The sequence below is a fragment of the Acinetobacter sp. 251-1 genome, assembly GCF_030329305.1.
Lineage (GTDB): Bacteria > Pseudomonadota > Gammaproteobacteria > Pseudomonadales > Moraxellaceae > Acinetobacter > Acinetobacter piscicola_A.
Genome location: NZ_JACANS010000006.1, coordinates 115,343 through 205,062, shown reverse-complemented (window position 1 = coordinate 205,062; position 89,720 = coordinate 115,343). Strand labels below are relative to the sequence as shown.

Here is an 89,720-nt window from a genome sequence, read left to right as displayed (position 1 = left end):
GTGGAAACCAAGATGCATTGCATCAAATTATTAGGCGATAAATTAATGGCAAGAAGCTTTCCTAGTCAGGTGAATGAGATCCATGCACGTGTAGCAGTCCTTAACAGATTTACGGAATTAGGTCGCCCACTTACCCAAGTTACGCCTTAAATTTGGATCAATTAGGGGCGCTTTGCATTTCAAATCTTTGTGCAACAAAGCCCTTTGCTGATCCAATATAAGTTTTTACGTTTCAACATCACACTATAATCAGGGCTATAATAAAACTCAGGATAGCTTATAGAATATTCAGCATCAGAGATTAACTTTAGTTCAGGGCGATTAATTTTAAAAAAACTAAATTGTTGACTCACTAGAGTTTGTCCAGTTTTTTTATTTTTAACAATGAGTTCTGGAGCTTTAGGTTTTATCGTTTTACCTTTTTTAGAGTGGAAACTAAAAATAAGATCTTCAACTTCTAATTCTTTTTCTAATGTCCAATTTAATTTATAACTGATTTCATATTCAGTTAATGCAGCTAAATATGCTTTACGATATTCACTAAACATCACAGTAAACCAAATAATCGCGCATAAAATAACAAAAATGACTTTTAATTCTCCTTTCACATCTGGTTTTTCTATCTGTTCATTATTCATATTTTTAGCTAAGTCATTTCTTTTGTTTATTCTGTTTCAGTGACTTGTTGTATTTGATCGGGTGTCACAAAAAGTCCTAATACTTTTGCACCGCCCTCATGCCCTTTAAATATCACCGTAAAACGAATAGGTTTGTCAGGATAATCATAATAATAAGTCACTGAAAATATTTTACCTACTTTTAAATCAACTGTTTTTGCACGATACACCACCTCTTTTGGCTCAATCACATGGTCAGGCATTATTTCAAAAATTTCTGGCAGCACTTGTGGATTATTATTTAATAATTTATGAACATCGAGTTCGACTAACTGATAAACCTTAATCTCATTTTTTTCAACCAATGCCGTAAAGAGTTGTTGCGCCTTAGCATCTTGTACTGCACTACTTTCTGGAATTTCACCGATTGCCTTTTCAAGCACCGCATTGCCAACTTTTTCACACGCCATTAATGGCAAACTTAAACACAAAATAATTAAAATATTCTTCATTCAAATCCCAGTTTATTTTCATAAAAGCATTTAACTTTCATTAAGCAACCAAGTTATCACAGATATAACTACAAATAAAACTCATCTATAAATTAAAATGATAAATATTTAAAGTGATATGCAATAAAAAAGAGCGCCGCAGCGCCCTTTCTCAATAACTACAAATTACTCATCAATGTCATTATCAATAGAATCAGTGTCACCTTCTTCCATGATTGTTTCATCAATCACCAGCTTTTCTTGATCCACTAATGCTTCACCATCAATGGTTTCAACTGACTCTAAAATTTCTTCATCTTCTTCAACCGCTTCAACCGCAACAACGCCAACCAAGATTTCTTCATTACCTAAACGGATGAGACGAACACCTTGTGCATTACGACCTGTTTGTGCAATTTCAGAAGCACGAGTACGCACTAAAGTACCACCATCAGAAATCAACATCACCTCTTTGGTGACGTCAATTGCTACAGCACCGACCAATTCACCATTACGCTCAGAAGTCTTAATGGCAATAACACCTTTCCCACCACGTTTCTTGGTTGGGAAGTCATCGACAGAAGTACGTTTACCATAACCATTGGCAGAAGCACATAATACTTCACCCGTTTCAGGAACAACAACGAGTGAAACAATACGGCTCACGAAACTTGAATCTGAAGAATCTTCATCTTCAGAATCTACATCTGTTTCTACGTCTTCATCCGCTTGTGCAGCTGCTAATGTCACACGCATACCACGAACACCTTTCGCAGTACGTCCCATCACACGCGCATCTGTTTCAGAGAAACGAATTGCCTTACCTTCGTTTGAGAACAACATAATTTGCTGTTCACCATCCGTAATTGCAACACCAATCAAGGTATCTTCGTCTTTCAGCTCAATAGCACGTAAACCATTTGAACGAACATTACTAAATTGTTCTAATTCAACACGTTTTACTGTACCTGAAGCGGTTGCCATAAACACATAGAAGTTTTTACGAACACTTTCAACACGTTCAGCAAATTCTGCAATTAAATCATCTTGTACATCTGTTGTTGAAAGCTCTAAACCTATTTCTTTCAACTGCTTACGTAAAGCATCAGACAAATCATCAGGGTTTTCACCCAATTCAGCAAAAGCAGCTTTCAATGCTTCATAATGCGAATCAATGACTGAATTTTCACGAAGCTTCGCAACATTGGCACGCGTAAAACTTCTAAACTCAGCTAAACGCTCAGTAAATTTCTTCGGTGCATCAATCACAGGAAGAATTGCTGTAATGGTTTCCTCAGCCTCCAATGGCAATAAGTTCACCATCGGACGACCTTTCGCACCACGCGAAGCTTGCGGTACTTCAAATACTTTCAGACGGTAAACCTTACCGACATTGGTAAAACAAAGCACGGTTGCATGGTTCGATGTCACGATTAAATGTTGAATATAATCGTCTTCTTTCATCGAAGTTGCTGATTTACCACGTCCACCACGACGCTGTGCAGCGTAGTCTGACAATGGTTGAGTTTTCGCATAACCTGTTTTAGAAACAGTCAATACAACTTGCTCTTCTGGAATTAAATCTTCACGAGAGAAGTCAATACGTGACTCAACGATTGCTGTTTTACGAGCATCGCCATATTGTTGCAAGATCAAAGCAAGTTCTTCTTTAATCACGCCCATCAATAAATTAAAGTCATTTAAAATTGCTGTAAGTTCAGCAATTTGCGCTAGAATCTCAGAATATTCCGCTTGTAACTTATCTTGTTCAAGACCCGTTAAACGATGCAAACGTAATTCTAAAATCGCACCAACTTGTGCAGGTGATAAACGATAAATTGCGCCATCTAAACCAAATGGACGATTTGGATCTTCACCCTCAATCTCTTCAGGGCGTACAGAAATTGCACCCGCTTTTTCAAGCAAGGCAAGTACATTACCCCCTGCCCATTCACCCGCTTGCAAACGTTCACGTGCTTCTTGTGGATTTGCCGAAGTCTTGATGGTTTCAATAATTTCATCAATATTGGCTAAAGCAACAGTCAAACCTTCTAAGATATGACCACGTTCACGTGCTTTACGCAATTCAAACATCGTACGACGTGTTACCACTTCTTGACGATGACGAATAAATGCCGCAATGATATCTTTCAAATTCATTAACTTAGGTTGTCCATTATCAAGACAAACCATGTTGATACTGAATGAATTTTCAAGCTGTGTATTTAAGAATAGGTTGTTTACAATCACTTCAGCGTTTTCTCCACGCTTTAAATCGATTGCAATACGCATCCCTTCTTTGTCAGATTCATCACGAAGTTCTGAAATCCCTTCAAGTTTTTTCTCTTTCACCAATTCAGCAATACGCTCAATGGTTTTTGCTTTATTGACCTGATACGGAATTTCAGTAAAGACGATTGTGGTACGACCCGTTTTTTGGTCTTCTTCAAAATGATATTTACCACGAATATGTAAACGTCCTTTACCTGTACGGTAAGCATCTACAATGCCTGATTTCCCATAAATAATACCACCTGTAGGGAAATCTGGACCAGAAATATGTTGCATCAATCCTTCAATTGAAATTTGAGGATTTTCTGCATATGCCAAGCACGCATTAATGACTTCCGTCATATTGTGTGGCGCCATATTGGTGGCCATGCCCACTGCAATACCTGTAACACCATTGATCAACAAGTTAGGAATACGCGTCGGCATCACCTGAGGAATACGCTCAGAACCGTCGTAGTTATCTTCCCATTCGACTGTATCTTTTTCTAAATCAGCCAACATTTCATGGGTCAATTTACGCATACGTACTTCGGTATAACGCATTGCCGCAGCACTGTCACCATCAACCGAACCGAAGTTACCTTGACCGTCTACCAATTGATAACGCAAACTAAAATCTTGCGCCATCCGAACAATTGTTTCATAAACAGCAAAGTCACCATGCGGGTGATACTTACCGATGACATCACCGACAACACGGGCAGATTTTTTATACGCTTTGTTATAGTCGTTGCCTAACTCGTGCATAGCGAATAGCACACGACGATGAACAGGTTTTAGACCATCGCGAACATCTGGTAATGCACGTGAGACAATAACGCTCATCGCATAGTCTAGATATGAGTGCTTGAGTTCATCCTCAATGGCAATCGGTCTAGTTTCCGATACGCTCATGCATACTCCTTATTTCAAGCAACAAAGTTACTCGATTTATATCGTCAATCTTGCAAAAATTTGACCTAAAAATATAAGTCAAAATCTAAAATTCAGCCGAAAATTATAGCATAAAAACTTCACTTTTTGTGGCTTTAAATAGCGCTAAATCTTGTTAAATTTATGCATTTAAATGACAATCTTTCGTCCATTTCAATCATAAAATTAATTCAGCAAAAGCCTCATAAAAAAGTCTGACAAAATGATTGGAAAATTCATATTTTAAAAATTTATAAGTCAAAAAAATTCTCTATGGACTCAGGTAATAAAATTTATTTTTAAATCTTAGAGCTAAAATAAGGCAATTGAGCCAAAAATTAAATGCGGTGAAAAATCAACCTTCTAAATTATTTGATTCAGACAATTTAGAAGGCTGAACACTGTTAAATCAATAACCTATTATTTATTAATCTCTGCTTGAGGGTCATTCACTTTAACCCACACTTGGGTACGCCCTAACATAGATACCCCAATAAAACCCCTTAAACGTAAGCGACGACCATCTGCAACCAATTGCCCTTTTCCTTCAAAAATCTTACCACTCTTTGCCTCTAAAACCTTACCATGGATAAAGTTATTTGGCTTTTTAGGATCTTCAATAAAACCAGATAAAATCTGCATACCGATTAAAGGTTTATTTCTATAAGGTTCAGGACATTTTGTACAATGTGTCAACGGCACGCCACCTGGAGCAGCAAAACGATGGACAATAAATCCGCCATACGTCCCATTTTCTAACTTTTTGATTTCAATAATAGACAACGCCTCTCCTGTGCGATCATCTACGCTTTTCCAATACCCCACCAATGGACTAGCAGCATAGACTTGTGCGAACAACCCCATTCCCAATAAAGCAATTAAAGCAATTTTTTTTAAAATATTCTGTTTCATCTTATGTCCTATAAGAATTATTACTCTTCCTCTCTGGAAGCAAGGTTTATATTACTTATCGCCTTATAAAATACAATTGTTTTTTAAAACAAATCACTGATTACTTTTAGATATTTCATTATTTAAAACACATTTCATATAATTTTTATTAGAATTATTCTCTTAAATACATGCTCCACCATTGAGCAGCAATAGTATTTTTTCTTTAAAAATATTCTGTGTTTTAGCATCAAATATCAAAGGTTCTGATTTAAGCCATTATTTTTCTATAAACATAAAAAACATATTTTGCTTCAATCACGCATTTATACTTTAGGGAATAGCGTTACTATTCATTCCATCAAGAATTGCCAATACAAAAATGATCACTGCCCACACAATATAAATAAATACCTTCTTATTTTTTAATGGATGCTCCACAAATCTACCTTGTGCCCGTAAAATTTTTTCTTGTGTTATATCAAATAGTTTTCTTATTTCATTTTTAGCTTTATGCTCGTTCTTTAACGATTGATTCGAATTTGAATGTTGATATGGCTTTATACCCGCATCTTGATTCAAAATATGCTGCTTTTGTCGTTTGCCTCGGTTTAAAGATCGGATATGACTCCCTGTGAAATCATCAAAAGCTTGCTGATGCTTTAAGCGTACACCACAGATTCCACATCGGACTGCTTCATTGATATTTTCAGCATTGCACTTATGACATTTCATTCTATTTATCCTCTTTTTATCCCCCTACAGGAACTGTAAGTCCAATTTTTTTAAAATATTTTGCCCATCAAAAATCAATCGATATACAAAAGTTACAATGAGAGCGTTCAGTCCAAACAGCACATAAACAAGAATTAAAATAATTAATCCCAATAAATCCACACCACAATCCAAGGACTCCAATGTAGACAATATTTTTTAGATCGATCTTTTCTAAAAGCATCTCGCAGTAAAAGACAAGCCGTACAAGCCAATATTATACCGAATATGGAAAAAACAATCATACCGAAGCGATCGTCCGCCATGTTTATTGTCATAGCATAGACCATTATGAGCATCATCATGCCCACGAACAATGCTGATTGAAAAACAATGATTCTTTTAAAAATATGATCTTGTGTAAATTTTAAATTTATGTTCATTGAACTTATCTATTTTTAATTTAAATAAAAAACGCCCTTAATATCTTAAGAGCGTCTTTTTTGAAACTTAAAGTTCAGAATTAAAGTTTAGAAACTAACTCTGGAACTACAGTATTCAAATCACCGACTAACCAGTAGTCAGCTACAGCATTGATTGGCGCTTCTTCATCTTTGTTGATCGCTACGATCACTTTAGAATCTTTCATACCCGCCAAGTGCTGAATCGCACCAGAAATACCGACAGCGATGTATAGGTCAGGCGCAACGATTTTACCTGTTTGACCAACTTGCATGTCGTTAGGAACGAAGCCAGCATCAACCGCAGCACGTGAAGCACCTTGAGCAGCACCAAGCTTATCAGCAAGTGGATCAAGTACTTTGTGGTAGTTCTCACCAGAACCCACACCACGACCACCTGAAACAACGATACGCGCAGCTGTTAATTCTGGACGTTCAGATTTCACGATTTCTTCAGAAATGAACTTAGAAATACCAGCATCACCTGTAGAAGCGATTGCTTCAACAGCAGCTGAACCGCCGTCGCTTGCAACAGCATCAAAAGCAGTACCACGTACAGTTGCAACAACGATAGATTCGTCAGATTGAACAGTCGCAATCGCGTTACCAGCATAGATTGGACGTTTGAAAGTTTTAGGACCTTCAACAGCGATGATGTCAGTGATCATGCTTACATCTAATAGTGCAGCAGCACGTGGAAGAATGTTCTTACCCGTCGTTGTAGAAGCAGCTAGGATATGTGTATACCCCGCACCGATAGAAGCTACGAGTTTAGCCACGTTTTCAGCCAATTGATTTGCATAAGCAGCATCATCAGCAAGTAATACTTTGCTTACGCCAGCAACTTTAGCAGCAGCATCAGCAACTGCTTGAGCACCAGAACCTGCAACCAATACAGTGATATCACCACCGATTTTTTGAGCCGCAGCAACAACGTTTAATGTTGCACCGTTAAGTGCTTTATTGTCGTGCTCAGCGATAACTAAAATACTCATGATTTTATCCTTCTGTATTAGATCACTTTCGCTTCATTTTTTAATTTTTCAACAAGCTCATCTACAGATTTCACTTGTACGCCAGCTTTACGCTCTGCAGGTGGTTCAACTTTAACTGTTTTAAGTTTAGACGTTGAAGTAACACCATAATCAGCAGGAGATTTCGTATCAAGCGGCTTTTTACGTGCTTTCATAATGTTTGGCAGCGCAGCATAACGTGGCTCATTCAAACGTAAGTCAGTCGTAATAATTGCTGGAAGTGCAAGTTCAACAGTTTGTAAACCGCCATCCACTTCACGTGTTACTTGTACTTTGTCGCCTTCAACTTTAACTTCAGAAGCAAATGTACCTTGACCTGAACCAAGTAAAGCACCGAGCATCTGACCAACTTGGTTAGAGTCGTCATCAATTGCTTGTTTACCTAAAAGGATAAGTTGTGGTTGTTCTTGTTCAACAACACCTTTTAAGATTTTAGCAACTTCTAAAGCACCCAGTTGGCTATCATCAGCTTCAACCAAGATACCACGGTCCGCACCTAACGCCATCGCAGAACGGATTTGTTCTTGTGATTCTTTAGGGCCAATAGAAACCACAACGATTTCAGAAACAGTTCCTTTTTCTTTTAAGCGAACCGCTTCTTCCACTGCGATTTCATCGAATGGGTTAATTGACATTTTAACGTTAGTAAGGTCTACCCCACTATTGTCCGGTTTAACTCGAACTTTAACGTTGGCATCAACCACACGTTTTACAGCAACAAGAGCCTTCATGTAATCCTCGGCTGTTTTAGCAAATGTAAATGTTAAGAAGAGTTATCATAACCCTTCATTTAAAATTATTTAGGTGTCCTATCTTGCAATGTGTTTGGCATTTCGGTCAAGTCACAATTCACTAAAGTGATGTAAAAAAGCGTAAAAATAGTTGAACGCACAGTTCAAAAATATTTTTTTCAAACAATTCTCTTTGTTTTAGCTATTATTCAATAAAATTTTAAATATTGATTTTTAAGGTTTAATAAATTTTCAATCACGCTATTTTCAACTTTCTTAAGATATAAAACCAATAAATGATCTTAAAAAAAATTTCACTCAAAATTACTGATTCAGCTTATCAAAAATTGTCATTTAAGATATAAAACTGAAAATTTAGGTATTTTTTTAAATATTTTTTACGTTTGCTCACAACTTTCTTTTTAATTTTCCGCATTCTTTTAGATAAACAACGAAATATCTTCAATAAATTACCTTCATCTGATGCAAAAAAGTTGTTTTTTTGATCGACCTACAGGATTAAGCTCATGCTACTGCACAGTTACTGTAAAATATTTTTACACCTACAATCATTTAGGTCATTTTAAAATGTTGACTTACCAGCTTGAAACCAAACGTTTATATTTACGCCAATGGCAACGCTCAGATGTTCCAGCTTTTGTACAATTAAATGCTGACCCCAAAGTCATGCAATATTTTCCAAAATGCCTAACAGCAGATGAAAGTGAACAATTGGCTATATGCTTTCATAATTTAATTCAGGACAATCAATGGGGGTTTTGGACAGTTGAGTTAAAACAAACTCAACAGTTTATTGGTTTTGTTGGTTTACATGCACAACCCGAACGCTTTAGCTTTTCCCCATGTGTTGAAGTCGGTTGGCGTTTAGCACACCACTATTGGCATCAAGGTTATGCAACCGAAGCCGCCGAAGCATGCCTCGCTTTTGCATTTGAAATATTAAACCTAGATACTGTAGTGGCTTTTACAGCACATCTTAATCTTGCTTCTGCCAAAGTTATGCAACGTTTAGGTATGACTTATTTATATGACTTTGATCATCCTGCCTTGGCAAAAAACCATCGACTTTCCCAACATGTCTTGTATCCGATCACACGACATGAATTTATACTCCGCTCAAACAAGAGTGAAATTGTATATTCAAAAACAGATGCTAATAAGAAGAACTACTTTGAGCCGCTAAAAAATCTCGGTGAATATGACTGAGTGAAATTAAATCTTGATGCTCTAAATCAAATATCTGCCAAACTGCTAAAAAATCTTCCTTTGCATCCACATGCTGTGACACACTTTTTGCTGCTTGCCATTGTTGATCAGAAATCCATAAATATACTTCTTGAGTTTCAGTATTTAATGCTTGCACTTTACCTTCCGCATTAATTCCTAGGACTTTTCCTTGTTGTGGTAAAGTCGCCTCAATTTTCGGAAGACTAAATTCCACAAAATGTTTAACTTGACGTAATCCATAGCCACGAAAAATTTCTTTTTGCGCTTCAGTCAATTGTTGATATTTTTGCTCAAGCTCAGGAATCATTTTATTACCCAGTACATGTTCAACATCTTTTTTTAAAAATGGAAAAAATCGTGCACATCGCACGTTGCCTAAAACATATACAATAGAGCGCCACAAAATACAATTATCCTTTTGGCTTTTTTATTGATAAAAGATGCAAAGCATATTGTCTAGTCATATAAGTTTTGATTTTTTATTGCTATTTCAGTTTACACTCAAAGAATGCCAAATAATCTGCATTCATGTAAATTGTAAGAGACAGTGTATTTTAGAGTTTCACCCTCTTCTAATTAACTAAAATTTGTCATTTGCACATTTATTGCGGTATATAAAGCTACTTTTTAACTGCTCTTGGATGTGCTTGATCATAAACTTGTGCTAATCGATCAAAATCAATATGGGTATAAATTTGGGTCGTAGTAAGATTACTATGTCCAAGCATTTCTTGCACTGCACGTAAATCACCACTATTTGACAATAGATGACTCGCAAAACAATGACGTAATAAATGCGGATGTAAATCTACATTTACTCCTGCACGATGTGCTTGATATTTTACTCTATTTTCAATTTGTCTCGGGGTGATTGCATTTCCTTTTTGGCTAATAAACAGTGCAGATTCAGCCACAAATTCTCCCTGCCAAATTCGATAAACTTTCAACCAATCAATCAAACTTTGTTTGGCTTTACTTCCAAAAGGAATAATACGTGTTTTGTTACCTTTCCCTGTCACTCTAAGGAGTTGTCGATTAAAATCAAGATCTCGAATTTTCAAACCTTGTATTTCTGCTAGACGTAAACCACTAGAATACAACAACTCTAAAATGGCTTTATCACGCACCCATAATTGATTTTCTAAGGGTTTTTCAGGGGCTGCTTGATCCATAATTTGATTGACCGTTTCAATATCAATCATACCGGGCAATGGTCGAGGTTGTCTTTTTAGCTGCAAATCATCCGCAGGATTCATTTCCAGATAATGCCCTTGCTTTGCCCATTTCATAAACTGACGAATCGAGCTCAGATGACGCTGTAGGCTGCTTGAAGTTAATTGATCTTTTTCGACTTTATAAGCGAGGTATTCTCGTAAATCCGCTGCTTCAATTTGATTAAGCTCAATGTGTCGCATATAACAAAAGTCAATAAAACCTGAAACATCACGAAAATAAGCATCTAATGTATGTTCAGATTGATTTTGCACTTGCCGATCTTTAATCCACATGGAAAGCAGTTGCATTGCACCATATTGCATAAATCATCCTGTGAAATTAAACCTGCATAAACTGAACGAAAACACTCATTTTCTGGCATTCATATATTCATCAATATAATAACTTCAATAAAAACATATGCAAAAAATAAATTATGCACTATCTGTTTTTGCAATCACCTCAAACTTACCTTGTGGTGTTTTCACTAAAATCATCCCATCTGCACTGATGTAAAAACTTTTTGGATAATCAAAATTCAAAGCAAGTTCAGGGTTTCTTAACGCAACAAATTCAGCCTGTTTGTACCCTTCAATAGTACGTCCAACTTCAAAATAAGTCACTTCAGAAAAATTCAGCTTAAAGCCTTTTTCATGGTCTTTACAATCAATCCATGGGAAAAATCCAATATGTTTTTTACGTTGTGCCATTTCAATCCATCAATCTCTTATATACCTATCATACAAAAAAACCCGCACAAGGCGGGTCTTTTTTACAAGCATAATTCTTATGAATTACAAGCTGTAGTACATATCAAATTCAACTGGATGCGTTGTTGTATTTAAACGACGAACTTCTTCAGTTTTAAGCTCGATATATGCATCAAGCATATCTTTAGTGAACACGCCACCTTTCAACAAGTAATCATGATCCGCAGCAAGAGCTTCAAGCGCCATATCTAAGCTATGTGCAACTGTTGGGATTTTTGCTTCTTCTTCAGGAGGAAGGTCATACAAGTTCTTATCAGCAGCTTCACCTGGATGGATCTTGTTTTGAATACCATCAAGACCAGCCATTAACAATGCAGCAAAACCTAAGTACGGGTTCATCATTGGGTCAGGGAAACGTGCTTCAATACGTTTACCTTTAGGGCTAGAAACGTAAGGAATACGGATAGAAGCTGAACGGTTACGCGCTGAGTAAGCAAGCATAATTGGTGCTTCAAAATGTGGCACTAAACGCTTATACGAGTTTGTAGAAGGGTTTGTGATCGCATTCAATGAACGAGCATGCTTGATTACACCACCGATGAAGTAGAGTGCCATTTCTGACAAACCAGCATATTCATCACCAGCAAACAAGTTCTTACCATCTTTAGAGATTGACATATGAACATGCATACCAGAACCGTTATCACCTACCATTGGTTTAGGCATAAAGGTTGCTGTTTTTGCAAATTGGTGCGCAACATTCCAAACTGCATATTTGAACTGTTGTACTTCATCCGCTTTACGAACTAAAGTATTGAAACTTACACCAATTTCTAATTGGCAAGATGCAACTTCGTGATGATGTACTTCTACACGACCAGGTCCCATAATATCTTCAATACGAGCACACATTTCAGCACGCATATCTTGTGAAGAATCAACAGGTGGAACTGGGAAATAACCACCTTTCACACGTGGACGGTGACCAGAGTTACCCGCTTCATAGTCTTTACCTGTTGACCAAGCTGCTTCTTCAGCAATTAATGTATGACGTGCGCCAGACATGTCAATGTCCCATTTCACTTCGTCGAATACAAAAAACTCTGGTTCTGGACCAAAAAATGCAGTATCACCGATACCTGTTGATTTTAAATATTCTTCAGCACGGCGAGCAATCGAACGTGGATCACGTTCATAGCCTTGACCTGTAGAAGGTTCAATAACATCACATGTTACAACAACAGTTGCTTCAGCAAAGAATGGGTCTAAGAAACATGATTCTGGATCTGGACGCAAGATCATGTCAGATGCTTCAATACCCTTCCAACCTGCAATTGAAGAACCATCAAACATTTTACCGTCTTCAAAAGTATCTTCATCAATACTATCCGAAGGATAAGTTACGTGTTGCTCTTTACCCTTAGTATCAGTAAAGCGAAAATCGACCCATTTTGCGCCACTTTCTTGGATGAGTTGTAGGACCTTGTTCGCCATGCTCATTTTGCTCCGATGATTTTTTGTTGCACATGTGATTGTGCGTGTTAGTAGTTAGTATTAATAAAGCAATTACCATACCAACTTCAAGAATATTTGCTAAAAGGTTGAATTCCTTATCAGAAAATACGCTTTAATTTGTTTATACCCGTACTATTATACAAGCCGTATTTATAAATGCACCATCTTCATACACACTTCTTTGTTTTAAATATTTAATGCCGCCTTTAATTGCACTATTATTGTGCAATTATTTATATGTGTATTATCTTGGTGCTCATTTTATCCAATTATCATACTTTTGATCGTACTTTATGCAAAGAATAACTTAAATATTTACTCTAAATCCTAGACAAAAAAGAGCATCACGCTAGAACAATGAACTTTTACGCCCATTAGATAATGTTTCGATACATAAGACAAAAAAATTACGATGCTTACAAAAATTGATCATGAAAAAATTTGGCTTTTTTCCTGATTTAAATCTTATACAACAAGCATCGTTAGCATTCAAAAGTGCACAGCTAAATATATAACGTATCTGTTAAATTAAATGATAAATACCTTATGACATTTATTCTTAAAATATTGTTTAAAATTGCATGATTATTTTTTCATGTAGATCGTGTAATTTCACACATTCAAGAATCATATTTTTTGTTATTTTTATACATAACCATTTAAATAAAAATCGGGTTTTAATGCAACATTTTCGTTATAAATCACAACTCAAAACACAAACCACAAACCCGACAATATTATTTTAACTGTTTACACACTTAGGATATTTCAATTTCAGCACGTGCAATCAATGCTTCAACCACAAACAAGACATCATCTTTTTTACGTGCATCAACTGCAAAAATTGGCAAATCGTAATTTTCCATCTCACTAAAATCACGGTAAATTTTTAATAGACTTTGCGGATTTTCATCCACATGGGTAATACCGACAATAATATTTCCCACATGTGCTTTAAAAGATTCAAGATAGAATTTCAAATCATCTAAGGCATTTTTTCGTGAATGATCGATCAATACTATTGCACCAATTGCACCTTTACAGATCACTGACCAAATAAAATCAAAACGGTCTTGCCCTGGCGTACCATACAAACCAACCACAACCCCATCTTCGAGTTTGATTTCGCCATAATCAATACCTACCGTTGTTAAAGCCTTGGTATGTGCGTCTTGATCTGTATTTAATGCTTCAGTTGAAAGTACTGAAACCTCAGAAAGTGATTTAATGGCTTCAGTCTTACCTGCCCCCATAGTACCACCAAATACAATTTTGTATTTCTGTAAGATCAATTTTTTCTCCCTTGTCCAATTCATGGACGATTAACAACTTTAATTTTTAAATTAAAATTTTTATAAAACTTTAATATATCTTATAGACCGAGTTTTCGTCTGAGTTTACCAAAGAAACCTTTTAATACGCCTTCAGATTTCTCAGTTTTAAGGACTAACTTTGCATCTGTCTCAGGAATTTCTTTTACAGCATCGATCAAAACGGCAACAGCCACAAATTGTTGAATAATAGAAAGTTTAATTTCTAATTTTTTTTCAACTTGGCTGATACTCGCACCTTTTTCAAAACATGCTGCTATTTTAAATACATTTTGTCGATCATAAGCAGATTGCGGTTGTGGCCAAAACTTTAATTTATAAAAAGTATTTACATTTTGCTCTTTTAATAATTGCGGTGAATTCCACAATAAATTCCACAACCAATTTTTTAGATCTTGACCTTGCGTTGAATCTACACTTTGCACTTTTTGCATCGTTGCATAAGTATAGTTGAGTGAATTGTCTGTGCTATTGGTTTTACGTTCTGGGTCTACCCATACTTGCTCTTTACGGATATTAATGAGTGCAATATTGCCTTGATGATCAAAAACCTGAATATTACTATTTCTTTGATCGATCAACTCTTTGATTAATTTATTTATATCAGTAGTTTGGGAAGTTTTAACTACACGAATATCCTGATTAGATGTTTTTAAAGGGGTACCTAAATAGCGCGCTTTAAACCATTCTCGAATATCATCCGATGCTGAGAATGGTAAATATAGAGCATCATTTTCAATCATTCCTGCTTTATCTTGTTTGTTGACCAAACGTAAATAAGCAACTCGCTGACTCCCGACTAAATTTTGAATAGTGGGTGAGCCAAAAAACATATCATTGACCAAAAGTATGTCTAATTGTGGATCTGCAATATTAACCCAATTGATCTGGATGGATTCGTCATATAGCGCCTGAATTTTTTGTTTTAGGCTTTCTAATACATTTAGACTTAATCCAAAGATTGCTATTTTTACTTCTTCTCTCACAAATTCTTCCCCTAAAAACATGTGACGATATTATCATTTTTAAATAAAAATGCAAAAAATAACCATTGAAAAATCATCAATCTGTTCTTTTTTACAATGTATATCCATATATTAATAAATTGTTTAATTAAAGTTTTATCAATTTGACCGATAGCATCATATACAAAATTGATTTTTACATAAATTCAAGTGATTTGTCATCTAAATTCAGATCAAAGTTTAAACTATTTTAGACCTTAAAATATAATCTACATCTTTAACCATTTTGAATGAAATCATATTTATACATCTATTACTTGCTCCTTATTCAGCATATCATTTTTGATAACTCAAAATACGATTGAAAAATATCCTTTAAATCATATTTTAAATTTACTAAAATATTACCTTAGCTTTCGAATGCAACCACTGACCTAAGCTATAATTATATTTTTTTTAACAGCATAGCAACTAAATAATACGATTTAATGAATAGAATTTTTAATACCCAATTCAAGCGTTAATTAGTGCTTAAGTTTTTGATAGAAATCTTATATAAAACAAAAATTCAAAGAATTTAAAAAAGAATCTGCTATGATAGCATGCACTTCGTAGGCTTTCTTATTTTGTGCCTAAACCAAGTGTTTTTAAATGAGGAACTCAACAGTGACTCAAAAAATCCAAACAAAATAAATGTATAAATAACTAGAGGTTATGCTTAATATGCTTCTCATGATCGACAACTATGACTCTTTTACCTACAACATCGTCCAATATTTTGGCGAGTTAAATCAAGAAGTAAAAGTCGTCCGTAATGATGCCGTGACTTTGGAAGATATTGAGCGATGGCAACCAAAGTATCTTGTGATTGGTCCTGGTCCTTGCTCTCCATCTGAAGCTGGCGTTTCTGTGCCTGCGATTCAGCATTTTGCAGGGAAAATTCCAACCCTTGGCGTCTGTCTTGGACATCAGGCAATTGGGCAGGCATTTGGTGGTGACATTGTTCGTGCCAAAACCGTGATGCATGGTCGTTTATCTGACATGTACCACAGTGATACAGGCATTTTCAGCAATTTACCTTCTCCATTCTCAGCAACTCGCTATCACTCTTTGGTGATTGATCAAGCGACTTTGCCTGAATGTCTTGAAGTCACTTGCTGGACCAATGAAGCCGATGGCTCAATAGAAGAAATCATGGGTGTAAAACATAAGACATTGCCAATAGAAGGCGTGCAGTTCCATCCTGAATCCATCCTGAGCCAACACGGACACCAAGTCTTCAAGAACTTTTTAGATATTTATGCATAATTGAGTGACCCAAATGAATATTCAACAAGCTTTAAATAACATCACCAAAAATATTGAACTGACTCAACCGCAAATGGAAGCAGTGATGCGTACCATTATGAGCGGTGAAGCATCTGATGCCCAAATTGGTGCATTGATGATGGGTTTACGCCAAAAAGGTGAAAGTATTGATGAAATCACCGCAGCGGCACGTGTCATGCGTGAATTTGCCATCAAAATCGATGTCAGTGATATTCCCTATTTAGTCGATATTGTCGGTACAGGCGGCGACGGACAAAATTTATTCAATGTCTCGACCGCATCTTCTTTTGTCATTGCAGCTGCAGGTGCAACCATTGCCAAACATGGTAACCGTGGTGTGTCATCCAAGTCAGGCTCTTCTGACTTATTGGAACAGGCAGGCATCAACCTTGATTTAAATATGCAACAAACAGAACGATGTATCCGTGAGATGGGCGTCGGTTTCTTATTTGCTCCAAATCATCACAAAGCCATGAAATATGCAGCTGGCCCCCGTAAAGAGTTGGGTTTCCGTAGTATTTTCAATCTTCTTGGTCCGCTTACGAATCCGGCTGGGGTGAAGCGCTTTGTCATTGGTGTATTTTCCACTGAACTTTGCCGTCCTATGGCGGAAGTTTTAAAGCAACTTGGTGCTGAGCATGTGATGGTGGTTCACTCCAAAGATGGTTTGGATGAAATCAGTCTAGCTTCAGCAACTTATGTGGCTGAACTTAAAAATGGTGAAGTGACTGAATGGATGATTCAGCCTGAAGAGGTTGAGATTGAGTCTCAGACATTAACAGGATTATCTGTAGACAGTGCTGCTGAAAGTCTTGCACTGATTAAAGACGCTTTGGGTAAGAAAAAATCGGCAAAAGGTGAAAAAGCAGCCAACATGATTGCTTTAAATGCAGGTGCAGGGATTTATGTTTCAGGCTTAACCAACTCCTATAAACAAGGTGTGGCTTTGGCACATGACATTATTTATGGCGGACAAGCTTTGGAAAAAATGGGCGTTTTGTCAGAATTTACCAAAACCCTCAAAGAATACGAAGCTTAAGCATTTAGCCAAAATTTAAGGAATATCATTATGGTGGATATCGCCAATACCATTTTAGGTAAAATTGTAGATCGTAAACACGAAGAATTTGCAGCACGTTTAAAACAACGTAGTTTAAAAGATGTTGAAGAACTTGCTCAGGCAGCAACACCTGTACGTGGTTTTGCCAACGCTTTGCACAGTAAACGTCCTGCGGTGATTGCTGAAATTAAAAAAGCATCTCCGTCCAAAGGTATTATTCGTGAAAACTTTAATCCTGCTGAAATTGCTGAACAATATCAACATGCAGGTGCAGCATGTTTGTCTGTGTTAACGGATATCGATTTCTTTCAGGGTGCGGATGAAAACATCCAAATCGCGCGCAGCCATTGTGACTTACCTGCCCTGCGTAAGGATTTTTTAATTGATCCTTATGGTGTGATTGAAGCGCGTGCTTTACATGCAGATTGTATTTTGTTGATTGTGGCAAGTTTGTCAGATCAGCAACTCGAAGAAATGTCGAAAACCGCATTTGAACACAATCTGGATGTATTGGTTGAAGTCCATGATGAGGAAGAACTTGAACGTGCAATGAAGCTTTCTGAGCGTTGTTTATTGGGCGTGAATAATCGTAATCTAAAAACCTTTGATGTCGATTTAAATACATCTTTCCGTTTGAAAAAGTTGCTTGATCCTTCTCGTTTGCTGATTACTGAAAGCGGAATTGCCACCCCTGAAGATGTTCGAAAAATGCAGGAACATGACATTCATGCATTCTTGGTTGGCGAAAGTTTTATGAAACAACCACGTCCTGATCATGCTTTTGCAGAGTTGTTTGGTGTGCCTGAGAATATTTAATTTGTATGCTTCATAAAGCCTAATCGAAAGATTGGGCTTTTTTTAAATATATTTTTGTTGATTTTCATCTCACACCCCATTTGAATAAAATATTAAAATTAGCATAAATTAGATGTGCTCTAAATGAATGAAATTGAAACTATCAAATTAAAAGCCCAGTTAACATTAGGTTTAAAAACCACTGATGATATTGAACAATGGGCTATGTATACCTTGTCAAAAGATGAATCTAATCAGCTTGCTTTAGATTTATGTTTTCTAACTAATTCGGAACAAATGTTACATTATTTTCATGTGTTGCCTAAAAACTATAGCATAGATGAAAGTCTTAAAAAAAATATTATTTATAATGAGTTAAATAAATATACTACACAACTTATTTTGCACAATCAGGTACAACAATACACATGGAATGCAGCCCAAAAAATCTTTGATTTAGCTAAATATATTGAAGATGATGAATTATATGACTTTGTGAAATACTACGACGATGAATTTCACCTTGCCAAGGATGGCATCTCATCATTAACTCCTGATGAAATATTTCCACTTTTTATTATAGAACTAAAAAAATGGTTAGATATTCAACAAAAAAACTCTATTTAAAATTAAGTGTTCTCTAAATCTTCTACATGACAACATCACTGTAATACAGTTCAAATTTAGCCTGATTCAGACTATAATTCACAGTAAATACCCTTTATTTACTATTTTCTAATATGAGTAATTCTGATTCTTCATTTTCCAAATCACAACTCGATTTATTAAAGCAATTTAAAAAACAAATCACTCATCCGCATTCTTCAAAAGTTGCAGCACAGCCTGAACCTAAGAAAGTTCAAGAAACTGCACCTGAAGAAATCAGCGATGCAGATTTATTTAAAACAGCTTTGAGCGGCGTTAAAAAACTCGATAATAGTAATATTGCCAAAATCGAGCGTAAAGATATTCGTAAAAAACCTGATGCAAAGACCTTAGCCAAACGCGCTGCGGCTGAAGGTGCATTTGAAGTCAATGAGGCAGAACTGTCTGATACTCAAGCTATTTTAAACCCTGTAGCAAGCCAAGCTGCATTAAGTTATCGCATTGCGACCTTACAACACAAAGTCTTTGAAGACTTAAAAGCAGGTAATCTGCGTTGGTTTGAAGCGGTAGATTTGCATGGTTGTACGGTCGAAGAAGCTCGTTCAGCCGTTTTGCAAATTATTCAAATTGCCAAAGAAGAAAATCAGAATGTGATTAAAATCGTGCATGGCAAAGGTCCTGATGCCATTTTAAAAACGTATGTCAATGGTTGGCTACGTCAGCACCGTGATGTATTGGCATTTGTCAGCGCACCTGAAAAACAAGGGGGTACAGGCGCTGTTCTGGTTCTATTGAAACGTGCAGAAAAAAATCCAAAATTTGCTAAAGAATCTTGATTTACTGTATGTCAAACAGGCAAACCTCCGTAAAAATTTTATTTAAATGACGGTTTATCCCGTAGTTGGAAAATATTTGATGTTTTTCTGCTACAATGCCGTCCTTGTTCAATCCGTATAAGTGAACACGTTTTATGTCTATGCAGCAATCCTACGCAAATATTTTAACTGCCGTTGGCGAGGACTTAGACCGTCCTGGTCTGAAAGATACGCCCATGCGTGCGGCTAAAGCTTTTTCGTACTTGACGTCTGGCTATAGCAAAACGCTGGAAGAAGTGACCAATAATGCGGTCTTCCCTTCTGACAATGATGAAATGGTCTTGGTTAAAAATATCGAGTTCTATTCTTTATGTGAGCATCATTTATTGCCATTTCATGGTCGTGTGCATATTGCCTACTTACCTTCAGGTAATGTTTTAGGCTTATCTAAATTTGCTCGTATCACGGAAATGTTTGCCCGTCGCTTACAAATTCAGGAACAACTCACCAAGCAAATTGCGGATGCTGTTGCAGAAGTGACCAATGCCCGTGGTGTTGCTGTGGTGATTGATTCAGCGCATATGTGTATGATGATGCGTGGTGTCAGCAAGCAAGAATCGACTACACGTACCGTATCTTTCGTGGGTGATTTTAAAACCGATAAAGAAGCACGTCGTGAATTTCTTTTGGCTGTCCCTGAAGCACACTAATCATTTGATTAAATCATTTAAGCCTCAAATTTTTGAGGCTTTTTTATAAAATGGATTGTTAAAATGTCACCGATTTATTTGGCAGGTCAAGGTTTAACGCACAGTGAAAGCACCGTGGATTATCCACGTACGGATCGTTTGGTTAAAGGCAACCCCAAACGCCTGACCCAAAGTTTATATGAACATCCCCATATGAATTGTGGGATTTGGCAATGCGAAGTCGGTGCGTGGAATATTGTATTTGCAGACAATAAACAAGAGTTTTTTACTCTTCTTGAAGGTGTTGTTCGCATTCACAATGCAGAAAATCATGATTATATTGAAGTGAAAGCGGGTGAAGCAGGTGTGATTCCACCGAGTTTTGTCGGAACTTTTGAAGTGCTTGAAGCTGTGAAAAAATATTTTGTTGTCGTTGAAAGCTAAACACTGTAGTACATTTATTTTGGTGGCGCAGATTTATATGGTGTGAGTGCTTGATCACGCTGGTCGATGACCCTATTGGGAAATCCATCCCCCCGTTCTATCGCTGCACGATAAATAGGTAAATCTTCAAGATCAATCCATAAGAGGCTATCAAAACTCACCACATTGGCTTGTGCTAAAAATTGCTGTTTCAAACGTAAATATTCAATTTTAAACTGTACCGCATCCTCTCTGCTCAAGGTTTCAAGTTGCTGCTGAAAGGCATTTATCTTTTCCGATGAAACCTTAGGAACTTGACAGCGAATCTTAATGTTCAGTAGTTGATCATGAATGACCTGAATCTCATTCAATGCCCTGCAACTTTTAAACAGCGTGGAAGTCTGCTGAATTTCTTCATCAATCACAGCCAACATCTGCTTTTTCTCTTGTATATTCAGACCTTTGCTATTCATTTCACGTAAATAATTAGCAATCCCTTGTTTGGGAAATGCATCCCGATAGCGTTTTATTTCTGCCTTAAGATCAGGATCTGCTACCATTTCTGCAACAAGTTGATCATAGGTTTGATTAGGGTCAGGATCATTTAAAATCTGTGTTTTAATCACAAGTTGGGCAATTTTGATTACTTTTTTTTGGTCATATGCGCCTTGGTCAGATGCAAATGACGGCGTTGCATCCACAATACACGTGAACAAGATTGAGACTGTAAAAATAGCAAATTTCCACATATGCATTGATGATTTTTAAAGCTGAAAACAGATTTCAGTATACCCGTTTCAAATCAAATACCACTTAAAAATCGTACTCATCCAACATTTTCAATCCGTACATCAAAATTATGCAATATAAACCAAATTACGCCCATTATTTTTTGCTGCATATAAAGCCGTATCTGCTGACTCTAAGAAACGCTGATAATCTGGATGACCATCATAACTTACCACACCAATGCTCACGGTAAATTGGACTGCCACACCTGTACTCGATAAAATTTCTGATGTCTGAATGCGTTGTCGAATCTTCTCAGCAATCTGTTCAGCCACATTCAAATCTGTAGCCACTTGTAGCAACAAAAATTCTTCACCACCGACGCGAAAAGCATAATCACTGCCTCGAGTGTGTTCCAATATCACTTCTGCCAATAATTGCAGTGCTGTATCACCTGTGGCATGTCCATATTGATCATTAATCCGTTTAAAATGATCGACATCGATTGCAAGCAATGACAAATGGGTTTTATGTTTGCGTGCATATAGTGTTTCGCGTGAAACAATTGTATTTAAATAACGTCGATTCAATAATTGGGTCAACGAGTCATTGCCTGAACCAATATATTCAGAAACTTGAAAGAGTTGATCCACCAACAGTAAAATTTCACGATCCTGATTGCGGATTTCCTGAATCAATTGAATGGCTAAGGTTTTATCTGCACAGCTTATAATTTTTTGATTAAGCACATCGACTTTTTTAATGCCACCAATAATTTCTTTGACTTGATCCGAACTTGAAAAAGCATAGGCGGCTTTGTGTATAAACCACAAACCAAATTCGGACTTAGATAAAGAAGTATGGGTAAAATTGGTCTGATCAGAAAAAACCTTAAACATCAGTTCATTTTCCCAATCAAGCAGACTGCCGCGCTGTTTATCTTTTTGTACAGCGACATCTTGCATGGCTGAAAATAAACGATAAGTATGTTTCATATCATTGTTAATTTCAGCCTTGGCTTCATAGGTTCGACTCATAATTTCTGAGGTAAACCCCAACACCTGCACAATGTAGCTGGCAATGCTTAATAAATTTTGTTGCGGTTTATTCAGCAGGCAAAATACTTTCTTTTCAATCTGTCGAATGCCACGGATAATCAACCACGATGGAATACCAATACGGGCATGAACCTCACCCACTTTCAATTGCTTTTGCACCATTTCATAAAAGTTTTTTTGAAATGGCACCTCAAAACTTTCCAACAACCAATTATTCAATGACGATTTCAAACGACTTTGTACAATTTCATCTGAAAGGAATTCGGAAGCGGTCTTTTCTTCCATCATTTTTTTATAAAATTCGGACACTAAGACAAAAGAATTATCCTGAATAAACTGCAATGCATAAGTCAAATCTGTATTGGAAAATTCATCACAAATCCACTGCCACTGTCGGGACAAATCGACTATGCTTGCTTCGTTCATACAGAAATTTCTCATATTTTCTTAAATTAGTATGAATAATATAACACTATGAAATAAAATTTATAGCCACATTACACCGCAATAAGATGTTAATTTTTCTATTTATATTTAATAATATAAACTTCATTTCTTAGCTCGCAATTTCATCTAAAAATACATGAGCATAAACTTAACCTGTTGAACCAAATCAATATTGATTTAATCCACTGCTGTTGTGGACATCATAATGATTGAAAACTTATTTTAGGTCATTTCCATCCCTTAAAAATAGTGAACAAAGCCCAAACTGGTTTTACTCCAATCCACATGATTTTGTTGTTGATATTGCCATGTCATACGCAGCGAGTTTTGTGCATCAACCGCATAGTTTAAACCTGTATTCAGACGTAAATTCCATTGACTTGCATCCTGCCAATATGGCAATTCAAGCTGTACTAAGCTATTTAAACGGTCTGTCCATATATTTTGGCAACCCATCGTAGGTCCAAACCCTATACGCCAACCATCATCAAGCGATTTACCTGCTTGTACTTGTGGTTGTAATTGGGCATAGCACACATGCTGCCGATTTTGATCGGCAATACTATAACCAAATTGGGTTTTCAGTTGTAATACGCCATGCTGCTGATCTGAATTAAATTGCCCCTGATGGATGGCTTCTTGTTGCCACCCCAGATTAAAACCCCAAGTTAAAGGTGTTTTAAATGGCGTGATCGGATTGTAGGAATTGACCGAAAGAAAATCAAAATGTTCAAGTTTCAACTTATCATCACGATACTGAAGGGTACCATCCCAGAAATTTAACTGTGTTCCTGTGCGGTATCCACCTTGTGGATCAAGTAAATCATGATACGCTTGACGTAAACCCAACTCGACAAACTGTTGCCCCTGCACTTCTCCCACTTGAATGAAAGTATTCTTGGCGTGATGCCCCTGAGCAGGATCATGGCGCGGTGGCTCAACTTCAGTACGTTGTTTTTCAATATTAAGTTGACTGCGTAGACTCAAAATCTGACGTAATTTTGGCTGTGCCTCTTGCGTTGCAATTTTACGTGAAATCAACACCAAATATAAATCGTCATAAGCCATTTCCAGTATTTTAGCTTGATCAGTAGCATCAAATTTTGCCAGCATTGCAGGCATTTCATCGACGTTTAACAAGGTGAGTTGATGTGCTGTTTTTGCCAGTTGCTGCCCATGCTGACGTGACTGAGCCAAAAGCTGAGTTTCTAAAGCGGGACGATATTGCACATCCTGAATCAAATGATTGTCTTGAACTGTTTTTAAAGTTTCAACGGGAATGGAGGCAACTTGAACATGCTGTTGTAAATTCAGCTCAGGGCGGACGATGTCCAACAAACCAAGCAGTCGATAGGCACAATTGTCACTAATAAAATAATAAGGGAATTTAACATGCTTCATTTCCCAAATGTGTTGTACTAAAAATCGTGTTTCTTCAGGGTTTAAACTCAGTTCATACTCCCATAAATCACGACTTTCAAAATCACCATATTCCTTCACCTTCCGATAGTACGGCATCAGTGAATATTCACCATCATATTGTCCAGTCAAGCCTTTCCAAGCATAAGACCAACCTTCACCGCCCTGAACCGTAGCAGCATAATTAAGTGCATAAGACACCAAATTTAGTTGTTTTTGATCTTTGGGATCTAGTCGCAATAAGGTATGTCCAAACATGGAGCTTGGATTGCCCATAAAATCTGTGGCATAAATTAAAGTGGCTTTATAAGGTTTGATTTGCCCGATCCATTCATCCAATTCAGCACAATCTGCATGAGCCAATGCTGCTTTGGAAATTTCGAGTTGTTGAATTAACCAATGACTACGGGCAGGAAAACGACATTGAATGGATTGATTGGCAGCAGCAGCTTCAAACAGTGCTGCAATATTGGCATTGAGTTCTTGCTTTAAATCCGATTTTCCATGTGGTGAGAGAAAAAAACCGTCATAACGCACTTCACTTTGACCTTGCGCATTGGCATATAACAAACGTTGCCATGCAGTCTGCTTGTAAAGCTGTTTTTGTTCAGCAAGTTGCTGATATTTTTGAATAGATGCAAGATCTACTGAACTTGCATAAGCCAGCGGTGTTAAACCGAGTGTGCACAAAAGCGCAAATATTTTCATTAATAATATATTGAATCATTTAAAATTTTACTAAAATGAATAAAAACCCCATCATCTATGACAGGGTTTTCTCTGCACATTAAACGTAAGCTTTTAAAACTTCGTCTTGTGACATCACAGATTGTAATGATGCTAACACTTCTACTGAAGATACATTTTCAGCTGAATAAATTTTAGAGAAATTTTGTTTAGATACTGCAAAGAAATGCGCTTTATCCTCAGCTTTAATATTTAATAATTCAGCCAAAACATTTAAGCTTTCGCCCTCACCCACTGCCATATCACGGGCCAGCGACTCCGCATTTTCATGGGTGAATGTCACTGCCTGAGCAGTCACAGCACCTGTACCACTACAACCGAGCGTACCAAACGTGATACCAAATAACTGGTTTGCAAATAAACCATTGGTGGTTGCAGCTAAAATTTTAGGAATTTTTCCAGATTGTCCTTCCCAAACTTGAGAACCTAAACCACAACCTACATCGCTATCTGCAAAAGCTGAAACTGATCCTGTTGCCAATATGGCTGCTAAAGCAATTTTTTTTAACATGGTATTCTCCAATATTTTTTAATATTTCATTTATTTCTAGGATGTGTGTAATTTTTATTACACCATATAAAGATGTAACACAGTTATTCTAATAAGCAAATCAAAATATGATCATTTTTCGATTATTTTTCAAACTATTTTAATGTCCATTCACCAATGCTATTTCTATTGCCAAGAATTTTTAAAACCAACACCAAACTGAGTAATAGCAATAAATACCAAGAACCAAGTTTACCCCACCCGACCATATGCCATGCATCGACCTGACTCGGATATAACCAAATTTTATAAAAAGTACTGATATTTTCAGCAATCCAGATTAGAAATGCCAATAACAGCAATACAGGCAACATCGGCAACTGAAATTGATGTTGTTGTAATTGAAACCGTATTTTAGTTTTCCAAAAAATAACGACACTCCAAAAAAACAATACATTGCGTATATCTGGAACAAAAAATTTTGTCATAAAATTAAGATAGGACAATACTGCTAGACTCAACATATTGGCAAAACTAGGCAATCTTAAAAAAGAAACTTGATAAAGCCTTAATGAACGTGCAAAAAAACTGCCAACTGCCGAATACATAAAACCTGCAAATAACGGCACGGTCATGATTTTAAAAACTGCAGGTTGTGGATATTGCCACGAAGCGATCTGTGGATGAGTCAAAAATATTTCCATCCCCATAGCTAAGATGTGAAAAAGTGCAATGACTTTTGCTTCTGCCCATGATTCGAGTTTTAAACAAAGCAAACACGCTTGAATGATCAGTGCATAAAAGAATAAATAATCATAGCGAAAGAAGCCATAAAACTCACGACTGCCCATTTTTGCAGTCAGTGCAAAAGCGATTAGCAGTAAAATACCAAATAAGGCAGCTGAAGCTGCCTTAAAGATAAATTCCACACTTGATTTTAAATACAGCATACTCGAAGTGACTTAACCTAAATATTTCGCACTATATTCATGCACAGTATCAATGAAAATTTTAGGTTGTGCAGGGTCAACCCACTGCGTAATACCATGCCCTAAATTTGCCACATAACCTGTTTTTTCACCCTGGGCATAAGCATCGTCGAGCATGGCTTTTGTTGCCTTCTCAATACTTTGAGCTGAACCGTATAAGGTTGCAGGGTCTAAATTACCTTGCAGTGCCACACGACCATTTACAGTTTGACGTGCTACATTTAAAGGCGTTGTCCAGTCTAAACCTAAAGCATCTGCACCTGTTGCCACCATTGGCTCTAACCACTGACCACCACCTTTGGTAAATAAAATCACAGGGACTTTACGACCGTCTTTTTCACGTTGTAAACCTGAGACAATCTTTTGCATATAATGCAGTGAAAATTCAAGATATTCACGATGTGCTAAAGCTCCACCCCAACTATCAAAAATTTGAATCGCTTGCGCACCTGCATCAATTTGTGCATTTAAATATTCAGTCACAGCATCAGCCAATCGCTCTAATAATGCATGTAAAACTTCAGGTTGAGCATACATCATCTGCTTCGTAAAACGAAAATCTTTACTTGAGCCGCCTTCCACCATGTAGGTTGCTAAAGTCCAAGGACTACCCGAGAAACCAATTAAAGGGACTTGCCCACCTAATGCAGAACGAATAGTTGAAACTGCATTCATGACATAATCTAAGTCAGATGCTGCATTAAATTTCGGTAAATTGGCAACGTCTTGTTCAGTGCGAATTGTTTTATGAAACTTAGGACCTTCGCCTGTTTCAAAATATAAGCCTAGGCCCAATGCATCAGGAATGGTTAAAATATCAGAAAATAAAATCGCTGCGTCTAAATCATAACGGCGCAAAGGCTGTAAAGTCACTTCACAAGCAAATTCAGTATTTTTACATAAAGAAAGAAAATCACCTGCTTTGCCTCGTGTTTCACGATATTCAGGTAGGTAACGACCTGCTTGACGCATCATCCACACAGGTGTGGTATCGACAGGTTCACGTAGCAAAGCACGTAGAAAACGATCATTTTTGAGGGTCGTCATTTACTTTCCTATTTAAAAAAATTGAGCAAGGTCAGTCATCATAGCAAAAATCTATGCGCTATCGGCATTTCTTCGTGAGATTTTAATCTTGAAAATTATTTGAAATTTCATTTTTTATGATGCGTATAGAATTGTATAAAAAATAGGATTTACACAAAACAAATACTGCATCTCCATTTATTTTCTGCAATACTTGCTTACTTTATAAATCAGTATGAATAATTCTTAAGGTTGAATTACATGTTCGTTCGCTCAATTCTTGCTTTGAGTTTAAGTTGTATCTTCACAGGTACAGCATTCGCTGCGCCTACAACTACTGAGCAATCGCTTACTCCGCATAAGGTAACATCTACAGCAGTTGAAGATCCAATTGATCCGCTGGCTGTTGAATCTTCTGCTGCCTCTACAGTCAACACAAGTAGTGCGAGCGAAGCTCAAATTTCTCAACAAGAGCTTAATGATTTAGATCAAGCTGCCAACACGCTGCAAAATTTAGAAAAAACAGAAGATAAAACTGCAGATATAGCAGCTGAAACAAGCACACAAACAGAAACCACAACGCCAAGTACAGCAGCATCAACCACTAAGTCTAGCAGTGCAAATAAAGCATCATGGACTTTAGACGGGATGAACAATGCTGAATGGTATGAAAATATTGGCAAAGGTCAATTCCCAGTCTATGCACGTGCACATGTGATGTTAAACAACTCACATGCATCTCCGGGTGCCATTGATGGTTCAAGTGGTATGAATACCTTAAAAGCAATTTCTTCATTCCAACAAATGAATGGCTTAAAACCAACAGGTGAACTCACCAAAGAAACTTGGGATGCTCTAGTTGCTAAACAAGGTGCTAAACCTGCATTTGTAGAGTACACCATCACAGATGCAGATTTAAAAGGTCCTTATGCTGCATCGATCCCACGTGACTATGCTCTACAATCAAAAATGAAAGGTTTGTATTACACACGTGTAACAGAAATGTTGGGTGAAAAATTTCATATGGATGAAGATTTCTTAAAGAAATTAAATCCAAAAGCAACCTTCAAAAAAGCAGGTGAAAAAATCATTGTGACCAATATCCGCAATGAATTACCTGAAAATATTCATTTGATCGTGGCACATAAAGGTGCAAAACAACTTTATTTGTTTAATGCCCAAAACCAAATGGTGGGTTCATTCCCTGCAACGATTGGTAGTTCTGACACACCATCTCCAACAGGAACTTATAAAATTACGGGTGTCGCACCAAATCCATGGTATAGCTATTCACCAAGTAACTTTGTGCAAGGCAATAACCGTAAACCATTGTCTTTACCACCTGGTCCAAATGGTCCTGTAGGAAATATCTGGATCGGTTTAAGTAAAAAATCATTTGGTATTCATGGTACACCGAACCCATCTGCGATTTCTAAAACTGCATCGCATGGTTGTATCCGTTTAACCAACTGGGATGCCAATGATTTAGGTAAAAAAGTTAAATCAGGTGTCACTGTTAAATTCTTAGAATAATCATTTGATTCTATCTGCAAATGATGATTTCAATGCCCAATAATTCGTTATTGGGTTTTTTATGTTCAATATAAAATAGGCATCATTATATTACTTACAAAAAAAACAGTCCTATCTCTTTATAACTAATCGTCCTAAAAACACAACAATACGTTGCATGTTTAATGTTTCAACTCAATTTCGCAAAGACTAATATGATCTCAAGTTAAAAAAATAAAGAATTGGAGATTTATCATGAATACATTTCTACATCGCAGTGAAGACCGTGGTCATGCTCAAATTGGCTGGTTAGACAGCAAACACAGTTTTTCTTTCGGCAGTTGGTACAACCCTAAATATATGGGTGTAGGTTCTTTACGTGTGATCAATGACGATACCATCGCCGCACATAATGGTTTTGGTACACACCCGCATGACAATATGGAAATCTTAACCTGTGTACTTCAAGGTACGATTTCACATAAAGATACCATGGGTAACGAACGCCATATTCACGCAGGCGAATGGCAGTTAATGAGTGCAGGTACAGGGGTACAACACAGCGAAATCAACAATGGCGATACACCTGTGCATATGTTGCAAATTTGGGTCATTCCCAATGTACGTGATGCTGAGCCGAACTATCAACAAGTCGAACGTGATCCAAAAAAATCACCAAATGAGTGGTTATTAATTGCAGGTCCTCATGACGATGCGCTTATGCACATTCGCCAAGACGCTGAAATTAAAGCAGCGTATTTAGAAAAAGGTCATTCCCTACCTGTCAAAGCCACTCAAAAATTTAATTATGTTCATGTAATTGAAGGTGAAATTGATATCGGAGGTCAACTCATCAAAGCAGGTGATGCTTACTTATTTGATGAAGATGCAACGATCAATGCCAACGAAAACAGCCAATTCATTTGGTTCGATTTAAGCAACTAAGGCAGTTGTTTTACGCTATTCACCTGTAAATCACCGATTAAATCCTCTGCATAGGCAGGGGATTTTTTATGCTCATGAAAAGACCACACTAACGAGAATAATCATTTTCCTGATCTTTAATCAATGATAAAGCGGCTTGCCATGCTGCTGCAATAATCGGTTCTGCCGCATCACTTTGAAACTGCTGCACGGTATATTCACATACAGCTTGGCTTGGATAATGCAATTGAGGACTACTCATTGCTTTGATTTGAATTTGACATGCTCTTTCTAAAAAATAAATCTCATGAAATGCACGCGCGATGGAATCACCTGTCGCCAATAAACCATGATTACGTAAAATCATACAACGATAATGCTTTAAATCTTGCACCAAACGCTCACGTTCTGCTGTCGAAAATGCAATGCCTTCATATTCATGATAGGCAATATTATTGTAAAATTTCAGTGCATGCTGTGAAAGGGGTAATAATCCTTCAGCTTGTGCTGACACCGCAATCCCATCTGCGGTATGGGTATGAATCACACAATTGATCTCAGCATTGGCATGATGTAATGCCGAGTGAATCACAAAGCCTGCAACATTGACCATTTTCCCTTGATCATATTCAGCGACAATATTGCCATCATGATCAATTTTTACCAGATCAGAGGCTGTCATTTGGTCAAAGGTCACACCATAACGATTGATTAAAAAATGATTCGGTTCATGCGGCACACGTAAACTGATATGGGTATCAATCAAATCCGTCATTCGATAATAAGCGATCAAACGATACAGTGCTGCGAGTTGGCAACGTGCTTGCCATTCTATTGCATTGATATGTTGTGGTACTTGCACAATACATTCCTTTTTTATTCTTCGATATTTCCTATATTCTTTGTAATGCAGAATAGATCATTTCTCAAGTGCAATCCATTTACCGTCAAGTCGATTTTCTTCAATCTCACCTCATCATTGTGTTTTCAATCAGCTATTATTCTTTGACAGTCTTCTGATATTTCATCATCAAATAAAAATGGGCGATTAAAGCCGTAAAAGCCAAAATTAGGGACAATACAAGTAAACGCATCGCCATGATCTCACCATCAGGTTGTTGTAAAAATGAATAAATGGCGATGGGAATGGTGCGGGTTTCATCGGGAATATTGCCCACAAAAGTGATGGTGGCGCCAAATTCACCTAGACTACGACTAAAACCTAAAATAGACCCCATTAAAATCCCCGGACATGCTAGAGGCAAATAAATTTTGACAAATATCTGCCGAAAATTTGCCCCTAAGGTCTGCGCCACTTCCTCTAAATGCCGATCTGACAACTGAAATGCCAAACGAATGGGTTGCACAATTAAGGGAAAACCCACAATCATTGAAGCAAGTACAGCACCTTTCCAGTTAAATGCGAGCTCTATGCCAATCGCTGATAAATACTGCCCTAGCCAACCTTTATGACCAAAAAGCAACAGCAGTAAATAGCCAAGTACCACAGGCGGTAATACCATCGGCAATTGTAAACACGCTTCGACCAAGACCTTCAGTCTAAAATCATAGCGTGCTAGCACCCATGCCAATGCAATTGCAAAAGGTAAACTAAAGGCAGTAGCACAGAAAGCCACTTTGGCTGACAGATACAATGCACTTAATTCTTCAGGACTTAACATATCAATAAAGAAGACTATTTATAAAGACTAAAACCATATTTCACAAAAATCGCTTTGGCTTGCGGATCACGTTGTACAAAGTTTTTAAAGTGTACAGCCTCTTTATTTTTCTGCCCTTCAACTGTCAATGCAAGGGGATAAATAATCGGATGATGGCTATTTTGTGGAAATGTCCCCAGCATTTTAACTTTTTGACTGATTAAGGCATCGGTTTTATAGACAATGCCGACATCACACTCGCCACGCTCCACAAATGCCAAGGCTGAGCGTACATCATCTGTCCCAACAATACGTCCTTTTAACGCATCGAACCAATTGAGTTTGACTAAAATTTGTTTGGCATATTTGCCTACTGGGACGGATTCCATTTGCCCTGTGCATAAGCGCCCTTTAAACGTTTTGGCAAAATTAAAATTAGATTGAGCTTTAAATGGAATATTTAAATTTTTAGCGCTAATGACCACCAATTGATTAAACAGCAAAGGTTTTACTTGTTGCATCTGAATTGCATTTTTTTGTACTAAATACTGCATCCAATCGACATCGGCTGAGAAATAAAGATCACTTTTTGCCCCTGCTTCAATTTGTTTAGCAAGCGCTGATGATGCACCAAACACAGGGATAATTTTAGTTTCTGGATATTTTTTTTCATACAGTTTTGTAATATCTATTAGGACATTGGTCAAACTTGCAGCTGCATAAATTTTTACTGTTTCTGCATGAGTTAAGCTCACAGCACAACAGAATGCGCTTGCGAATAGCATTTTTTTCAACATTGAATTGCCCCTATACACAACATGAGAAAGATAAAAAGAGCTAAATAAAAATACCTTGCACCATCTGCCCTGCTTCAAGCTGTTGATGTGCAGGAATACGCACCAAACCATTGGCTTGCATTAAATTACTCAGCATATGTGATTGTTGTTTGCCGAGGCTTTGGACTGTGAGCTTGGCTTGATCGAATTGCACCGACATACGTAAAAAACGTTCTCGTGCATCGGCTTTTAAATCATGACTGAGTTCCGCGCTGAACCATTGCAAAGATGATGTTTGCCCTTGCAAAGCGTCTAATAGCGTCGTGGTATAAATTTGCATGCCCACATACACCGCAGCAGGATTCCCTGGTAAGCCCAATAAATAACAGCATTTTTGATCAGGCTTTTGCAATGTTGCAAAGAACATCGGTTTACCTGGTTTTTGTTTGATTTTCCAAAAGATTTGTTCAAAACCTAATTCCAATGCCACAGGTCGAATAAAATCATAATCACCGACTGAAACCCCGCCTGTGGTCAGGATCAAATCATAATTTTGACTTAATTCTGCGAATAATGTTTTTACCGCAAGTGCTGTATCCGCCACATGAAAAATATCAATCTGTTGATTATGCTGCTGAAACCATGCCTGAATTAAAGGGGCATTGGCATCAAAGATTTTGCCTGCAGTGAAGTCCTCAATATTTTTTGCAACTTCATCACCTGTGATTACCACTGCAATTTTAGGATATTGAAAGACTTGAACCTGTTGAATACCTGCCATGCTTAAAGCTGCGATTGCACCCACTGACAGTTGTTGACCTTTCTGCGCAAGAGATTGTCCAATCGCAATTTCCTCGCCAACATCACGAATATCGGCATGTTTTTTCAGTGCTTCTGTCATTTGAATTTTAGATGTCGAAACTAAATGGACAATTTCTTGCCGTGCTACCGTTGTTGTTCCAAGCGGAATTTTTGCTCCCGTAAAAATACGTAAGGCTTGTCCATGCGCTAATACAACATCAGCACATTGTCCTGCACGAATTTCCCCAATCAGTTCAAAAGTCGAACCAGCCTCAATCACTTCGTCTGCATGTATCGCATAGCCATCTACTGCACTTTGTGAAAACATGGGTAAATTAATACTTGAAGCAACATCTACTGCTAAATAACGATTTAATGCTGCATGTAAAGCAAGATCTTCAGTGCCTAAAACTTGGCTATGTTGTTGAATCAATGACAATGCTTGATCAATCGCAATTAAACCCTGTTCAGCCTCACAACCTGACATTATTGATAACCTCCCGCATGCGGAATATTTTTTTGTACATCAAAGAGATGCACAAGTGCAGGTAAAATTGCGCTTAAAGACTCTAAAGCCCCCTGACGACTGCCCGGTAAAGTAATCACCAAACTTTGATCGATATAACCTGCAACCCCCCGACTGAGTGCAGCATAAGGGGTACGGCGTTGCCCAAAACTGCGTGATGCTTCCATTAAACCGGGAATTTCACGTTCTAATAAAGGCTGAATGGTTTCTACAGTTAAATCTTTTGGCCCTAAACCTGTACCGCCCACGGTTAAAATTAAAGGATATTGATTTTTTTGCTGTTCAATCAATGCCAATAATTGTGTCGGATCATCAGGAATCACTTGATAAGCAATATTACTAAAATTGGCTTCTTGTAAAATTTCTAGGACATTTTGCCCTGCGGTATCAGGCTTTTTCCCTGCTGCGACAGTATCGGACAAGACAATCACCGATGCAGATAGACTCTGTTTTAAAGCACGGGTAAAATGTGATTTTCCGCCTTTTTTCTTTTCTAATTGAATGGCATCCAATAATAAATCATCAGGGTCACAATGCGGTTTAAGCATGTCATACAAGGTTAGTCCTGCAAGACTCACTGCCGTTAATGCTTCCATCTCAACACCTGTAGGGCCAATGGTTTCCACAACAGCGCTAATTTTGACATGTGCATCAAACAGTTCGTAATCGACATCGGCACGGTAAATCGGCAGTGGATGGCACAATGGAATCAGTTCATCGGTACGTTTTGCCGCTAAAATCCCCGCAATCCGCGCTGTTTTTAAAGCATCCCCTTTTTCCGTAGTGCCATTGCGTAATAATTCGATGCAATGAGGTGGTGCATGTAATATTCCTGTGGCGATCGCGGTGCGATAACTTTCTGCTTTCATGCCAACATTTTTCATTGCACATTCCTATTTTATAATTTTCTTCAAGATTAACGGTTTGATTTACAAATGCCATTGATAAACAGCGGGATCTACCGAAGATTCGTGCTGTTTTGCCGTTAAAGAGGCAAGTTCCTGTGTGTGTTGCTCATGAGGCAGATGATCATCTTGATATGTTACTGTAGATGAATGTGCACGTAGACGATGATGTATATGGTCACACTGTTTCGAATGCTGATGTGGTGCAGTATGTGATAGCTCATCCTCATGATCTTTACGGATACAACACCCCTCTACATATTGACTGCTGCCATCCATATAAAATTCTTCTTTCCATACAGGCACTTCATGTTTAACCCGTTCCACCGCCTCTTCACAAGCAGCAAATGCCTCCCGCCGATGTGGTGCATAGGCCATTGCAATAATCGCTTTTTCACCAATATCTAAAGCGCCAACGCGGTGAATCACACGCACATAAGATATGCCATGTTTGATTTGAATCTCTTGTTCAATTTGACGGATCATTTTTTCTGCTACAGGCGCATAAGCGGTATATTTCAGCGCCTTAACCGACTTACCTTCATGATGATTTCGCACCGTGCCGACAAAAATCCCGATCCCGCCACATTCAGGAAAATGTTCAATGCCATCAAAATCGTCTTGGCTTAATGCACTCTCTTGAATGCGTTTAAAATCTTTTAAATGTCGATGTTGACTATTCACAATTTCAGTCATGTTAACCTCCTGCAACAGGCGATAATAAAACCAAAGTAGTATCTGAACTTAAAAGGGCTTGTCGTGGAATAATGTCTTCGCCCACCGCGCAAGCACAACGTTCCAAAAGTGTTGAGGACTGTGGATAAGCACGTTGTACATATTCAAGTACATCGCTAATGCTGATTTCAGACTCAAACTGCAAGCATAAATCTTGTGGCAGTTGTCGCTCAATCGCACCAAACGACTCTATTTGAATGTTGATCAGTGCACTGTGAGGATCTTGATTGTGTACTGTGAAATGCATCTTAACCTCCAATCATATACATACTAATTTTGCGTGTTGCCACATGGTTTACAGATGCCGTTAATGTCGTTTGTTCTTGCTGTATGGCATCAAAGCCTTGTTTCTTATGCCAAATATAATCAGTTAACACTGCATTTAACTTCAATTCTGCTGGTGCTTTTTTCTGCATCAATGCCTGAATGTGTTTTTTTAAATCCAAACCTTGCGTTGCAAATAGACAATTAAAAAACTCTCCTTTTGCAGTTAAACGCAATCGGTCGCATGTGCCACAAAATGAATTGGAAATGGTGGAAATAATCCCAATCGGAAAACCATGAATGAAATAAGTGCGTGCAGGTTCAGACGATTGACCTTGTTTGATGGTGACATCAAAATCTTGTTTTAGATGTCTTAAAATGTCTTGTTCCGTCACCAAATGCGCAGATGACCAATGCGCATCACCATCTAAAGGCATAAATTCGATAAAACGCACCATCACATTATTTTGTATCGACCAATGTGCCAAAGGCAAAATTTGATCGTCATTAACACCTCTAATGAGCACAGTATTGATTTTAATTGGTAGCCCTACCGCTTTTGCTTGCTGAATTCCCTCAAGTACAGGCAATAAATCTTTTTTGGTTAAGTGTTTAAATTGCTCGGCATCTAAACTATCTAAACTGATGTTTAAATCATCCAATCCCGCTTGTTTCAGTTGTGAAGCATATTGTTTTAAATAATGTGCATTCGTGGTCATAGACACTTTTTTGAGACCGATTTTTTTCAACTGTTGTAATTCGGCAATAAAATGCACCACGCCTTGACGCATTAAGGGCTCGCCCCCTGTAATCCGAATGTGTTCGATGCCACGGCGCACCATAAACTCGCAAAACTGATAAAGTGCTTCAAAACTAAGTAAATCTTGTTTTTTCATCCATTCGGGATGTTCAGGCATACAATAGACACATTTAAAATTACAGCGATCTGTCACTGAAATTCTCAGTTTACGTTTATGACGTCCAAATTGATCAACAAATGGATTGACGTCACGCTGTACATTATGATGTGGTATTGCATTCATACACAGTCCCTTTTGCACTGTTTAAGTTCAGGATTTTCCAAAACTAAAAAAATGCATCATCTGATTTACAATGAAACTGCAAAAAGTGTTCCAATATTTAGTAAATCGAAATATTTTTATAAAACTCAAAGGCTGCAAAGTTAAATGTGAATAGATTTCAATTGTTGATATTGTTGTAATTCATCCAGCGAATTAATACTGTGCAAAAATAATGCATGATTTTTAAATATTACCCCCTGGCCGTGCAACTCGGAAAAACACTGTTTTAAACTGCGCTTATTTTGTGCAAGACTGTTTTGAATAGTCTGATATGCACTACGCTTGACAAGACAAAATGGATATAGCGCCACACCATTAATTTCGACATAAGCCACATCAGACAAAGCATTTTTGGCTAATGCTTGATGTAATTTTTCAACCACACGCTTAGGAATAAACGTCACATCACAAGGGACAAACAACACATAATCGGCTTGCACATACGTCCACGCACTTTTCATTCCCATCAAAGGACCTTGAAAACCCTGATCATCATCTTGATAACAATGAATAGTGGGGATCATTTTTTGATAAATTGAATAATCCCGATGGCTATTCACCCATACAGCCGAGACTGCATTTTTGAGTTTCTGATGTATTTTAATGAGTTGAATTTGATCATCAAATTTTTGCAACAGTTTATTGATGCCATTCATCCGCCGTGCCTGACCACCTGCAAGGATCACTAAATCCGTTTCGGGATAATCTATCCCTCGACTGATCATTTTGACTATTCTCTTCATTCGGCTGCCTCCGCTTGACAAGCTTTGATCAGACCACGAATTTCAGGTAGACAAGAACCACAGTTCCCCCCTGCTTTTAAGCAGGCAGTGACTTGTTTTTCATTGCTTATATTTTGTTCTTTTATGGTTTGAATAATGCGGTTTTTACCGACTTTAAAACAACTACAGACCAATGCACCATCATGATTCCCCATCGACATGGCTTGACCTGCAAGCAATGCCTTACGGTGCATTGCACTTAAGCGTTCACGTTTAAACAAACTTGCCACCCAGTCACGATCAGGCAATAAGGCTTTCGGTGCAATATATAAACTCGCAATGAGTTGACCATCCTGCAACACCACACTATGACTAATATGCGAGGTTTGATCTTCAAGATTCAACCATTCATAACTCTCGTCCTCAAAAGGTAACAACTCTTTTAAGTGTTCAGTAGTTTGAGTAAAACGGCGACGATCAGCCAACTCATAACGTATCGCTTTAGCAATTTGAATTTTTGTCCACCACACGGTATTTTCAATACTATTTTTAACGAGATGGTCAAAACCATGTCGCACATAGAACACCCCTTGCCATTGGGTATAAAAAGGGTGAATGATGACAGGCGTATGTTTAAATTCAGGCTCGCCCGAAATAGCATCGACCACAGGATTGACCACTTTGCCAATGCGTGCATCTGAAGCAAATTGATCGTTCCAATGAATCGGAGCAAAAATCTGTCCACGGCGAATATTTTCACTCACCACCGCACGCAGTACACAATTCCCCCAAGCGGATTTAATCTCAACCAATTCACCATCTTTTAAACCATATTTCAGTGCATCATTTGGATGAATTTCGCAGTAAGGTTCAGCTTTATGGGTACTTAAATTTGCTGACAGACCTGTTCGTGTCATGGTATGCCATTGGTCACGGATTCGACCTGTATTTAAAATAAGTGGGTATTCACGATCAGTTTGATTTACAGGATCAATCATTGTTGTTGCAATGAATTTCGCTTTGCCATCGGCATGGCTGAATTGCCCTCGTGTAAATAATTGCCCATATTCATCTTTCGATTGTTTTTTTTGTATCACAGGCCATTGCACAGGTTCGAGTTCATGATACTCAGACAATGAAAGTTCAGTTAAACCTTGTAGATTAAAATAACGGAAGTTTGCAACATCAGCACGTTTATTGATTTCTGTATTTTGATAAGCAGAAAGTTGAGCATGTTCTTTGAAAATGTCATGGCTATTTTTAAACTCAAAACCACCAAAACCCATTTTCTTTGCCACTTGTGCGACTGCCCACCAATCTGCTTTGGCTTGTTCAGGCTCAGTTAAAAATGCGCGCTGTCTTGATATACGACGTTCAGAATTGGTCACCGTACCATCTTTCTCACCCCAGCCTAGTGCAGGCAATAAAACATCGGCATATTGGGTGGTATCTGTATCTTTACAAATATCTGAAACCACAACAAATTCACATTTGTCTAAAGCACGTTTTACCTGATCTGCATTCGGCAAACTGACCACAGGATTGGTCGCCATGATCCAAATGGCTTTAATTTTACCACTTTCAACTGCTTCAAAAAGATCAACTGCTTTTAATCCAACCTGAGTGGCAATGGATGGGCTGTTCCAAAAACTTTGCACAAGCTGTTGATGCTGAGGATTTTCAAGCTCCATATGCGCCGCCAACATATTGGCTAAACCACCGACTTCACGGCCACCCATGGCGTTGGGTTGTCCTGTCATCGAAAATGGTGCTGCACCTAATTTACCAATTTTTCCTGTGAGTAAATGAGCATTGATAATACTGTTGGCTTTATCTACCCCACGTGAAGATTGATTAACCCCCATAGAAAATAAGGTCATGACTTTTTCTGTTTGAGCAAATTTTTCAAAGAAAACTTTTAATTTTTCGAGTGAAATCCCTGTTTTCTTTGCAACTGGTTCGATGTCCGCTTCAGGCTGTGAACTTTCTAATAGCGCATCCAAACCTTGTGTATGTGCTTGAATAAACTCGTGGTCACTATACCCATTTTGATATAAATATTGAACTAAACCATTAAATAACGAAACATCTTGACCAATCAGAATCGGTAAATGTAAATCCGCTGCTTCACAGGTAGCAGTAAATCGTGGATCGATCACTACAACAAATAAATCTCTTTCTTCCTTAGCTTTCATAATGCGTTGATACAACACAGGATGACACCATGCTGTATTTGAGCCGACTAAAACCACCATGTCGGTGTGTTCAAAATCCTCATAACTTGCAGGAACAAGGTCTTCGCCAAAGGCACGCTTATGCGCTGCTACCGCAGAAGACATACATAAGCGTGAATTGGTATCAATATTGGCAGTACCGAGATAACCTTTAACGAACTTATTGACCACATAATAATCTTCGGTCAGCAATTGTCCTGAGACATAAAATGCAATGCTGTCACGACCATATTGGTCAATACATTGTTGAAATTTATTGGCAATTAGGTCCGTCGCTTTATCCCAGTCAGTTTTTTGACGTGTGTAAGCATAGGCATGTTCTGCATCAATTTTCCGCCCGAGCATAGGGTGTAAAACACGTGTTTCTAGCCCTACGGTATCTGCTAAATTACTGCCTTTAATGCAGAGTTTGCCGTAATTGGATGGATGATTAACATCACCGATTACAGATACTTTTTGTCCAAGTACAGTATCTTCAACAGTTGCCGTTACACCACAACCTACTCCACAGTATGGGCATGTGGTTTGGGTAATTTTGACTTTATTTTCTGTGGAGCTGTGCAATTCCATTACAGGGATACTATTCATTTTCTGCGGTGCTCCTGATAATGCTTTTATTCCCCTCCTTTCAGGAGGAGTTAGGGGTGGTTTATATTAGAAATCCCCACCATCCCAACCTCCTTCTCCCTAAGCCATATACGGCGTAAGAGAAGGCACTTGAATACCTAAATTTCACAATTTAAAAAAGGAATTAGGGAGACTAATTCACCCTGCTTTCTTCAAAGCAAAATCCTTACCAAACAGCAATTTATTTCGAATAGAAGAAATAGAAGTTTGATCCGAGATCAATTCAGCATACCAAGTCCCATCTTCGGTATCACCAAACAAGACAGCACCAATAACTTTATCTTTTTGAATAATAATACGTTTATAGATTTGACGTTTCTCATCATTCAATACGATGTCTTCAAATTCCTCATCAGCATTCTTATCAAGATCAATTCGACCTGCGGAGAACACATCACAGCCACTCACTTTGAGCTGCGTCGGCACTGTTGGTGCTTTAAAAGTTAAACTGCCATGTTCAGCCAAATGTGATGCACAAATAAATGCTTGACCCCACAAAGGTTCAACCAAACCAAAGGTTTGATTACGATGCTCAATACATTCACCAACCGCATAAATACTTGGGTCATAAGTCTGCATCGTATCATTCACCAACACACCACGATTACAACGTAAGCCTGCACTTTGTGCCAATGCCATATTCGGACGGATACCGACTGCAAAAACCACTAAATCAGCATCTAAAATTGTGCCATCTTTTAAGCGTACATGTGTGACATGACCATTTTCACCCAAAAGGGCTTCTGTATTGGCTTCAGTGATGATGCAAATACCTTTTTGCTCAATGCTATGACGTAACATTTGGCTCGCTTTACTATCCAATTGACGTTCCATAATGCGATCCATTAAATGTAAAACAGTCACATTCATGCCACGTTGTTTTAAACCATAAGCTGCTTCGAGCCCGAGTAGACCGCCACCAATCACCACTGCATTTTTCTTAGATTTGCAGTAGTCGAGCATGGTATTGACATCGTAAATGTCACGGAAGCTTAATACACCATCAAGTTCTGCACCGTGTACAGGCGGCACAAATGGCTTAGAACCTGTAGCCAAAATCAAACGGTCATAATCAACCATTAAACCTTTTTCGGTATAAACTTGTTTACGTGGACGATCAATCCGTACCGCAGGATCGCCTGCAATAAAGCGAATATTTTTATCGCTATACCAAGCGTGCGGGTGCAGCATAATATCATCAATGGTTTTATCTCCCGATAACACAGGTGATAGCATGATACGGTTATAGTTCCCCCATGGCTCTTCACCAATGACGGTAATTTCATAACGATCAGGTGCCATGTCAAGCAAGTCTTCAAGGCAACGCATACCTGCTAGACCATTACCGATCAGCACCAACTTCATTTTTTCTTGAGACGTACCATTATTGGTAATATAGGTTTTTTGTGGTGTCGGGCTAATCATCACTCGACCATTTTCAATTTTGCTAGGAAATACTAAAAGTTTTTGATCTTTATCTTCCAAGCAACGCCCTGTTGCCAAACTAAAATGTTGTTTATAAATCGGAGAAGCAACCACACGTTCACCTTGTAAATCACCAATAATGCCACGTGACATCACAAAGGCTTTGCTAAACGGATCTTGGTTGCTGAGTGCGTATACTCGCTTTTCTGAACCTACACGGAAAATTGCAATTTGTTGGTCATCAATTAACGCACCCACACCTGTATTCGGCGTAATATCATCCAATGCACATACATCTAACCAATTCAATTCATTCATATCTTTAAATACTGTCATCATCTTATCCTTGTTCTTTAACTTCATTTTTTCTGCATCTTCATCTTTTCTCTTCAGAAAATGCAGCGCTATACTTAAAAGAAGTTTTCTGACCTAAATTCGTTAAGCTTCAACTACAGGGATACGACTCGCATCACGTTCTGCTTCTGTCTTTGGACGAATTTGTCCACGTACTTCAGCAAATTGCACATGTGGATCTTGTTGTTGTTCAGCTTTAGCATTGATAAAGGTGACAAAGCGTTTACGCACTTCAGGATCTTCCACCGCTGTACGCCATTCATCTTGATAGGTACCTACCACATGGCTCATACGGCATTCAAGTTCTTCTGCAAGCCCTAAAGAATCATTCACCACCACATCTTTGAGATAATCCAATCCCCCTTCCATGTTGTCACGCCATACTGAGGTACGTTGTAGACGATCTGCCGTTTGGATGTAGAACATAAAGAAACGATCGATATATTTGATTAAGGTTTGTGTATCTAAGTCGGAAGCAAGTAATTCAGCATGGCGCGGTTTCATACCACCATTACCACAAACATATAAATTCCAACCCTTTTCAGTTGCAATCACACCAACATCTTTACTTTGCGCTTCAGCACATTCACGAGTACAGCCTGACACTGCCATTTTGAGTTTATGTGGAGAACGTAAGCCTTTATAACGATTTTCAAGGAAAATGGCTAAACCGACTGAATCGTCTACGCCATAACGACACCATGTACTGCCTACGCAGGATTTCACAGTACGCAATGACTTACCGTAAGCATGTCCTGACTCAAAACCTGCATTGATCAGTTTTTCCCAGATTTCAGGCAGTTGATGCAGTTGTGCACCAAACATATCAACACGTTGACCACCTGTCAGTTTGGTATACAAACCATATTCTTTGGCAATTTGACCGACAGCAATGAGTCCATCTGGCGTGACTTCACCGCCTGCCATACGTGGCACGACTGAATAAGTCCCATCTTTTTGAATATTGCCAAGATAATAATCGTTACTGTCTTGCAGACCTGCATGACTTGGTTTAAGCACGAAGTCGTTCCAACAAGAAGCAAGAATATTTGCCACAGTCGGCTTACAAATATCACAACCTAGACCATGTCCATGTTGTTGAATTAAATCATCAAAGGTTTTGATTTCATTGACACGAACCAAGTGATACAACTCTTGACGAGAATAGGCAAAGTGCTCACAAAGGTGGTTATTTACGGTCACACCTTGGCGTTGTAATTCTGATTTTAAAACTTGAGTAACGAGCGGTGCACAACCTCCACATGCTGTTGCAGCTTTGGTACATTTTTTCAAAGCACCCAATGAAGTCGAACCTTCTTGAATTGCGGAGCAAATATCAGCTTTAGAGACGTTATTACATGAGCAAATCGTTGCACTATCAGGCAGTAGGTCTACACCACTTCCGCCTGTTTTTTCACCTGATTGAGCATAGCCTGGCATGATGAGGCTTTCAGGATTTTCAGGAATCTCTAAACCATTGAGCATCATTTGTAGCAAGTCATTGTACTCTTTAGCACAACCGACCAGTACCGCACCTAAAAGTTTGGTTTTCTCAGCATTGACCACAATCTTTTTATAGATCATGGCATCTTCATCAGCAAAGAAATAACTCAAGGAATTTGGGGTCATCGCATGTGCATCCCCCACAGAAGCTACATCCACACCCATCAGTTTCAATTTGGTGCTCATATCTGCACCAGCAAACTCATTGCAGTTGTGTTCTAACACATGTTTGGCTGCAATACGCGCCATGTCATAGCCCGGTGCAACCAAACCATAAATTTTATTTTGCCACAGCGCACATTCACCAATGGCATAGATATCAGGGTTAGAAGTTTGGCAATAATCATTGATCACGATCCCGCCACGCTCACCAATGGCTAAACCGCTTTGACGTGCGAGTTCATCACGAGGACGAATGCCTGCTGAAAACAAAATAATGTCGGTTTCAAGCTCAGAACCATCACTAAATTTCATCACATGAGTTGTATTTACACCATCTTCAATGGATGAAGTCGCTTTTTGGGTATGAACTTTTACCCCTAAATTTTCAATTTTTGAACGTAAAACTTTACCGCCTAAATCATCGATTTGAACCGCCATCAAACGTGGCGCAAATTCAACCACATGCGTTTCTAAGTCTAAGTCTCGAAGTGCTTTAGCAGCCTCCAAACCCAATAAACCACCACCAATCACCACACCTGATTTTGCATTCAAGCTTGCAGCTCGAATCGCATCAAGATCTTCAATGGTACGATAAACAAAGCAATTTTGACGATCATTACCTGGAATCGGTGGAACGAATGCATAAGAACCTGTAGCGAGAATCAATTTGTCATAACTGATGACATCACCATGATTAGTCGTTACCAATTTATTTACAGTATCAATTTCTGTTGCTTTTGTGCTTAAACGGAGATCAATACCATAAGCATCGGCAAAATCTGCACGGCATAAAGTTAGGTCTTTTGCCGATTTACCAGTGAAATATTCAGTTAAATGAACGCGATCATAAGCTAAACGTGGTTCTTCTGCCAAAATCGTGATTTCAACTTCATCACCTGCATGCTCTAACACAGATTCAATGAATTTGTGCCCTACCATTCCATGACCAATCATGACTAATTTCATTTCAATTCTCCTCAATTCTTATGCTTATACGTGGCTTTTAAGCTGCGCTATTTTATTTAACTGTTGCCGCTGAAGCTTGCTCCATACGGTTGCGTTCCAAGACAGCTTCTTCAAATAACTTTTGCTCTTTTTCTTTATGTTCAACTGAGAATCGAATCATCAATACAAAGCTTGCTGCAATGACTACTAATCCACCCAAAATCATCAGTGTAATTTGAATATCCAACATACCTTTGAGTAAAAAACCTGCTGCGACTGCACCAACGTTACCACCTGCACCAATAATCCCTGCCACGCCACCTAAGGCATCACGGTCAATGAAAGGAACTAGGGCATAAGTTGCACCACATGCCATGTGAGTAAATAATGCGAATACCGTCATTGCTAGGATGGCAAACATTGGTACATTCATTTGTGAGAAGACAATCAGGAATAAACCTTCCATGAGAATCATCACAAAGAGAACTTTAGTACGACCATCTAAGCCTTTTTTAGTCGCTACTTTGTCTGAAACAATTCCACCCAATGCACGAGCAAACAATGCCAATAAACCGAAGATCCCTGCTGCCATGCCCGCTTCTTTTAAACCAAAGTTGAAATGGTCTACGTAGTACATCGCAATGATGTTATGGATGAAAATTTCGATGCCGAAACATGCCGCATATGCACCAAATAAAATCCAAACGCGGTAGTTTTTTGCGGCATGCATTAAAATTGCGATACCACCTTTTTTGTCACTTCCTACTTGAACGCCTTCGGCACGTAATTCTTTAAAATGACCTTGTGGACAGTCTTGGGTAAATTTCCAATACATAGCACCGACGATTAACATCATCACACCTGGAACAATCAGTGCAATTCTCCAACCTAAAGCTTTTTCAATCCCAAACATCACTAAAGCAGAAAGTAATAACGGCATAAGCGCTTGAGTTGCACCACCACCCGCATTTCCCCAACCTGCAGTCGTTGCATTGGCTGTACCTACGACATTTGGTGCAAACATGATACTGGTGTGATATTGGGTGATGACAAAACTCGCGCCGATCGCACCAATCAATAAGCGGAAGAATAAGAATGATTCATAACTATTCGCAGATGCCACGCCAAATACTGGGATACTGCCGAGAATCAATAAAGCGGTATAGGTTTTGCGTGGGCCGTATTTATCACACAATGGCCCAACGATAAGACGAACCACGATTGTGATTGCAACTGCTGCAATATTAATATTGGCAATTTGATCTTTAGTCAGATGAAATTCACCAGCAATGACTGGCATTAAAGGTGCACAAGCAAACCATGCAAAGAAACAGACAAAAAATGCGAGCCAACTCATATGGAAGGCTCTCATCGCTGCGCTGCTAAAACTAAAAAGATTGATTTTTGTTGCTTTTTTAGCATCCAAATTTATATTTGAAGACATAACCATCCCCTTCCAGAACTGAACGTATAGGTTTATCTGCTGTGCAACTATTGCACTTCAGATTCGATCAGAGCGGACGTCGTTGGCCGTCTTACAAATTTTTCATCGAGTCTTCTTTGACTCAGGTAGGATTATGCAACTGGTGTGCCAACTTTTTAAGTTAGAACATATATTATTATTTTTAAATGAATTTATTTTTTTAAATATAATTCTAATCCACAAATAAGTATATTTTAGATTCATGGTTGAGCAAGTTTGTTATGCTTTACTGTGCGATCAATCAGCGCAATTTGCATCATTAAAGTGCATTCATCGCAAAGCTAAATCCAATTCAAGCAATATATGCTCTTTTTGGTATAGAAATTGCTTATTAAATAATAACTTTCAGGCTTCCTGATACGCATGTCAAAACTTAAAATTGCTTTGATTGATGATGATTCTGATCGAGCAGAATTTGTCAAAAAAACCCTTATCGAACATCAGTTTGAGGTCGTTGCATGCCTTATGACCGATCAACTCGATCTCTTTTATCTACAACAAATTCATGCCGATGTCATTCTTTTGGACATGGATCATCCACATCGGGATATTATTGAAAGCTGCGTTAGTCAATTTGACTTACCCACTGTGCTTTTCACTAAAAATGGGCATAAAGAAACCATCAAAAGTGCGATTGAAGCTGGAATTACTGCTTATATCGTAGATGGAATACAACCTGCGAAATTAGACAGTATTTTACAAATAGCAATTGAACAATATAAAAAGCATAAAAAGTTAACCAATGACTTAAAAGAAGCTAAAACTAAATTAGCAGACCGTAAAGACATCGACAAAGCCAAGGTCTTGCTTATGAATTTACACCAAATCAATGAAGAAAATGCATTTGCATTACTGCGTAAAAATGCGATGAGTCATCGTATGACCATCGGTGAAATGGCACGTAGGCTCATTGATGCACAAGCACTACTCCAAGGACATACAAAGGATGAATTATGAAAGCATTAGAACAAACAGAGATTCAACTGGGTTATGTACCACTTTTGGACTGTATTGCACTGTTATGGGCACAACATCAAGGCTACTTTATTGAACAAGGCTTAAACGTAAGCTTAGTCAAAGAAGCATCATGGGCAAGTTTACGTGATCGCTTAGCTTTTGGTTTTTTAGATGCGGCGCACTGTTTATCCGCGATGCTACCTGCCGCAGCATTGGGTGATGATCAACTTGGCATTCCGCTACAAACACCTTTGGTACTCAGTACCAATAAAGCGTTTATCAGTTTAAGTCAGCAGTTATGCCATGAACTGAATATTGGCTTACATGATTGTGTCGAGCAAACTGCGACAAAAGTCGTCGATGCATTTAAAAATGGACAAACCTTACAACTGGCACATGTTTTTAAACATTCGATCCATCACTATAGTTTACGAGAATGGTTAGCACTGGTAGATCATGAGGTCGCAGCACAATATCCTTTTTGTACCCTACCACCACCGTATATGGTTGAGGCTATCTCTAAACAAATGATTGATGGTTTTTGTGTTGGGGAACCGTGGAATACTCAAGCTGAATTAGAAGGCTATAGTCAAATTATTGCCAGTAGCCAAAAGATTATTCCAAGTGTTGCAGACAAAGTATTGGCCGTCACTGCAGCTTGGGCTGAACAACATCCTCAAAGTTTAGCTGCATTAAAAGCAGCTATTGTTCAGGCACAAAATCATTTAAGAGATTTAGAGGATTTTAGTGAAGTATGGCAACTGTTAAAAGACTATCAGATTGTTCGTTTTAATTGCTCAACACATGTACATGTGAAAGCATGTTATAAAATTCAAAATATTATTCAAAATCTTGTACCTATTGAAGTTAACCCACAACAGGCAGATTTTGAGTGGCTCGTGACTCAAAATTGTAAGTGGCAGCAACTCGACATCAGTCAAACACTTCAACAAGAAATAGCAAGGCAGTGCATTTTGTAATCGGCATTGATGGAAATATGCTGAAAAGCCATACATCAAAAGCAGATAAAATATTTTTTTCTGCTTAAAAAATAGCATGATAAGCATTTTTTTGTTCAAAATGCATATTTATAAAGCAAACGATTCATTTCTGTGTATTCTCTTGTTGACGAGTTGCTATTTCATCCCTAAAATGCGCATCAGATTCTCCAATAGCTCAGTCGGTAGAGCGACGGACTGTTAATCCGCAGGTCCCTGGTTCGAGCCCAGGTTGGAGAGCCATCTATTCTTCCATAGCTCAGTCGGTAGAGCGACGGACTGTTAATCCGCAGGTCCCTGGTTCGAGCCCAGGTGGAAGAGCCAAGATTTTAAAAAGCCCATGCATTGCGACATGGGCTTTTTTATTTTACGATTCAGACTCAATACAATATTTTATTCAATCAAATATGTCTGAAAATTCTCATATTTTTTATTTTAAGCAAAATAAACGCCATAAATTTACACTTCCCATCCTGCTTTTAATTTTTATCCTTGCAACATTGATAATGATGGTTAATGCAATTGCACATCACAGTATTATTTATACAGCACTTGCACTATTTTTTGGCTATCTTATTTATCTGTGTAGTTTTGCAACCTATCGCTTATTTAAAATTGGGCATCCACATTTAAAAATTACAGCAGAGGGTCTGTTTCACGAGGGTATTTGGAAAAAATCGGAATATGTGAAATTTATTGATATTGAAACTTCAGATTTAAAAATACATTCCGTTTATGGCAATACGATGTGTGACTTACAATTAAATGCTTGGAATGTTCAAAAACAGCAAAAAACGGGCTATGGTGATTATAAAGAAGTTTTACGTATTCGTATTTTCCCAGAATGTTATCGCTGCATCGATCTTGATTTTGCCACATGGATTACTTTATTCAAACGCATGAATATCCAACAACGTAATGAACTCATTCAACAATGGAATTTAGGGATCAAGCCTGAACTCACTCAATATTTCACTGAAAAAGAGCGGCAATATTATTTAGAAAATAATGTGATTTTAATTGGTAACAACATTCGTTTGGCATTTCAACATGATGCAGAACAACGGCAAAATAAGATTTAAATCTTGATTAAAATCTTATTTTATAAAAGCTGAGTCAAAAATAATCATGATGTCTACATCCCCTACATTAAAATTCAGTTCTCGCCTAAGTCTTATCATTTTCAGTTTTATTATCACTTATGTTTTTGCCTGTCTATTTTATTTTTTAAATCTTGAATTTCAGTTACATCACCCCCTACTCGCATTTGGCTGTGCATTCATCAGTCTTTTATTCATTCTCATCTCACTCTATTATTTTGTATTTCTCATCCGCTTTGGAAAGCCTTTTTTAAGAATTTCTAAGCAACGACTTGAAATTCAAACATTATTTAAGTCTTTCAATATTGTGCTTGAAGATATTGAACAAACCAATATCAGTGTAGAAAATCTTAATTTCTTCCAAGCAACGGTCATCTTGCACCTTGATCAGAAATCAACACATCAACATCATGTAATTCCGCTATTCTTTTTACCCAAACACCTCCATTTTGAAATCATCACGTTATTATCTTTAATCTATTATCTTCCTGAGTCTAAAAGAGAGATATTTATTCAATCTTATCAAAAAGATATCAATATTGATTTCAAAGAGTATTTAAACATTGAACAAACTTTTGAATTAGATCTATTGGGCTATTTACTGATTTCAAAATAGCCCCATGATGCAATACTGGATAAAAATTAAGTTTAGCAACTGTAAGTATAAAAAAACCCGCATCTAGCGGGTTTTTTTTCAGCTGAAAAATTATGCAGACTTTTTCGCCGCATTATTTTTACGAATCGTAATCATTACCAACTGAACTGCCGCAGGTGTTACACCTGGAATACGACTTGCTTGAGCTAAAGTTTCAGGACGTACATCTTTCAACTTCAAGGTAATTTCACGAGAAAGACCAGAAACTACATCATAATCAAAATCAGCAGGTATACGCGTGTCTTCTAAACGCTTCATCTGCGCAACATCTTCTTGCTGACGGTTGATATAACCGGCATATTTCACCGCAATTTCAATTTGCTCACCGACAAATGCAGTCACTTCAGAACCCGTGATTTCAGCAATTTGTGAGAAATTGATATTTGGACGTTTCAGCAAATCAATCGCATTGGTTTCTTTAGACAAGTCATCCCCTGTCAAATCAACGAATTTCTTACCCAATGCATTATTTGGTGCAGCCCAAAGATGCTGTAAACGCGCTTTTTCAGTTTCTACCGCTTCCATTTTTTCACAGTAGTTTGCCCAACGCGCATCATCCACCAAGCCCATTTCACGACCAATTGGTGTTAAACGTTGATCCGCATTGTCTTCACGCAGCATCAAACGATATTCCGCACGTGACGTAAACATACGGTACGGTTCTTTAGTACCCAGTGTAATTAAATCATCCACAAGTACGCCCATATACGCTTCATCACGTTTTGGCGTCCATTGCTCTTGATCCCAAGCACGGCGTGCAGCATTTAAACCAGCCAATAAACCTTGTGCGCCTGCTTCTTCATAACCTGTTGTACCGTTAATTTGACCAGCAAAGTACAAGTTATTGATCGCTTTGGTTTCTAAAGAAAACTTCAACGCTTGCGGATTAAAATAGTCATATTCAATCGCATAACCCGGACGAAGAATGTGTGCATTTTCCATACCACGAATCGAACGAACCAATTCAAACTGAACATCGAAAGGAAGTGATGTAGAAATACCATTTGGATATAATTCGTGTGTATCCAAACCTTCGGGCTCTAAGAACACTTGATGCGAGTTTTTATCTGCAAATTTATTGATTTTATCTTCAATGGATGGGCAATAACGAGGCCCAACACCTTCAATCACACCTGTATACATTGGTGAACGATCTAGACCACCACGAATAATGTCATGCGTACGTTCATTAGTATGAGTAATATAACAATTGACTTGCTCAGGGTGCATCGACACATCCCCCATAAATGACATGGTTGGCGATGGGAAATCGCCTGGTTGTGGTGTCATGACAGAGAAGTCAACTGAACGCGCATCGATACGTGGCGGTGTACCTGTTTTTAAACGACCTACAGGTAGTTTTAATTCACGTAAACGCGCTGCTAAAGAAATCGAAGGAGGATCACCTGCACGACCACCTGAAGCATTATTTAACCCCACGTGAATCACACCACCTAAGAATGTGCCTGTGGTCAACACAACCGTTTTCGCATCAAAGCGAATTCCCATTTGTGTGACTACACCTTTTACGGTATCGCCTTCAACAATTAAATCATCCGCTGCTTGTTGGAAAATGTCCAAATTTGCTTGGTTTTCTAAAGTATGACGAATTGCAGCTTTATAACGGATACGGTCAGCTTGCGCACGTGTCGCACGTACTGCTGCACCTTTACGTGAATTTAAAATACGGAATTGAATACCGCCTTTATCGGCAGCCAATGCCATTGCACCACCTAAGGCATCAATTTCACGTACAAGGTGAGATTTACCAATACCACCAATGGCTGGGTTACAGCTCATCTGCCCTAAAGTCTCAATGTTATGAGTAAGGAGTAAAGTCTGTCGACCCATACGTGCCGCAGCAAGTGCTGCTTCCGTACCTGCGTGACCGCCGCCGATAACAATGACATCGTAAACTTTAGGATAATGCATAGTGATAATTGAGAGAAAATAAAATGACGTAAAATTATAGCAAATTTTTAACTTTAGTATGAGGATGATTTACAATTTTTATTTTCCTTCGTGGTTTCATACTATTAACACACCGTCACATTCTGTAGCAGTTCACTCTCATAAATCAAATATAACTTGCTTAAAAAATTTCCTAGTATGAATAACGAACGTAGAGATCAGGGTTATTTTTCCCTCATTATTATTTGATTGAATAAATAAAGGATGCATGTCATGAAAAATACAATCTCAAAGGTACTTTCTCTTTCACTTATGTGTTTTGTAGGTACAAGCTTTGCCCATGCAGCAGATGAAAACTCAAGCAAAGCGGAAGTTAACAAGCAAATTCAAGTTTGTAAAAATAAAAAGCAAGGAGATTGGGTTGTTTATGCCAATAAAGGTGTAACTTATAACGGTAGCTGTGAACCCAATGAAAATGGTAAATTGCAATTTACTTTCCCTGCACCAGCAGGTGGTGCAACAGCAGCTGCTCAAGCTCAACCGACAACAATTGAAAATACACCAGCTGTAGCTGTAGAAAGTACATCTGCGGTTCAATCAGAAGCTCCTGCTACTGATGCAACGCAACAAGCAAGTCCTGAAGCAGTAACACCAGCTACTGATGCAACACAACAAGCCAATCCCGAAGCTGCTGTAGATGCACCTGATGTAGCACAATAATGCCTTTAAATAAATAAACTTTATTATTTTCAGTTTGAAAATATAACTCAAAAGGCGATCAATTTTTATTGATCGCCTTTTGCTTTAATCAAAATGTCCAATACGATCAAATAATTCTTAATTTATTCTAAATTTCTATTCCACTTTTCCATAAATCGTTTAGGCTAAAACTTAGCACGATTTAAAACAACAAAAAGGAAAAGTATATGGATTCAGGGATTATCACCATGATGCTACCTCTTGCTCTTGCCATTATTATGATTGGCTTAGGGCTTGAGCTTACTCTAAAAGATTTTGCACGAGTCACTCAACATCCGAAAGCTGTGGTCATCGCTTTATTTTGTCAACTCGTACTCCTCGTCGGTATTGCTTTTATTCTATGTAAAATCCTCGCTTTACCGCCCTTACTTGCTGTCGGTTTAATGCTGCTCGCTGCTTCACCTGGTGGAAGTACAGCAAACTTATTTAGCTATTTATTTAAAGGTGATATTGCGCTAAATATCACGCTGACCGCGATCAACTCAGTAATCGCCGCGCTAACCCTACCTTTCATTGTTAATTTTTCGATTCAATATTTTATGAACGATGCTCAGCAAATCAGCATGCAATTCAGTAAAATAGTGCAAGTTTTTGCCATTATTCTCATTCCTGTTGCTATAGGAATGACCATTCGACGTTATGCACCTCATTTTAGTGAAAAGCTGAATAAGCCTTTACGCATTTTTTCAGTTGTATTTTTAGTTTTGATTATTATTGGCGCCATTGCCAAAGAGCGTGCGCACATTGTGGAATATATCGCTCAAGTGGGAATTGCAACGATTATTTTTTGTATTTGTAGCCTGTTAATTGGTTATTTTGTCCCACGTTTTTTAGGAATTAGTAGTGCTCAAGCACGTGCCTGCGCCTTTGAAATTGGCATTCATAACAGTACTTTAGCCATGACCATTGCACTGACTGTTATAAATAACACGACCGTTGCGATACCAGCAGCCGTTTATTCTATTTTTATGTATTTTTTCGCAGCTATTTTTGGCATGCTCATTTCACGTTTGGCAGACCATCAATCTGTTTCGACCTCTGCTTCTCTATCAAACACTTAATATCAGATCCTATGTTTAAAATGGACGTTCAACGTCCATTTTTTAATTTGATACAGCACAAGTGCATGGTTTCCGCTACAATACTGCTTTTAAGAAAAGTATTAGGTCTTTGCCGTGAAGTGGTTACAAATTCATATTACAGTTGAGCAAGCTCAAGTTGATTTTACAGAAACATTATTAAGTTCACTTGGCGCTGTAAGCGTTACCCTTGACGATGCTGAAAACCAAGACTTACTTGAACCACTACCAGGTGAAACACCACTTTGGAATAAAGTGATTGTCACAGGCATTTATGCGCAAGAAGATGATGAAGAAATTGATGTCGCCGCTTTAGAAACCTTTATTCGTACACAACTACCAACAGAACCGATGCGTAGTGAATTCTTAGAAGATCAAGAATGGGAACGCACATGGATGGATGCCTACGAACCCATTCAAATTGCTGAAAAATACTGGATCGTACCCGAATGGATGGAAGCGCCTGAGGCTGATGCAGTTAATATTAAACTTGATCCAGGTTTGGCTTTTGGTACAGGTAACCATGCTTCTACGTTCTTATGCTTACAATGGTTAGGCAAAACTGATGTGAAAGATAAGATCGTCATTGATTATGGTTGTGGTTCAGGCATTTTAGGTGTTGCGGCACTTTTGCTTGGCGCAAAAAAAGTGTATGCAACCGATATTGACCCACAAGCTGTTTTAGCCACACAACAAAATGCTGAGTTAAATGGTGTATTGGAAAATCTGTATGTCGGTTTGCCTGAAGAATTCAATCAAGTATTGGCGGGACAACAAGCAGATGTTTTTGTTGCTAACATTTTAGCAGGTCCACTCATGATGCTTGCGAAAGAATTTTCAACTTTAATTAAACCTGAGGGTGAATTTGCACTTGCAGGTGTCATTGAAGAACAAGTAGAGGATGTTTCTCAAGTATATGCTGAGTTTTTTGATATATTAAACGTTGAAAAACGTGATGAAAATTGGTGCCGTATTTCAGGAAAACGCCATCAAGCATAAATCCATACATTGATAAACTTATGAGTGACAAACAAACCCGCTGCCCCCAGTGCTTAACTTTATATCGAGTCTCTGTGATGCAACTGACTGTTGCAGGCGGTGAGGTTTGTTGTGCGAAATGCTCAACTCAATTTAATGCACTACTTCATTTAAATGAGATCAGCTCTACTGAAAATGACATCACTGCACTTAATTCTGTCACCCAACCTATTTTTAGCCAATTTCCAACAGGCGATGCTACAACGTTCGAACTTGAGAAAAACAATATTACTGATTTTTTTAATCGTAAAATTCAAAACTCAAATATTGATTTAAGAACTTATCTCAATAGCCTCAAAGTTGTACAAGATGATGGTTTTAATGCCTTTCCATCCTTACATTTGGCGACTCATCATAATCATAAAGCACATGCACAAATTCAAAAAACTCGCTTTTATTACATCATATGGACATTGATCAATATTGCTTTGGTTTCTATTTTAAGTTTTCAAATTTTATGGTTTAACCCCAATCTACTAGACCGCTATCCTATTTTAAATACAATTTTTACTCAGACCTGCTCAGTATTAGGCTGTGAAACCATTGATCAACGTTATAAAAAAATTTTAGTCAACAACCTACAAGTTAAAGCTACGCTAAATAATGAAACCGAGTTTTCAGGTCAGTTGATCAATCAATTTTCCAAAAGTTTAGAATTACCCTTAATTAAAGTGTCTCTATATAATAAGGAAGGCAAACTCTTTAAAACATTTATTATATCTTCTGATGAATATCTTGTAGAAAGTTTATCTCGGATTCGACGCATTCCACAAAATAGCCCTTATAGCTTTAATTTTAAGTTACCAATTCAGAAAAAAAAGATTGACAGTTGGAAATTAGAAATAATTCACCCTTAATATTGAAAAAAACTATAAAAAAATTAAAAAAAATGTAGTTTTCTTGCTCACTTTTTCTTAGACAATGGTATCATACGCGCCACGAAAGCTTTGTACCGCAAACTCCTCGCAATTTTTCACAATAAATATAGTCTTGACCATGTGCTTAATCTCTCATTTTGCGCATCAGGGATTGTTTTTGTTTTAAAGTGATCAGTAACAAATATTAATTTATTGTTACGCTTATTTTTCACTCAATTGCATTAGGTTGTGGCAAGCTAATTGTTCTTGTTTTAGAGCCCACCGTTTTAGGATCTAAAACGGAGCTCGATATTTTTTAGACCACATTTATATTACTTTACCCAAGTAGTATCTGAATTTTCGGATTAACTCGCATGAATAGCAAATCTCCTATTTTTACTGCACAATCTGATGTCGCTTTACGTATTCACGTAGATCGCGCAGTTCGCCACTATTTTGCACAATTGCAAGGTGAGCAACCATCTCAAGTGTATGACATGGTGCTAGCAGAAATGGAGAAACCTCTTTTATCTGTTGTTTTAGAATATACGCGTGGGAATCAGACTCGCGCTGCTGAAATTCTCGGACTGAACCGTGGTACTTTACGTAAAAAGTTAAAAGCTCACGGTTTAATGAGTGAATAAATGATAAAATGCTCACGGCTTGCGTGGGCATTTTTTTTACCTACGTTTTGCCTATTTGTTTAAATCTCTAGACTTAAGAACTGTTGACGAAGATCATGACTATTAAACGCGCTTTAATCTCTGTTTCAGATAAAACTGGAATCGTTGAATTTGCCCAAAACCTTGCTGCTCTTGGGGTAGAAATTTTATCTACTGGTGGTACATATAAGTTGCTTAAAGACAACAATGTTGCCGTAGTTGAAGTTTCAGAGCACACTGGTTTTCCAGAAATGATGGACGGTCGTGTTAAAACGCTTCATCCGAAAATTCATGGCGGTATTTTGGCTCGCCGTGGTCTAGACGAAGCTGTCATGGCTGAACACAATATTGACGCGATCGATTTAGTTGTGGTTAACCTTTACCCATTTGCGGCAACTGTTGCAAAACCAAACTGTTCACTTGCAGATGCAATTGAAAATATCGACATTGGTGGTCCAACCATGGTTCGTGCTGCTGCGAAAAACCATGCTTCTGTAGGTATTGTGGTGAATGCTGCTGACTATGCAACTGTAATTGCAGAGCTTAAAGCGGATGGTGCATTGTCTCATGCAACACGTTTTGACCTTGCTGTTAAAGCATTTGAACATACTGCACAATACGACGGTATGATTGCATCTTACTTAGGTGCTCGCGTAGGTGTCGAGGCAGGTCAAGCAGATAAATTTGCCCGTACTTTCAATACGCAATTGAACAAAGTTCAAGATTTACGTTACGGTGAAAACCCGCATCAATCTGCTGCTTTTTATGTAGAAGCAACTGCGACTGAAGCATCTGTTTCTACAGCTAAACAGTTACAAGGTAAAGAACTCTCTTATAACAACATTGCAGACACTGACGCAGCACTTGAATGTGTGAAATCATTTGCGAAGCCTGCTTGTGTCATTGTAAAACATGCCAACCCATGTGGTGTTGCTGTTTCACTTGATGGTATCCAAGCAGCTTATGATCTTGCTTATGCAACTGACCCTGAGTCTGCTTTCGGTGGCATCATTGCATTCAACCGTGAATTAGACGTTGCAACTGCTCAAGCGATTGTTGACCGTCAATTCGTCGAAGTGATCATTGCACCAAGTATTGCTGATGGCGTACTTGAAGTGACTGGCGCGAAGAAAAATGTACGTGTACTTGTATGTGGCGAACTTCCTGCAATTGATGCGCGTCAAGCTCAACTTGACTACAAACGTGTAAATGGCGGTTTATTGGTTCAAGACCAAGACTTAGGCATGATCACCAAAGATGACTTAAAAGTTGTGACGAAACGTGCACCAACTGAACAAGAAATCGATGACATGATCTTCGCTTGGAAAGTTGCGAAATATGTGAAATCGAATGCGATTGTTTATGCGAAGAACCGTCAAACGATTGGTGTAGGCGCAGGTCAAATGAGTCGTGTTAACTCTGCTCGTATTGCTGCGATCAAAGCTGAACATGCAGGCTTAGTGGTTGAAGGTGCGGTAATGGCATCTGACGCATTCTTCCCATTCCGTGATGGTATTGATAACGCTGCTAAAGCAGGGATCAAATGCATTATTCAACCGGGTGGTTCTATGCGTGATGAAGAAACAATTGCTGCTGCTGATGAAGCTGGCATTGCGATGGTCTTCACTGGTATGCGTCACTTCCGTCACTAATTGATGGTAAGACTTGTAATGACAATGTCATTTACATTGAAAGACATAGATTTTTAATCTTGCATAAAGTCCTCTCCTATTTTTAGGCTGAGGACTTTATGTCATTTTCGATTCATGGAGTATGAACCGATGAATATTTTAGTTTTAGGTAGTGGCGGCCGTGAACATGCTTTAGCATGGAAAATCGCACAAGACGAAAAAGTAGCAAAAGTGTTTGTTGCACCGGGTAATGCAGGTACAGCAACTGAACCAAAATGCGAAAATGTTGCACTTAACATTTTAGACAACCCTGCGATTATCGACTTTGCTAAAAACAATGCAGTTGAACTGATTGTTGTTGGTCCTGAAGCACCACTTGTAAATGGTGTTGTAGATGCATGCCGCGAAGCTGGCGTAAAAATTTGGGGTCCTACCCAATTTGCAGCGCAATTGGAAGGTTCTAAAGCATTTGCGAAGCATTTCTTAAAACGTCATAACATCCCAACAGCGTTTTATGACGTATTTACAGAAGTCGATGCAGCTAAAGCATTTGTTGAGAAAAATGGTGCGCCGATTGTCATCAAGGCTGATGGTCTTGCTGCAGGTAAAGGTGTAATCGTTGCGATGACCAACCAAGAAGCATTTGATGCCATTGATGACATGCTTGCAGGTAATAAATTTGGTGATGCAGGTTCACGTGTTGTTATTGAAGAATTCCTTGCAGGTGAAGAAGCATCATTCATTTGTATGATTGATGGCGACAACATCTTGCCAATGGCAACTTCACAAGATCATAAACGTATTTTTGAAGGCGACCAAGGTCCAAATACTGGCGGTATGGGTGCTTACTCTCCTGCTCCTGTTGTAACGGCTGAAGTCTTTGATAAAGTGATGAAAGAAGTGATGCGTCCAACTGTAGATGGCATGAAAGCAGATGGTCATGTTTATACAGGTTTCTTATATGCAGGCTTGATGATTGATGAACAAGGTCAACCTAAAGTGATCGAGTTTAACTGTCGTTTTGGTGACCCTGAGACTCAACCCATTATGATGCGTTTAAAATCGTCTTTAGTTGATTTGGTTGAAGCGGGTATTGCGGGTAATTTACCTGCTGAAGCTGAATGGGACGAACGTAAAACTGTTGGTATCGTTTTAGCATCTAAAGGCTACCCTGAAACTTCGAGCAATGGTGATGTGATTTCAGGTTTAGACACCAAAATGACTGATGCCAAAGTATTTCACGCAGGCACGAAAGCACTTGAGAATGGTGACATCGTAACTGCGGGTGGTCGTGTGCTTTGTGTAACTGCCCTTGGCGATACCATTGGTGAAGCGCAAGCCAAAGCATTAGAGCTTTGCCAAAAAGTAACCTTTGATGGTGTGCAATACCGTAAAGATATTGGTTACCGTGCCATTGCACGTGAAAATGCATAAGTCATTTTCAATGTAAATAAAAAACCTGCTGAGGCGGGTTTTTTATTTATCTAAATGCCATTCAATTACTTTTTAATACTTTAAACAATAATATAATCAGATAGATCAAAGCAAAAATGATCAATAACGTCATGATACTTATCGTAAAAATATATGCTATTGACCCTACCTCAACAACATGACTGTTTTTTAATCCAAAATAATGATAAATTGCACAATCCCAAATTTTATAAAATACAAAGAAAAACAATGACGCTCAGTATTTGATAATAAATATTATTTTGCATCTATATCGCACAATGCGATTTATTAAAAATCTATGTACTGTATAAGCTGAGATCTTCTATTATCAAAACACTAGTCCAAATGAATTTGTCGTTGAATCCGGATAACACGTTGCTTAAATCGTTGTGTCAAAGCATATAAAACAATACTCAGCATAAGAAATAAGGTCAAAATTCCCAATAAAACCTTTTGAATCAGTGCTGACCACGACTGTGCATTTTCAATACGAGGCTGTAATTTTTCAGTACTGGCTGTCACTGCTTTTGCATAAACAGCATGTTGCATCGCCCACAGCTGCTCAGGTTTAAAGCCATATTCAAGAAAATGTGGATGGGTGCGTTCAGCCTGAACCAATTGTGTAACATATGCCGTAGCTGTATCTCGATCCTGTGGCTTATGCAATAACGCAGCCTGTCCTAATAGATAGGCTTGTACAGGTTTTGCAGTTTCAGAGTGTTGCAAATACTGAAAAATATGACTTTGTTGAATATTACGATCATAATGCACAAGTTCTTCATAAGCGGACTGTTCATTGTCTTGCCAATCATATTGTAAATACGTTAGCCCTGACCACAACACCACAAAAGCAATGATCCAAGCCACAAATTTAAGTACAAAAGACTGAAAACGCACCAAGAAAAAACGAAATTTCTTTAAAAAACCGACAATGAAAAATGCGCCAATAAATGACACAACAACTTTAAGTAACAACCAACCAAACCATGAAAATAAATTCATCAAATAATTTGGATGCTCAACATAGGCCTGTAAATTTTGGTCTACACTCAACGGAATATGCAGTTGAGCAATAGTTTGTGTCAAACCTAAAAAATGAAAAACCACATCCTGCTGAATAAACAAGCTTAAACCCGTTGCGATAAACACTACACAGCTCAACACAGTCAATGCAGTCAATTTACCTTGGCGCTGTTTTAAACGGGCTAAGCCTGTGTTTAAATCTGCTGACTGTACAGGATAATCTTCTTTAAGTGACAATATGTTCTCCTAAAAGCTTAAGAAGAATGCGTATTTTCCAAAACCAATTGTTTCAAATTACTTTGCAAGGCACGAATCCGCTCAGAAGCTTCCTCACGTTTTTGCACCCCCTCTTTCTGGATTTGAATCACATCATTTACAGTTTTAATGAGGGTATTTTGCACATGTTCAAGGGTTTCAATATCAATCACTGAACGCTGATTGGCTTTGGCAGTATCTACTGAATTTTGATGTAATAAATCCGCATTGCGCTTTAATAAATCATTGGTTGCATCATCGATGGTATTTGCAAGCTGTACACTATTACGCTGTTCATGCAATGAAATAGCCAAACTAATTTGATTTTTCCACGCAGGTAAAGTGATGTTTTTAATCGCATAAAACTTATCAACCAACATCATATTGTTGGATTGGATAATACGAATCATCGGTAAAGTTTGCATTGCAGACTGCTGTAGAACTTGCAAATCACTCACTCGTTTTTCCAAATTATTGGCTAAATGATTTAAATCATAAATTCGCTGATGCGTCTGTTGATCTTGTTCTTGTGTGGTCAGTGTTGAAATTTCTTGCTGTAACTCTTGTTGTTTGAGTTTACCTGCCGCAACATAAATACCTAATTGTTTATATTCCTCTTGTACCGCAGCAAACATTTTGTCTAAAGTGCTGACGCGCGCTTTTAAACCATTTTGTGATGTTTCAATTTCTTTAACTAAACTTTCAATCTGCTCTTTGGTTGAATTAAAATGCTGATCAAAACTTTGCTTAGCCCCTTTAAATTTACTTAAAATGCCACCAAAAAAGCCTGAACTTTTTGACTGATTTAAAATACTTGAGGTATTTAACTGTTGGGCAACTTGTACGACCTGATTGAGTTTTTGTCCTGTGGCATCGAGGTCTTTATTTTTGACCAAATCTAACAATTCATCCGTATAAGATGAGGTTTTAGTTGCAATATTTTTACCATATTCAGCCACTGCATGATGGTCAATATTAAGCAACTCTTTTTGTGCATTGAGCACTTCATGATAGTCATCAGCATTTAAACCAATCTCTTTAAGGCTGAGCTGCTCAAAACGTTGTTGTGAGTCTACCAAAGATTCAACCAAGACATTTTTATCTAATTCTGTCATCACACACCCCTATTTTTGCTCTAATGATTTTTTCAATGAGTTGATCAATTTCTCTCGGCTTTGGTCGAGCTCTTGTACTGACTCTCTCGACTGTTGCTCTGAGTTTTGTTTTAAATGATATTGCCAAGCAGGAATCAACACTTGTTGTGCTTCTTTAAAACGATCCATCAAACTCAATGATAATTGTTGTGTCAGTTGCATTTGCGCCAAAGCAATATCATTACTGGCTTGCAGAGTCTCTAAAGTATGAATTTTTTTCGATAATCGTTCTGCAAAATTATCTAAAGGATGCCTATTTTTGACAAAGGAAGGATATTCACCTAAAAATTCTTGTGCTGCTCGAATATACTTTGCCATTTGTTCACGAAAACCAAGTGCTTGCTGGTAACGTGCTTGTGATTTTTGAATTTCAATGGCCATTTTTTGATTTAAATAATTGGCTTCCTGAATCAAAACATCTAAATCTCTAAAATATTTCACCTGCCCCGCACTAAACTCTAAGTCTAATCCAAGCCATTTTTGTAAAGCATTAAATTTACGCTGTTTGAGCTTTTTTTGCGAATTTGAGAGTTGTTGAATAATTTGTGCAATGACTTGACTAAGTTTCTGTGTCAACTGTGCATCTACGCCGTTGAGTAACACGGATTGTGCTTGAATTAACTGATCTGCATATAAATTTAAACGACTTTGATTATCTAATAGCGGTACCAAATCATTGCGTTTAATCAACAACAATTCCTCAGGATCAATCTGAATATGCTGTAAAGGTGTCAATGAAATCAATTGGGTCATGGCAAAATCATATAAAAATTATACATCTATGTTATGGCTTGCACAGGCATAAAATACAAGTCTTATGCAAACTTATAATACAATTTTAAAATTTTAAATATAGAAATATGTAAACGTTGAGCGTTAAGCTACTGATTTAAATCATCAACAATAAAAAAACCAGTGCAAGCACTGGTTTTTCATGAAGTTATTGATTATTTGTTACGAGCATCTTTATAACGGCGATAACCCGCTAAACTAATAAGACCCAAGATACCAAACCATCCCATTGAACCACCACCACTGTTGCGCACACTATCTGCTGCTGTTGCAGTATTGTTCAATTTTACAGTCGCTTCATTTGAGATCAATCCATCGGCGTCATAAACTGCATAATTAAATTTATAACTGAATGGATCTAAAGTATTTTTATACTGAACGGTAATTTTACCACCATAACAGGTATATAAACGGTCTTCACCCGGACAAGGTCCACTACGTTCTGCACTAAAAAGCAAAGGATCAATTTTTTTAGTAATACGGATTGCTAAATCCTGTCCATTGGCATTGGTATAATAAGCCAATTTGTTTTTTAACTTCTGATCTGTCAAAGCACTAACTAAACCATCACCATCATCATTAACATAATTCAGTAAATCAACGGTGACTTTCTTATCTGAACCTTCTTTCACTGTAAATTCAGCATCTTTGGCAATCGGTGCAATATTACCAAATGTGCCTAAAATGTAGGCTGAAGATGATTTAGTTCGATCCGCGTTTAATCTCAAAGTGTATTGACAAAATTCTTTATCACCTGTTGGCGTAACATGGTCATCAACACGCCACATTTTGATCAAACCTAAGCTTGCATCCCATTCACACTTAAGATTTGCATCTGGCTTAATATTTTCAACATTTTCAGAAATGTTACCGATACCTTTAGCATTGACTTCAACCAAATAATTCTGAGCATTCAAATGTTTAATTTCTCGTCCGCCATTTCCTAACTCAATCTCATGTGGCAGGTTTGAAACAAATGGATCAAAGAAAATAGTACGATATTTTTGCTTGGTTTTAATATTTGCAAGATTGCTATATTTGGCTTGCTCTGCTTTGTAATACGGTAAGAATTCAGGTTTGGTGGTTTTATCTTCAATTAAGGTTTTAAACTTGTCAGCATAACCTTTGTATTGATCCAATAACGTCACGACAGAACCGTTGGTTAATTCTGCTTTAAATGCAGTTAAACGTACAATTTCTGTTGAACCAATATCACATGAGTTGGATTGATCTGAGGTTTTGGACTCGCTCGCATTGACTCGACCTACCCCTCGTTGATCATATCCACTACAAGAGTATGCTTTGGTATCGACTAAACTTACACTCGCCCCTTTGATATTTAGAGGGAAATATAAAGGCATAAAACCTGTATATTGTGATGCAGGTTGTAAACTACTCAATACACTTGAAAATGCAATATTGCTCAAATCTACTGAATTTTTTACAGCTTCAGTGGCTGTGACTTTAGCAGGTAATTCACAACTTGAGTTTGCACTATTTGCTGATAATGCCCATGCATTTTTTTCCACAGTCATATTTGGCTTATCAACTGTTGCCAAGTCATTGCCTGTATAACGACACGATTTACCATTGCCATTATAAGCGAGGACATTAAAACCTAAGGTCTTACTGGTTGGAGCATTATATAAGAAGGTTGACCATGCTGAATTTTTAACGATGGTATTACTGAGCAATACAATACTTGATAAGTCGCTCAAACTTACATTGCCTTGTGGTGTTACTGCACTAAATTGAATAATACTGCCGTTATTTGCATTTGCTGTATTTTCAGTGATGGTATTTGCAGAAAAGTTCACATCAGGCTGACCACAAAATGCAAACATACTATTGCTATTTGCCGCACCATTGCCTAAAAAGCTTGCACTCGAAATTGCAATACTGCGTTTGGTATCATTTAACTGATCACTACAGGTCATTGCTAAGAGGCTACCTGTAACTGCATTATTCTTTTGAAAGGTACCATGCGTAATGGTTAAATCACTATGGGTACCATTCAAATAAATTGCGCCACCAGTTTGTGCATTCGAATTTTCAATCGAAACATTATTTAAAATTGTTGGTCCGCCTAGATAAAGCGCTCCGCCTGCATTGGTGCGCTCATTTTTACTTGAACCATTGATTAATTTTAAATTAGTCAAAGTTAAACTCGGTGCACTGGTATTATTGGTATTAAAAATACGTGATAATCCCTGTGCATTAATGGTGGTTTTTAGTGCAGTTGCCGCAGGATAACTATTTGTTAATACATCAGGTTTGCTATAGTCTGCTGGTTCTTTGCCCACAATCAGCATCGCTGAACTTGGCTGCAATTCTGACTTTAATTGATATTCACCTGCTTCCAACTGAATCACATTCGTGACTGTACTATGCGGTTGTCCCGCACTACAGCCACCAAATGCCTTATGTGTAGACGCGGTGATTACCGCTTCACGCAAAGAACATTTATCTGTATTTTCACCATTTTCATCGGCAAATGTGGTGACATAAATTGTTCGATCTTCTGCCGCCATTAATGACATTGCAGATAAAACCATTAGGGTTAAAACCCCTTTTTTATAATGTTTCATCACTTATTTCCTTATTATTTTTTAGTTCTGCGTAATCCGATCAAGCCAAATAAAGTGAATAATGCAATAACACCAACACCACCACCCGAAGTTTTTACTTTTTTATCTTCAAAATTATTCACAGGTGCTTGTACAACGCGTGCATTAATTGCGATATAAGGCTCAGTATTGTCGCTAAAATACGTGGTTGAGGTCACCACTTTTAACTGAAACTCATCTGAACCATGCCAATTACCATTCGGGACATAAGTAATATCACCATCTTGGGTTACTGTTAATGTGCCTTTTGAAGGCGTATTGGTTTGCACAACTTTTAAACAACCTGGTTTCCAAGGACTACCATCGGTCGGTTTGCCAAATAATGCTGTACATTGTGCAGGCGTAACCAATTCACCATCTTGTAATTGATCTGGAAGAGCTAGTTTTACAGATGCGCCATTTTCAGTATTGGTTGAAAGACTAAATTTAGCGATTTCACCATAGTGAATATCTTCACCGACCGTCGTATTTGTACTAGTATCTACAGACAATTCAATTGCCCCACGGTCACATAACTTAGCATTATTTGGACGTTTTGTATTACGCTGATCCACTACACAAGCCAAGAGGTCACTATTTTGTGGACCTTTATTCACAATAGGTGAGTCTGCGATGGTTTTATAACTTTCAATTAAGCGAGGCTTGAAGAAACTCATCACTGTATCTTTTGCAGGATTATATGGGCATAAAATTCCTGTTGAACCTAGATCACACTTACCTTCTGTGGTTTTACCTGCAATTAAAGTGGTATTGCCCAAAGCTTGCGCCCCTGTACCACCACACCCCACAGAATAAAGGTTATTACTGATCTGATTGGCTTCACCACCAGCAACGATTTTACAGTCTTGCGAACCATTTTTTGCCAAAATACTATTGGCAACATAGCCTTTTTTGTTTGGCGCATTCACAACCAAGCCCATGCTATTTAAAATCATCGTAGTGTTAATCACTTGCATATCATCTAAGACTTTGATGATATAGCCTTTATTATTAAAAATCGTACTGCTAAAAATACCACGTGTCAGTGTAGATGCAGATAAGTTTTTACTGATCTCTGCACTAAAAGGTGACTTTGCCTCAAATAATGATGAGTTACTATCAGTCACTTCATTATCACGCACAACAGACTGCGCAATCAAAAATTGTGGCACTTCACTATAAACCACACCACCTTGTGCTGCTTTGTTACCTTTGATAAATGACTTTTCAATACTCACCACACTCCAGTTAAAACTTGAGCCTGGAACACCTGCATTATAAATTGCACCACCTTGATCGGCAGTACCATTTAAAAGACGTGCATTGGTAATGGAGAGTGCTTCATTATTGTAAATCAAGCCACCTTGTGCCTCACAACGACTTGTACCACAACCCTGTAACGTAAGCTCTGAAAGATTGACTGAAATTTTTGCATCTTTTTCAGCTTGCGTTTGGTTCTTATCACCAGGCAAGAGAACTTTTTTAATATTAAATAAACGATGATTACCTGATGCTTTGATTACAGCATTCGACAATCCGACCTGACTGTTCGCATCTGTTACCGTAGTATCATAAACTGATCTTATATCAACACTTTGTGCAATAGAAATTTGACTTTTCAAGACATATTCTTGTTTGCCTTTCAGTTCAATCACTGCTGAGGTTTCTTTACCACCACAGCCATTGAAACCCGCTTCAGGCAAGCCTTTATTGACATATTCAATCGCTTCACGAAGGGAACATTGGTCATCGGCTTTTACAACATCTTCTGTTGTTGTCACCACAATATTTGCACTAAATGCATGACCAGTAATACATAATAATCCTAAGCCTATGTCCCGTTTGAGCATTATAGTCTCCTTGATTTCTTTTAATTATTTCTTATAAGCCAGCATAAAGCTTTGCTAACATTCCTTGTGCGTACTTTGTCACAGCTTAATAAAATTCTCAAGAATTTTATTGTGGACGGTACTCATCGATCAGTGCATAGATTTGTCTCAGTGTTGCATGAGAAAGTTTTACCTTCTCACCTTTCAATAATTTTTCCAAACGATCCACTGACTGCAACAGTGTACTGGTTTGATGTGCACCATGTAATAGCAGATATTCGGTTATTTGTGGATCAAAATGTAGACCGCGCCGTGCTAAGACAGAATTTAATAATGCCTGACGGTCTGCATAAGAATGTCCATTTGGAACTTTGACGCTTACAGCTTGGGTTAAGCGAGACTGTAAATCTGGTAACTCTAATTTTAATTCAATCGGAGCAAAACGTGATGAAAAGACCAACTGACCACCGTCTTCATTATTACTATTAATTAAATGAAAAACTGCTTTTTGCCAATGTGGTACACCACTGATCGCTTCAATATCATCCAATGCAACTAAATCATAGGTTTCTAAAGCACTAATCGCCTCAATCGGAGCATCAAGCAACTCTAAAAGAGAAACTTTGATCGCAGATTTACCTATTTCTAAATAGGAATCACAAATCGCTGAAAGCAAGTGGCTTTTTCCCGATCCCGCTCCACCATAAATATAGAAACGGTTCATCAAACCTGCATGTAATTGTCTGACTGCATCAATTACAGGTCCCCAACCTGGGCCAGAAAAATCACTGATTTTGGCATCTAGTTGTGGCTCTATATCCAACTGTAATTGACGCATATATTTTCATTATTCCTTAAGAACAGATCATTATTTGGTTGAGGGTTCGTCATTATGTTGCGTGTTTTGAATCTCAAGATCAAGATTAATATGCTCACTTTCTATTGAAACTATATGGCTATTTTCATTATTTTCAATGCCAACTGAGGTAGAGTCCTGATAAAGTGAACTTCGTTCATACCATTCTCGTGCATGTTTCAATAGCACAACAATAACCGCAGCAACAGGTAGCGCGATGAGCATCCCCATAAAGCCTGCTAATTGTGCTCCTGCCAACACGGCAAAAACCACAGCGACAGGCGATAATCCGATTTTATCGCCTAATAAGAATGGTTGTAAAACATAACCTTCAATAATTTGTCCTACCCCAAATACCACTAGAACCAGCACTAAATGTGTCCAGTCCAAGCCGAATTGGAAAAATGCCGCAATCATCGCTGCAATAATGCCTACACCAAAACCCAAGTAAGGAATAATGCTACACAAGCCTGCAACCATACCAATGATCAAGCCAACTTCAAGCCCAACCAACTGTAAGCCAACCGCATACACAACACCAAGTAAAAACATGACAAGGAATTGTCCTTTCACAAAGGCACCTAAAACACTGTGACATTCACCCACAATTTTTAAAGTACTTTGTTCATAAGCACGAGGAATTAAATTTCTCATACTCGTTAACATACGATTCCAATCTAAGAGAAAATAAAATGCAATAATCGGAATAAGTACAATTGTACCGCCAATGGAAATAAAACTTAGCCCCGATTGCGCAATTTTAAGTGCCATCGCTTGAATACTGTCTGCACTGTAATTGGTTTGTACATATTCCATAACAACTTTGGAAATTTGATCTGTGTCGAGTTCCATACGTTCAACATTAAACGTCTGAGAAACCCAAGGCAACAAGGTATAATTGACCCAATGGATGGCCGCAGGAATACTATCTCGCGCATAAATCAATTGCTTCCACACTAAAGGCACTACAAACCACATTGCCCAAGTCAGAACAATACCAATGCCAACAAATACAACTGAAATCGCTAACCAACGTGGTAAAAACTTATCAAGCTTTTCCACAATCGGGCTAAATAAATAAGCTAATAAAAAAGCGCCAATAAATGGCACTACTACAGGCTTAAGCAAATATAAAACCCAGAGTATCAGTGCGATCCCTGCGAGGATAAAAATTCGTTTTAATGTCCGATCGCGCATACAATTATGCCTTTTTCAGGTTTATTCATTATAGAAAGTAAAATATTTCAATAAAGATAGCATTTTGGTACAGAAATAACATAAGAGTTTCGTATATTCGGGTATAATCGCCGCGCGAATGCGGAGACTTCAAATATGAGCAACTCAACTTCTACCCCAAACACTGGTTTAAGCTATAAAGACGCTGGTGTCGATATTGAAGCGGGCGACGCACTTGTCGATCGCATCAAATCTGTCGCTAAACGTACCACTCGTCCTGAAGTAATGGGCGGTCTAGGCGGCTTCGGCGCACTTTGTAAAATTCCTAAAGGTTATGAAGAACCTGTTCTCGTATCTGGCACAGACGGTGTTGGTACAAAATTACGTTTAGCATTGAACTTAAACCGTCATGACACGATTGGTCAAGACTTGGTTGCAATGTGTGTAAACGATCTTCTCGTATGTGGTGCTGAACCATTATTCTTCCTTGACTACTATGCAACAGGTCACTTAAATGTTGATGTTGCTGCCAATGTTGTTACGGGTATTGGTAAAGGTTGTGAGCTTGCAGGCTGTGCATTGGTCGGTGGTGAAACTGCTGAAATGCCAGGCATGTATGAAGGCGAAGACTATGACTTAGCAGGTTTCTGTGTAGGTGTGGTTGAGCAAAGCAAAATTATTGACGGCAGCAAAGTAAAAGCGGGTGATGTTTTGATTGGTGTAGCATCTTCAGGTGCACATTCAAACGGTTACTCATTGCTTCGTAAAATCCTCGATGTCAAAAATGTTGATTTAACACAAATTGTGGATGGTCGCCCACTTGCAGATACAGCAATGGAACCAACACGCATTTATGTAAAATCAATTCTTGAATTAATCAAACAAGTTGATGTTCACGCGATGGCGCATATCACGGGTGGCGGTTTACCAGGTAACTTACCACGTGTATTACCAAATGGTGCACAAGCGGTAATTAATGAATCTTCTTGGCAATGGCCAGAATTGTTCCAACTCCTCCAAAAAGAAGGTGGTGTTGACCAATTCGAAATGTACCGTGCATTTAACTGTGGTGTAGGTATGGTGATAGCTGTTGATGCAAACGATGCAGACAAAACAGTTCAGTTGCTCAACACATTGGGTGAAAAAGCATGGAAACTGGGTTTCATCCAAGATAATGCTGAATCTGTTGAAGGTGCTGACGAAAAAATCCGCGTGATTTTCGCATAATTCAGTCATCAATCCCATGATCAAAATTGCTGTACTTGTTTCTGGTAGTGGAAGTAACTTACAAGCCCTGATTGATGCAAATCTTTCAGGGAAAATTGTAGGGGTTATTTCCAATAAACCTGAAGCTTATGCTTTACAACGTGCACAACACGCAGGCATCTCAACTGCCATCATTGAACACAAACAATTTCCGAATCGTGAAGCTTTTGATGCGGTGATGCATCAACAATTACTCGATTGGGATGTTGATTTGGTGATTCTTGCGGGCTTTATGCGAATTCTGAGTGCAGGCTTTGTCAATGCTTGGCAGGGGAAAATGGTGAATATACACCCTTCTCTATTACCCCATTACAAAGGCATGCATACGCATCAACGTGTTTTAAATACGGGTGATATGCTACATGGTTGTACGGTGCATTACGTCACAGCAGAACTCGATGCAGGTCAAGCCCTGACGCAAGGTGTGGTTCAAGTTCATTTACATGACACTGTCGACACTTTAGCTGAACGAGTACATACGCTTGAACACTTGATTTATCCACAAGCAGTTGAATGGATCTGTAATGGTACGATTCAGCATATGGAAAATGGTCAAGTCCTGTATAAGGGTCAAGTATTAAAACAACCTATTCAGTTCTGTAAATTTTAAAAAATGTGTAATTTAATAACGCATCTTCGGATGCGTTTTTTATTACTTGGAAAATTATACTATCAATCTGGTTCTGTAGTATTAAGCTGTATTATGTTAATTTTAAATATTCTTAAAAGGGATTAGGTAATAAAACAGGTCCATGATCATCTCTTTTTTCTAAACACCACACTGCATTTTTGCTATCAATAATATCATCTTCCAAAATATATTTAGCTTCTTCTGGAAATTCTTGACCAACTATTAAATGCTGTGGAAATCCCTCAAAATCAAATGGTTTCCACATCCCTGAATACGGAACAAGTTGACGATCATATTTATATTTACCCAGTACGTGGAGTAATTCTTGTTTTTTGCCTTGAGGATTAAATATTCCCTTTTCAAAGTTATCATTATTCCAACGATGTAACCAATAATATGTTTGTGGGTAGGAATATAGATTACCTTGGTTACCTGTATGTAAAGCATCAAAAGGTTTTTTAGTCATAATAATTCGGCATAATTGATTAACAACAACATAGCTTAAAGGTAAAGGTTCTTTGACATTAGCTAAACGAGGAATATCTCCCGCTTGTAAAATTAAGCATCCATTTATCTCAGAATTTTTCACGTCCGGATAATTTTTCAAGGTTTCTTGATAATAAGGTTGTTGAATCACTTTATCTTTTAATCTAGCCCCAATAAAAGTTTGCCAACTTATACTTCTGAGACCGGTTTGCCATTCATGTTTAGAAAATGCTCCTCCATCGGGCGTAATTCCCCAATATTTATGGGTAATATCATATTCATAAGATTGAAATGGGTGTCGATCATAAGGCGTTTTTAGAGTCAGTCCAGCATAACCATGAAAAACAGAAAAAGAATGAATAAATAGATGAATCCACTGTTGATATTCCTCTAAACCTTCTTTTGTTTCAATGGTTGATAAAGGCAGAGTAAGACTAGCATAAGAGAGTTTTAACTTTTGATCTGTTGCAGATTCTGAATCAGGATATGCTGTGAAAAACTCAAGCACATAGTCATCTGCAAACTCACCGTCTTCATCAGAAGATAAATAGTAAGTGAATAAATCGTCATTGGCTTGAATATTTTGTTCAGCTTTTTTTAAAAAGTTTTGATAGTTTTTTTCATTAAACTTTACAAAACCTCGGTTACTCTGTGTGAACTGAGCTTTCAAATGTGGAGCGTATTTCTGTTTAAACTGCGCTATGATCTCTAATGCTTTACGTTTAGATTCTGCTGTTGCACCATCTAAATAATAGAGTTGAATGGTGAGTGCTAATTTTGCCAATGGTCGATTTTGATCATCGATTAATCTTAATTCTCGTTCGGCTTTTTTTAGTTCTAAAATCAGGTCTTGTTGCTCAGGTACTTTTAATTCAACGTCTTTCACAAAAATTTTCCTTAATCTCAATACTATTTAAAAAGCAGGTGAAAGCTTTATGGCACAAAATTGTAAATCTTATATAGAGAAGTTATTCATAAATCAAAAAATATGCAAATTAATGTTTTTCATTTAGGCAACTTGTGTACTTTTTAAGTTAATTTCTCTGAAAATTGAATAAATACAAGCTACTATTTATTTTATAGATAAATTAAAACAAATAGTCATCAATCCTGTGGAGAAATTAAATGCTCAAATCAGTCCTTATTTCAAGTTGTGCGGTTTTAACCTTAAGTATGGCGGGTTGTGCAACTATGTCCAATCCTTCTACTGAACGTAATTTAAATGACCTACAAAATAAAAATTGGGTGGTTAGTGAACTTTATGGCACCAAACTCGCTGCTGATCCAACACAATCTGACGTTCCATCTATACAGTTTAACAATGAGCGCGTCAGTGGTTCAGATGGTTGTAATCGCTTTATGGGCGGCTATGCGGTCAAAGGCACACAAATTCAATTCTCTAATCTAGCATCAACACAAAGAGCATGTCTGAATGCAACGGATATTCCACAAAAATATACCCAAGCTTTAGGTCAAGTCACCCACTATGATGCCTCTAAAAAAGAGTTGAAATTTTTAGATGCCAATAACAAAGTGGTGATCAAATTTGATCATGTGAAATAACTTTAGATTTTATTTAAAATAAAGTAAAAATAAGCACTTAAAAGTGCTTATTTTTTAGTATGAATAGTTAAAACACAAATAACAGGACTAATCTTTTGGAATTTGGATTAAGTCTTTAATTAACTGTACCACTTCTACAGGATGCTCCAAAGGAAACATATGCCCCCCTGAAGTGATGCTAAAAGGAATACCTAATTTTTTCTGAATCATTTGCGGAAATTTTCGAGTTAAAAATGGACTTTCCGATCCCACCACCAACTGCGCTGTAATCGGTGGTTTGGCTTTAGGTAACCACCAAGAAATTGAATTGGTACGAAAAATATCGACCTCATCATATTTAGAAATTGCCAGCTCTACTCCACCGCGGACAGGATCATCCACTAGAGCATACTGAATATAATCATGAAAACAGTCTGCATCAAAATGTTGATAAAAACCTTTTGGTCGCAGTAGTAACGCAGCTTGTTCACGCGATTCCCAATGATCTCGGCGTTTAATGCTCAAACCTGCCGGAGTGATTTTATCGACCATTTTTGGATGAAAAATTTTGGTGAGGAACAGTGCAAATGAGGCTTGTCCTACAATTAAAGGAGGATCAAGCAAAATTACTTTTTCAAATAATTCTGGTCGCTTATAAGATGCCATCAAGGTTAAGACAGCGCCCAAAGAATGTCCCAAACCAATGACTTTACGTCCTTGTGCTTGCTGCACAATACTATCGATCACTTGATCAACCAAATCCTGCCAACCTTGTGTAATTGGATAGCGGCGATCTGGACCAAGTAATGGCACATAAATAACGTCATATTGATCACTTAAAAGATCAAATAATTTTGAATAGACTTTCGAGGGCACACCATTTGCATGCGCAAAATGAATCAGTGGTTTGGACTGCTTTGAACGACACATGTTTTTCAATTTCTACTGGTTTAAATGATGAAAAAAGCTTCTTCCTAATCTTGGAATAGAAAGAAGCGAAAGCATAACTTATTGCATTTTTACATCTTGGTTCATGTTAATTTTTTGGCTCATTGCTTCACCTACACCATGTCCCATTTCCGAACCTAAACGACCTAATACTGAATCAAATGGACTACGTTCAACGGTATAGTTCACCGTTTTTTTGATTTTTAATTCACGTTTTAGCGTTTCTATATTGCCTGCTTTGTCTGCAACTCCTAACTTAATGGCTTGCTCACCTGTCCAAAACAGTCCTGAGAAAATCGCAGGATCATTCGATTTTAACTTTTCACCACGACCTTGTTTTACTGCCGTAATAAAATGTGAATGCACATTGTCCAATAATGCTTGAATATGCGCTTTTTGCTCAGGACTCACAGGTTTGGTCATACTCAAAATGTCTTTGTTTGCACCTGAGGTCATGGTGCGATCTTCTACACCTAACTTTTGCGCTAAACCACTGACACCGTAATTCGGCATAATCACACCGATAGAACCGACTAGGCTTGACGGATTTACCCAAATCTCATCCGCAGCTGACGCAATATAATAAGCGCCTGATGCTCCCATATCCCCAATGACTGCATAGACTTTTTTCTCTGGATGTTGCTGCTTTAAATAACGAATCTCTTGCCAAATATCATCAGATTGTACAGGAGAGCCACCTGGTGAATTGACATTAAGTACTACAGCTTTAGCTGCACTTGCTTCAAAGGCTTTTTTCAGCGACTTAATGGTATCCGTGCTATTTACACCTTGATTACTTGAATCAATCGTGCCCACGATATTGACTATACCCAAGTGCGATTCTGAAGTTGAACCTGTTGCATCATCCCCTGATGAACAGCTTTTTCCAAACAATAAAAAGCCAAGCAAAATAAAAATATATGAGAAAGTTAGAATTTTAAAGAATATTCCCCAACGGCGACTGCGACGCTGTTCTTGTACTGACGCCAAAACAACTTTTTCTAAAAGTTGCCATTCTTGACCTGTCGGTTGTTGTGGTACAGAACTACCTAATGGAGTATTTTCATTATGTGGTTTCGGTGGCCAATCGGACATACATACCATCCAAATTAATTTTTAAGGCATCATTATATACAACTAATTCAGTTAAACTGTCTAAATCAACATAATTCACTTATAATAATTTACAATTCACTAGCACTTTGGCTCAGTTTTAAATATAGATAAACGATGACTGAAAAGCAAAAATCCACAACCACTCGACTACTCCATTTTTTTGGTCGTCAACCTATTCTTTTTTCTAGATTTTATGCACGTATATTGGCAGGGATTGTCAATTTATTACATGTGTCTAAAACATCAAAAACGATACGCCTGAATATCGAAATCTGTTTACCCCATCTGAATAAGCAACAACGGGAACACATTACACGCACTGCTATTCGTAATGAATTACAGTCTTATATGGAATTTTTTAGTATTTGGGGCAGCTCAACTGAAAAAAATATTTCTAGAATTCGTCAAATTCATGGTGAACACTTCGTGCATGAAGCCCTTGCTGAAGGTAAAGGTTTGGTGTTGATTGTACCGCATTTTGGTACATGGGAAATCATGAATCCATGGTTTGCACAGCATACGCAAATGACGATTATGTATAAACCGATTAAAAACCCTGATGCTGATGAGTTTGTCCGTGATGCCCGTAGTCGTGATCAAGCCAATTTAGTCCCCACAGATGAATCTGGCGTACGCCAAATTTTCAAAGCCCTAAAACAAGGGGGGACAACCGTCATTTTACCTGACCACACCCCCAATGCCGGTGGTGAACTGATTGATTATTTTGGTGTTCCTTTAGCTTCAAGTAATCTTAGTGCCAAATTGATTCAGAAAACCAAAGCAAAATCTTTACTTCTATATGCCATTCGCAATGAATCTGATGATTTTGATATGTTTATTGAACCCATGGATGAGCAGATTTATCAAGGAACAGCCAATGACGGCACACGCATTATTCATCAAGCACTTGAACATTTGATTGAACGTTTTCCTGAGCATTATCATTGGAGTTATAAACGTTTTAAAGCCAATCCTGAGCTTAGAGATTTATATACCGTATCGACTGAACAGGCGATTGCACGAATTAATGCAATTAAAACGAAAAGTCACAGCCTAGCGGACGAGCCACATCTTTGAGCTACGATAATTGCTCATCTGCATATTTTTCTGTGCATCGAGTTGAAACTGAATACTACCCTGTTCAATCGTACTCACCATAGGAATATTCAGGGCTTTTAGTCGAGCCAAAACAATCGAATGTGGATGTCCATAACGGTTGTCAAAACCTGCTGAAATGACTGCGACTTTAGGTTTAAGCTTATCTAAAAATGCATACGCTGAACTATGTTGACTGCCATGATGTCCTAAAACGAGCACATCTACTTTTAAGTTTGGATAATGTTGTAGCAAATCAAACTCTGCTTCCCAACCTGCATCTCCCATAATTAAAAAATTTTGATTATTTTGAGCATTTTGTACTTGAATATACACAATACATGAGCGCTCGTTTTGTTGAGAAGCCACATTGCTTAGGCTATTTTCAGGTGGTGCTAAAACCTGTATTTTCACTTGCGCATATTGCCAAACTTGCCCTGCATGACAATACTGAAAATTTTCCTTGGCAAATCTTCCATCATTTTCATTTGACCAAATCTGTTTTACTTTTATTTCCTCTGCAATCGCAGGAAGTGCCCCACTATGGTCTTGATCTAAATGTGATAAAATCACTTGATCAAGCTGATGAACACCTTGTTGCTTTAAATAAGGGATGACCACTTGTCGACCAATACTAAATTTTGTTTCATCAAATGATCCCCCTGTATCAATCATCATTTTATGTGTGGGTAAATTGAGGAAAATGGCTTGCCCTTGTGCAACATCTAGCACCGTTAATGTAAAGTCAGATTGTTTTTGTTGTGGACAAATCAAAGGAATACAGCAGATCCCCACCCAAGCTTTAGACATGACACCGCGGGGTAAAAATAGAATAAAAATCGCCAATGCCAAACATAGGGTCATCCATGGTGTAAAAGCAAACCACTGTAAGTTTTGAGAAAAAATTTGATCTAAAACATTTAAAATATGTAATAAAACGGATAAAACCCAATCTGCCACAGCAAAAAATATGCTTCCTAAAGGGGTAAAAAGCAAACTCAAACATGCCCCAATCACTTCGAGGGGCACTACCACCGCTCCGATCAAAGGAATCGCAAATAAATTACTGAGTGGTGCAACCCAAGCCACTTTTTGAAAAATAAAAATCATTAAAGGGAACAGTGCAATAAATACTTTCCACTGTGACTCCACTAAAACTTTAAGATAAAAAATTGTTTTTTGAAAAAGTGTTTGATATTGCGACGGTTGTTGTTGCAGCGTTTGATAAACACGAATTAAAATAAAACACGCCCCATAAGACAGCCAAAATGCCGCTGATAAAATACTAAAAGGGTCCACCCATAATAAAATACTCGCACTGAGCAATAAAATTTTGAGCGCAGACAAAGACTGCCTCAGCCAAATCAGAACACTGCATAATGTAACGGTGAGCAACGTACGCAAAGCAGGAATTTCAAAACCGACAAATGCGCTATACAAGGCTACACATGCCAAAAAGGGAATCATCAATAAATAAGGCTTCGGACATTTTAAATAAAATTCTGGACGAAACTTTTGAATAGCCCTTTGAAAAATTGAACAAAATAAAATGGCAAAAATCAACACATGAGGGCCTGAAATCGCCAATAAATGTGAAATTCCTAAGCGTTGAAATAAATGCTGTGTATCACTCGAAAGTAAACTTTCATCCCCCGTCAACAATGCCAAAAGTAAGCCTTTTTGTTGCAAACTACTATTTTCAATGCGCTTTCGAAATGCTAAACGCTGCATTTCAATGCCTAATTTAAACTTCGACCACCACGAATCATGCTGCTGCACAAATTTTGCATAACCTAATGCAGAAACTTGGAGTGTATCGATCGGTTGAATAAATTGAGCATTTAAACTCCCCATCATATTTTCTTGTAAAAACCAACGCTCTTTATCAAATACACCCGCAACCGCATAACTATGTGCTGGCTTTAATTTTCCTGAAATTTGGTAATAGTGACCTAATGCTAATGGGCTTTGCCCTTGTTTTAAATCAACACTGATTTTAATCGGTTGTGCAGCATGATTAAGTAACCATACCGTATATTTAGTACGTACTTGGTCTGTATCTATTGAAACTTGACTGATTTTATCAACATAGACCAATGCCGAAACATTTAAGATCTGCTGAACTCGCAATTGCAAACGTTGTTGCAAAGCATGATCTGCATAAAACCAAGCGCCAATAAACATACTCAGCCCTAAGCTTAAATGTAGGATAATTTTAATAATGTTAGAACGTACTAATTTCCATTTTAAAATAGAAGAAATAGCCACGAAAACAATAAAAATAAAATTAAAAAATAAGATGATATTTAAATGATTTGGAATGACATTGCCCATACAACTGATGCCAATGATCCAACCTAAACAGAGTGAGTAGACATACCACATACTTATTATTTTTTTGTTGATGTTTTCAATGAATTAAAGCCCATTTTCATGAGCTTTAACAAGGTTTTTGATCGGATTTATCGCGTTATTTTAAATCGGTATTTAAAAATAACGTAGGTTATTCAGTGATCCACACACCATCTTGCATGTGTAGCACTTTATCCGCAGATTTTGCCAATTGCTCATCATGCGTTACGATTAACATTGCCATATTAAACTCATGCCGTAAATCACGTAATAATTCAAAAATCGTGACTGCAGTTTTACGGTCTAAGTTACCTGTCGGTTCATCAGCAAGCATTAATTTTGGCTGTGTGACTAAAGCACGTGCCAATGCCACACGTTGCCGTTCACCACCCGATAACTCACCAGGCTTATGCGTCAGACGATGTGATAAACCCACACGATTGAGCAAGTACTCTGCACGTTCTTTGACTTTTTTAAACTCAGCATCTTTACGCAACATCAATGGCATTGCGACATTTTCCAATGCTGAAAATTCAGGCAATAAATGGTGAAACTGGTAGACAAAACCGAGGTGTTGATTACGCAAGAAACCACGTTCTGCCTCACCTAAGTTATCAAAGCGTTGTCCATTTAAATTTACAATACCTTGTGATGGACGATCTAAGCCACCCAAAATATGCAGCAAGGTACTTTTACCCGAACCACTTGAACCAACAATAGAAACAAACTCACCTTGATGAACTTGCAAAGACAAGGCTTTGATCACATCGACGGTTGACTTACCATCGGTAAAAGATTTTGAAATGTCTTTGGCTTCAAGCACCACATTACTATTCATAACGAAGTGCCTCCGCAGGTTGAATTTTTGCAGCACGTAATGCAGGATAAATCGTCGCAAGAAAACTGAGGGCAAGTGACACACAGACAATCAGCAACACATCTTGCCAACGTAAATATGAAGGTAAATAATTAATAAAATAAGCATCAAATAAATGCCAACCAAACAAATTATTCATCCAATCGATTAGATTACTGATTCCAAGTGCAGAGATTACACCTAACACAGCTCCCGCCAAGGTTCCAACTACACCGATGACCGTACCTTGCACCATAAAAATTTTGGTAATGGTTGCAGGTGATGCACCAAGCGTACGTAAAATGGCAATATCAGATTTTTTATCTGTCACGACCATAACCAAAGATGACACAATATTAAATGCAGCCACCAAAACGATCAGGAACAACAATAGACTGACCATGGCTTTTTCCATTTGAATGGCACTAAATAAATTACCATGTGTATAGGTCCAGTCAGATGCATAAAAACCTGAAGGTAAATCTTGAACAATTTCATTGGCAACTTGTGGTGCAAGGAAAATATTATCCAACTTCATCCGCACACCTTGTGCGCCATCAGGTAGACGTAGCAACGTAGATGCATCATTCAAAGCAATATAACCCAGACTTGAATCTACTTCTGCCCCAATACTAAAAATCCCCACAATTTTAAAACGTTTAAAACGTGGTACTACGCCCGCAGGTGAAGGTGTCGCTTCAGGAAGAACTAAGGTGATGCTGTCATTCAAGCTCAAACCGAGAGCATCCGTCATTTGTTTACCCAGTACGATGCCAAATTCACCTTTTTTCAGCTGATCAATACTCCCCTCAACCATATGATTTTGAATAATTGATACATTCTTTTCATACTTGGGTTCGATCCCACTGACCATGATCCCTGCGACACGCCCTTGTGCCGTTAACATCCCTTGCAATTGAGTAAAAGGTGCTACCCCAGTAACATGTTCATGTTTCTCAATTTTCTTTGCAAGTGTGGGCCAGTCTGTTAAAATCTGCGTGGATGAAACAGTGGCTTGCGGCACCATGCCTAAAACACGATTTTTCAGTTCACGGTCAAAGCCGTTCATCACAGATAAAACTGTAATAAGAACCGCAACGCCAAGGGTTAGACCGATCATAGACACCAAGGCGATAAAAGAAATAAAGTGATTACTACGCCGTGCGCGAGTATATCTCAACCCTATATACAGCGAGATTGGTTTAAACATACCATCAAAGTCCGAGGTGTTTTATGGAAACGTTACAGCATCAAACTGAAGCCAACGAGCGTCGCGTGATGTCTCGAATCGATGCTGCCTTAAGAATCAATTATCAGATCATTTCTGACGATGTCGCTCTTAACGATCCATACGATCCAAATTTTGTATTGCCGCGCTATTTTCTACTACTTGCAGAATTAGATCAATTTGATCATGCACTTCAATACGAATTAGACCAATTAAATGAAAAAGATCAACAAATTGCTCGAATCTTATCCTTATTCAACCAAAAATTAAACCTCATTACAGGCTCTCTGTATGATTCAATTGTACAAACCATGTTACCAACACCACAAAATGTGAATTTTTCAGAGAGTGGTTTTAGCTTTTTTAGCAAACAAAATATCAATGAAGGCACGTATATTCATGTAACTTTAAGCCATGCTGAAAACTTCTTTCATATTGCAGCAACGGCACAAATTGCTTACTCAGAGCGTATTTCTGACGAGCAAGAGGATTATCGAATTGGTGCATATTTCGTGACATTGCACCCCCAAGATAGAGTCAAACTCGCAGAATGTGTTAAATCATGTATGTCTGCATAAAAATATACATATTTATGATGAAGATTTAATTTTATGAGCAAGCTCACGACTTGCTTTTAAATCTTTGAAAAAGTACAAGAACAGACCAAATAACAATACACTTGCACCGACAAATATCATGAAGGATAAACTTTCATTATTCAAAAGTGCGCCAAATAACATTGCTAGCATTGGGGTCATCACGGTCGTTAATGACAATGTAGTAGCTTTGATATTTTGTACCAATTTAAAATAACAAAACATGGCAATCAAAGATGCCATAATCACTGTATACAATAATGCAAATAAAGATTTTGCCTCAGGAATGTGGTCAGGTGCATATTGCCAAATAAACGGTACAATACAGAGTGCCATAAGCGTAGAGATTAAAATTGAACCTGTTGCTTGTGCCATCGGCTCAACCGTTGCATTCACTTTTTTGACCCAAAAGATCGACAATGCATAAGTAAAAACACTCATTAACATCAAAGCAATACCGATCGGGTGCACACGCTGCTCTGCTCCACCACTGGTACAAATAATGGCTAAACCACAGACCGAAACACACATACCTATCCATTGCAATGTCTGTAATTTTTGTTGAAAACCAAAACGTCCGATCAAACCCGCCATAATGGGGGCTAAACCAAACATCAAAGCAATAATGCCTGAGCTTAAATAACTGGTTGCCGCATAGGTAAAAATTTGTGAACCGATTAAACTAAATGACCCTGCAAAATAACTATGTAAGGCAATTTTGTTTACAGGAAATTTGATTTTTAAAACCAGCAACAACAAAACGGCGATCGGCAAAGCAATCAAAAAGCGGATCACTAAAGCCCACATCAGGTGAATGTCTTGCACACTCCACACAATTGCTAAAGGTGTACTCGCCCAAATGAAGACCAACAAAATATAGGTCATCATGATATTGTTTTTCGATGGCATCGAACTGTCCTGCTATTGCGCTGCGGTTTTACGTTTTTGCTTTAAAATGGTTTGATCTAAACTACTTGAAAATTCACGCTTATCGCGTTCAGAAATAGGGGGTGGTCCACCTGTTTGTACCCCTGCTCCACGTAAAGTATCCATAAAATCACGTAAATGTAGGCGTGCTTTGACATTTGCATCGGTATAGACCTCACCACGTGGATGAATTGCGATTCCTCCCTTTTCAATCACTTGTGCCGCAAGTGGAATATCTTGGGTAATGACAATATCATTCGCTTGCATACGTTCCACGATTTCTTGGTCAGCTTGGTCAGCACCACTGAGTGCTTGAATCGAGTTGATGCGTACAGAAGGTGTAATTCCAACAGGTTGGTTAGCAACAAAAGTGACTTCAAGTTGATAACGATCCGAAGCACGAATGATCACTTCACGCAATATTTTTGGTAAGGCATCGGCATCGACCCAAAGTTTAAATGGCAGCACAAAACATCTCTCTGAATAGCATTACATGGATTGTAGCAAAACTTTGCTAGAGAATTATGATGACAATGGGCTTTTTTCAGATTTATTTCCAAGCATACATTACACAATATTCTCATATTGTGAAAATAAAATTATTTCTCACTAGGAAAAAACCTTATTTTCTATACATAAAAAGACACTTAGACTAATTTCTCAGGTGATTTACATGTTCATGTTTTGTGAATTTTCACATTTTATCCTAAAATACATTTTTAAAAATCTAATGTTACATTCATTATGTCATCTCCTGCCTCTGATCCTCAGCAACCGCATGCTGAAGGACAACCGATTTCTTTAAAAAGAGCCATGTCTCGCCGTCACCTCATTATGTTGTCACTCGGCGGTGCGATTGGTACAGGTCTATTTTTAAGTTCTGGTTCTGTGATTCAACAAGCAGGCCCGCTTGGTGCTGTTATTTCGTACATCATTGGTGGCCTGATTGCCTACATGGTCATGTTATGTTTAGGAGAATTAGCCGTTAACCAGCCTGTTACAGGTTCATTTGGTGCTTTTGCTGCCAATAATATTGGTCCTGGTACGGGTTATATGGTGTCTTGGATGTATTGGCTCGGTTGGTCAGCAACACTCGGTACCGAATTCACCGCTGCTGCGCTACTCATGCAAGAATGGTTTCCAAGCATCTCGATTTGGATTTGGACACTCATTTTTATTTTTGGCGTTCTATTTTCAAACTTATACTCAACACGATTTTTTGCCGAATCGGAATTTTGGTTGTCATTTATTAAAGTCGCCACTGTTGCGATTTTCATTTTGGTCGGCTTAGCTGCAATCTTTGGGTTTATTTCTTTTGCAGGTTATGAGTCAGCGCCATTATTCAGTAATTTGACTGAACATGGTTGGCTACCAAACGGTTTATTTCCCATTTTTGCCACAATGCTGATTGTAAATTTTGCCTTCAATGGCACTGAAATGATCGGGATTGCCGCAGGCGAAACTGAAAATCCTGAGAAAAATGTACCGAAAGCCATTCATGCTGCTGTATGGCGTTTGATGATTTTCTTCGTTGGTACCATTATTGTCATCAGCTCATTATTGCCTTATCAAGATGCAGGTTTAAATGCTGGACATGGTGATGGTTTAAGTAGCAGCCCCTTTGTAACTGTCTTTAATCATATTGGGATCCCGTACGCTGAAGATATCATGCGTTTTGTGATTATCACTGCCTTGCTTTCAACTGCCAACTCAGGTTTATATGCTGCCTCTCGTATGATGTGGGCATTGTCAGTACAAAAACAATTACCGAAAATATTCTCTAAACTGACCAAGTCTGGTACACCTGTTATTGCAATTTTGGTGACCATGATCGGTGGTTTACCTGGCTTACTTTCCGAACAGTTTGGTGCTGATTTTATTTTCAAAAATTTATTGGGTGTTGCTGCTTTTACCATGGTCATCGTATGGATGAGTATCTGTTGGAGTCAGTTTAATTTCCGTAGAAATTGGCTAAAACAGGGGCGTACCTTGGCTGAATTAAAATTTAGAACACCGTGGTATCCACTTGTGCCCATTTTAGGTTTTATCACCTGTACCATCACCGGTTTAAGTATGGCTGCTGACCCTGAAATGTTATCGGGCTTCATTGGTTGTTTACTGTTTATGGCTGCATGTTATGCCAGTTATTATTGGCTGTATCACAATAAGAAAGTATCATAACACTCAATTTTTAGGTGAATATTCTCTGCAATATTCACCTTTTTCTTGTTTATGATTCAAAATTAAACATGCTTCTTATTAAATGTCGATTAAATAATCATTTAAATATATTTTTCCATTACACCCTTTGACAAGCACTAGGGTTATCCCTATTATAGCGACACCTCACAACGACCCTATCGTCTAGAGGCCTAGGACATCGCCCTTTCACGGCGGTAACCGGGGTTCGAATCCCCGTAGGGTCGCCAAATTCTAGAATGTCTTACATTCTTATAAAAAACCTGAGCATCATGACTCAGGTTTTTTTATGCCTATTGACTATAAACTGTTTTTAAATATCGAGAATCAAACAACGCTTTAGGGCTAATGACTTTTTCTTGCAATGGAATATGCTCACCATAGCGTTGCTTCATTAAAGCTTTAACTTTACTGTTAGTTAAATCAAAATTCTTTAATTGTTGTAAAGGCGTTAATTCTATTGCTAAAGCATTTTTATATGCTTTCCACACAATTTCAGAACAGTAAATCGCACGATCATCCCATTCAAAATAAATATCATAAGGTTTATTTAAATACTGTTCTGCATTTTTGATTAAAGCATTTTGTTGTTTTGAGTTTAAACCTTGAATCAAACGCTTTACGACATATTTTTGATCTACACCACGCCGTATCCACGCCTCAAATGGCGTATATTGAACAGGTTGGATTGCTTCCAACACCCATAATCGACCATTTTTATTCACCAACATTCCCATATGACTATAAGGTGAATGCGTTGCCAATTGAATCACCTGACTCTGTGCTGACTTAGAAGTCTGAAAAATCACATCACCTGTTTGTAATGGTAGGGCGTATACTGCACTGCAACCGAGCATTAAAATCAGATAAAATAGTGTATTAATTAATCGAGACATCACTTCAATTTACTCATATTATTTTTAAAATCACCTTGCGTTTCGCAATTTGACATCAAGCATTATTTTACAAAGTAGCAAGCAAATGCACATCACTTTATATCATCTACAAAACTCGCGCTCGCAACGCATCGTTTGGTTATGTGAAGAATTAAATCTTGACTATGAACTGGTGACCTTTACAGAACATTTACAAGAACAAGACTATCCTAAACACCCTCATCCCTTTAAAAAATTTCCAACTTTGGTGTATGCTCCGCCTGCGCAATCCGCCTTGGTATTGGCAGAGACCACAGCCATTGTAGATTTTCTTTGCCAACAGTATGCGCAGCTCACCACGCATCATATGACAGAAAATAAGCAACTTGCGGATTTTTATTATTGGAAAAATTGTGCCGATGCTTCTTTTATGCCAAATGTGGCACTCAAACAAATTTTTGCACAAATCGTGCAACATACGCCATTTCCAATTCGTTTTATTGCCAAAGTATTTAAATATGGTTTTGATCAAGGCTATTTAAATAATGCGCTACAACAACACATGCAGCAGATTGAGCTACAACTTCAACTTAATCCATGGATCGCAGGAGAATACTTTTCGGCTGCTGATATTTTAGTGTGGTTTCCCTTATTTGCCTGTGCACAGTTGGATCAGACATTTCAAAACTACGTGCATATCAATGCCTATCTGGAAGAAATAGAAAGCAGACCCGCCTTTCAACGTGCAAAAGCGAAAGGACAATGGTCTGCCGATCATTTTCAGTTATATTGGAATAAAGCCCATTAAGCTGATTTACGTGAATTCACTCGCCCTTGAATCACAGCTTTGACATTATTTTTGGCGTAGTTCAAGAAGACTTTTAATGGCGATAATTTAGGATTTGGCTGTTTGCCTTCACCAATCGCCTTAAACTGCGCTGCATACCAAAGAATTTCCATAATGGCCATTTTATCAATAAATGGAATACCCGTTTTAATTTGCTCCACGGCATAGCGTACATCACGCCCGGCAATCAAACTGTTGCTGACATCAGGTTCTACCGCCAAAGGACGAGCAATCCCGATAAATTCACATGCACCACTGTCCAAGGCTGCATTCATACCTTGTGCAGTACGGAAACCACCCGTCACCATCAGTTGACATTTGACTTCTTTACGAATTTTTTCTGCAAAATCGAGAAAATATGCTTCACGGGCAATGGTACTCGCCTTACGCTTATCCGCTTTGGCACCCGCCATCGCAGGTGCCTCGTAGGTTCCACCTGACACTTCAATTAAGTCAATACCTGCCGCATCAATGGCTTTAAAGACATGAATCACTTCTTCTTCAGTGATGCCGCCACGTTGGAAATCTGCCGAATTTAATTTAACGGAAACAATGAAATTTTCTGAGGTTTTAGCACGAACTGCCTTATAAATTTCCAATAAAAAGCGTGAACGGTTTTCAATAGAACCACCCCATTGATCCTGACGCTTATTGGTCAGTGGCGATAAAAACTGACTAATCAAATAACCATGTGCGCCATGTAGCTGCACACCTTCAAAACCTGCCTTTTCACAGATGCGTGCAGATTCAGCAAAACGTTGGATAATATCCAAAATTTCATTTTCTTCTAAAGCACGTGGCGTACCAAATGTCGCTGCTAACGTTGGGCTAAATGCCACTGCAGAAGGTGCAACGGTTTCTTTATTTAAACCACGTGGGCATTGACGTCCCGGATGTGACAACTGGATCAGTTGCACCATGCCATGCTTTTTACCCACATTTGCCCATGCTGTGAGTTTTTCTAGATCACGCTCTGTTTCCACGACCACAACACCGGGTTCGTTTTTGGCACGAAAATCCACCATAACATTACCTGTGATCGCACAGCCTAGACCACCTTTGCCCCATGCATCATATAAACCTAAATGTAATTTATTCGGCTGACCTGCATGGTTTGCCAATGCTTCGCTCATTGCACCTTTAATAATACGATTTTTAAAGGTGGTATTTCGGATGGTAAATGCTTGTGCAATATGGCTCATGGTACTTCTCGACATTATTTTTAGAATATTTACTCTAAATTATTTAAAAAAATGGTCAAGCAAAATCTGACAATATCTCATGTCAAATTTGCATAACCCGCTTAAATCCACTTTAACTACTGCGCTATTTAATACTGACTGGCTGAAATCAATTGCTTGGTATAGTCAGTTTTAGGGTTGGCAAATAAAGATTCAGTGTCTTGAAACTCAATCACTTGTGCATGACGCAATACCAAAACTTTTTGACACAACGCTTTCACCACCTGTAAATCATGGCTAATAAATAAATAGCTGATTTGAAACTCTGCTTGCAACTGACGTAACAATTTAACAATAGCTCGCTGTGTAGTACGGTCTAAAGCCGAGGTGGGTTCATCAAAAATAATCAGTTTGGGACGTAAAACCAAAGCACGTGCCAATGCGACACGTTGCCGTTGCCCACCCGACAATTCATGTGGATAACGCTGCTTAAACGCGACAGGTAATTCAACTTTTAACAACGCTTCATCAATGCGCTTGGTAATTTCATACGCTTTCAATTTCTTTAATGCCAAACCTTCACCAATGATCTGCTCGACGGTCATCCGTGGATTTAAACTACTGAATGGATCTTGAAAAACCATTTGAAATTCAGCGCGTAATGGGCGTAATTTTGACTCTTTGAGCTTATTTAAATCTTGATTAAATAAGACAATCAAACCATCACTTTCAATCAAACGCGCCACAGCCAATGCCAAAGACGTTTTACCTGAACCACTCTCCCCCACGATCCCAATCGCCTCAGACGCATGTAAGCGTAACTCTAAAGGTTCAACTGCCACAAAATAGTCTTTTACCCGATTCAGTAAGCCTTGTTTGATAGGGAATTTGACACCAACATGATGTAAGGACAAGACCAAATTTGCAGGATCATTCGGTGGTGCAGGATTGGCTGCGCCAAAATCATGGTCTAATAAATGCTTGGTATAATCTGCTTTAGGACGGTTAAAAATATCTTGAACAGCACCTTTTTCTTCAACTCTGCCTTTATTCATCACAATGACTTGATTGGCATAACGCTTGACCAAATTTAGATCATGGCTAATCAAAATCATCGACATATCATGATTTAAAATCAACAATTGCAAGAGATTTAAGACTTGTGCTTGTAAAGTCACATCCAAAGCGGTAGTGGGCTCATCTGCAATAATAATATCGGGTTCTAATGCCAATGCCGCCGCAATCATCACCCGTTGACGTTGCCCACCTGACAACTCATGTGGATAACGACTGAGTTTTTCCTCAGGATCTGGCATCCCCACATCTGTCAGTAAATCAATCACACGGCGACGTACTTTTGCCTTCGACATCCCATTTAGCAATAAAGGCTCACCAATAATTTTTTCCACGCGATGCAAAGGATTCAGTGCCGTCATCGGCTCTTGGAAAATCATGGCAATTTTTTTTCCACGAACTTGGCGAAGTTGCGCTTGATCCATGCTGAGTAAATTTTGCCCTTCAAGATTGGCTTCACCTGTAATTTTTAAATATTCAGGCAGTAAACCCAAGATTGCCAAACTACTAACAGATTTACCCGAACCACTTTCCCCCACAATGGCAATGGTCTCACCTGCATGTAGGTCAAAATTCAGATCTTTCACCAAATCTTGTTGCTGATTTTGAATATGTAAATGACGTACCGATAAAACTAACTTTACGTCTTTATTGACGTCTTGGATCGAATGCATCCCGTGTCGCCTCCCCAATATAAATCAATAAAGAAAGTACCAAAGCCAAAGTAAAGAAACCTGACAATGCCAACCATGGTGCTGTTAAATTATTTTTTCCTTGTAGCAACAATTCACCTAAAGATGCTGCATCAGGCGGTAAACCATAACCGAGAAAATCCAATGCAGTTAAAGCAGTAATATTTGCAGTCAACATAAAAGGTAATTGAGACAAACTTGAACTCATCGCATTGGGTAAAATATGCCGAAACATAATGGTACGATCACGCACACCCAAAGACCGTGCGGCACGAACATAGTCTAAATTTCGAGCACGTAAAAACTCTGCACGGACCAACCCCACTAAGGCCGGCCAACCGAACACCAACATGATCAAAAATAACCAATACACGCTAGGGGTAAATAAACTCACCAAAATCATGATCATAAATAGTGTCGGCAAACCACCCCACACCTCTAATACACGCTGACCAATTAAGTCAATCCACCCACCATAATAGCCCTGAATCGCCCCCACGATAATTCCAATCACTGAAGCAAACAAAGTCAGTGCCAAACCAAACAATAAAGACACACGCAGCCCATATAAAATACGTGCCACAACATCACGTCCTTGGTCATCTGTGCCCAACCAGTTTTGTGCA

The 89,720-nt window shown here is 38.1% G+C and carries 79 protein-coding genes, 3 tRNA genes and 2 pseudogenes (1 of these 84 cut by a window edge); 32 read left to right on the top strand and 52 right to left on the bottom strand.

Annotation, left to right across the window (positions count from 1 at the left end; translation table 11 throughout):
• Positions 1–150, top strand: a pseudogene (locus HX129_RS06740) (IS5/IS1182 family transposase); the annotation flags it as partial.
• Between the two features lie 29 nt (positions 151–179).
• Here HX129_RS06740 and HX129_RS06735 read toward each other — a convergent pair.
• From HX129_RS06735 to HX129_RS06705, 7 genes are all read right to left on the bottom strand, one after another.
• On the bottom strand, positions 180–638 hold the full coding sequence (locus HX129_RS06735) for a hypothetical protein (RefSeq protein WP_286432984.1): 459 nt from the start codon (positions 636–638) through the stop codon (positions 180–182).
• Between the two features lie 26 nt (positions 639–664).
• Complete coding sequence (locus HX129_RS06730; RefSeq protein WP_130072800.1) at positions 665–1,129, bottom strand: hypothetical protein; 465 nt, start codon at positions 1,127–1,129, stop codon at positions 665–667.
• A 165-nt stretch (positions 1,130–1,294) separates the two neighbouring features.
• Entirely contained in the window at positions 1,295–4,294 is a 3,000-nt protein-coding gene (gene gyrA / locus HX129_RS06725; RefSeq protein WP_286432987.1) for a DNA gyrase subunit A, read from the bottom strand.
• A 438-nt stretch (positions 4,295–4,732) separates the two neighbouring features.
• Positions 4,733–5,224 carry a DUF2147 domain-containing protein gene (locus tag HX129_RS06720; RefSeq protein WP_130072802.1) on the bottom strand — a complete coding sequence of 164 codons (492 nt, stop codon included), beginning with the start codon at positions 5,222–5,224 and terminating at the stop codon, positions 4,733–4,735.
• 312 nt (positions 5,225–5,536) lie between these two features.
• The gene (locus tag HX129_RS06715; RefSeq protein ID WP_286432988.1) at positions 5,537–5,938 is read right to left on the bottom strand and encodes a hypothetical protein; all 402 of its coding nucleotides are present in this window, start codon (positions 5,936–5,938) and stop codon (positions 5,537–5,539) included.
• A 502-nt stretch (positions 5,939–6,440) separates the two neighbouring features.
• The gene (locus tag HX129_RS06710; RefSeq protein ID WP_286432989.1) at positions 6,441–7,373 is read right to left on the bottom strand and encodes an FAD-binding protein; all 933 of its coding nucleotides are present in this window, start codon (positions 7,371–7,373) and stop codon (positions 6,441–6,443) included.
• Positions 7,374–7,390: 17 nt separating this feature from the next.
• Entirely contained in the window at positions 7,391–8,143 is a 753-nt protein-coding gene (locus HX129_RS06705; RefSeq protein WP_130072805.1) for an electron transfer flavoprotein subunit beta/FixA family protein, read from the bottom strand.
• Positions 8,144–8,731: 588 nt separating this feature from the next.
• Between HX129_RS06705 and HX129_RS06700 the strand changes: the two genes are divergently transcribed.
• The gene (locus tag HX129_RS06700) at positions 8,732–9,370 is read left to right on the top strand and encodes a GNAT family N-acetyltransferase (RefSeq protein WP_286432990.1); all 639 of its coding nucleotides are present in this window, start codon (positions 8,732–8,734) and stop codon (positions 9,368–9,370) included.
• Here HX129_RS06700 and HX129_RS06695 read toward each other — a convergent pair.
• The 6 genes from HX129_RS06695 to HX129_RS06670 all read right to left on the bottom strand — a co-directional run bounded on the left by HX129_RS06695 (position 9,318) and on the right by HX129_RS06670 (position 15,148).
• Positions 9,318–9,698: a hypothetical protein gene (locus tag HX129_RS06695; RefSeq protein ID WP_180044919.1), complete on the bottom strand. Its 381-nt coding sequence runs from the start codon at positions 9,696–9,698 to the stop codon at positions 9,318–9,320. The two genes, HX129_RS06700 and HX129_RS06695, sit on opposite strands and share 53 nt — an antisense overlap.
• A 313-nt stretch (positions 9,699–10,011) precedes the next feature.
• On the bottom strand, positions 10,012–10,929 hold the full coding sequence (locus HX129_RS06690) for a tyrosine recombinase XerC (RefSeq protein ID WP_130072807.1): 918 nt from the start codon (positions 10,927–10,929) through the stop codon (positions 10,012–10,014).
• A gap of 111 nt (positions 10,930–11,040) precedes the next feature.
• The gene (locus HX129_RS06685) at positions 11,041–11,316 is read right to left on the bottom strand and encodes a hypothetical protein (protein ID WP_130072808.1); all 276 of its coding nucleotides are present in this window, start codon (positions 11,314–11,316) and stop codon (positions 11,041–11,043) included.
• Between the two features lie 84 nt (positions 11,317–11,400).
• The gene (gene glnA / locus HX129_RS06680) at positions 11,401–12,816 is read right to left on the bottom strand and encodes a type I glutamate--ammonia ligase (protein WP_171457446.1); all 1,416 of its coding nucleotides are present in this window, start codon (positions 12,814–12,816) and stop codon (positions 11,401–11,403) included.
• Between the two features lie 773 nt (positions 12,817–13,589).
• The gene (locus tag HX129_RS06675) at positions 13,590–14,123 is read right to left on the bottom strand and encodes a GTP-binding protein (protein ID WP_286433205.1); all 534 of its coding nucleotides are present in this window, start codon (positions 14,121–14,123) and stop codon (positions 13,590–13,592) included.
• Between the two features lie 80 nt (positions 14,124–14,203).
• Positions 14,204–15,148, bottom strand: a complete 945-nt coding sequence (locus HX129_RS06670) for a hypothetical protein (RefSeq protein ID WP_174492994.1) — start codon at positions 15,146–15,148, stop codon at positions 14,204–14,206.
• A gap of 702 nt (positions 15,149–15,850) precedes the next feature.
• On the opposite strand from HX129_RS06670, the gene HX129_RS06665 reads away from it, so the two are divergent.
• From HX129_RS06665 to HX129_RS06635, 7 genes are all read left to right on the top strand, one after another.
• Complete coding sequence (locus HX129_RS06665; RefSeq protein ID WP_130072812.1) at positions 15,851–16,435, top strand: anthranilate synthase component II; 585 nt, start codon at positions 15,851–15,853, stop codon at positions 16,433–16,435.
• A 13-nt stretch (positions 16,436–16,448) separates the two neighbouring features.
• Complete coding sequence (gene trpD, locus HX129_RS06660) at positions 16,449–17,495, top strand: anthranilate phosphoribosyltransferase (protein WP_130072813.1); 1,047 nt, start codon at positions 16,449–16,451, stop codon at positions 17,493–17,495.
• Between the two features lie 30 nt (positions 17,496–17,525).
• The gene (gene trpC / locus HX129_RS06655) at positions 17,526–18,332 is read left to right on the top strand and encodes an indole-3-glycerol phosphate synthase TrpC (protein ID WP_286432993.1); all 807 of its coding nucleotides are present in this window, start codon (positions 17,526–17,528) and stop codon (positions 18,330–18,332) included.
• Between the two features lie 123 nt (positions 18,333–18,455).
• Positions 18,456–18,938 (top strand): hypothetical protein, encoded by a 483-nt coding sequence (locus HX129_RS06650; protein ID WP_286432994.1) that lies wholly within the window; start codon positions 18,456–18,458, stop codon positions 18,936–18,938.
• A 113-nt stretch (positions 18,939–19,051) separates the two neighbouring features.
• A complete protein-coding gene (locus HX129_RS06645; protein ID WP_286432996.1) occupies positions 19,052–19,753 on the top strand; it encodes a Smr/MutS family protein in 702 nt (233 codons plus the stop codon).
• Positions 19,754–19,893: 140 nt separating this feature from the next.
• A complete protein-coding gene (folE, locus tag HX129_RS06640) occupies positions 19,894–20,442 on the top strand; it encodes a GTP cyclohydrolase I FolE (RefSeq protein WP_171457450.1) in 549 nt (182 codons plus the stop codon).
• Positions 20,443–20,505: 63 nt separating this feature from the next.
• Positions 20,506–20,865 carry a cupin domain-containing protein gene (locus HX129_RS06635; protein ID WP_286432997.1) on the top strand — a complete coding sequence of 120 codons (360 nt, stop codon included), beginning with the start codon at positions 20,506–20,508 and terminating at the stop codon, positions 20,863–20,865.
• 14 nt (positions 20,866–20,879) lie between these two features.
• On the opposite strand, the gene HX129_RS06630 is transcribed toward HX129_RS06635, so the two are convergent.
• The 6 genes from HX129_RS06630 to hemE all read right to left on the bottom strand — a co-directional run bounded on the left by HX129_RS06630 (position 20,880) and on the right by hemE (position 27,770).
• Positions 20,880–21,593, bottom strand: a complete 714-nt coding sequence (locus tag HX129_RS06630; RefSeq protein ID WP_286436087.1) for a hypothetical protein — start codon at positions 21,591–21,593, stop codon at positions 20,880–20,882.
• A gap of 108 nt (positions 21,594–21,701) precedes the next feature.
• Positions 21,702–23,057: a diguanylate cyclase gene (locus HX129_RS06625; protein WP_286433000.1), complete on the bottom strand. Its 1,356-nt coding sequence runs from the start codon at positions 23,055–23,057 to the stop codon at positions 21,702–21,704.
• A gap of 261 nt (positions 23,058–23,318) precedes the next feature.
• Positions 23,319–25,205 (bottom strand): Lnb N-terminal periplasmic domain-containing protein, encoded by a 1,887-nt coding sequence (locus HX129_RS06620; RefSeq protein ID WP_286433002.1) that lies wholly within the window; start codon positions 25,203–25,205, stop codon positions 23,319–23,321.
• Positions 25,206–25,284: 79 nt separating this feature from the next.
• Positions 25,285–25,755 carry a DUF3015 family protein gene (locus HX129_RS06615; RefSeq protein ID WP_286433004.1) on the bottom strand — a complete coding sequence of 157 codons (471 nt, stop codon included), beginning with the start codon at positions 25,753–25,755 and terminating at the stop codon, positions 25,285–25,287.
• A gap of 134 nt (positions 25,756–25,889) precedes the next feature.
• Entirely contained in the window at positions 25,890–26,684 is a 795-nt protein-coding gene (locus HX129_RS06610) for a DUF817 family protein (protein WP_286433005.1), read from the bottom strand.
• 12 nt (positions 26,685–26,696) lie between these two features.
• Entirely contained in the window at positions 26,697–27,770 is a 1,074-nt protein-coding gene (hemE, locus tag HX129_RS06605) for a uroporphyrinogen decarboxylase (protein ID WP_130072824.1), read from the bottom strand.
• A gap of 240 nt (positions 27,771–28,010) precedes the next feature.
• Here hemE and HX129_RS06600 point away from each other — a divergent pair, with 240 nt between their 5' ends.
• Both HX129_RS06600 and HX129_RS06595 read left to right on the top strand, forming a co-directional pair.
• Positions 28,011–29,282 (top strand): L,D-transpeptidase family protein, encoded by a 1,272-nt coding sequence (locus HX129_RS06600; protein ID WP_286433006.1) that lies wholly within the window; start codon positions 28,011–28,013, stop codon positions 29,280–29,282.
• A 234-nt stretch (positions 29,283–29,516) separates the two neighbouring features.
• Positions 29,517–30,206 carry a pirin family protein gene (locus HX129_RS06595; protein ID WP_286433007.1) on the top strand — a complete coding sequence of 230 codons (690 nt, stop codon included), beginning with the start codon at positions 29,517–29,519 and terminating at the stop codon, positions 30,204–30,206.
• A gap of 88 nt (positions 30,207–30,294) precedes the next feature.
• On the opposite strand, the gene HX129_RS06590 is transcribed toward HX129_RS06595, so the two are convergent.
• The 13 genes from HX129_RS06590 to HX129_RS06530 form a co-directional block, all read right to left on the bottom strand.
• Positions 30,295–31,047 (bottom strand): class II aldolase/adducin family protein, encoded by a 753-nt coding sequence (locus tag HX129_RS06590; RefSeq protein ID WP_130072827.1) that lies wholly within the window; start codon positions 31,045–31,047, stop codon positions 30,295–30,297.
• A 136-nt stretch (positions 31,048–31,183) separates the two neighbouring features.
• Positions 31,184–31,867, bottom strand: a complete 684-nt coding sequence (gene modB / locus HX129_RS06585) for a molybdate ABC transporter permease subunit (RefSeq protein ID WP_286433008.1) — start codon at positions 31,865–31,867, stop codon at positions 31,184–31,186.
• Between the two features lie 14 nt (positions 31,868–31,881).
• Positions 31,882–32,643 carry a molybdate ABC transporter substrate-binding protein gene (gene modA, locus HX129_RS06580; RefSeq protein ID WP_286433009.1) on the bottom strand — a complete coding sequence of 254 codons (762 nt, stop codon included), beginning with the start codon at positions 32,641–32,643 and terminating at the stop codon, positions 31,882–31,884.
• A gap of 40 nt (positions 32,644–32,683) precedes the next feature.
• On the bottom strand, positions 32,684–33,910 hold the full coding sequence (locus HX129_RS06575) for a molybdopterin molybdotransferase MoeA (RefSeq protein ID WP_286433011.1): 1,227 nt from the start codon (positions 33,908–33,910) through the stop codon (positions 32,684–32,686).
• Positions 33,910–34,833 (bottom strand): bifunctional molybdenum cofactor biosynthesis protein MoaC/MoaB, encoded by a 924-nt coding sequence (gene moaCB / locus HX129_RS06570; protein ID WP_286433013.1) that lies wholly within the window; start codon positions 34,831–34,833, stop codon positions 33,910–33,912. Before moaCB ends, HX129_RS06575 begins: the two co-directional genes overlap by 1 nt.
• A gap of 45 nt (positions 34,834–34,878) precedes the next feature.
• Positions 34,879–35,550 (bottom strand): molybdenum cofactor biosynthesis protein MoaE, encoded by a 672-nt coding sequence (locus tag HX129_RS06565; protein ID WP_286433015.1) that lies wholly within the window; start codon positions 35,548–35,550, stop codon positions 34,879–34,881.
• A gap of 1 nt (position 35,551) precedes the next feature.
• The gene (locus HX129_RS06560) at positions 35,552–35,836 is read right to left on the bottom strand and encodes a MoaD/ThiS family protein (protein ID WP_130072831.1); all 285 of its coding nucleotides are present in this window, start codon (positions 35,834–35,836) and stop codon (positions 35,552–35,554) included.
• 1 nt (position 35,837) lies between these two features.
• A complete protein-coding gene (gene moaA, locus HX129_RS06555; RefSeq protein WP_286433016.1) occupies positions 35,838–36,896 on the bottom strand; it encodes a GTP 3',8-cyclase MoaA in 1,059 nt (352 codons plus the stop codon).
• 140 nt (positions 36,897–37,036) lie between these two features.
• Complete coding sequence (gene mobA, locus HX129_RS06550; protein WP_286433018.1) at positions 37,037–37,678, bottom strand: molybdenum cofactor guanylyltransferase; 642 nt, start codon at positions 37,676–37,678, stop codon at positions 37,037–37,039.
• Positions 37,675–40,479: a nitrate reductase gene (locus tag HX129_RS06545; RefSeq protein ID WP_286433019.1), complete on the bottom strand. Its 2,805-nt coding sequence runs from the start codon at positions 40,477–40,479 to the stop codon at positions 37,675–37,677. Before HX129_RS06545 ends, mobA begins: the two co-directional genes overlap by 4 nt.
• Positions 40,480–40,656: 177 nt before the next feature.
• Entirely contained in the window at positions 40,657–42,279 is a 1,623-nt protein-coding gene (gene nirD / locus HX129_RS06540) for a nitrite reductase small subunit NirD (RefSeq protein WP_286433020.1), read from the bottom strand.
• A gap of 102 nt (positions 42,280–42,381) precedes the next feature.
• Complete coding sequence (gene nirB, locus HX129_RS06535; protein ID WP_286433021.1) at positions 42,382–44,928, bottom strand: nitrite reductase large subunit NirB; 2,547 nt, start codon at positions 44,926–44,928, stop codon at positions 42,382–42,384.
• Positions 44,929–44,980: 52 nt separating this feature from the next.
• Positions 44,981–46,351, bottom strand: coding sequence for an MFS transporter (locus tag HX129_RS06530; protein ID WP_286433022.1), 1,371 nt, complete (start codon positions 46,349–46,351; stop codon positions 44,981–44,983).
• Positions 46,352–46,753: 402 nt separating this feature from the next.
• On the opposite strand from HX129_RS06530, the gene HX129_RS06525 reads away from it, so the two are divergent.
• The 6 genes from HX129_RS06525 (at position 46,754) to HX129_RS06500 (ending at position 50,061) form a co-directional block, all read left to right on the top strand.
• Positions 46,754–47,347, top strand: a complete 594-nt coding sequence (locus HX129_RS06525) for an ANTAR domain-containing response regulator (protein ID WP_130072838.1) — start codon at positions 46,754–46,756, stop codon at positions 47,345–47,347.
• Entirely contained in the window at positions 47,344–48,327 is a 984-nt protein-coding gene (locus HX129_RS06520; RefSeq protein ID WP_286433023.1) for an ABC transporter substrate-binding protein, read from the top strand. Before HX129_RS06525 ends, HX129_RS06520 begins: the two co-directional genes overlap by 4 nt.
• A gap of 185 nt (positions 48,328–48,512) precedes the next feature.
• Positions 48,513–48,588, top strand: a tRNA-Asn gene (locus HX129_RS06515).
• A 5-nt stretch (positions 48,589–48,593) separates the two neighbouring features.
• Positions 48,594–48,669: transfer RNA gene (locus HX129_RS06510), tRNA-Asn, on the top strand.
• Positions 48,670–48,851: 182 nt separating this feature from the next.
• Positions 48,852–49,427, top strand: a complete 576-nt coding sequence (locus HX129_RS06505) for a hypothetical protein (RefSeq protein ID WP_286433024.1) — start codon at positions 48,852–48,854, stop codon at positions 49,425–49,427.
• A gap of 325 nt (positions 49,428–49,752) precedes the next feature.
• Entirely contained in the window at positions 49,753–50,061 is a 309-nt protein-coding gene (locus HX129_RS06500) for a hypothetical protein (RefSeq protein WP_194088752.1), read from the top strand.
• Between the two features lie 90 nt (positions 50,062–50,151).
• Here HX129_RS06500 and mnmG read toward each other — a convergent pair whose 3' ends face one another.
• Positions 50,152–52,032 (bottom strand): tRNA uridine-5-carboxymethylaminomethyl(34) synthesis enzyme MnmG, encoded by a 1,881-nt coding sequence (gene mnmG, locus HX129_RS06495; RefSeq protein WP_130072842.1) that lies wholly within the window; start codon positions 52,030–52,032, stop codon positions 50,152–50,154.
• A gap of 252 nt (positions 52,033–52,284) precedes the next feature.
• Here mnmG and HX129_RS17775 point away from each other — a divergent pair.
• From HX129_RS17775 to purD, 7 genes and pseudogenes are all read left to right on the top strand, one after another.
• Positions 52,285–52,518, top strand: a pseudogene (locus HX129_RS17775) (hypothetical protein); the annotation flags it as partial.
• A 419-nt stretch (positions 52,519–52,937) separates the two neighbouring features.
• A complete protein-coding gene (locus tag HX129_RS06485) occupies positions 52,938–53,831 on the top strand; it encodes a bile acid:sodium symporter family protein (RefSeq protein WP_286436086.1) in 894 nt (297 codons plus the stop codon).
• A gap of 114 nt (positions 53,832–53,945) precedes the next feature.
• Positions 53,946–54,848, top strand: a complete 903-nt coding sequence (gene prmA, locus HX129_RS06480; protein ID WP_286433027.1) for a 50S ribosomal protein L11 methyltransferase — start codon at positions 53,946–53,948, stop codon at positions 54,846–54,848.
• Positions 54,849–54,868: 20 nt separating this feature from the next.
• Positions 54,869–55,744: a DUF3426 domain-containing protein gene (locus HX129_RS06475; protein ID WP_286433028.1), complete on the top strand. Its 876-nt coding sequence runs from the start codon at positions 54,869–54,871 to the stop codon at positions 55,742–55,744.
• Between the two features lie 374 nt (positions 55,745–56,118).
• Entirely contained in the window at positions 56,119–56,388 is a 270-nt protein-coding gene (gene fis, locus HX129_RS06470) for a DNA-binding transcriptional regulator Fis (RefSeq protein WP_001086304.1), read from the top strand.
• 95 nt (positions 56,389–56,483) lie between these two features.
• Complete coding sequence (gene purH, locus HX129_RS06465) at positions 56,484–58,058, top strand: bifunctional phosphoribosylaminoimidazolecarboxamide formyltransferase/IMP cyclohydrolase (RefSeq protein WP_130072847.1); 1,575 nt, start codon at positions 56,484–56,486, stop codon at positions 58,056–58,058.
• 129 nt (positions 58,059–58,187) lie between these two features.
• Positions 58,188–59,471: a phosphoribosylamine--glycine ligase gene (gene purD, locus HX129_RS06460; RefSeq protein ID WP_286433031.1), complete on the top strand. Its 1,284-nt coding sequence runs from the start codon at positions 58,188–58,190 to the stop codon at positions 59,469–59,471.
• 357 nt (positions 59,472–59,828) lie between these two features.
• Here purD and HX129_RS06455 read toward each other — a convergent pair whose 3' ends face one another.
• The 7 genes from HX129_RS06455 to cxpE form a co-directional block, all read right to left on the bottom strand.
• On the bottom strand, positions 59,829–60,752 hold the full coding sequence (locus HX129_RS06455; RefSeq protein ID WP_286436085.1) for a hypothetical protein: 924 nt from the start codon (positions 60,750–60,752) through the stop codon (positions 59,829–59,831).
• Between the two features lie 17 nt (positions 60,753–60,769).
• Positions 60,770–61,885 (bottom strand): toxic anion resistance protein, encoded by a 1,116-nt coding sequence (locus tag HX129_RS06450; protein ID WP_286433035.1) that lies wholly within the window; start codon positions 61,883–61,885, stop codon positions 60,770–60,772.
• 9 nt (positions 61,886–61,894) lie between these two features.
• Positions 61,895–62,677: a tellurium resistance protein gene (locus tag HX129_RS06445; RefSeq protein WP_286433037.1), complete on the bottom strand. Its 783-nt coding sequence runs from the start codon at positions 62,675–62,677 to the stop codon at positions 61,895–61,897.
• A gap of 194 nt (positions 62,678–62,871) precedes the next feature.
• Positions 62,872–65,304: a CSLREA domain-containing protein gene (locus HX129_RS06440; RefSeq protein ID WP_286433039.1), complete on the bottom strand. Its 2,433-nt coding sequence runs from the start codon at positions 65,302–65,304 to the stop codon at positions 62,872–62,874.
• Between the two features lie 14 nt (positions 65,305–65,318).
• On the bottom strand, positions 65,319–67,172 hold the full coding sequence (rbtA, locus tag HX129_RS06435) for a rhombotarget A (protein ID WP_286433041.1): 1,854 nt from the start codon (positions 67,170–67,172) through the stop codon (positions 65,319–65,321).
• Positions 67,173–67,278: 106 nt separating this feature from the next.
• Entirely contained in the window at positions 67,279–67,989 is a 711-nt protein-coding gene (hda, locus tag HX129_RS06430) for a DnaA regulatory inactivator Hda (protein ID WP_130072854.1), read from the bottom strand.
• Between the two features lie 30 nt (positions 67,990–68,019).
• The gene (gene cxpE, locus HX129_RS06425) at positions 68,020–69,204 is read right to left on the bottom strand and encodes a chloramphenicol efflux transporter CxpE (RefSeq protein ID WP_180044859.1); all 1,185 of its coding nucleotides are present in this window, start codon (positions 69,202–69,204) and stop codon (positions 68,020–68,022) included.
• A 135-nt stretch (positions 69,205–69,339) separates the two neighbouring features.
• On the opposite strand from cxpE, the gene purM reads away from it, so the two are divergent.
• Entirely contained in the window at positions 69,340–70,410 is a 1,071-nt protein-coding gene (gene purM / locus HX129_RS06420; RefSeq protein WP_130072856.1) for a phosphoribosylformylglycinamidine cyclo-ligase, read from the top strand.
• A 16-nt stretch (positions 70,411–70,426) separates the two neighbouring features.
• Complete coding sequence (gene purN / locus HX129_RS06415; RefSeq protein ID WP_130072857.1) at positions 70,427–71,059, top strand: phosphoribosylglycinamide formyltransferase; 633 nt, start codon at positions 70,427–70,429, stop codon at positions 71,057–71,059.
• Between the two features lie 112 nt (positions 71,060–71,171).
• On the opposite strand, the gene HX129_RS06410 is transcribed toward purN, so the two are convergent.
• Positions 71,172–72,452 carry a type VI immunity family protein gene (locus HX129_RS06410; RefSeq protein ID WP_286433042.1) on the bottom strand — a complete coding sequence of 427 codons (1,281 nt, stop codon included), beginning with the start codon at positions 72,450–72,452 and terminating at the stop codon, positions 71,172–71,174.
• A 239-nt stretch (positions 72,453–72,691) separates the two neighbouring features.
• Between HX129_RS06410 and HX129_RS06405 the strand changes: the two genes are divergently transcribed.
• On the top strand, positions 72,692–73,129 hold the full coding sequence (locus HX129_RS06405) for an META domain-containing protein (RefSeq protein ID WP_130072859.1): 438 nt from the start codon (positions 72,692–72,694) through the stop codon (positions 73,127–73,129).
• Positions 73,130–73,216: 87 nt separating this feature from the next.
• On the opposite strand, the gene HX129_RS06400 is transcribed toward HX129_RS06405, so the two are convergent.
• Both HX129_RS06400 and sppA read right to left on the bottom strand, forming a co-directional pair.
• Positions 73,217–74,038 (bottom strand): alpha/beta hydrolase, encoded by an 822-nt coding sequence (locus HX129_RS06400; RefSeq protein ID WP_130072860.1) that lies wholly within the window; start codon positions 74,036–74,038, stop codon positions 73,217–73,219.
• Positions 74,039–74,116: 78 nt separating this feature from the next.
• Positions 74,117–75,151: a signal peptide peptidase SppA gene (gene sppA, locus HX129_RS06395; protein WP_174493028.1), complete on the bottom strand. Its 1,035-nt coding sequence runs from the start codon at positions 75,149–75,151 to the stop codon at positions 74,117–74,119.
• 135 nt (positions 75,152–75,286) lie between these two features.
• Between sppA and HX129_RS06390 the strand changes: the two genes are divergently transcribed.
• The gene (locus HX129_RS06390) at positions 75,287–76,249 is read left to right on the top strand and encodes a lysophospholipid acyltransferase family protein (protein WP_286433043.1); all 963 of its coding nucleotides are present in this window, start codon (positions 75,287–75,289) and stop codon (positions 76,247–76,249) included.
• Here the strand turns inward: HX129_RS06390 and HX129_RS06385 are convergent.
• From HX129_RS06385 to HX129_RS06375, 3 genes are all read right to left on the bottom strand, one after another.
• Positions 76,226–78,652, bottom strand: a complete 2,427-nt coding sequence (locus HX129_RS06385; RefSeq protein WP_286433044.1) for a DNA internalization-related competence protein ComEC/Rec2 — start codon at positions 78,650–78,652, stop codon at positions 76,226–76,228. The two genes, HX129_RS06390 and HX129_RS06385, sit on opposite strands and share 24 nt — an antisense overlap.
• Positions 78,653–78,770: 118 nt before the next feature.
• Positions 78,771–79,457: a lipoprotein-releasing ABC transporter ATP-binding protein LolD gene (gene lolD, locus HX129_RS06380; RefSeq protein WP_130072863.1), complete on the bottom strand. Its 687-nt coding sequence runs from the start codon at positions 79,455–79,457 to the stop codon at positions 78,771–78,773.
• Positions 79,450–80,685, bottom strand: a complete 1,236-nt coding sequence (locus HX129_RS06375) for a lipoprotein-releasing ABC transporter permease subunit (protein WP_130072864.1) — start codon at positions 80,683–80,685, stop codon at positions 79,450–79,452. The genes lolD and HX129_RS06375 overlap by 8 nt, the downstream gene beginning before the upstream one ends.
• A 23-nt stretch (positions 80,686–80,708) precedes the next feature.
• Between HX129_RS06375 and HX129_RS06370 the strand changes: the two genes are divergently transcribed.
• The gene (locus HX129_RS06370) at positions 80,709–81,281 is read left to right on the top strand and encodes a PilZ domain-containing protein (RefSeq protein WP_130072865.1); all 573 of its coding nucleotides are present in this window, start codon (positions 80,709–80,711) and stop codon (positions 81,279–81,281) included.
• A 12-nt stretch (positions 81,282–81,293) separates the two neighbouring features.
• Here HX129_RS06370 and HX129_RS06365 read toward each other — a convergent pair whose 3' ends face one another.
• Positions 81,294–82,208: a DMT family transporter gene (locus HX129_RS06365; protein ID WP_180044865.1), complete on the bottom strand. Its 915-nt coding sequence runs from the start codon at positions 82,206–82,208 to the stop codon at positions 81,294–81,296.
• A 12-nt stretch (positions 82,209–82,220) separates the two neighbouring features.
• Positions 82,221–82,694, bottom strand: a complete 474-nt coding sequence (locus HX129_RS06360; protein ID WP_130072867.1) for a YaiI/YqxD family protein — start codon at positions 82,692–82,694, stop codon at positions 82,221–82,223.
• Between the two features lie 276 nt (positions 82,695–82,970).
• Here HX129_RS06360 and HX129_RS06355 point away from each other — a divergent pair, with 276 nt between their 5' ends.
• Both HX129_RS06355 and HX129_RS06350 read left to right on the top strand, forming a co-directional pair.
• Positions 82,971–84,407 (top strand): amino acid permease, encoded by a 1,437-nt coding sequence (locus tag HX129_RS06355; protein ID WP_286433045.1) that lies wholly within the window; start codon positions 82,971–82,973, stop codon positions 84,405–84,407.
• A gap of 172 nt (positions 84,408–84,579) precedes the next feature.
• Positions 84,580–84,655, top strand: a tRNA-Glu gene (locus tag HX129_RS06350).
• A gap of 63 nt (positions 84,656–84,718) precedes the next feature.
• On the opposite strand, the gene HX129_RS06345 is transcribed toward HX129_RS06350, so the two are convergent.
• Positions 84,719–85,321, bottom strand: coding sequence for a YiiX family permuted papain-like enzyme (locus HX129_RS06345; RefSeq protein WP_286433046.1), 603 nt, complete (start codon positions 85,319–85,321; stop codon positions 84,719–84,721).
• Positions 85,322–85,406: 85 nt separating this feature from the next.
• Between HX129_RS06345 and HX129_RS06340 the strand changes: the two genes are divergently transcribed.
• On the top strand, positions 85,407–86,108 hold the full coding sequence (locus HX129_RS06340; protein ID WP_286433047.1) for a glutathione S-transferase: 702 nt from the start codon (positions 85,407–85,409) through the stop codon (positions 86,106–86,108).
• On the opposite strand, the gene HX129_RS06335 is transcribed toward HX129_RS06340, so the two are convergent.
• From HX129_RS06335 to HX129_RS06325, 3 genes are all read right to left on the bottom strand, one after another.
• Positions 86,105–87,349: an NADH:flavin oxidoreductase/NADH oxidase family protein gene (locus HX129_RS06335; RefSeq protein WP_286433048.1), complete on the bottom strand. Its 1,245-nt coding sequence runs from the start codon at positions 87,347–87,349 to the stop codon at positions 86,105–86,107. The genes HX129_RS06340 and HX129_RS06335 overlap by 4 nt on opposite strands.
• Before the next feature lie 128 nt (positions 87,350–87,477).
• Positions 87,478–89,076 carry an ABC transporter ATP-binding protein gene (locus HX129_RS06330; protein WP_130072872.1) on the bottom strand — a complete coding sequence of 533 codons (1,599 nt, stop codon included), beginning with the start codon at positions 89,074–89,076 and terminating at the stop codon, positions 87,478–87,480.
• Positions 89,051–89,720 carry the 3' portion of an ABC transporter permease gene (locus tag HX129_RS06325; protein WP_286433049.1) on the bottom strand. The gene runs 344 nt beyond the window's last position, so only the last 670 of its 1,014 coding nucleotides appear in the window; its start codon lies beyond the right edge, outside the window; its stop codon occupies positions 89,051–89,053. Before HX129_RS06325 ends, HX129_RS06330 begins: the two co-directional genes overlap by 26 nt.

What these genes read in the sequence shown, in the direction of transcription:
- HX129_RS06695 (WP_180044919.1), bottom strand. Translation starts at nt 9,698, where the DNA reads ATGATTCCTGAGCTTGAGCAAAAATATCAACAATTGACTGAAGCGCAA.
- lolD (WP_130072863.1), bottom strand. Translation starts at nt 79,457, where the DNA reads ATGAATAGTAATGTGGTGCTTGAAGCCAAAGACATTTCAAAATCTTTT.
- HX129_RS06365 (WP_180044865.1), bottom strand. Translation starts at nt 82,208, where the DNA reads ATGCCATCGAAAAACAATATCATGATGACCTATATTTTGTTGGTCTTC.
- hemE (WP_130072824.1), bottom strand. Translation starts at nt 27,770, where the DNA reads ATGACGACCCTCAAAAATGATCGTTTTCTACGTGCTTTGCTACGTGAA.
- cxpE (WP_180044859.1), bottom strand. Translation starts at nt 69,204, where the DNA reads ATGCGCGATCGGACATTAAAACGAATTTTTATCCTCGCAGGGATCGCA.
- HX129_RS06355 (WP_286433045.1), top strand. Translation starts at nt 82,971, where the DNA reads ATGTCATCTCCTGCCTCTGATCCTCAGCAACCGCATGCTGAAGGACAA.
- HX129_RS06405 (WP_130072859.1), top strand. Translation starts at nt 72,692, where the DNA reads ATGCTCAAATCAGTCCTTATTTCAAGTTGTGCGGTTTTAACCTTAAGT.
- mobA (WP_286433018.1), bottom strand. Translation starts at nt 37,678, where the DNA reads ATGAAGAGAATAGTCAAAATGATCAGTCGAGGGATAGATTATCCCGAA.
- HX129_RS06650 (WP_286432994.1), top strand. Translation starts at nt 18,456, where the DNA reads ATGAATGAAATTGAAACTATCAAATTAAAAGCCCAGTTAACATTAGGT.
- HX129_RS06545 (WP_286433019.1), bottom strand. Translation starts at nt 40,479, where the DNA reads ATGAATAGTATCCCTGTAATGGAATTGCACAGCTCCACAGAAAATAAA.
- HX129_RS06450 (WP_286433035.1), bottom strand. Translation starts at nt 61,885, where the DNA reads ATGACAGAATTAGATAAAAATGTCTTGGTTGAATCTTTGGTAGACTCA.
- HX129_RS06690 (WP_130072807.1), bottom strand. Translation starts at nt 10,929, where the DNA reads ATGCAATATGGTGCAATGCAACTGCTTTCCATGTGGATTAAAGATCGG.
- purD (WP_286433031.1), top strand. Translation starts at nt 58,188, where the DNA reads ATGAATATTTTAGTTTTAGGTAGTGGCGGCCGTGAACATGCTTTAGCA.
- HX129_RS06530 (WP_286433022.1), bottom strand. Translation starts at nt 46,351, where the DNA reads ATGTCTTCAAATATAAATTTGGATGCTAAAAAAGCAACAAAAATCAAT.
- HX129_RS06485 (WP_286436086.1), top strand. Translation starts at nt 52,938, where the DNA reads ATGGATTCAGGGATTATCACCATGATGCTACCTCTTGCTCTTGCCATT.
- HX129_RS06330 (WP_130072872.1), bottom strand. Translation starts at nt 89,076, where the DNA reads ATGCATTCGATCCAAGACGTCAATAAAGACGTAAAGTTAGTTTTATCG.
- HX129_RS06710 (WP_286432989.1), bottom strand. Translation starts at nt 7,373, where the DNA reads ATGAGTATTTTAGTTATCGCTGAGCACGACAATAAAGCACTTAACGGT.
- HX129_RS06620 (WP_286433002.1), bottom strand. Translation starts at nt 25,205, where the DNA reads ATGAAAATATTTGCGCTTTTGTGCACACTCGGTTTAACACCGCTGGCT.
- gyrA (WP_286432987.1), bottom strand. Translation starts at nt 4,294, where the DNA reads ATGAGCGTATCGGAAACTAGACCGATTGCCATTGAGGATGAACTCAAG.
- HX129_RS06340 (WP_286433047.1), top strand. Translation starts at nt 85,407, where the DNA reads ATGCACATCACTTTATATCATCTACAAAACTCGCGCTCGCAACGCATC.
- purH (WP_130072847.1), top strand. Translation starts at nt 56,484, where the DNA reads ATGACTATTAAACGCGCTTTAATCTCTGTTTCAGATAAAACTGGAATC.
- HX129_RS06375 (WP_130072864.1), bottom strand. Translation starts at nt 80,685, where the DNA reads ATGTTTAAACCAATCTCGCTGTATATAGGGTTGAGATATACTCGCGCA.
- nirB (WP_286433021.1), bottom strand. Translation starts at nt 44,928, where the DNA reads ATGAAATTAGTCATGATTGGTCATGGAATGGTAGGGCACAAATTCATT.
- HX129_RS06390 (WP_286433043.1), top strand. Translation starts at nt 75,287, where the DNA reads ATGACTGAAAAGCAAAAATCCACAACCACTCGACTACTCCATTTTTTT.
- HX129_RS06475 (WP_286433028.1), top strand. Translation starts at nt 54,869, where the DNA reads ATGAGTGACAAACAAACCCGCTGCCCCCAGTGCTTAACTTTATATCGA.
- HX129_RS06440 (WP_286433039.1), bottom strand. Translation starts at nt 65,304, where the DNA reads ATGAAACATTATAAAAAAGGGGTTTTAACCCTAATGGTTTTATCTGCA.
- HX129_RS06630 (WP_286436087.1), bottom strand. Translation starts at nt 21,593, where the DNA reads ATGTGGAAATTTGCTATTTTTACAGTCTCAATCTTGTTCACGTGTATT.
- hda (WP_130072854.1), bottom strand. Translation starts at nt 67,989, where the DNA reads ATGCGTCAATTACAGTTGGATATAGAGCCACAACTAGATGCCAAAATC.
- HX129_RS06730 (WP_130072800.1), bottom strand. Translation starts at nt 1,129, where the DNA reads ATGAAGAATATTTTAATTATTTTGTGTTTAAGTTTGCCATTAATGGCG.
- HX129_RS06610 (WP_286433005.1), bottom strand. Translation starts at nt 26,684, where the DNA reads ATGCTGTATTTAAAATCAAGTGTGGAATTTATCTTTAAGGCAGCTTCA.
- HX129_RS06685 (WP_130072808.1), bottom strand. Translation starts at nt 11,316, where the DNA reads ATGGCACAACGTAAAAAACATATTGGATTTTTCCCATGGATTGATTGT.
- moaCB (WP_286433013.1), bottom strand. Translation starts at nt 34,833, where the DNA reads ATGAAAAATGTTGGCATGAAAGCAGAAAGTTATCGCACCGCGATCGCC.
- HX129_RS06525 (WP_130072838.1), top strand. Translation starts at nt 46,754, where the DNA reads ATGTCAAAACTTAAAATTGCTTTGATTGATGATGATTCTGATCGAGCA.
- HX129_RS06645 (WP_286432996.1), top strand. Translation starts at nt 19,052, where the DNA reads ATGAGTAATTCTGATTCTTCATTTTCCAAATCACAACTCGATTTATTA.
- HX129_RS06565 (WP_286433015.1), bottom strand. Translation starts at nt 35,550, where the DNA reads ATGACTGAAATTGTGAATAGTCAACATCGACATTTAAAAGATTTTAAA.
- trpC (WP_286432993.1), top strand. Translation starts at nt 17,526, where the DNA reads ATGGTGGATATCGCCAATACCATTTTAGGTAAAATTGTAGATCGTAAA.
- HX129_RS06370 (WP_130072865.1), top strand. Translation starts at nt 80,709, where the DNA reads ATGGAAACGTTACAGCATCAAACTGAAGCCAACGAGCGTCGCGTGATG.
- HX129_RS06600 (WP_286433006.1), top strand. Translation starts at nt 28,011, where the DNA reads ATGTTCGTTCGCTCAATTCTTGCTTTGAGTTTAAGTTGTATCTTCACA.
- mnmG (WP_130072842.1), bottom strand. Translation starts at nt 52,032, where the DNA reads ATGCATTATCCTAAAGTTTACGATGTCATTGTTATCGGCGGCGGTCAC.
- purM (WP_130072856.1), top strand. Translation starts at nt 69,340, where the DNA reads ATGAGCAACTCAACTTCTACCCCAAACACTGGTTTAAGCTATAAAGAC.
- nirD (WP_286433020.1), bottom strand. Translation starts at nt 42,279, where the DNA reads ATGACAGTATTTAAAGATATGAATGAATTGAATTGGTTAGATGTATGT.
- HX129_RS06505 (WP_286433024.1), top strand. Translation starts at nt 48,852, where the DNA reads ATGATGGTTAATGCAATTGCACATCACAGTATTATTTATACAGCACTT.
- modB (WP_286433008.1), bottom strand. Translation starts at nt 31,867, where the DNA reads ATGTTAAGTCCTGAAGAATTAAGTGCATTGTATCTGTCAGCCAAAGTG.
- HX129_RS06445 (WP_286433037.1), bottom strand. Translation starts at nt 62,677, where the DNA reads ATGACCCAATTGATTTCATTGACACCTTTACAGCATATTCAGATTGAT.
- fis (WP_001086304.1), top strand. Translation starts at nt 56,119, where the DNA reads ATGAATAGCAAATCTCCTATTTTTACTGCACAATCTGATGTCGCTTTA.
- glnA (WP_171457446.1), bottom strand. Translation starts at nt 12,816, where the DNA reads ATGAGCATGGCGAACAAGGTCCTACAACTCATCCAAGAAAGTGGCGCA.
- modA (WP_286433009.1), bottom strand. Translation starts at nt 32,643, where the DNA reads ATGTTGAAAAAAATGCTATTCGCAAGCGCATTCTGTTGTGCTGTGAGC.
- HX129_RS06625 (WP_286433000.1), bottom strand. Translation starts at nt 23,057, where the DNA reads ATGAACGAAGCAAGCATAGTCGATTTGTCCCGACAGTGGCAGTGGATT.
- HX129_RS06400 (WP_130072860.1), bottom strand. Translation starts at nt 74,038, where the DNA reads ATGTGTCGTTCAAAGCAGTCCAAACCACTGATTCATTTTGCGCATGCA.
- sppA (WP_174493028.1), bottom strand. Translation starts at nt 75,151, where the DNA reads ATGTCCGATTGGCCACCGAAACCACATAATGAAAATACTCCATTAGGT.
- HX129_RS06335 (WP_286433048.1), bottom strand. Translation starts at nt 87,349, where the DNA reads ATGAGCCATATTGCACAAGCATTTACCATCCGAAATACCACCTTTAAA.
- HX129_RS06700 (WP_286432990.1), top strand. Translation starts at nt 8,732, where the DNA reads ATGTTGACTTACCAGCTTGAAACCAAACGTTTATATTTACGCCAATGG.
- HX129_RS06385 (WP_286433044.1), bottom strand. Translation starts at nt 78,652, where the DNA reads ATGTGGTATGTCTACTCACTCTGTTTAGGTTGGATCATTGGCATCAGT.
- HX129_RS06635 (WP_286432997.1), top strand. Translation starts at nt 20,506, where the DNA reads ATGTCACCGATTTATTTGGCAGGTCAAGGTTTAACGCACAGTGAAAGC.
- HX129_RS06665 (WP_130072812.1), top strand. Translation starts at nt 15,851, where the DNA reads ATGCTTCTCATGATCGACAACTATGACTCTTTTACCTACAACATCGTC.
- HX129_RS06560 (WP_130072831.1), bottom strand. Translation starts at nt 35,836, where the DNA reads ATGCATTTCACAGTACACAATCAAGATCCTCACAGTGCACTGATCAAC.
- folE (WP_171457450.1), top strand. Translation starts at nt 19,894, where the DNA reads ATGCAGCAATCCTACGCAAATATTTTAACTGCCGTTGGCGAGGACTTA.
- HX129_RS06575 (WP_286433011.1), bottom strand. Translation starts at nt 33,910, where the DNA reads ATGTCAGGTTGTGAGGCTGAACAGGGTTTAATTGCGATTGATCAAGCA.
- HX129_RS06705 (WP_130072805.1), bottom strand. Translation starts at nt 8,143, where the DNA reads ATGAAGGCTCTTGTTGCTGTAAAACGTGTGGTTGATGCCAACGTTAAA.
- purN (WP_130072857.1), top strand. Translation starts at nt 70,427, where the DNA reads ATGATCAAAATTGCTGTACTTGTTTCTGGTAGTGGAAGTAACTTACAA.
- HX129_RS06345 (WP_286433046.1), bottom strand. Translation starts at nt 85,321, where the DNA reads ATGTCTCGATTAATTAATACACTATTTTATCTGATTTTAATGCTCGGT.
- HX129_RS06720 (WP_130072802.1), bottom strand. Translation starts at nt 5,224, where the DNA reads ATGAAACAGAATATTTTAAAAAAAATTGCTTTAATTGCTTTATTGGGA.
- moaA (WP_286433016.1), bottom strand. Translation starts at nt 36,896, where the DNA reads ATGAATGCAATACCACATCATAATGTACAGCGTGACGTCAATCCATTT.
- HX129_RS06715 (WP_286432988.1), bottom strand. Translation starts at nt 5,938, where the DNA reads ATGAAATGTCATAAGTGCAATGCTGAAAATATCAATGAAGCAGTCCGA.
- HX129_RS06615 (WP_286433004.1), bottom strand. Translation starts at nt 25,755, where the DNA reads ATGTTAAAAAAAATTGCTTTAGCAGCCATATTGGCAACAGGATCAGTT.
- HX129_RS06595 (WP_286433007.1), top strand. Translation starts at nt 29,517, where the DNA reads ATGAATACATTTCTACATCGCAGTGAAGACCGTGGTCATGCTCAAATT.
- HX129_RS06735 (WP_286432984.1), bottom strand. Translation starts at nt 638, where the DNA reads ATGAATAATGAACAGATAGAAAAACCAGATGTGAAAGGAGAATTAAAA.
- trpD (WP_130072813.1), top strand. Translation starts at nt 16,449, where the DNA reads ATGAATATTCAACAAGCTTTAAATAACATCACCAAAAATATTGAACTG.
- HX129_RS06520 (WP_286433023.1), top strand. Translation starts at nt 47,344, where the DNA reads ATGAAAGCATTAGAACAAACAGAGATTCAACTGGGTTATGTACCACTT.
- rbtA (WP_286433041.1), bottom strand. Translation starts at nt 67,172, where the DNA reads ATGCTCAAACGGGACATAGGCTTAGGATTATTATGTATTACTGGTCAT.